Source organism: Serratia sp. CY47280, assembly GCF_052168655.1.
GTDB lineage: Bacteria > Pseudomonadota > Gammaproteobacteria > Enterobacterales > Enterobacteriaceae > Serratia > Serratia bockelmannii.
Map to the genome: position 1 here is coordinate 665,314 of NZ_JBJNMG010000002.1, position 115,343 is coordinate 780,656.

A 115,343-nucleotide genomic window follows, 5' to 3' on the forward strand; every position below is an offset into this window, starting at 1 on the left:
GGTCGGTTTGCGGAAGTTGCTGCCTTCCAGCATCGCCGGCCAGAACAGGCTGTGGAAGTAGACGATGTCCTTGCCGATGAAGTGGTATAGCTCGGTGGTGGCGTCTTTGCGCCAGAACTCGTCGAAGTCCAGATCGCCGCGTTTGTCGCACAGGTTCTTGAAGGAACCCATGTAGCCGATCGGTGCGTCCAGCCAGACGTAGAAGTATTTGCCCGGCGCATCCGGGATTTCGAAGCCGAAGTAAGGCGCATCGCGGGAGATGTCCCACTGCTGCAGGCCGGATTCGAACCACTCCTGCATCTTGTTCGCCACTTGCTCTTGCAGCGCGCCGGAGCGCGTCCACGCCTGCAGCATTTCGCTGAAGGCCGGCAGATCGAAGAAGAAGTGCTCGGAGTCGCGCATTACCGGCGTCGCGCCGGAAACCACGGACTTCGGATCGATCAGTTCCGTCGGGCTGTAGGTGGCGCCACACACTTCGCAGTTGTCGCCGTATTGGTCCGGCGATTTGCATTTCGGGCAGGTGCCCTTCACGAAACGGTCCGGCAGGAACATGCCTTTCTCCGGATCGTACAGCTGAGAAATGGTGCGGTTCTTGATAAAACCGTTTTCTTTCAGGCGGCTGTAAATCAGGGTGGACAGCTCACGGTTTTCATCGCTATGGGTCGAGTGATAGTTGTCATAGCTGATGCCAAAGCCGGCGAAATCCTGTTGGTGCTCCTGGCTCATCTGCGCGATCATTTCTTCCGGTTTTACGCCCAGCTGCTGCGCTTTCAGCATGATCGGCGTGCCGTGCGCGTCGTCCGCGCAAATGAAATGCACTTCGTGGCCGCGCATTCGTTGGTAACGCACCCAGATATCCGCCTGGATGTGCTCGAGCATGTGGCCGAGATGGATGGAACCATTTGCGTACGGTAGCGCGCACGTCACCAATAATTTTTTCGCGACTTGAGCCATAGTGAGAACTTGCTTTCTGTAATGAATAAAAGGGCCTTCGATGTTAACCGATCGCGCTCTTCGCTGCTAGGGCGGTTTCTTGCAGGTTATACGCGCCAGCCGCCGGGCAGTTCTGATATGCTTAGCCGGAAGCTACCCATTCAAAATCAAGGAGCCGGGATGAACGCAAAATCCCCTGAGCAGACCAACCCCGAAGTTCTGCGCGCCCTGGTGACCGGTGTACTGGCCGCCTTTGAACACCCGACGTTGAAAAACAACCTGACCGCATTGAAGGCTATCCATCACTGCGCGTTGCTGGACGATGTGCTGCATATCGAACTGACGATGCCGTTTGCCTGGCTGAGCGGCTTTGAAGCGCTGCAGGCAAGCGTTGGCCCCGAGCTGCTGCGCGTGACCGGCGCCAGCGCCATCGATTGGAAGCTTAAACACGATATCACGACGCTGAAGCGTGCCAACGGCCAGGCCGGTATCAAAGGCGTGCGCAATATCATCGCCGTCAGCTCCGGTAAAGGCGGGGTGGGGAAATCCACCACCGCCGTCAACCTGGCGCTGGCGCTGGTCGCCGAAGGGGCCAAGGTCGGCATTCTGGACGCCGACATATACGGCCCGTCGATCCCCAATATGCTGGGCACCGAACACGAGCGGCCGACTTCGCCGGACGGTCAACATATGGCACCAATCATGGCGCACGGCCTGGCGACCAACTCTATCGGCTATCTGGTGACCGACGACAATGCTATGGTGTGGCGCGGACCGATGGCCAGTAAGGCGCTGATGCAGCTGTTGCAGGATACGCTGTGGCCGGATCTGGATTATCTGGTGCTGGACATGCCGCCGGGTACCGGCGACATTCAGCTGACGCTGTCGCAGAACATTCCGGTGACCGGCGCACTGGTGGTTACCACCCCGCAGGATATCGCTTTGCTGGATGCCGCCAAGGGCATCGTGATGTTCGAGAAAGTGCATGTGCCGGTGCTGGGCATCGTGGAGAACATGAGCGTGCATATCTGCAACAACTGCGGTCACCATGAGCCGATTTTCGGCACCGGTGGCGCCGAGAAGCTGGTGCAGAAATACAACAGTCGTCTGCTGGGGCAGATGCCGTTGCATATTTCGCTGCGCGAAGATCTGGATCGCGGTACGCCGACGGTGATCAGCCGACCGGACAGCGAATTCGCCGACATGTATCGTCAATTGGCCGGCCGTGTGGCTGCGCAGATGTATTGGCAGGGCGAGGCGATCCCGACAGAGATTGCGTTCCGCGCGCTGTAATCAGCCTATCGTAATGCAAGAACCCGGCTTAAACGCCGGGTTTTTTTATAGGATGCGGGCAGGGTTGTGCAAATCTGCCCGGGTATAAGGACGTTCGATCTGTGCCAGCGTTTTGGCGATATGCTCCAGCAATCCCTGGGTGGGAGCCGGCTGCCGCTGTCCCATCAGCGCCAATGGCAAGGCCAGCGCGATGGCGAAGTGCGGCCAAGAGAGATGCGGGCGCGTTTTGCTCCGCTGCAACCACAGGAACAGTGCGCTGGCCAGGTAGCCTAAAATCAGCCCGCTGATCACCTCGGATACCGAGTGCACGCGAATTTCCAGCCGCGAAACGCCGATGGCGAAAGGTAATATCCACCCGGTCAGTAAAGCGATGCTACGTATGGGGTGGGAAAAGCGACCGGTCAACGTCCAAAGCAATGGCGGCCAGATGCTTGCCGCGAGGGCTGAATGGCCGCTGAATCCGGTGAAGTCATAACTTACGCTACCAATGCCCCAGCCCATAAAGGCCAGTTTGGACAGGCAGACCAGCCCGCCGGTGAAACCGAAGATCAGCGCCCATTGCCAGCCTGCCGCGCGAGTGGCGGGATACGCGATCAGCAACAAAAACAGAATCAGCGCGCAGGGCAGCAGCAGCATGCTGTCGCCGAAAAAAGTCAGAAAATACCAATCCAGCACATCAATCTCCGATGAAGGGGAATGGGGGAGCATAAGTCAGCGCAGGAGTGTATCTTGTTAGCGCGCGTTGCCCTAGCCGTGAGATTCTTAAAATACGGCAGTACCGATAAGACGAGATAGCCCGAATTCGCCCGCCGTCGCGCAATATACAGTGGCGCAAACCCCGGCGACTCCCTATAATTGTCGCGTTTTAGTTCCCCCCTTCACACTATGAAATCAGGTCTTTAATTTTATGACTGACAATCCGCATCAGTGCGTCATTATTGGTATAGCTGGCGCATCTGCCTCCGGAAAAAGCCTTATCGCCAGCACGTTGTACCGCGAACTCCGCGAGCAGGTCGGCGATGAGCACATCGGCGTTATTCCAGAAGACAGTTACTATAAAGACCAGACTCACCTGACCATGGAAGAACGGGTCAAAACCAACTACGACCACCCGAGCGCCATGGATCACAACCTGTTGTTCCAGCATCTGCAGATGCTGAAGGCCGGTAAGGCGATCGAGCTGCCGCTGTACAGCTACACCGAACACACGCGCAAGAAAGAAACTGTCCACCTGGAACCTAAAAAAGTCATTATTCTGGAAGGGATCTTGCTGCTGACGGATATCCGCCTGCGCCAGGAAATGAACTTCTCGATCTTTGTCGACACGCCATTGGATATCTGCCTGATGCGCCGCATGAAGCGCGACGTCAACGAGCGCGGCCGCTCGATGGATTCGGTGATGGCGCAATACCAGAAGACCGTGCGCCCGATGTTCCTGCAATTTATCGAACCTTCCAAACAATACGCCGATATCATCGTCCCGCGCGGTGGCAAAAACCGCATCGCGATCGATATTCTGAAAGCCAAAATCAGCCAATTCTTTGAATAATGCCCCTTAATGGCCGGAAATGTGCATTTCCGGCCGGCGGCCAACTATTTGCACCCCGGCGTAGACCTTTCGCCCGTTGTGTGGCAATTTTTGTTTAGTTATGCGTTTTGATGGAGAAGAGAGACATGAGACTGTGCGACCGCGATATAGAAGCCTGGCTGGATAGCGAGAAACTGGTGATTTCCCCGCGCCCGCCGCTCGAACGCATCAACGGGGCCACAGTAGATGTCCGTTTGGGCAATCAGTTCCGCGTTTTCAGTGGCCATACCGCGCCTTTTATCGATCTTAGCGGACCGAAAGACGAAGTCAGCGCCGCGTTGGATCGCGTGATGAGCGACGAGATTGTCCTGCCGGAAGGCGAGGCGTTCTTCCTTCATCCCGGCGAGCTGGCCCTGGCGGTGACGTTCGAATCCGTGACGTTGCCGGACGATCTCGTGGGGTGGCTCGACGGCCGTTCTTCTCTGGCGCGCCTGGGGCTGATGGTACACGTCACTGCGCACCGTATCGATCCGGGCTGGCATGGGCGCATCGTGCTGGAGTTTTACAACTCCGGCAAGTTGCCGCTGGCGCTGCGGCCGGGGATGCTGATTGGCGCCTTGAGCTTTGAGCCGTTGTCCGGCCCGGCGGCCCGGCCTTATAACAGCCGGCAGGACGCAAAATATCGCGATCAGCAGGGCGCAGTAGCCAGTCGAATCGACAAGGACTAACGGCGCGGGATGCACCGTCGGTGTGGCGCTGACAAGAGGGTGGCATGAGAAGATTACTGACGACATTGGCGATTTTATTGGTGGTCGTGGTGGCGGGGATGTCCGCGCTGGTACTGCTGGTCAATCCGAATGATTTTCGCGGTTACATGGTCAAAAAGGTCGAACAGAAGAGCGGCTACCAACTGACGCTCGAAGGCGACCTGCGTTGGCATATCTGGCCACAGCTCAGCATTCTGGCCGGGCGCATGACGCTGACCGCGCCGGGTGCCAAGGCGCCGGTAGTGAGCGCGGAAAACATGCGCCTCGATGTCAAACTATTGCCTCTATTGTCGCATCAGCTGTTTGTTAAACAGGTGATGCTGAAAAATGCCGTCATTCGCCTCACGCCCGACAGTGAAGAGCACTCTCAGGTGGACGCCCCGATCGCACCCGCCGGTAGCGGTACTGACGCGGCAGACGCGGCCTGGAAGTTCGATATCGACAACCTACGGGTCGTGGACAGCCTGCTGGTTTGGCAGCGCGCCGACAACGAGCAAATCAATGTCCGGGATATCAATCTCACTCTGCAACAAACGGAGAAACGGCAGGCGCAGCTGGAACTTTCCAGTCGGGTTAACCGCGATCAGCGTGACCTGACCTTCAGCATGGCGGCCGATGTCGATCTACAGCAGTTCCCACGCCAGATCGGCGCCAAAGTGACTCAGTTCAATTACCAACTGGTGGGCGCGGATATTCTTAATGGCGGTATTCAGGGAGAGGGCAATGCACAGGTGGTCTATCAGCACACGCCAGCGCAGATTGCCATCAGCCAACTGAACGTCAGTGCCAATAACAGCCAATTGGCCGGCGATATCAGCGCCAGCCTCGGGACGGTGCCTGGCTATGTGGTGAATCTGAATTCGGCTAATCTCGATCTCGACGCGCTTTCTGGTTGGCAATCCAGCACTAATACCGCCGAGCAGTCCGCCGTGACCGCCGCGCCGGTGATCGCCAGCCAGGTTGACGATCGGCAGCAGAACCTGGAAGCGCTGCGCAATTTCAATGCACAGTTGAATCTGCAGGCGGCGCAGTTGACCTACCGCGGTATGAACGTTACCCAGTTAGCCGTCGCGGCGGATAATCAACGCGGCCTACTGACGCTGCATAAACTTGTCGGGCAATTGGCCGGCGGTGATTTCTCCTTGCCGGGCTCGCTGGACGCGCGCGGTAATAAACCGGTGATCAGCGTGCAGCCGACGTTGAACCAGGTTGAACTCGGCACGGTGCTCAAAGCCTTCGACATGCCGCAGATGCTGACCGGCAAATTCAGCATGAAAGGGGATCTGACCGGCGATCGTCTTTCTTCACAGTCATTTGAGCACCGCTGGCGCGGTACGGCGCAGCTGGCGATGCAGGATGCGCAGTTGCACGGCCTGAACATTCAGCAACTGATCCAACAGGCGGTGGCGCGCAACGATAACAGCGTGCGCGGGCAAGACAGCTATCAGCGCTATACCGAGGTCAAAAGCGTCTCTGCGCAGGCCAGCCTGAATCAAGGCACGGTCAAGCTCAGCGGTCTGACGGCGGATTCTCCTTTACTGGCGCTGACCGGCGCCGGCAGCATCGATATGCCGGGCAAGCAGTGCGATATGGCGCTTAACGTGCGCGTCACCGGCGGATGGCAAGGGCGCGGCGAGCTGATCGAACAACTGCAAAAAACGCCGATTCCGCTGCGGGTTTACGGGCCTTGGCAACAGCTGAATTATCAACTGCAAGTCGATCAAGTGCTGCGAAAAACGCTGCAGGATCGGGCCAAGGATGCGTTGAACAAGTGGGCTGAAAAGAACAAAGATTCGCGCGAAGGCCAGGATCTGAAGAAGCTGCTCGACAAACTGTAATCCCTACGACGCGGGCCACATTGTGGCCCGCGTCAATATCGAGATTCCCGCGGTAATTTCTCTCCGTTACCTTGATGAAGGTCATGAAGGCTCGCGCGCAGTTTGTGCAGAGTAAGGGCTGTTCTGCTATGACTATGCGCCTGAGCGCGAAAACATGACGAGTTGAGGAAACATGATAGAGCTTCTTATTGGCGCCGCAGTCGCGGCGGGCGTGGGCCGTTACATCATCAAGGGATATTCCGCTACCGGCGTTTTGTTGGTGGGGGGGCTGCTGCTGCTCGGCATCAGTGCCCTGATGGGGAAAACGCTGTTGCCGTCCGGCGCCACCTCAACCGGCTGGCGCGCGACCGACATGATCGAATACGTCAAGATTTTGCTGATGAGCCGTGGCGGCGATCTGGGCATGATGATCATGATGCTGTGCGGCTTTGCCGCGTACATGACGCATATCGGCGCTAACGACGTGGTGGTCAAGCTGGCCTCGCGCCCGTTGCAGATGATCAACTCGCCTTATCTGCTGATGGTGGCGGCATACTTTGTCGCTTGCCTGATGTCATTGGCGGTCTCTTCCGCCACCGGCCTCGGCGTATTGCTGATGGCGACGCTGTTCCCATTGATGGTGAACGTCGGCATTAGCCGCGGGGCGGCGGCGGCCATTTGCGCTTCGCCGGCGGCGATTATTCTGGCACCGACCTCCGGCGACGTGGTGCTGGCAGCCAAGGCGGCGGAGATGCCGCTGGTGGACTTTGCGTTCAAAACCACGCTGCCTATCTCGATTGCCGCCATCGTCTGTATGGCCGTGGCGCACTTTTTCTGGCAGCGCTACCTCGACAAAAAGAACAATGAACAGCATCACATCATGGACGTCAGCGAAATCAAAACGCATGCGCCGGGGTTCTACGCGATATTGCCGTTTACGCCGATCCTTGGCGTGCTGATCTTCGACGGAAAATGGGGGCCGGAGCTGCACATCATTACCGTGCTGGTAGGGTGCATGCTGCTGGCGGCCGTGATCGAGTTTGTGCGCAGCTTCAGTGCCAAACAGGTGTTCAGCGGCCTGGAGGTAGCCTATCGCGGCATGGCGGACGCTTTTGCCAGCGTGGTGATGTTGCTGGTGGCCGCGGGTGTCTTCGCGCAGGGGCTGAGTACCGTCGGCTTTATCAGCGGGCTGATTGGCCTTGCGCAGTCGTTTGGCACCGGCGGTTTGATCATGATGCTGGTGCTGGTGGTGATCACCATGCTGGCGGCCATGACCACCGGTTCCGGCAATGCGCCGTTCTATGCGTTTGTCGAACTGATCCCGAAACTGGCGGCGCAGATGGGCGTGAATCCGGCCTATCTGGTGATCCCGATGCTGCAGGCGTCTAACCTCGGCCGCACGCTGTCACCGGTCTCCGGTGTGGTGGTAGCGGTTTCCGGCATGGCGAAAATCTCGCCGTTCGACGTGGTAAAACGCACTTCGGTGCCGGTGATTGTCGGGCTGGTGGTGGTGATCGTGGCGACGGAGCTGCTGGTTCCCCAGTAAAAGAAAGGCCGGGGGATGCCCGGCCTCAATGCTAAACCTCGTAGTCCTCCGGTGGAGGCGGCGGGGTGATCTTCACCTTCAGGATACGGTGGCTGTTGACCTCCAACGGTTCGAACAGGTAGTCACCGATTCTGATTTGCTCGCCTTCTTGCGGCACACGCTGGCTGTGCTCCATCAGCAGCCCCGCCAGCGTGTGGTATTCGCGCTTTTCTTCCAGCGGCATCGGCAGGTACAGCACCAGATCTTCCAGCGGCATATAGCCGTTGGCGATCCAGCTGCCGTCCTCGTTTTGCTGAATGTCGTGGCGTGCGTCCACCTCTTCACCGGCCTCCGGCAGGTTACCGGCGATGGTTTCCATCACGTCCGTCAGGGTGACGATGCCTTCGACGGAGCCGAACTCATCAACCACAAAGGCAAAGTGCGTCTGCGCCTGACGGAATTGTTCCAGGGCGCTTAACAGCGTGAGCTGCTCCGGGAAGATCAGCGGTTGGCGTATCAGCGCGCGCAGATCCAGCGGCGCTTGTGCCAACTGCTGTTTGAGGACGTCGATAGTATGGATGACGCCCAGCGGTTCGTCGCTGGCGCTGCTTTCCACCACCACGATGCGCGTGTGCTGATTACGCTCCAGCAACTGCGTCAGCTTCTCCTGCGGATCGTTTAGCTCAAGGTATTCGACGTCGTGACGCGAGGTCATGATGCTGCTGACCGTGCGCTGCGCCATGCCGAGTACGCGTTCGATCATGCGTCGTTCCTGCTGATTGAAGATCTCGCCGCTTTCGCTGTCGCTATCGGCCAGCAGGTTGGCGGAGTGGCTGTCGACTTCTGCTTCTTCATGTTTGCCGCTCAGCATACGCAACACCGCCTCGGCGGTGCGTTCGCGCAGTGGCCGCACTTTTGACAGGAAGCGACGGCGGTTGAACTGCGCCAGCTGGTTCAGCGCCTCGATCATTACCGAGAAGCCGATCGCTGCGTAGAGGTAGCCTTTCGGAATATGATAGCCGAAGCCCTCCGCCACCAGGCTAAAGCCAATCATCAGCAGGAAGCTCAGGCACAGGATAACGATAGTCGGGTGAGCGTTGACGAAGCGTGTCAACGGCTTGCTGGCCAGCAGCATCAGACCGATGGCGATGCAGACCGCGATCATCATCACTGCCAGATGATCGACCATGCCGACCGCGGTGATCACCGAGTCGAGCGAGAAGACGGCGTCCAACACCACGATCTGCGCCACGACCGGCCAGAAACGTGCGCCTTTGCGCGCGCCATGCTGCTCTTCATCCTTGCCTTCCAGCCGCTCATTGAGCTCCATGGTGGCTTTGAACAGCAGGAATATCCCGCCGACCAGCATGATCAGATCGCGGCCGCTGAAGGGGTGCTCCGCGACGATGAACATCGGTTTGGTCAGCGTCGCCAGCCACGATATGGAGGCGAGCAGAGCCAGACGCATGACCAGCGCCAGCAACAGACCGACGACACGGGCCTTATCTCGTTGTTGTTTCGGTAGTTTGTCCGCCAGAATGGCGATGAAGACAAGGTTGTCTATACCCAGCACGATTTCCAGCACGACCAAAGTGGCCAGGCCGGCCCAAATTGTTGGATCAGCGATCCATTCCATACGCCCAATTTCACCTGTAAGTTCTACGGCTTATGCCGCACGGGAATGATGGGCGTTGAGGCGGCAAAATTCAACTTTAATCGGGAGGACGTGGATCAGCACAGGCGTATTGCCGTAAACATCGATCGGCGCCGAGTGGCCCAAGGAATCAAGGGCCGAGGGAGCAAATATCTGCCGGGATGCCATGCGCTCAGAAAAGAAACGTCTTATTAAATATATTTAAATCAAAATATTAAAACAATTTTCTTCAACTATGATTCTTATCGGTATGTGGCATGAGTAGTCTTATTCTGAAAACGGCTGACTGGGGGGATCTAAGGCTTGTATCACTTAGGCATTAGTATAAGAATCTTAGTCATATAACGGCAGTAACTAACATCGTTTGGTTATAAAGGCACCGATTTTTTTATTTTTTTGTGAACAGCATGACAGTTCAAACGAAGAATGAGTGCCGTTTTGCATAAAAATTACTGGCTCATACAATGACGCGGTTGGATGCGTCAATACAGTACTTTGGTAGCTGCAAGCCAAGGGCGGTAGCGTGCCTGATTGAATCCCCCTTGTTCACGCTGCACAGGTGAGTGCAGCGCTACGATGAATTGGAATGAAAATGCAAACAAGACTTAAGGCAGTGATCCCCGTTGCGGGCTTGGGAACCCGTATGTTGCCAGCGACCAAGGCTATTCCTAAAGAAATGTTGCCCGTGGTCGATAAGCCCTTAATCCAGTACATTGTTGCTGAATGCGTCGCGGCGGGGATTAAAGATATCGTATTGGTCACGCATTCATCGAAAAACGCGATTGAAAACCATTTTGACACTTCTTTTGAGCTGGAGGCCATGCTCGAAGCGCGCGTGAAGCGTCAGCTCCTGAGTGAAGTGCAAAGTATTTGTCCGCCGGATGTTACCGTGATGCAGGTGCGTCAGGGACAGGCGAAAGGGTTGGGGCATGCGGTGCTTTGCGCCAAACCAATGGTGGGTGATTCTCCTTTCGTTGTGCTGTTACCCGATGTTTTATTGGATGATTCTACGGCGGATTTGCGTAAAGAAAATCTGGCTAAAATGATCCAACGTTTTGATGATACGGGTTATAGCCAAATCATGGTTGAACCGGTGCCGGAACAAGATGTGTCCAAATATGGTGTGGTAGATTGCGCAGGCGCGACGATAGCTGCTGGAGAAAGCGCACCGATGACGGCGGTGGTTGAGAAGCCGGCCCGTGAGGATGCACCTTCCAATTTAGCGGTTGTCGGCCGGTATGTACTTTCAACAGAAATTTGGCCGCTGCTTGAAAAGACCGCTCCTGGCGCAGGCGACGAGATCCAACTGACCGACGCGATCGCGATGTTGATGAAAGAGCAAACGGTGGAAGCGTTCCATATGAGCGGTAAATCCCATGATTGCGGTGACAAGCTTGGTTATATGAAGGCGTTTGTGCAATATGGTCTGCGTCACGGTTCGGAAGGCGAAAACTTCACCCGCTGGTTGAAGCAGACGTTGGGAAAGTAACAGGTTGTCGCCACCGCGGCTGAGAGCGAACACGAGAATGAATGAGGTTTACCATGACGAAGTTGAAAGCGGTTATTCCCGTTGCCGGATTGGGCATGCGCATGCTGCCGGCGACCAAAGCGATTCCGAAAGAGATGTTGCCAATCGTTGATAAACCGTTGATTCAATACATTGTCAACGAATGCGTCGCGGCAGGGATCAAAGAGATCATCCTGGTGACGCATTCTTCCAAGAACGCCATCGAAAACCATTTCGATACCTCATTCGAGCTGGAGGCGATGCTGGAGGCCCGTGTGAAGCGGCAGCTGTTGGATGAAGTGCAGTCGATAACGCCAAAAGGCGTGACGCTGATGCACATTCGCCAGGGGCAACCAAAAGGACTGGGACATGCCGTTCTCTGCGCTAAACCGTTGGTCGGTGATTCGCCATTTGTTGTTCTGTTGCCAGATGTTTTGCTTGACGATGCCAAGGCTGACCTGAGAAAAGATAATTTGCCGCATCTTATTTCTCGTTTCGAAGAAACGGGCCATAGCCAGATACTGGTTCAAACGGTCGACGAGCATACTCTGCGTGAGTATTCTGTTGTCGAATGTGAGAATAACGCACTGCAACCTGGCGATTCTTCACGTATCAGTTCAATAATCGAGAAGCCGGGCCGCGATGTTCCGCTAAAATCAAACTACTCAGCCGTTGGGCGATATGTGCTATCTGCGGATATTTGGCCTATTCTCGAGAAAATTGAGCCGGGCGCTTGGGGACGCATTCAGCTGACAGATGCTATTGCTGAGCTGACTCAGCAGCAAATAGTAGAGGCCACTGAATTGGTTGGTGAGTCGTTCAATTGCGGTGAGAAGATGGGCTATCTGCGGGCATTCGTGACTTACGGATTGCGCCATCCTACGCAGGGTAAAGCTTTCCGTGAATGGGCAGAGCAGCTCTCCCTGTAAAGTTCATCAATTTTCTTTAAGACAGATTTGGAACAATACTCAGCCAGTTGCTGCTAAGTTCAGGCCAAAACGACAGAGCTTTGGCTGCTCTTTTTTCTTTAGGAACTATGCAATAATGCTCCAAGGAATTGAGTCTACCAAATCTGAATTCAACGCTTGCTCAATGAAAGTGCGTTTTAGGATGTCTTCGCGCGAACATTGATAACACATTTTGCTGAGTGCCGCAGTAGGTGCCATGGTTGGCTCGGGGCTTGGCATTACATGCATTTTTTACTTTGAAAGTGATGATAACTCGATGGCAAAAAAACAATGGAAACTGATACCGCTTCTGGTATCTATCAGTGTAGTTAGCGGCTGTACTATCGTGCCGGGCTCTCATCTTTCAACCAGTGGTAAAGACGTCGTAAAACAGCAAGATAGTGATTTTGATCTTGATAAGTTGGTCAATATTTACCCAATGACGCCTGGTCTAATCGATAAACTACGAGCGAAACCAGTGGTTGCGCAGCCTAATTCTTCGTTAGAACGCGAGTTGCAAAACTACGAGTATCGTATTGGCGTCGGTGATGTGCTGATGGTAACCGTATGGGATCACCCGGAGCTGACGACGCCGGCGGGACAATACCGCAGTGCTAGTGATACCGGTAACTGGGTCAACTCAGACGGGACTATTTTCTACCCGTACATTGGCAAAGTGAAAGTTGCAGGAAAGACCGTCAGTCAGGTGCGTAGTGACATTGCCGGCCGTCTCGCTCAGTATATCGAGAGCCCGCAAGTTGACGTTAGCATCGCCGCTTTCCGTTCACAGAAAGTTTATGTAACTGGTGAGGTCGAGAAATCTGGTCAGCAACCAATCACTAACGTCCCATTGACGATTATGGACGCAGTGAATGCTGCGGGGGGGCTGAGTGCTAACGCGGACTGGCGAAACGTGGTATTAACGCATAATGGCAAAGAGCACCGTATATCCCTGCAGGCATTAATGCAGAAGGGTGACCTCACGCAGAACCATTTACTGTACCCGGGCGATATTCTGTATATTCCACGCAATGACGATCTGAAAGTATTCGTCATGGGTGAAGTGAAAAAGCAGTCGACACTACGCATGGATCGGAGCGGGATGACCTTAACCGAAGCATTGGGTAATGCGGAGGGGATGGATCAGGCAATGTCTGATGCAACGGGTGTCTTCGTTATTCGACCTCTACGTGGAAGTGAAGGGAAGAAAATTGCTAATATTTATCAATTGAACGCCTCTGATGCTTCTGCACTTGTTATGGGCACAGAGTTCCAGTTGCAACCCTACGATATCGTCTATGTGACAACGGCACCTGTAGTACGCTGGAATCGCGTGGTAATGCAATTGGTACCGACAATAACTGGTGTTCACGATATGACCGAAACTGTACGGTTTATCAAACAGTGGAATTAACAAATGTTTGATTCAATCTTGGTGGTTTGTGTAGGAAATATCTGTCGCTCTCCAACTGGAGAGCGTTTACTAAAACAGCTCTTACCGGATAGAAAAATTTCATCGGCAGGTATTGGGGCGCTAGTAGACAAACCCGCAGATGAAAGTGCTGAAATTGTAGCGCAAAAGCATGGCCTAAGCTTGAAAGATCATCTAGGTAAGCAATTAACTAGTTCTATGTGTAAAGAGTATGATCTTATTTTGGTCATGGAAAAGGCACACATTGATGCCGTATGCCGCTTAGCCCCCGAAGTCAGGGGAAAGACAATGCTATTCGGCCACTGGTTAAATCAGAAAGAAATAGCCGATCCTTACCGAAAAAGCCGAGAAGCATTTGAGTTTGTGTATGATATTCTCGATGAGTCCGCCCAAAAATGGGCGCAAGCACTAAATCGATAGATAGCCAGGATTTCCAATGTCAGAAAAGAACCGTGTGAATCTTTCAGGAAGTGATAAAACCGAAGAAATTGATCTGGGGCGTCTATTTGGGGAGCTGTTAGATAACCGCTGGCTCATTATAGGCGTTACCTCCGTGTTTATCGCACTTGGTATTACTTATAGTCTATTCGCAACTCCGATTTATCGGGCTGATGCAATAGTGCAAGTAGAGCGAAATGTGGGTAGCTCTTTACTGAGTAATATCTCGCAAATCTTGCCTAATGGGCAACCTGAAGCCGCTCCAGAAATTGAGTTGCTTAAATCGAGAATGATTTTGAACAAAACGATTGATGATCTGAACTTGAGAACAATCGTTAAAGAAAAGCATTTTCCGTTTATAGGGAAAGGCATAGCCCGCCTGACGGGGCAGCCGGTATCAAACTTAGATGTGGCAGAGTTTATTCCATCAGATTCGTGGAATAGCGATTCTCATTTAGAACTTGTCGTATTGAATAAAAATGATTTTACCGTGTCTTTGGGAGATGGGAAGTCTGTACAGGGAAAGGTGGGGAACGTACTAACGATCGATGGTAATACCATTTTAGTCAACCGTATTGACGCTAAGCCGGATACAGTATTTTCTATAACAAAACAATCTGAACAAAAAGCATTCAGTGGGCTTTTGGACAGATACAATGTTGTCGACAAAGGTAAAGACACCGGGGTACTTGGTCTAACTTTAACAGGGAGTGACCCCGCCAAAGTTGAAGCAACACTAAATAGTATTCTGCAGAACTATGTTTATCAGAATGTTCAGAGAAAGTCAGAAGAAGATGCGAAAAGTTTAGATTTTCTACGAGTGCAGCTGCCTAAAGTACGAGTCTCTCTTGATACTGCCGAAGATAAATTAAATAAATTCAGACAGAAGAATGAATCTGTTGACCTTTCTCTTGAGGCGAAGTCAGTCTTAGATTCGATTGTCTCAGTCGATACACAACTAAACGAGCTGACATTTAAAGAAGCTGAGATCTCTAAGCTATATACCAAAGAACATCCATCATATAGGGCATTACTGGAGAAACGCAAGACTCTGGAGATTGAGAAGGATAAACTCAATAAGCGAATCAATGGAATGCCGCAAACACAGCAGGAAATATTGCGCCTTAGCCGTGATGTTAAATCAGGGCAAGAAGTTTACATGCAATTACTGAACAAAGAGCAAGAGCTGAATATTTCAAAAGCCAGCAAAGTCGGGAATGTAAGGATTATAGATTCAGCAATTACTCAAGAAGATCCTGTGAAACCACAGAAGGCAGTTATACTTTTCCTAAGTTTCTTCTTCGGTATTATTCTTTCAGTCTTCTATGTGTTGATCAGAGCCTATTTACACCGCGGTATTGAAAATCCAGAGGAGTTGGAGAGTATTGGTGTTAACGTTTATGCAAGTGTACCTCTTTCAGAGTGGCAGCGTAAGCGAGATCAAGAGTTTACGGCAAAAAATAAAAATAGAAATGCAGACTCAAATACGTTGCTAGCATTTGGTAATCCAGCTGATTTAGCAATTGAAGCTATTCGGAGTCTGAGAACTAGCCTGCATTTTGCAATGATGGAGGCTAAAAATAATATACTTATGATCTCAGGTGCAAGTCCTGGGATTGGTAAGACATTTATAAGCGCAAACCTGGCGGCTGTTGTCGCTCAGACTGGAACAAGAGTGCTTTTCATTGACTGTGATATGCGTAAAGGGTATGCGCACGAGTTGTTGGGGATTGATGGAAAAAATGGGTTGTCAGATGTTCTATCTGGTAAATTGACCGTCGATAGTATCATCAAAAAAGCGAATAATTTTGACTTCATAGCTCGGGGAATCGTTCCTCCAAATCCATCTGAGCTGCTGATGCACAATCGTTTCCCTGAGCTTCTTACATGGGCATCAAAGCATTATGATCTCGTTGTTGTTGATACCCCCCCTATTCTGGCAGTAACCGATGCAGCTATTGTTGGTAAACAGGCGGGCACGTCATTAATGGTTGCAAAGTTTGAGCAAAACACTGCCAAAGAAGTTGAGATCAGTATAAAACGTCTCAACCAAAATGGCGTAGAAATAAAAGGTGTTATACTCAATGCTGTTGTCAGAAAATCATCTAACTATTATAGTTATGGGTATGATTATTATGATTACAGTTATAAATCATCGAAAAACTGATTAGCAACTATGCCGACCACCCGGTTTAAAATACCGGGTGGTGTTTAAATTTTTATATTTTCTGATGAACATGAAGGATAAAACTTGAGCGGGAATAAATGAATAGTGAATTAATAAACTGCTCTCGTGAGGTGATTTAAAATGTTCAAAATAATTTCTTTTCTTGCAGTATTCTTTTTTTCATTAAGTACATTTAGTTATAGGGCAGCAGCTCTTGGATATTTTTTTCTTTTTCTGTCTATCGCCCCATTTTGGAAAAATACGTTGGTAGTAAAACGTAGAGATATTTTTTATTTTTTGCTTATAAATATCTCAGTTATTGCATGTTCGCTACTGCAAAATATCTACTGGATATACTATGTCAAGTTTTTGGGGATGATATTTTTTGCATCAACTCTCTATGTGATGTACACAAGCAACATAATTAAAATTTCTGATATTGAGTTCTATTGCAAAGCTTTAATCATTGTCAATCTCACATTTTTCCTTATTCAGCTAATTGCATATCAAGCATTTGGCCACTTTATCGATTTTAACAATATGGTAAGGGAACAGGAGAGTACGACGCTGTATGCATCGAGAGCCTTGAGTGGTTTCATACTTTCGATAAGAGCTACCGGTTTGTATTCAGAACCTTCGTTCTATAGCATGAGCGTTTTCTGTCCTACGATGATTCTCATGTTGTTAAATAAGAAAATAAATAAATATGTTCTACTGGGGTTGTTTAGTTGCGCATTGAGTTTATCTATAGCATCATTGGCTATTGTTGCATTGGCAATGATTATTCTTTTCTTTAGATTAAAGAAAAACTATTTATTAAAAGGCGCGGTTATCGCTGCTATTGTACTTTCGGCTCCTTATTTAGGTGATTTTTACACAAAAAGAATAACCGATGATTCTGATTATGATGCTATATCATCGAGGCTTTTAATCCTTAAAGAGTTCGAAGCACGCGATTTTATCAACGATATAGTTGGCAGTGGATTTTTTTGGGCCGAGGATGAGCCGATTGGTAAAATTGGGTTAAAAGGATATCATACTCGCGATTCATCGTTCTATCCCTATATTTATTTCTCCGGTGGTATATTTGGCCTGCTTTTATTATTATTCTTTTTGTCACGGCTGGGTCTGAAGAATCTTGACATCCTCTATGGAGTTATAATTACGCTGCTATTTAAATTCAATATATTATCTTCTTTCTTTTGGATATTTATCGTGTTCTGCAAAGCGTTGGTTGCTGAAAGAAGAAAAAATCGTTCAAATTTAGAGGATGAACATGACATCACATAAAGAAATAAGTATCTGTGTTATAGATTATGCGTTAGCCGGAAGTTTCTTCTTGCGTTTAGCAGCCTCAGACAAAGATAGAGAGTACATTTTTGTATCCACACTGTTAAGTACATATTTGGCAGCGCGAAAAAAACATGAAGCTTACTTAATATCGAAAGTAAGCAAAGTACAAGAAAAAGATAAAGTTACTAGTCTTCCTGTCAATAGAGTGAGGGAGCTTGGCTTAAATATTCTTCAGCATGAAAATGCAATGGAGTTCGCCTCCATATTACAATCTTCAATAAGAAAAATATTGGATAAAAATAAAAACAAGAAGGTAAATTTACTGACATGGAATGGTGATAACGTAATAGGTGCTGTAATGCGTCAAGCTAAACAAGCAGACAATACGGTTAGCCTACTTTTTTTTGAATTATCAAATCTAAAAGGAAAGATATTTGTTGATCCTGAGGGGGTAAATGCTGCATCAAGTGTGTATTTAAAACCTGAAGTATTGCAGAATATTCCATCTGTTGATGAAGGTATTCATGACGTTTGGCTGAAAGATTTTTTTGAAGAAAAAAAAGGGAATAAACTACTACCCCAAGCATCTAAAGGTAAAGAGATAACTCTTAGGCATCTAATTGATTTTGTCTATACAAAATTCTGGGGTTTTCAAACATTCCCTAAGAGCTCGATAAGCAATAGGATTAGAAAAAAAAGAACACATGAAATTAATGACGATAAGGTTATTCCTGATGAGTACATTTTTTTTCCCATGCAGGTGTCGACAGATACCCAGATAGTTCTAAATAGCGATGTTGACAATGTTGATGTGCTAAATCATCTCATTGAAAAAGAGATTTTACCTATCGTAACTAAGCCTCATCCTGCTGAATCGAACTTTGACTATATATACAAGATTAAAAATGAGAACCAAGGTAGATTATTTATCTCGCAGAAGAATACTTACGAGCTAATTAAAAACGCAAAGTGTGTATATACGATAAATTCCACAGTTGGAATGGAATCGATGTTATTTGATAAAAGTGTCGTATTTATGGGGCGTTCTGTATATTCAAATATGGGAACCGCTGAATTAAAAAAATACTTACATAATTACCTTGTAGACATAGACTTCTTCGATGAAAACTTTACTATAACACCTAATCTCATTGATAGTGTTTATTCAAGGCGAAATGATGGATAAATATATAGTTGCATTAAAGGTAGCGTATTCTGGTTGTCGAGTTCTACTAAGTAAGCTTATTTTTAGACGACAGTTTTCAACAAAGAAAATATTTTTCACTACAGACCTTCCACATATTAGATGTAGAGTCAATGGACGAATATACATTGGAAATGTGAAATTTAGAAATGGTTGTAGAATATTTTCTGATGGAGGCAAAATTTCAATTTCAGACGGTTGCTTCATAAATAATGATTGCTCATTCAATGCAAAGGGTAGGATTGAAATTGGCGAAAATACACTTTTTGGCGAAGGTGTGAAAATATACGACCATAATCATCGCATCGGAAATAGCTATGTTGTATCCAAAATTGAGTTTGATGTCTCAGATGTAATTATAGGCCGTAATTGCTGGCTCGGCTCAAATGTTACGATTTTGAAAGGGGTAAAACTTGCTGACAATGTCATAATTGGAGCTGGTAGCGTCGTTACAAAAAGTATTTTTGAGCCTGGAGTGTACATAAGCAGTAATGGAGGGTTGAAGAAAATAAAATGAAAATAATGCATATTATTGAGTCTTCAGCGACTGGCACTTTATCTGTAGTGACGATGCTCGCCAATAGTCAGATAAAAAATAATAATGATGTATATGTGATCTATTCGCGGCGATCCGACACACCAGAAAACATAGCCACACTGTTCGATCCAAGAATTGAACTGGTGGAGATTGATATGGCTATGCGAAAATTCCCTGCATCATGCATCCTACTAAGAAAAACAATAGCAGAAAAAAATCCTAATATTATTCATCTGCATTCGTCTCTAGCTGGTTTTGTTGGGCGGTTGGCTAATATAGGAAATAAAAAAAATAGAGTTATTTACAGCCCACATTGTATCTCTTTCATGAGGAAAGACATTGGAAAGGTAAAGGAGTATGTTTTTAAAACATTAGAGAGAGTTGCGAATTTCATTCCTTCGACCTATGTTGCTTGCTCAAAAAGTGAATACGAGTCAATAAAAACTAACCTTTCCATAAAGAATATAGAAGTTATAAATAATGCCTACGATGGCGAAGCTTCTTTTGAGTTTTCAGTTTCTGATTTGGGTCTTAAAAACAAAAAGAAAGTAGAGATAATCACTGTTGGTGGAATAAGAAACCAAAAAGATCCTACTTCATTTTCGCTTTTAGCAAAAAGTTTAACTAATAAGCCGGTTAATTTTACTTGGGTGGGAGATGGCGAAGATAATTTAAAGCGCCTTCTGCAGGAAGCTGGGGTGAGCGTTACAGGATGGCTACCTAAAACGGAAGTGATGAAGCTAGTAAGGAGATCCGATATATATGTATCCACGGCTAAGTGGGAAGGTATGCCTATTTCTATATTGGAGGCAATGGCATCCGGAGTCCCGGTGGTAGCGAAGAATTGTGCCGGAAATAACGATTTAATCGAAAATAGAAAAAATGGTTATTTGTTTGATGAGTTGGATGAGGCGATCGCGGCTATTCAACAGCTAATCGAGAATGATGAAATAAGAAGAAGTATTATATTGACTGCTCTCGAGGACATAAAAAGAGAGTACTCTCGGACAGGTTATGTTGACAAGATGCAATGTTTGTATGAGCGTCGCTTGGATACGTTCAATTAACCACTCGTTAATATGATTAAACCATAATTGTTAATTGGGTTTTTTGAATGCAGCAAACTGGTTTTATGAATTCAAAAGACGGCAAGTTTTTTAGTATAAGTAGGTAAGACTGATGAGTGTTTTTCCAGAAAATAGAAAAGTTAAGATTGTCATCCCAGCACGTCTATCCTCTAGTCGATTACCAGAAAAAGCGTTGCTCATGCTGCAAGGACATGCTGTATTTTGGCACGTATATAGACGCTGTATCGAGGCTGGCATCGAACACCAAGATATATATTTAGCAACTGATAGCGATAAAATATATAAAAAAGCAGTTGATGAAGGTATTCAGGCTATCATGACTGGTAGTCAACATATGTCTGGAACTGACAGAGTGAGTGAAGTTGTTGAACTTTGCCACTGGCCGAATGATACTTTAGTTGTTAATGTTCAAGGAGATGAGCCGTTAATTCCGCCACGACTAATCAGAGAGCTCATCGATTTCTCTCTCAAGAACAAGCAATTTGACATTTTCTCAGCCTACTCGAAGATAACTAATCTTGAAGATGCAGAAAATAATAATATGGTAAAAGTCGCAATTGGTGAGAGAGGAAACGCTGTTTATTTTAGTCGCTCTCGTATTCCTTTTAACCGAGATAAGCCTCTAGATATCAGCTCATGTGTCAAACATATAGGTATTTATGCCTACAGCGCAAATAGCTTAACTGCTTTTTGTTCATTGCCTACAGGAACACTGGAATCTTTGGAGAAACTTGAGCAATTAAGAGCATTAGAAAATGGAATGAAAATAGGCATGATGTACTTTGATGGAGATGTACATCATGGAATCGATACAGTTGATGACTATAACAATATCAAAAGGGTAATAGAGAATGAAGGCAATTGAAGTTGCTAAGAAAGTTATTAATACAGAAATCCGTGGGTTGGAGAGTGTGTTAGAGCTTTTAGATGAAAATTTCTCGGACTCAGTTGAGCTTATCTTGCAGTCGACAGGGAGAGTTATTATTAGCGGAATGGGAAAGTCAGGACTGATTGGTAGGAAAATTGCTGCATCTTTAGCGAGTACAGGTACCCCGAGTTTCTATATGCATCCCGGTGAAGCATTCCATGGCGACTTGGGCATGATAAAAGAAGAAGATATATTTATTGCTATATCTAACTCAGGGGAAACCGATGAGATGCTAAAGTTGCTTCCATTCCTGGAAGATAATAAGAATAAAATCATATCAATTACCGGCAGTGAGCAATCAACACTAGCCAGAAGCGCAGATTATCACCTGAATGTGTGGGTTCCTGAAGAGGCATGTCCACACCAATTAGCCCCAACATCTTCTACTACCGCTGCGTTGGTTATGGGGGATGCTCTAACTATTGCTCTGATGGAATTACGTAATTTTCGTCCAGAGAATTTCGCGAGATTTCATCCAGGGGGGTCCTTGGGAAGGAAATTACTGAGGAAAGTGCGAGATGAAATGGTTAGCTCTAACTTACCCATAATTGATTTGAGCTCAAGTATCATTGATGCAATAAAAGCTATCAGCTCAGGGAACTTGGGATTGGTTATTGTATGTGACGCCAAAAAGTTGTTCGGGATCATTACTGATGGTGACTTGAGGCGTGCACTTGATAAACATTCAAAAGAAATATTCGACCTGCGCGTTTTGGACATAGTAAAAACTAAGCCACATACCATTTCGCAAAATATTTCGATTAGTAAGGCCTATGACAAAATGGAATCTCTCAACATTACATCATTAATCGTGACTGATAATGAAGAAATTCTGGGTGTCCTTAAAAAGTAAGTCGTACTAGAAATAGGTTGCAGGAGATGGCTATTAAAATTTTTAAAAGTAGTGAGAGTAAGGAGGTTATAGTACACTCCATTATTTCACTTTTCGTAAGGGTTCTAAGTGTACTCTCAGCCTTTTTGATGAATTTGACGGTGGCTAGGGTACTGGGTGTTGAAGGGGCGGGTTATTTTCTCTTGGCACTAAGTATTATTACATTCCTTTCGACAGTAGGACGGTGCGGTTTTGACAACTTAGTTCTTAGGTTCTCAGGAATTTCTTCAGGGCAAAATACCACACTGATATCTAGCCAGATCTTAAAAAAAACCTTGTTAGGCTGTTTTGTTATTTCAGTGGCACTAGCACTAATATTGGCAATTTTCTCAAAGACTATTTCGGTAAGCTTTTTTTCAAAGCCAGAACTGGATCTCACTTTGTTATCAATTTCGCCAGGATTAGTAGGTGTTTCACTCTTTACCTTGTTGGCAATGGCTCTGCAGGGGCTTCGAAGAATAATTCTTTCTGTATTTATTCTTAACATTAGTGTAAACATTATTTTTATTCTTATTGCTCTTAGCGGGGTAATGCATTCAAGTACTGACGCCTCGCTTGCCTTTTCTGCTTCTGCGTTGATTACTGCTATTCTTGGTGGGCTTATATATCTTTCGATTCAGCGCAAAAGCAAAGAGGCTAATTTAACGGTGGTACTGGAGCAGACAGACATAGGATGGGGAACTGTGCTTACTTCAGCTATACCCCTGTGGACAGTTATCGTTCTGAGTCAGTTTGTCCAGTGGTCTGGGCAATTTTTGAGTGGCGGCTATGTACCTGCTGATGATATCGCACGTTTCGCTGTCGCACAGCGTACATCGATGCTGACAAGTTTCGCCTTAATGGCAGTAAATTTGGTTGTAGCTCCCAGATTCGCTGCATTCTATCATTCGGGTAAGCTTGTCGAGCTAAGGCGGCTTGCTATAATGTCGACTCGATTGGTAGTTGTCGGTGCTGCGCCAATGGTTATTGCTGTATTTTTTTTCCCAGATTTGATTATGAGTTTTTTTGGGAAAGACTTCATTGAAGGCGCCAGTTTATTGAAAATATTAACAATTGGGCAATTGGTTAGTGTGCTAACAGGATCTGCTGGCTACCTGCTGATGATGTCTGGACACGAAAAAGACGTGCAGAAAGTTTTTTTGTTTTCGGCCCCTTTAATATTCATACTTATAATGACGTTAACCCCTATCTGGGGGATTGTTGGGACAGCGTGGGCAACATCAATAACTATTTCGGTTCAAAGTTTAATTACAGTTTTTTTCGTTAAGCGAAGACTCGGATTCTACTCATTAGAGTTCAAGTAAACTTGATCAATCACTCAATTTTTTAGGCTGGTTAATAGTTTTGTTCAACATGCTCTTTGTTGACTTATAGAGAGGTAATGATGAGAAAGCTTATTTTATTGATTTCAATGTTTGGACTATCTTCGACAGCGCTATCGGCAGAAATGGTAGCGAAGAGTGAAGGTAATGTCGAGCCAGCCAATACTGCACAGCAAATGAACTATCACTTCGGAGTTGCCACTCATTTTGTAAGAAAAATGCGAAGCATGGCCCACTGGGATCCCGAGAAGTATATCCCAGTAATCGCTGCTATGAATGTCGGCTGGATTCGAGATGAAATCATGTGGGATAAGGTAGAGAAGGAAAAAGGTGTCTATTCCATCCCTAAAGAAGATCTCGAATGGATTAATATTGCTAATAAATATGGTATAAAAATCATTATTACATTTAATGGTAATAATCCGAATATATACAGCGATAATCAATTTCCTCCTGATGCCTACTCCAATGCAATTGCATATGTTGCCCAACAATTACAAGGAAAAATAGATGCTATTGAAGTGTTGAATGAACCATTCAATTGGTATGCAAACTCGTTCGCCCAGGGGACAAGGAATGCAGGAACAATTTATGGTACGGCCAAGGATGGTACAATCGAAAGCTGGATGCGCAACTATGTTCAGCTATTAAACGAATCAGCTGACAAGATTAAGGCAACGACTAAAGGGATAAAGGTCATAGGTCTTGGTGGATTTCCTGCAATGAACTGGCGCATGATAAGGTATGGGCTCAGCAAGAATGTTGATGGCATTACATTGCATCCATATAGCTATGCAACCACACCTGAAATAATGCCGTATCCTGACTCAAAAGCAAGTTTCAAGAAAAACGGAAATACTTTTATCTCTGACAAAGACGGGAGTTTTTCTGCACTTATTAATAGAATGCTTAATTTCTCCATTGAGAATGGTGGGCCGAAAAGCATCTGGTTAACTGAGTGGGGATGGACGACTAAAAAGAACTTTCCAATCTCAAGAGGAAATTTTGTTGGTGTTAGTGAGGATGAGCAAGCAGTGTATATACAACGGCGCTTCATGGAGTCTTTGGGCGTTGGAATTAAAACAAGCATCGTTTATTCTTTCATGGATGACAAGAATGACACTGGTATTGCAAGTCAGGTCAACAGCGAAGATAACTTCGGCTTGTTGCGGTCGGATGGGACCCCCAAACCTTCATATTATGCAGTACAGCGTTTGGCTTCGTTATCAGTCAACTTGATACCTGCTAATGATGTCAGTTACATTATTCAACAAGAATCAGCCAGACCAGATGATTCGCCTGCTAAAGCTTTTGATGGTACCTTGCTTTACGCACCTGATCGAGTGATATCTTACCAATTTAAAAATGAAAATAGCAATACGAGATACATAGCTGCTTGGTCGATGGAAAAATATAGTCAAAAGCCGCCTAGGCTTTCAAACTTAACTTTACCTATGTCCGTTAAAGGTATTGCTGTGACGAATATGCTTACTGGCACCAAAGTGGAGTATAATACAACTACTGTGGGTAGTCATAAAGTTGTGCATAATTTGCCGATCCCAGTCAATCCAGTTCTTATCGAGTTGCAAGAATAATAAGTTCAACTAAGCTTGGTGGTATATCACTCAGATAAAAGCGCTGATATGGGAATGTGATTTTTTTCATGTAAAATCTGGGTATGCCTTGATAGCTGATTTCATATTAGAGATGCCAACTTGAATATTTTAAAAAATTCGTACTGGATCTCTGCAGAAAAAATAGTGACAGTACTTGGCTTGATTTTTGTTACCTCATATGTTGCTAAATATATTGGGCCGGAAAATTTTGGCAAGCTAGCATTTTCTACAACTATTTTTGCAGTTATTCAGTCAATTTCTTTGTTAGGGACTGATAGTATCATTTTTAAGAGAGCATGTGCTAATAAAAATTCGTGCTTCAAGTTAATGAGCGCAGTTAAGAGATTACGTGCATTTATTCATCTCTCACTCTCTGCGCTTGCACTGATTTGGTTCTACTTTAACTCTGATTATCTGACATTTATTTTTCTTTTAGCTTCATGTATCTCTGTCTATTTTGTAACTCAGGATGTGTTAAGAGTTTTCAATGAGGCGACATTAAACTCCAAGAAAAATACACTGGCAAATCTAGTCGGTTTGGTTGTTGCCATTTTTTTTCGATATGTTATAGCCGTATTAAGTCTTGATCCGGCATGGCTAGCAGCTCCGATCATCCTCGTTTCATTGATACCTTATTTGATTAGAAAGTGGAATTACCGACTTCAGCACAAAATAGTTATTATTTCCGAATTTCAAAGACGAAGATATATATACTATACTCTGGTTGTTGGCGTGCCTCTGGCAATTTCAGGCATCTCGGTTACTATTTACACACGATTTTCGCAGTTTGTTCTTATCTATTATTATGGCGATAGTGAATTGGGTGTTTTCTCAGCGGCAAGTACGATCGCTACCTCTTGGGCTTTCATTCCATTATCAATTGTTACCTCTTACTTTTCTATTATTTATAAAGAAAAAGCAAAAGAAAATATCGAACATTACGTCCTACAAGCTAACAAGATCGCATTCTCAATATCTATATTAGCGGTCGTTGGTGTTTTACTAACAGGAAGGGAAGTCTTGTCCTTTTTGTTTGGCAATGCATATTTATCAGCTTACTATACGTTAGTGCTTCTAACTGTCGCATCACTATTCTCAGTTATGGGGGTTGTGTCATACCGCTATATTATAAAAAAATCTGGGTATCATTACTTATCTATCAAAGCACTGATGGTTACTATCACCAGCATTATATCGGCTATCTTTTTTGTTCCTGGCCATGGGAGTATAGGCGCAGCTTATAGCATTTTATTAACTGAGTTTGCGTCTTTAACTTTTTTTAATTATTTCTTTAGGCGTGGCGAAATTGGGAAAATGCACCTGTCAATGTTTTCACTAAATAAATAATTTTTTAAAAGGTGGTGTAATGCGAGTTCTCATTATTAATACCCTTTATGCCCCCAATTTTGTCGGCGGTGCTGAACGCTCAGTACAGCTTCTAAGTGAAGAGTTGGTTAAAAATGGAGACGATGTGCGTGTTATCTCGTTGCATAAGAGGTCAACTCGCGAGTGCGCAGTTATAAATGGAGTTGAGGTTGTTTATTTGCCGTTAAGAAACGTCTACTGGCCATTCGATAATTTACCCAGAAGATATGTAGAAAGACTAGTCTGGCATTTTATAGATAATTATAATCCCATGATGAAAGAATTAATTTCATCAGAGATCTTGTTGTTTTCACCTGACATTGTTCACACCAACAATTTGTGTGGATTTTCTGTTGCTGTATGGGATGCAGCACATAAGTGCGGTGTAAAGATAATTCATACCGCCAGAGACTACTATCTTTTCCATCCAAACTCAACGCTGTATAAAAAGGGAAGAAATACTAATGAGCGTAGCGTTAGCGTACTGATCTTTTCTTTTCTAAAAAAGTTAAAGTCACGAAAGGTTAGTCTTTTTGTTGGGATAAGTGATTATATAAAAAACTTCCATACTGTAAATGGTTTTTTTTCCTCCAGAGATGGTATAACTATTTACAATGCTGTGTCTATTAACCAGGCACAAAGAGAAAGAGATGATACTGTTAAGATAGGCTATATAGGTCGGCTTAGTGAAGAGAAAGGTTTTGATGACTTCTGTTCAGCCATTATTTTCTTGCGAAATAAAAATATTAGCATAGAAGCATTAGCCGCTGGGAGAGCAAATAACTCTAAAAATAGTAATGCTTTCGAAGTCTTGGCAGATGCAGCGAATGTTAGAATCAGTGAGTATAAGGATATCCAAGAATTTCTTTCAAAAATTGATGTGGTTATTTTGCCTACAAAGTGGAGAGAACCATTCGGACGGACTATTGTTGAGAGCGCTTTAGCCAATAAACCTGTATTTACGAATCCTATTGGCGGAATTGTTGAATTGATGTCTCTATTGCCCAATGTAAAGCCATTGGTATTAAAGGATGTTGAGCGAGAGATTTTAATTCCGAATGTTGCTTTCCCTGATACGCGCGATGTGATTGTATTTAGTATTGAAAAAACAACTAACGAGTATAAGAAAATATATGAAAGAGTCTGCAGCAGAACTTGAGCTTAAAGAAGTGCCTGGTGAGTTGATCTCAATCGATTCTTTCGTTTTTTTAGTTGGGTTGTTTTTCGCACTCTTCTATTTGTATTCGTTTTCTAAAGGTCGTGGTTTTAGCCGATATCTTTTTTTCTTTCTGCTATGTTATATAATTTGTTCATTTTCATCATATAACATAATGGTTATGCCAATACATGATTTTAATATTCCAATTGCGCGTAACTTTATCTATCATTATAAACTTTACTCAATATTATCACCTTTAGACATAGTTTCTATTGTGTTCTTATTTTTTGTGCTGTCTCGAGTCGTAATCTTAAAGGCAGATTACTTTAATGTTAACCCATTCATAATTAAAATACTGGCATTGATTGTTCTTCAAGCAGTTTTCATTGCTGTTATTTCTTCTTTTGGTTATTATGTGCACTTAACACAAGGTGGAGTGGCTAGTTTCAAAGATCATGCTGTCTACATCCGAGGTGTCATTTATTTCCTGACGATTTTAATTTTGTTCTTTAAAATATATCCTGAGTTAAAAAACTATAATTTTTATGATATTTTAAAGTTATTCATTGTAATTGATATAATTAATTTTATTTCAGGTTTAATTTCATGCGGTATCTACTATGATTTCTTATGGGAACGATATGGGATAAAAGTTACTATTATAGATCAAGACAAAATATATAATTACTTTACAATGTACGTGTTGATTTTTGTCGCAATGACTTTTTCCTTTAGCAAACCAGTAAAATTTATTCACTGGGGAGTACTGATTATCGGTCTCTTCATGTTTTTAAATATATATAAATTTATTTTTGCCATTGCTGCTATTTTTTTATTCTATGACATTTTAATTTCTGCGTTTTCAGGCGGAAAGTATAAATTAAAAATAGCGCTGAGTGCACTTGTTATAGCATTAACATTGCCAGCAACAGCACCTTTGCTAGTCAGCAAGTCGATGGGAACTCGCTCTAGTCAATTAAATGATTATTGGGAGTATACAGGACATTACTTCCCGGCAAACCTTATTGGCATAGGTTATGGTGGGAAATATATTTCACCGACAGGGGTTGCTGATAAAGGAGAGACAAAAAAGATCGATCAGTATCCTGAAGGGGAAGTTGTCTATAAAAAAAGTATTCAGATGCCGATGTTAACTCAGATTAAGAATAGTGGAGCTATTGGTCTTTCTTTTATGTTGGTTATGGCTCTCGTATTCATTCATCTCATTATTCATCAGAATGTTATGAAAAATATAACAATTTTTTCAACAGCGATTTTCTTTAATATTCTATGGTTGGCGGCTAGTACTAGCATCGTTATTCAGCCATATCCAATGCCTTCGCTTTCCTTTTTCAAGCTTTTGATTTTGGCTGTTTTGCTTATTCACTTTAAAGATGAGTCCGGAAAGCGGCAACCCATTACCGAGAATTTTCATGAATAGTTGGTTTTTTTTCGCAAAGAAATATTTATTCCGACTGATAAAAAGAATAATCCGTTTCGCTCCTTGGTGGGTTCAAGATTGTTTGGTTTTTCTTTATTATTTTAGACGTTTCCCTAGATTGAGAAACCCGATAGGCTTCAATGAGAAAGTGCTGTATAGAAAAAATAGGCAGTTTGAATTGAGCGCTTTTACTATATTGGCTGATAAATATAAGGTCAGACAGTATATCAGTGATACAATAGGGGCGGAGTTTCTTGTGCCTCTTATTTTTCATTCAGAACATCCTGTGAAACCTTCTGATTTAAAATTCGGATGCGATGTAATTATAAAACCAAATCACTGTGCTGGGCTTTATGTGATCGTGCCTGAAATAGCAGATGATTTTTTTATTAATAAAATCTGTAATGAGGTAAATAAGTGGCTTTCTATAGATTTCTCACAAGTCCAGAGAGAGAGACACTACAGTAAAATACCCCCTAAAATACTGATTGAAAAGCTATTGGGTGACGGAGTACAGGCTCCTGTTGATTACAAGTTCCATATATTCAATGATACTAATGGTCGGGTAAATTACGTGTTACAGGTAATCGATGATAGATTCTCCGGTAAGATTCGTAGATCATTTTATGTAAATAGTTTGGAAACTGTGTTTTGTAAAGAAGATGGGGCGGGTGGAATAGCTGTTTGTAGCAAGCTACTTGCTTGTGCATTGAGTAAAAGCTTAAAGTTGGCCGCTAAATTTGATTATGTCAGGGTTGATTGGTATATTCATTCAGGAAGTTTGTACTTTGGTGAAATGACATTTACGCCTGCTGCAGGATTTGGTACAGGCTTCGGTGATGAATTAGACTATGTGATGGGGCGCTTTTGGTCTATGAGTTCATTGGATCAATTACGAGTCTCCACAGCTGGATTGGAGCGCTATAATTGATTTACATTAATGCAAGATTTCTCACTCAGGAACTCACAGGGGTTCAGCGTTACGCCAAAGAGATCTCTTTAGCGTTGATGTTGCTCAGAGATGATATTATTTTTCTTGTTCCTAAGAACATTGTTTTTCAGGAGTTCGCTGAGTCTGCAACTATTAGAATTGTAGGTCGTAATACTGGTTATCTGTGGGAACAGTATGATCTACCGCGGTACCTGGAGACGCTGGGAAGTCCTTTACTTGTGAATCTTTGTAATCTAGCGCCGGTTTTTTACAAAAATAAAGTTATTACACTCCATGATATTACTTATAAGCGGTTTCCAAAGAGTTATAAATGGCAATTCCGAAGTATTTATAATTTTGTGACTCCTTTTTTGATTCGTTCATGCAAGAAAGTTGTGACAGTGAGCAACTTCTCTAAGAATGAATTGATTCATAATTTCTCATGTAATGCCGACGATGTGGATGTTGTTTATAATGCTGTGTCGAGAAGTTTTATTTACAATAGCGAAACCGTTTCTAAAACAGAAGTGAAGTACTTTCTGGCTTTATCGTCGCCTCTTTATCACAAAAACTTACGTTTTCTAATTGATGTTTTTTTAGCCTTCTCGAAAAAGTACGATGTTGAGTTGAGAGTTGTTGGTGATAGAAACCATGCTAACCTTTCGTTTGACAGTGATAAATTTGACGAGCTAAATGCAAGTCGTGTGAAATTTTTAGGAAGAGTCGATGATAATTCTTTATCAGAATTGTATCGAAATGCAGTGGCGTTTGTGTTTCCATCTCTCTATGAAGGATTCGGCATTCCACCTATTGAGGCTCAGGCCTGCGGCTGTCCAGTAATTTCTTCGAATGCAGCCTCTATGCCTGAGGTGTTACAAGACAGTGCCTTTTTTTTCTCGCCAGAGAGTAACGCCGAGCTATATTCTGCTATGGAACTGCTAATGTTGGATAAAAATTTAAGGGAAGAGCTAGTTGCGAGTGGGCGAGAGAACGCAAGAAGATTTTCTTGGAGTAAATCTGCAGAAAAGTTAAACTCTCTTTTGGATAGCATAATTTGATTAATTTCACGCTTTTCTTCCCTATAGACTTATATGGGGTGTTTTTAGAAATGAAAATATCCCTAGAGGTCAACAATGTCATATAGCAATGTTAATATTGGTGTTGTAGCAGATTGGTTAGTTACATATGCTGGTTCAGAGAGTGTTATTAAACAAATTCTTAATGTTTTCCCTGAATCAACTCTTTACGCTGTAGTTGATTTTTTAAATGAACGAGATCGTGCTGAATTATTTGATAGATCTGCGAAAACCACATTTATACAGCAGTTGCCTTTTGCAAAGAAGCTCTATCAATCATATCTTCCATTAATGCCTTATGCAATTGAACAGCTAAATATGAAGGAACATGATATTATCATATCGAGCAGTCATGCTGTTTCTAAAGGTGTTTTATCTGGTCCTGATCAATTGCATATTAGCTATGTTCATTCACCAATGCGCTATGCATGGGACTTGCAACATCAATATCTAAAAGAGTCCGGCTATGATTCCGGGTTGAGGGGAGTGTTGATTAAATGGTTTTTGCATAAAATGAGACTCTGGGATTGCAGAACTTCTAATAGCGTAGATCATTTTATTGCCAATTCACATTTCATCGCAAGAAGGATAAATAAAGTATATGGTCGAAATGCTGACGTAATTTACCCGCCTGTTGATATCTCTCAATTTGTTTTTAGAGAGTCAAAAGACGATTATTACATGACGGCCTCTCGACTTGTCCCTTATAAACGGATAGATTTAATTGTAGATGCTTTCTCGTTAATGCCAACTAAGAAACTAGTTGTCATTGGTGATGGTCCTGAAATCAAAAAAATTAAGATGAAGGCGTCTTCTAATGTCCATATATTGGGCTACAAAGATAAGTCGGTTCTTATCGACTATATGTCACATGCCAAAGCATTTATATTTGCAGCAGAAGAGGACTTTGGTATTGTTCCTGTTGAGGCTCAAGGTTGCGGAACCCCTGTTATCGCATTTGGAAGGGGAGGCGCTCTGGAAACCGTTAGACCTCATGGTACCGGAAAGGCAACAGGGCTATTCTTTGAGCGACAAGATGTTAAATCATTAATAGAGAGTGTTCATCGCTTTGAAAAAATTCAAGATAAAATTCTACCTTCCGATTGTTATAATAATGCGCTGAAGTTTTCTTCTGAGAGGTTTGATAAAGAGTTTAGTGAATATGTCAGAGAAAAATGGCTGTTATTTAATGAAAATAAAACGATTTTTTATTAATGGTTTTTAGTTAAGTATTCTTATTAATAGTGAATAAGATTGTTGTTCAAATTAGTTATGGATGGAAAACCCAATGTCAAATAGCCATGGGAATGTCAAAGGTTTTATTTCTAAGTTTGCATTGATTTTATCTGATCTGGTATTTTTTAATATATCGATATATATATCTTATTTTCTTATCGATAGGTTTTTAGATGATCCGGGTATTTATCTTTTATCTGATGGGTATGGCGTTAGAGTCCTGGTGCATTTTATTCTCTCTCTGATTTGTATTTTTTGGTTTCTCACTAGGTTACGGCACTATACCTACAGAAAGCCTTTTTGGTTTGAATTGAAAGAAACTGTTCGTACGTTGCTCATCTTTGCAGTTTTGGATCTTTCATTGGTTGCTTTTTCTAAGTGGAATTTCTCGCGTTACATTTGGATGTCTACTTGGTTACTGATTATTTTTCTTGTGCCGTTAGGTCGAATCATAACTAAGCACGTGTTGAATAAACTCAACTTATGGAAAAAGAATACTATTATTATAGGTTCTGGAAGGAATGCGATGGAGGCTTATGCTGCATTGCAAAGTGAAGAGGTACTTGGTTTTGATGTAACTGCTTTTTATTGTACTGATGTTCCGCGCAATAATATTTCGGCAAATGTCCCTGTAATTGAAACGGAAGAGCGGTTGTGGGAGATTGCTGATGTTGAAAATACGCAATTCATTGTCGCACTTGAATATGAACAGAATACGCTTCGCGATTGGTGGTTGAAGAATCTTGTTAAACACAATTGCCGTTCTGTATCGGTTATCCCTACTTTGAGAGGTGTGCCATTATATGGGACTGACATGTCATTTATTTTTAGCCATGAAGTTATGATTTTGCGTGTTAATAATAACCTTGCCAAACGTTCATCAAGAATCGTTAAGCGCCTATTTGATATAGTGGGTTCATTTTCTATTATTCTTGCATTATCACCAGTTTTAGTTTTTCTTGCTTATAAAGTATCTCGAGATGGTGGTAAGGCTATTTATGGGCATGAGCGTATTGGACAGAATGGTGTTAAATTTAAATGCTTGAAGTTTAGATCCATGGTCGTGAATTCTCAGGAGGTTTTGAAAAATCTCTTAGAAAATGATGTAGATGCTCGCGCTGAATGGGAAAAAGATTTCAAACTAAAAAATGATCCTAGAATTACAAAAATAGGCCATTTTATTAGAAAGACAAGTCTGGATGAGTTACCGCAGTTGTGGAATGTGTTAAAGGGAGAAATGAGCTTAGTTGGCCCACGACCGGTTATTGAAGCAGAGCTTGAACGTTACGCTGGTGACGTAGATTACTACTTAATGGCAAAACCTGGTATGACAGGGCTTTGGCAGGTTAGCGGACGTAATGATATTGATTATGATACGAGAGTTTATTTCGATGCTTGGTATGTGAAAAATTGGGCATTATGGAATGATATTGCTATTCTCTTTAAGACTATAGGCGTGGTTTTGAAGCGTGATGGTGCTTACTAATTAATTTCTTTTTCATTTTATTTATGCCTGAAGAAGGCCAGCTTTAAAATTTTCTCCGTTAAGGCTGGCTCTAATCATGTTGTAGTTTTACTTGAGTTCATTTGGCGCGACGTTTGAATATATAACGTTGCGACCTCCTTTCTATGATGTTTATTCCCTATCTTATTTCCCATATCCTTTCTCCGATGTTTGTTTTCCTACCTTATTTTATTCCCCATATCATTTCTTGATTCTCCTGCTATTCGATATGATGAATTTTATTCATTTTTCCTCTTTAAGTTTTTATTCGCTATCTCTTTATCTGTAACTTTTAGAGTTGTTTAATTTATAAAAATAAACCTTTCTCCACTTGGTAAGGTTTCTTGGGGGGAGGCGGCCCATCCCTTCTGATGGATTGTAGCTCTTTGTATTTTCAATTGGTTACGAAGTTTGTACTGCTATCTTAAGAGTAGAGGGGGGCTGATGCTCTGTTGATATTTGGATATGCTCTATATTCTACGCGTGGTTTTGCATTAATAAAACTTTTATGTTGAGATGATAATTGTTCGCGCCCTAATGTTAACTGATTTTATTTATAGTTTTTGTTATTTATTTAACTTCTTGTTTTTATTATTGTTTACCTGGTTTGTAATAAAATTCCTATTCCCTTGACAGCTTCGTGTTTTTGAACTTTTCTTTATATGCGAAGTAAGGGGGTTTTCGCACGCTATTCAATTATGCGGTAACAATTTATCGCTAACGCTAGGTTTTAAATCAGGTTTTGATTTTGCCTAGCTAAAACCATTTTATTTTTTAAGGATACGATTATGGCTTCTCTAGTGTACCAGAAAGAGGCGGCAGCGCTTCTTTTAGCTGTGCTTGGACAAAATGCATCGCCAAGCGTGTTTGACACTGTTGGTAATCAAATAGAGAAAGGGCAAACTACCGCCCAGGCATACATCTCCAGTCTGTTATCCTCCAGTGCTGGACAGGCACTCTATGCATCAAAAACAGACGTTGAAATTTTACAGAGTATCTACACAGCGGCCTATGGCAGCTCACCGACAACAGCGCAGCTGCAGGCGATTCTCGCGGGGAGCACCTTGAACGATGCAATATCAGACGCCGTTAATTCTTTGCTGAATTACAGTGGTTTTGATAGCGGCACGCTTGCGTCTCAGAGTAACTTCGATGTGCAACTCAATAACGTGCTATTCCCGGGCACCAGTGCCGCTGGTTCTGGTCCTGGTGTGTCGGATGCATTGGCACTCTATTATCTGGCTGGCATCGATCCTGTCACCAGTACTGTTATTACACTGGCTACACAGATAAATACTTCCACGCAATCCTTCTCACAAGTAGCCAATAAATTTGTTACCGATCGAGCAGCGCTCAATTCGTTATCAAACACAGATTTCATCAATAAGGTGTTTAATGAAGCCTACGAACGCGCTCCAAGCAACAGTGAGTTCTCCACTCTGAGTGCAATTCTCAGCGGGGGAGGGACTAAAGGTGATGTGTTGGTCACTATCATTACTGGATTGCGTGGCTCAGTGGGCTCCGGTGATACTGGGGCGCAGCAATTCTTCTTGAATGAGACACAGCCCGATAGTGCTGGTCAATTGGCCGGGTTGGCTGCTCGTGAGCAGGTTGCCTCAATCTACTTGGCTGTGCCCCAGCGTGACGTTGATGCACAAGGCTTGGATGACTGGAGTAATTATCTGGGCAAACATGGAAACACCTTTACTTCATTGACTACAAAATTGCTGACCTCGGTTGAGTTCCAGAAGAAAGGGGCTCAATTGACCGGCACGGATTTCATTCAACATGTCTACACTGGGGTACACGGTGTCGCTGCGACAGCCGCACAGCTTTTGGCGTATAGCTCGCTTGGGACGGATAAGGCACTGATTACTCAGGCTATTATCAACGACCTGCGCAACTCAACGGCCACTGACGCCACGACTGTAACCCAGCAGCATGGCTTTGAATACGACATCGGTACCAGCTTGCTGTACAAAACCGCTGCGTCTCTGACGGCAACAGCCGCCGGCGGTAACGCAACCGGCACCGTCAACACCGGCACATCGCATCAAATCAGCAACGCCGAAACAGCGGTACTGACGAATGTTCAACTGAACGCCAATGCCGCTAGCATCGTGAACCTGAAGTTCGCCGACCATCTGGCGAATCTGACCATCAACGGCACCAGCGCAGCAACGGTCAACTTGTCTGACAATGGTGTTAATCCAGGTGTAGATATCACCGTGAATAACGGCAACGTCATCCTGAACGCCAGTTCGGGTGCGGATGACGTAGTTGTCACATCGGCGGCAAACATTGCTACCGGTACCGCACAGTTCAACCTCGGCGCCGGCAACGACAGCCTGCACTGGGTGGGCAACGGGGTTTCCGGTGGGGCGAACACTGTCGCGAACACGGTTAAGGCTGATGGTGGTGCGGGTACGGACTCCATCTCCGCCAACTTCATCACCAAAACTGTAGTAACCAACCAAAACGCCCTGGGCGTTCGCACCAGTACCGTAACCAGCAACGCTAACAACTTCTCGAACTTTGAGAAAATTGACCTGACCGGCTATATCGGCAAGTCCGTCGGTACGCTGATTACGACTCCGCTAATCGGTTCACCGACCACCACCAGCGTCACAACGCCGACCCACACCTTTGACTTTGGCCTGACCAACGGCACATCTACGGTGGAAGGCACCACGGGCGGCACGGTTACGCAGAACGCGGCGGCCACCAACCTGGGCTCACAAGGTTTTGTGATCTCCGGTCTGGCTAACGTCAACGTCATTAACGCCGCCGGCGGCAACGCCGCGCAGTTGGAAGTGAAAGGGGACGCGACTTCCGCCAGTACGCTGAACTTCACCTTCGTGCAGAACGCCACCGATCATTTCAATATCAACTTTGATGCGGTGAGTTCTTCCAATGTGAATGCCGGCGCCATTACCCTTAACAGCAGCAGCAGCGCCTTGTTGGGCACCGCTCTGACCACGGTGAACGTGGCCTCAGGCGGTACCGGCAGCTTTGACAACATTCTGTCACTGGCCGGCACCAATGCGCAGGTTCAGACCATCAACGTGACCGGTGATCACGCGCTGGATCTGACGCTGGGCAGCGGTTTCAGCAACGTGCGTGATATCAATGCGTCCACCAACACCGGGGGGCTGAATCTCGACTCCAGCCATGGCGGTACCGGTGACGGTATCATCGTTCAATTGCTGAACATTCTGCCGCTGAGCGTCATTACCACCAACCTGTTGGCACCGGTATTGACGGCGTTGGGCTTGAACGGTTACCAGATGACCGTAGAAGGCTCCAGTGCTGCCGATACCCTGGGCGTGATTGGCAACACCACGCTGACCGGTGGCGCAGGTGCCAACACCTATGACATCAAGGCGAGTAACACGCAGGCGGGTGTGACCATCAAGGACTTTAATAGCCTCAAGGACTCGATTGTCGACGTGAACCATGGTGGCCTGACTATTTCCGATGACGCCAGCGGCACTGCGGTAGCGAACTACGGTACGCGCTCTGCCGACACGTTGGATGCGTTGTTGGGGACACTGGTGGGCGGTTTGACCAACGGCGTTATCGGCCTGTTGGGTGGTATCTTGGGTCTGGATAGCAGCAACTCGCTGACGGCGAAAGTGGGTGTGGCATCCGTTGTATTCAGCGGTGGCGGTAACACTGCAAGCTCGTATGTAATTATCGACAACAACGATAACCACACGCTGGACCTCAACGATACCGTGGTATACCTGACAGGGCAAAACCACCAGCAATTGGTGGATACTCTGCACTACGCGTAAGTATGAATTCCAGTGGGTTATAATGCCCATTGAAACTGTTAGTCAATCAATAATACGGGGTGTGTAAACACCCCGTATTCTTTGAAAATTGTGAACTACGTCATTATCTCTAATTTATTCCCTTTCGTACTAAACTTGCGTTGCCCTGTCTACTATTTACCTCACTGTTTTCATTTGTTTTTTTCTGTAGTTCGTGAGGCGATTTTTTTTGCTTACGGCCTTGCTGATATCCGCTTTCTCTACCTATAGTTAGAAAAAGTATCTGCAGTCTCGAGCATGTCTGGGGTGGGGGTTCTTTAGGATTTATTTTATTTTTCCCTTTTTAGGATTTTCCTTATAAGAGTCCAATGCGGATTTTGACTGACAGTGCACATGATGTAAGGGCAGAAAGTGAATCAATTTATACCGCGCAATGAAATTGCGGATGTTATACGGACTCGCAGTAAGGTTTTTTGGACCGTTGGCATATTTACCGCATTTATTAATTTATTAATGCTAGTTCCTTCTATCTATATGCTCCAGGTTTACGACCGGGTGCTTCCTTCGCGTAATGAAATCACGCTGTTGATGCTGACGCTGATCATGCTGGGCATGTTCGGCATGATGTCGCTGTTGGAATACGTGCGCAGCATGGTGGTGATCCGTATCGGCAGTCAGCTGGATATGCGTCTCAACACGCGAGTCTACACTGCGGCCTACGAGGCGAATCTGAAAAACGGTTCTTCTGACGCCGGCCAGATGCTGAGCGACTTGACCAATCTGCGCCAATTCCTCACCGGCAGCGCGCTGTTCGCCTTCTTTGATGCACCGTGGTTTCCGATCTATCTGTTGGTGATATTCCTCTTTAACCCTTGGTTGGGGCTGTTCGCCCTGGTCGGTGCACTGTTGTTGATCGCATTGGCGGTGATCAACGAAATGGTGTCGAAAAAGCCGCTGGCGGAAGCCAGCAAGCTGTCGATTATGTCCGGTACGTTGGCCAGCACCAATCTGCGAAATGCCGAAGTGATCGAGGCTTTAGGGATGTTGCCTAACCTGAAACGCCGGTGGTTCGGTCTGCACCAGCGATTCTTGAACAGCCAACGCATCGCCAGCGAACGCGCATCGCGGGTCACGTCGATCACCAAATTTGTGCGCATGTCGCTGCAATCACTGGTGTTGGGGCTGGGGGGGTGGCTGGCTATCGATGGGCACATCACGCCCGGTATGATGATTGCCGGCTCCATTCTGATGGGGCGAACGCTGGCGCCGATTGAGCAGGTTATTAACGTCTGGAAGAGCTACAGCGCGGCGAAGCTTTCTTATGGCCGGTTGGTCAAGCTGCTGGAAACGCACCCGCAACGTGGTACCGGTATGTCCTTGCCGCGTCCGGAAGGGGTGCTTGCCGTAGAAGGCGTCACCGCTACGCCGCCGGGATCCAAAGGCGATGCGGTATTGCATAACGTGAGTTTTGCCATTCAGCCTGGTGACGTGCTGGGGATCATTGGCCCGAGCGCGTCGGGGAAATCGACGCTGGCTCGTTTGCTGGTCGGCATTTGGCCGGTCAGTGAAGGGATTGTTCGGTTGGATAATGCTGACATCTATCAGTGGAACAAGGATGAGTTGGGGCCGTATATCGGCTATCTGCCGCAGGACATTGAGCTGTTTGCCGGGACTATCGCCGAGAATATCGCTCGCTTTAACGAGATCGACTCAGAGAAGGTCATTGAAGCCGCTAAGTTGGCCGGTGTGCACGAACTGATCCTGCGTTTCCCGAACGGCTACGATTCGGTGCTCGGCAACGGTGGCGCTGGGCTGTCCGGTGGGCAGAAACAGCGTATCGGCCTGGCGCGCGCACTGTACGGCGACCCTTCGCTGGTGGTTTTGGATGAGCCTAACTCCAATCTGGATGATGCGGGCGAGAAAGCGTTGAACCAGGCCATTATGTTCCTCAAGCAACGTAATAAAACGGTGGTTCTGATTACCCATCGCACCAATTTGCTGTCGATGACCAGCAAGCTGTTGCTCTTGGTGAATGGCAACGTCAACGCGTTCGGCCCGACTCAACAAGTGCTTCAGGCGTTAGCCAATGCGCAAAAAGCGCAGACGCAACAGCCTCAGCAAGCGGTGAGGGCGGTAAATTCTGAGCCAGATGAAGGCAATATCCCAAAAACGCAAATTAATTAAGCCGTGAATTGCCTGATGGCTTTATTGCCGTCCGCAGTTTAAAGGAGTTGGTATGTCGACGCACATTGGCGAGCCGCAAGACTCGTATATTGAAGAGATCCCACAGGATGAACGGCGGTTTACCCGGATGGGCTGGCTGGTCGTGGGAATTGGTCTGTTCGGATTTTTGGCTTGGGCAGCGTTTGCGCCCCTGGATAAAGGGGTGGCATCACCGGGATCGGTAACCGTTTCCGGCAACCGCAAAACGGTGCAGGCACCGGCCAGCGGCATCATCAAAAATATCGCGGTGAAAGAGGGCGACAAGGTGAAAGCCGGTGAAGTCCTGGTGCAGTTGAGCCAGGTGCAGGCACAGGCGCAGGTCGATTCCCTGCGCGACCAGTACTACACCACGCTGGCCACCGAAGGGCGTTTACTCGCCGAACGCGATGGTCTGAGTAGCGTCACTTTTTCTCCCATTTTTACCCAGATCAAGGATCAGCCGCGTGTGGCTGAAATTATCGCGTTGCAAACGCAGCTGTTCGCTTCCCGCCGCCAGGGGCTGCAAAGTGAAATTGACGGTTATAAGCAGTCGATGGACGGGATTCGTTTCCAATTGAAAGGCCTGCAGGATTCACGCGTCAACAAGCAGATCCAACTTTCCAGCCTGCGTGAACAGATGAACAGCATGAAGCAGCTGGCTGCGGACGGCTACCTGCCACGCAATCGCTATCTGGAAGTTCAGCGTCAGTTCGCCGAAGTGAATAGCAGCATCGATGAAACTGTCGGGCGGATTGGCCAATTGCAAAAGCAGCTGCAAGAATCTCAGCAGCGTATCGATCAACGTTTCGCCGACTATCAACGCGAGGTCAGAACGCAACTGGCACAAACCCAAATGGACGCCAGTGAGTTTCGCAATAAGCTGCAAATGGCCGATTTCGATCTGGGCAACACCGCCATCACCTCACCGGTGGACGGCACCGTGGTCGGATTGAATATCTTCACTCAGGGGGGCGTCGTGGGAGCGGGTGACCACCTGATGGACGTTGTACCCAGCCAGGCGACGCTGGTGGTGGATTCTCGCCTGAAAGTCGACCTGATCGATAAGGTGTACAACGGGTTGCCGGTGGATCTGATGTTTACCGCCTTCAACCAAAACAAAACCCCGAAAATTCCGGGAACGGTCACGTTGGTTTCCGCCGACCGTCTGGTCGACAAAGCCAACGGTGAGCCTTACTACCAGATGCAGGTTACGGTCTCACCGGAGGGCATGAAGATGCTCAGTGGCGAGGACATCAAGCCGGGGATGCCGGTAGAGGTGTTCGTGAAAACGGGGTCGCGCTCACTGCTGAGTTATCTGTTTAAACCTATTTTGGATCGCGCTCATACTTCATTAACCGAGGAATAATTTTGATTCAATCAAAACGACAGGCTGCCGGTCTGGTTATCGGCACCCTTTTGTTTGCGATATCTGCGCCGGTTTATTCGATAGGGATTTTAGACGCATATTCGCTGGCATTAGAAAAGGACCCGACCTTCCGGGCGGCTATAAAAGAGAAAGAAGCGGGAGATGAGAACGAAAACATCGGCAGGGCGGGGCTGCTGCCGAAAGTGTCGTTGAACTATCAGAATTCGCCGCGCAATTGGCAGACGCAAAAATATCCGCAGAGCGACTTTTTCGGCAATGTTTCGGAGGTCACCCGGCGGCAACAATATCGCAGTTATTCCAGTTCGATCACGCTGACGCAGCCGCTGTTCGATTATGAAGCGTACGCGCGTTACAAAGCCGGCGTAGCGCAGACGATGATGTCGGACGAGCGCTATCGCAGTAAGTTGCTGGATCTTGCGGTTAGGGTGATTAACGCCTATGTCGAAGTGGCCTATTCCAAGGATCAAATCGCGTTGGCCGAAGCGCAAAAGGCGGCTTACAAGGAACAGTTGACCTTGAACGATCGCCTGATGAGCGCCGGTGAAGGCACCATTACCGACGTATCAGAAACCCAGGCGCGCTACAGCCTGGCCGAAGCGCAGGTAATCGAGGCGCGCGATGCGCTGGACGCCGCGCAGCGCGAATTGGAAGTGATTATCGGCATACCGCTGAACCAACTGGATGAATTGCAGGTTTTGCGGCCGGGCAAGTTTAAGGTGGCGCCGCTGATCCCGTCCAAATTTGAAGAGTGGCAAAAGATCGCGCTGGAGAACAACCCGGTGCTAGCCGCCTCGCGTCATGGCGTGGATGCCGCTAAGTATGACGTCGAAAGGAATCGGGCGGGCTTTATGCCGCAGGTTCAGCTGTATGCTTCGCATTCGGAAAACGATTCCAGCAGCGATAACACGGTTAACCAGAAATACCGCACCGACAGTATCGGCGTGCAGGTCAGTATGCCTATTTATTCCGGCGGCGGCGTTTCGGCGTCGACCCGGCAGGCGGCGGCGCGCTATGGCCAGGCGATGTATGAAATGGATGCGCAGACGGGCACCACGCTCAACGATCTGCGCAAGCAGTACAATCTGTGCATCAGCAGCCGCGCCAAGGTGGCGGCCTATGAGCTGGCGGTACAGTCTGCCACCACACAGGTGACGGCGACCCGGCAAAGCGTGCTGGCCGGGCAACGTGTCAACGTTGACGTGCTCAACGCCGAACAGCAGCTCTATAGCGCTCAGCGCGATCTGGCCTCCGCCAAGTACGCCTACATCAAGTCCTGGATTACCTTGCTGAGCGACTCAGGGACGTTGGACGAGAAGGATGTGCTGCGCGTGGCGCAGTATTTTGCCCGCAGTCGTTAGCAATATATTCACTATGATGACTAGTCCTGATATAGGTTGACACTTTTCAGCCAGATAGCGCCCGATGAACCTCATCGGGCGTTTTGTATTTTCTCGACAGGTGCGGCCGCCGTGTGTTGTAGAGGGCCACCGACTCCCTGACCATCTTTCTTGCCTGCGCGATATCTTCTGTCTTGCCGAGCAGGTATTCCCTGTCCGAGTGATGCACCAACGGCAACGCCGTGCGTCTGCCGGCCAGTGCCATTTTGAACGCGCAGGCGACATGCCGGGTATGCAGACTGTCATGCACGTGTTATCCCACGATTTTTCTCGACCAGGCATCCGTTACCAGGCTGACATACGCCGTCCCCGTTCTCAGCGGCAGGTAGGTGATATCCGCCACCCATACCTGTTCCGGACGGCTGGCTATTACTTGATTGTCTCCCGCTTTTAGCAGGTTGGGATGGCGATAAAAACGATGATGGCTGTGCGTCGTCTTGTGATATGCCCGTTTAGGCATCACCAGTAACCGCGCGCAGCGCAGGATACTGAACAGCCGGTCACGGCCCACATGCAACGCCGGTTCGGGGTGTTGCCGCAACAGGTGATGCAGCTTACGTGTCCCCAGTCGGGGTTGGTGCAAGCGGATGGCCGTCACCTGTTCGACGAGATGCCGGGCCTGCTCCTCTTTGCCTGCTTCACGCTGCAGGGACTGATACCACGCTTGTCGGCTGATGCCCATCCATCGGCAGGCCCGCGTTACTGTGAGTCCCGGTACTTGTGTTTGCGCGATAAGGCGGTTAGCTGCTTTTTTGTCAGCGTGGCGCCAAAGTCGGTGTTCATCACTTTGACGACAGCTTCGAAGAACTGGGCTTTGACTTCAGATTCAGCCAGTTGCTGCTCAAGTTCTTTAATACGCTGTTCGGGCGTCAGGGGGAGTTTGGGCATGTTGTCTCCGCACGTTCTGGTGGAAGGAGAAGTTCGCCAGTCAAGTTGACCGTATTTGCGCAGCCAGTTCATGACAGTCTGGCTGCCTTGGATACCGTAGCGATCTTGCGCCTGGCGGTATGTCATCTCGCCTTTTTCGACCTGTTCGACGACAGCCAGTTTAAAGGATAGAGAGTAATCGCGTTGTGTGCGTTTAATATACTGGTTCATCACATTTTCCTCTGTGCGTGAGTAAAATGTGTCAACGCTATTCAGGACGGGTCATGAGCATTAGTCTGAAAGAGTAGTACTATGCTGCTCTTTTTGGCGTTAATACGTTATGTTATCGGCTGGTGGTTCCTTTCATTCTTTCGCTGGTCTGTTCTATTTTCATACATAATCTTGTTAAGAGGCGCGTGGCGAGAGATAGCAGATATTGTTAGCAAAAACGTAACAATTGGCTGAAATTGACTTAGGTTGATGAACCCAGTTATTCAGGCTACATCAGCATGTTGTGCGCAAAAGGGAATATTCTGGGGCTGTCTAAGACAGCTCTTTTCGTTTGTAAGTTTTCAAAGCCAATCGTACCAAGGGAACTCTGGGGACATATGGATGGTCAATTATGATCGAAAAGGCGTGCGTGAGTCCAAGCTTCGTTTAAAATCAATTGATTGCTTAAAGAAGACAGTTCATCTTGAGCGCCAGTGGCGCGAGTAAGGAGTTTTTATGGCGGTTTTAGTCACCGGTGGGGCCGGTTATATCGGTTCTCACACTGTTCTGGCTTTGTTGGAACATGGCGAAGATGTCGTAGTGTTAGATAATTTATCGAACTCTTCCGATGAGTCTCTGCGTCGCGTTGAGAAACTCGCGGGCAGAAGTGCTCAATTCTACCAAGGCGATATCTTGGATGCTGAGTGTCTGCACCGTATCTTCGAGGCTCACGCCATTTCGGCCGTGATCCATTTTGCTGGGCTAAAGGCTGTCGGAGAGTCGACGCGCAAGCCGCTAGAGTATTATCAGAACAATGTCACTGGCACGTTGGTATTGTTGGAGGAAATGCGTCGTGCGGGTGTGCATAAGTTTATCTTCAGTTCTTCTGCCACGGTGTACGGTACTCCAGAGCAAGTTCCTTTGACTGAGACGTCACGCGTTGGCGGTACGACGAATCCTTACGGCACGTCGAAGTTGATGGTAGAACAAATTCTGCAAGATTTCGCTAAAGCCGAACCGCAATTCTCCATTACCGCCTTACGTTACTTCAACCCGGTCGGTGCGCACGAATCTGGCATGATCGGTGAAGATCCAAATGGTATTCCTAACAATCTGATGCCTTATATTGCTCAGGTGGCAATCGGAAAACTGGAGAAACTGTCAATTTTTGGTGACGACTATCCGACACAGGATGGCACGGGTGTCAGAGATTACATTCATGTCATGGATTTGGCTGAAGGTCATCTCAAGGCGATTGAACACATCGATGAACACCAAGGTTTTACGGTCTATAATCTGGGGACTGGGGTAGGGTATTCGGTGTTGGAGATGCTCCATGCTTTTGAAAAGGCTTCAGGTCGCAATGTAGCTTACCAAATTGTACCACGTCGAGAGGGCGACATTGCAGAATGCTGGTCCGCTCCAGAATTGGCGTTCAAAGAATTGGGATGGAAGGCTACCCGTGATTTGGATGCCATGATGCGTGATGCGTGGAATTGGCAGAAGAACAATCCTCGGGGTTATCGTCCCGGTTGATAGCGAAGTTCGTTAATGACAAAATATGGCATAATGTAAATTAATTGTAACCAACGAGGGCTCGATTGACCATTTCTATGTTGGTTGCAATTAAAATATGTTTAATAACAATGAGATATCATGATTCACCCTTCAGTGAGCCACATAAATTTTGACTATTTTTTGTGGATGAGTGTCGGATATTTTGATTAATTGTGCTAATCTCCGATACCTTCGTCTACGGTGCGTTCATTGAGCTATCCAAAATTTATTCTCGTTTAGTTTCTGTTCGAAAACTGGGCGAGTGGGTAGTGATAGACTGCTGGGGATGCATGTTCAGGCGGCCATCCTTTGGGCCTCTGAGGTGAGCGTATTAGTTAGCAGGTTACCTAATGAAAGTGATTGAGACACCAGTCGCAGGTGTGAAGTTGATTGAGCCGAAAGTGTTCGGTGATCATCGTGGTTTTTTCGTCGAAACGTTTCAAAAAAACCGCTATCAAGAAATGTTAGATATTGATGTGGATTTTGTTCAGGACAACCATTCGCGTTCTTCTAAAGGAGTATTGCGTGGTTTGCATTTCCAGCGAATCAAACCCCAAGGCAAGCTAGTCCGAGTTGTACGTGGGGAGGTCTATGATGTTGTAGTGGATATCAGGGTCGATTCGCCGACGTACAAAAAATGGGTTGGTGTTCACTTGTCGGAAGATAACCACCACCAACTTTGGGTTCCGCCAGGTCTCGCACATGGTTTCTTAGTGATTTCAGACATTGCTGATTTCGAATACAAGTGCACAGAGTACTATGATCCTGCTAGCGAAGCATGCTTGCTTTGGAATGATCCTGAAATTGGCATTGATTGGCCAGTCGATGAGCCATTGCTATCGCCAAAGGATCTACAAGGTAAATTACTTAGAGAGCTTTTTTAATGCGTGTACTTTTGACAGGTTCTATGGGGCAACTGGGACGCTGTTTCAGCGATAGGTTTCCTACCGATTGGAGCCTGCTAGCACTGGACAGCAAGCAACTTGACATCTGTGATTCTGATGCGATTGAGCAAGCGGTGACGGAATTTGAGCCCGATGTTATCGTAAACGCCGCCGCTTATACTGCTGTTGATAAGGCTGAATCTGAACCAGATGTAGCTAAAGCAATCAATACCTACGGGCCTGGCTACCTGGCAGCAGCAGCTGCTGCACGAAATATTCCTTTTGTACACGTATCAACCGACTATGTTTTTGATGGCCGTTCGGAAGAACCCTACTGCGAAGATGCTCCCTGCTCGCCACAAAACATTTATGGTAAAACCAAGCTTGAAGGTGAGATTGCTGCGCTGAAGGCTAATCCAAAAACTATTGTAATAAGAACGGCTTGGGTGTTTAGCGAGTACGGCAATAATTTTGTTAAAACGATGTTGCGCGTCGGGTCACAAAGGGGTGAACTTGGCGTGGTAAGCGATCAGCAAGGCTGCCCGACTTATGCCGGTGATCTCGCTGATGCCATAATCTCCATGCTGCAAGAACCAGGTGAATACGGTGTCTATCACTTTTGTGGTGATTCAATGGTTTCTTGGTATGAGTTTGCGCAGATAATTTTCCAACAGGCTACTGAAAGTGGGCTATACCCACATCAGGTCATCGTGAATCCGATTACTACGCAAGAGTATCCTACACCTGCGTCCCGGCCTGTATACTCTGTTCTTAACACTGATAAGATCTGCGCGTTGAATCTTAAACCTAGCGCTTGGCGCCAGCAGTTACATGCTGTGATTCGCAAACTGTTGCAGTAGGTGGATCTTGGTTTGCATGGAATAAAAGGGGATAATTTTATCCCCTTTGATGTTTTTGTTTATTGGTGACGGTTTGCGTTCCAATAGACGAGTGATAATACATCAGCCATCACACTCTTGTAACTGATTGTTTTTTAATGATTATTGGTTAGGAACTTCATACGGCATGTTTTCAAAACAAAAACAATACCAAATTGTTGCTTCAATCGTATTGTATAACCATAGCTATGCCCAACTAGAAGACACGTTACTTTCTTTGCTTAGCGAAAAATGTGTTCAAAAAATAGTTTTGGTTGATAACGGTGGTTCTGAATGGGCTGCAAAACTAGATAATCATCGCATTAGTTATATTTGTGCGGAAGCCAATAACGGTTTTGGCTACGGCCATAATCTGGCAATGAAGCGTTATCTGAATGAATGTGAATATTTTTTGATTTGTAACCCTGATATCAGTTTTACCTCGGGGGCGCTCGAGAGTCTCTACAATTTTGCGCGGAACCAAAAACACCGCTTTGTTTCTCCTCGCATTCAATATAGCGATGGGCGATTCCAATACAGTTGCCGCTTACTGCCTACACCTGCCAATTTGTTTCTTCGGCGCTTTTTCCCTAAATGGGGAGCTAAGCTGGATGCCACTTATGAAATCCAGCGTGCTGATTACACTAAATCCTTCGCAGTTCCTTCAGTTTCTGGTTGTTTTATGCTGGTTGAATCCACGTTGTTAGCGAACTTGGGAGGATTTGATGAACGGTATTTTATGTATTTAGAAGATGTGGATTTGTGCCGCCGGGCTTTGTCAATGAGCGATATTGTCTACTTCCCTGGTGCTACTATCATCCATGTTTTTGGTAAAGGTTCTTATAAAAACCTTAATTTATTCATTTATCACATGAAATCAGTTGTCTTATATTTCAATAAATGGGGATGGTGGCACGATCCACAGAGATCCAAGGTGAATACTACCTGTTTGAAGACTATTCCCATGACTTCTCCTGAAATCAAGCGGTAACATGATTGAAGATGATGTCTATGTTTTATGAGTTCAATTACATCTAAGGTATTGATTATGTTTGTTATGACTGGATGCAATTTCGAAGCGCAAAATGTTGGTATGGCAGCGGGGTGGGGTAATGAGTAATCCTCATAAATCGCAGCCTCTGTCACCCCTAGCTCTGATCCGTAACATTTGGGGGTTCAAATCGCTGATCTTGCAAATGACAAAACGTGAGGTTGTTGGGCGATACAAGGGTTCCACTATGGGACTGGCATGGTCGTTCCTCAATCCTTTGTTTATGTTGACGGTCTATACATTTGTTTTTTCGGTTGTTTTTAAAGCACGTTGGTCCGTCGGTGGCGATGAAAGCCGTACGCAGTTTGCTGTAATCCTCTTTGTTGGCATGATTGTGCATGGTTTTTTTGCCGAGGTGGTTAATCGGGCACCGCAAATTATCCTAGGGAATACCAACTATGTGAAGAAAGTGGTTTTCCCTTTGGAAACGTTGCCAGTGATTGGGTTATGCGCTGCGTTGTTCCATACCCTGATCAGCTTGGTTGTACTGCTATGTGCATTCTTTTTATTCAACGGTTTTCTGCACTGGACCGTCGTTTTTATACCGTTAGTTTTCTTGCCGCTGGTCGTTTTTTGCCTTGGATTGGCATGGATATTGGCATCCCTGGGTGTTTTTATACGCGATGTTGGTCAGACGACTGTCATTATCACAACGGTTATGATGTTTTTGTCACCAGTATTTTTCCCTATCACGTCGTTACCGGAAAAATATCGCATTTGGATAATGCTTAATCCCCTAACATTTATTATTGAGCAATCACGGAATGTCTTAATTTGGGGGCGTTTGCCTGAATGGCAAGGTTTAGCTGTTTACACCCTGGCGGCATCATTAGTTGCATGGTTCGGTTTTGTATTCTTCCAGAAAACCAGAAAGGGGTTTGCTGATGTCCTCTAATGAAATCGCGATCCAAGTGACTGCATTGAGCAAATGTTATCAAATTTATGATCGTCCACGAGATCGTTTAAAACAGTTTTTTGCTCCGAGGTTACAACGTGTAGTACGACGTGAGTCTCGCCGCTATTTCCGCGAGTTTTGGGCACTTCGCGATGTCTCATTCTCTATTAAGAAAGGTGAGACCGTAGGTATTATCGGACGAAATGGTGCAGGTAAGTCAACGTTATTACAGATGATATGCGGTACGCTGACTCCAACTCAGGGAGAAATACAAGTCAATGGCCGTATTGCGGCCCTACTTGAGTTAGGCGCAGGGTTCAATCCTGAGTTCACGGGGCGAGATAATGTCTATCTTAATGGCTCTGTTCTAGGTTTTTCCCGTGAACAGATCGATGAGCGTTTTCAGGAGATTACTGACTTCGCAGATATTGGCGAGTTTATCGATCAACCCGTTAAAACATACTCAAGCGGGATGTATATTCGTCTGGCTTTTGCTGTCCAAGCCTGTGTCGAACCTGAAATCCTTATCGTGGACGAGGCGTTAGCCGTAGGCGATATCGGTTTTCAATATAAATGCTATAAACGCATGGAGGCTCTTCGTGCTAAGGGGGTCACTATTATCATGGTGACCCACTCTACCGGTAGTATTCTGGAATACGCTGACCGTTGTTTGGTTATGAACAATGGGGAGTTAGTGGGCGACACCTATGACGTACTGGCTGCTGTTCTGGCTTATGAGAAAGGAATGCTGTTGTCGCAAGCAGTGAAACGAGAGAATACGGGCAAGATCTCCTCGTCTGTTGTGATGAATCAATCTGACTTGCAGGGTTTGCAACAGGGGCAGTTGAATACCGAAGTGGGAGAAAAGCGCTTTGGCAGTGCTCGAGCGATTATTCAAAATCTCGAAGTGATAAAATCGGATGGCACTTCACTCTCCGATAAGCCTTTGGTACGTTCTGGTGATGAACTGACCTTGGATTTTACTATCCTTGCTTCAGAAGAGATTCGAGATGTTGCCTTGGGAATCTCCATCTCTAAAGCGCAGGGGGGAGATATTTGGGGGGACAGCAACATTGGAGCCGGCAAACCTTTAATCCTCAAGGCTGGTGAGCAGCATGTGATTTATAAGGTTAAATTGCCAATTAACTCAGGAGATTACCTGGTTCATTGCGGCTTGGCATCGCTGCAAGGCGGCGAGCGAGAAGAGTTGGATCAACGCAGACCAATGATGAGATTGAAGTTTTGGTCCTCTCGTGAACTCGGGGGGGTTGTTTATGCCCCTATCAGTGTTTTAAGCGAGGAGTAATTAGAGCAATGATTGCTGTATTCTTACCGCCATATCCGTTTAGGGGAGTGAAAGCTCCCTATTTATGGATATTTTATCGCCTGCTTAACTCATTGCAGCAGCGTTCACTTTTTATCGCCGGTAATGATTACTTGTTGTCTCCGGAAGAGTGGCGCAAGTCAGAACGTTGGGAATTTGATGTACCTACAATGAATAATTTGGGTTACAGCATTCCGTCTGATGAGCTATTGGCCAGTCATGATTATTACCATTTGAGAGAGAGTGTATTTGAGAGTTTATTAGACTCTTCAAACTACAATCCGATGTTGGCGTTCAAGAAAATGCTGACCCAGCGAATCCCCGAGCTGGAAGCTGAGCTGCTAAACCATCTCCAAGGCTATGAGTCTGGAAAAATAGAGGGGATATTGTCAATTTGCAATTGCCCTTCTCTGGAGGCCGTTGCCGAGTCCTTATCTATTCCTGTCATGCACTTTGAAGTAGGGCCGTTGAGAATGCCCTCTTATTATAGTACAGGGTATTTGGATTTCTCAGGTGTTAACGGTCACACAGAGGCAGAGAAGCGCTATTTGGCGGTTCAGGAACAGTGCCAGGTCGATCTTTCCATAGAGGAGTTGCATCGTTACTTCCTGCGTGTGCCAAATACTCATGAGCAGCAGTGTGATGCCGATCTGGGGATCGCATTACAGGTTGAAGACGATTCAAATCTCGTTGCTTATGGTGAAGAATTCACTAATCTGACGTTGCTTTCCTATGCGCGTACACGTTTTCCAGAGAAAAAATTATTAATTCGCACTCATCCTGGTAGTCAGTTCCAGCTCAAGGAGGGTGAGTATGAGATCGACAGTTCACCGACCAGTTTGTCTTTCGTCCAGCGTTGTCGAGAGATTTTAACGATTAATTCTAGTGTGGGATTAGAAGGAATTTTCGCTGGCATACCAACGACAGTCGTTGGTGACAGTTCATATAAATATATAACCTTGGCAGACGATGAACAAGAAAGAACTAATCGTTTGGCATTTTATCTATTTTCATACTTAGTTCCATTCGAATTGATTTTCGATATTGATTATCTGCGATTCCGTTTATCTCGGCCAAGTGAACAGGCGATAGTCAGTCGCCATATTGAATATTATTCTACTGAGAAGGAAGGATTTTTAAAAATGCAGGGGTTGACTCTGGGTGAGTTGCTATCAAAACAGGTTAAGCAAGAAAATGAAAAGCAGGATGATATGCAACAAAAAATTCGTGTTGCTGAGCATCATCTGATGATCGATAACGAAGAAAAGCAGGCAATGATTTCTTCTATGCAAGAGCAATTGCTGTTGCTTCAGGAAACGCTTATACAACAGCGAGAGCAACAGCTGGTTACTCAGCAATTGTTGGAGAATGCGCAAAAAGAAGTTCTTCTTTTAAATAATAATCATGTTGAAGACGAACCTCTTAAATTAAAGATTGAAACACTGAGTCAACAACTTAGTGAAAGTCAGTTCGACATGAACAATATGCGAAAAAGTCTGTCGTGGCGACTAACGGTACCTGTTCGTATGCTTGGTCGGGCCATTCGCGGTGAGTTTGGGGTAATCAGGGATATATCCAGACACTACATGCGACAGCGTAAAGGGACAAAATCGACCTCTTTGGTTGGGAAAAGTTGGCAAGCGTTTCGTGCAAGTCCGCATCCTTATAAGGCTTTGCTGCGCAAAACTAAAGTGGCAGGCAAACTATTGCTAACCGGCCGTTTCGGTGAGTTGCGTAGCGGTCTTCTACGTGTGGCGAAAAATACCGCTAATACGCCGATGCCGCTAGTTAATATAGATACCGACCATATTGTTATTCTCACTACTAGGCATACACTGTTTGTGGCCCATTTGCTTGAGAAAACGCTTGTAGAGGTGGGGCGCGGCGTTACCATAATTGAAGCATACTCAGCGCCGGCGGACAGTGGGCAACTGCATATTGTTATTTGCCCTCAAATTTTTGCTGAGCTGCCGCAAAACTTTGTTGCGTTCCAAATGGAACAATCTATTAACCCACGTTGGTTTACGCCAGAGTATTTTGCGATTCTCGAACGTGCAATGGCTATATTTGACTATTCCCTGACTAACATTAATTACTTATTAGAACATGGTATCCCTTATCAGAAATTGTTCTACCTCCCAATTGCTTCTTTTGCAGACTACAGCTCAAAATTGACCCAGAAAGGTCATAAGTTGAACGGCAATGAGGAGCAAATTGACGTTCTCTTCTATGGTGATACGAATTGTGAGCGTCGTCGTCATTATCTTGAACAATTGGGACAACGTTTTAATATTCATATTGCCTCTGGTGTATTCGGCGATGAGCTGACCCGGCTGGTGAAAAATGCCAAACTGGTTATTAACCTGCATTACTATGAGAATGCGTTGCTTGAGACCACACGTATTTACGAAGTGCTATCGTTGGGAACGCCAATTGTTAGTGAAGAAAGTGTGGATATCGCGGAGCATACGTCTCTCATTGATGTTATTGATTTTGCTCCTATTGGCGATATTGACGCAATGGCGAAAAAAATTGATCGTCTCTTGAACGATCAAGATTATCATGCTAGCCGTAAGAAAAATATTGCGTTGTTTACTCATAGCGACAACAACTTTGAAGGCTATTTCAAACGCTATCTTTTGGCGAATGATTTGATTGATTTCGAAACTTATAAAAATGGCGTTGATTTTATCCCTGCGATAGAGGCGGATATTCCAAAACTCTGCCTCTCACTGACGGAAACACCGGTACGGAAGCAAGATTTCCTCAGTAAGCCTACCCATGGTTTCAAGGTCATTGAGGGGGTTAGACACCGTATTGGCTGGATCGGATGTGGCATGAGTTATAAATACATGCTGTCCGTGCTTGCCGATCGTAATACCGAAATGGCTATGATCTGCGAGGACGATGCGTTATTCCCTGACGACTTTGACATTAAACTTGAGAAGATTGTTGCTTATCTGGAACGCAGCAATTGGGATTGGCACATTTTCTCGGGCATTATTGCGCATTTGAATGAAGATACGGAGATTCTGGCTGTCGAGGAGGTCGATGGCATTGAGTATATTTATATCAATCGCATGACAAGCACGGTGATGAATATTTACTCACGTCGTGGGATAGAGGCAGTTAGCCACTGGGATGAACGTAACGTTGATGCTCAAACCAATACCATAGATCGCTATTTGGAGTCAGTGCCAAATCTGGTTGTGGTGACCACTCTACCTTTCCAGGTTGGGCATGCTGAGGATCAAACCTCCACGTTGTGGGGGTTCGTAAATACTCAATATCTGGATATGATCAGTGAAAGTGAGCGTTTATTGAAGGAAAAAGTAGACGCGTTCAAGGCGGCCCAGGTGCGGTGACTCAAGCCCCTCGTTTCGTACTGATTGACTGAACCGCAGACCACGGCACCTTAGGGTGCCGTGGTTTTTTGTGGGGAGGATATGAATATATTGCGACATCATGTGACCTATCGCACCAATCACTACCCACGCGGCTCAATCCTGAGTTAACATGTGTGCCACATCACAAAACCTGCTGGCCGACGTTGCCGGCAGGGTCATCCTCAGACAGGAGTTCCTAAATGTCCAAGCAACAAATCGGCGTTGTCGGCATGGCGGTAATGGGCCGCAACCTCGCGCTGAACATCGAGAGCCGTGGTTACACCGTTTCCATTTTCAACCGTTCTGGCGACAAAACTGACGAAGTGATCGCTGAGAACCCGGGCAAGAATCTGGCGCCGTATTACACCGTAGAAGAGTTTGTCGAATCGCTGGAAAAACCGCGCCGCATCCTGCTGATGGTGAAAGCGGGCGAAGCGACGGATAAAACCATTGCCTCGTTGACTCCGCACCTGGACAAGGGCGATATCCTGATCGATGGCGGCAACACCTACTATCAGGACACCATCCGTCGTAACCGCGAACTGTCCGACCAGGGCTTTAATTTCATCGGCACCGGCGTTTCCGGCGGTGAAGAGGGCGCGCTGAAAGGGCCTTCCATCATGCCTGGCGGCCAGAAAGAAGCTTACGAGCTGGTGGCACCGATCCTGGAGAAAATCGCTGCGGTCGCGGAAGGCGAGCCTTGCGTGACTTATATCGGCGCTGACGGTGCCGGCCACTATGTGAAGATGGTGCACAACGGCATCGAATACGGCGACATGCAGCTGATTGCCGAAGCCTATTCCCTGCTGAAGCAGGCGCTGAACCTGAGCAACGAGCAGCTGGCCGAAACCTTCGCCGAATGGAACAAGGGCGAACTGAACAGCTACCTGATCGACATCACCAAAGACATCTTCACCAAGAAAGACGAAGAGGGTAAATACCTGGTCGATGTGATCCTGGACGAAGCCGCCAACAAAGGCACCGGCAAGTGGACCAGCCAGAGCTCGCTGGATCTGGGCGAACCGCTGTCGCTGATCACCGAGTCGGTGTTCGCACGCTACCTGTCCTCGCTGAAGGACCAGCGCGTTGCCGCGTCTAAAGTGCTGACTGGCCCGAAAGTGGCGCCGTTCAGCGGCGACAAAGCCGAATTCATCGAGAAAGTGCGTCGCGCGCTGTATCTGGGTAAGATCGTGTCCTACGCACAGGGCTTCTCACAGCTGAAAGCCGCTTCTAAAGAAAATAACTGGGATCTGCACTACGGCGAAATCGCCAAGATCTTCCGCGCCGGCTGCATCATCCGCGCCCAGTTCCTGCAGAAGATCACCGACGCTTACGCGGCGGATGCCGATATCGCCAACCTGCTGCTGGCGCCATACTTCAAGCAAATCGCTGACGAGTACCAGCAGGCGCTGCGTGACGTGGTGGCTTACGCCGTGCAGAACGGTATCCCTACGCCAACCTTCTCCGCCGCGATCGCCTACTACGACAGCTACCGTTCTGCGGTGCTGCCGGCGAACCTGATCCAGGCGCAGCGCGACTACTTCGGTGCGCACACCTACAAACGTATCGACAAGGAAGGCGTGTTCCATACCGAATGGATGGAATAAGCGCTTTACCTGTCATCAAGCCGCCGCAAAGGCGGCTTTTTTTGGTTCATCGCGCTTTACCGGGGAACGCTGCTTTGATTTTCAGGAAGAAGTAAGCGTTATCCCGGTATCCATACGCCATCCGCTTCATCACCTTTATCTTATTGTTCATCCCTTCCAGTACGCTGGTATTCAACCTGTGCCTGGCGCTCGCGATGATGCCCCCGGCATACCCTTTCAGCTTCTCGGCAAAGTGTTGCAACGCCTTTATTCCGCTTTCCTGAGACTGCCTGTACCAGCTTGCCCAGCGTCTTTGCGCCTCTTGCTCGCTCGGGGCGTACCACAGTTCTTTCAGCGCTGTCTTCATCAGCCATACCACATTCAACGGCTGATTTGCTTCCAGCAACTCCGTGAGTTTTAGGTCATGCCCTGCGGGTAGATTTTCCGGGTTGCGCAGCAGCAGCCAGCGGCTACGCTGGATGACCTGACGTGATTTTGGGTTAGCGCGTAGCTGATTAGCCTGGTCCACCCGCACCCGGTCGATAACCTCCCGGCCATACTTCGCCACCACGATGGAACAAGTCATAGACCACTTCTGCCTGCGGGCAGTGATGCCTGACTTCCAGGTCTAACGCCGTATTCATATCCATGGCGACAGACTGGATAGCGGCACAGCCTTCAGGCCCCAGCCAGGTAAAAAAGGGGCGTAGAGCCGCTCTGCTGAGGCCTTCTCCCACCCACAGCACCTGCTGCGTATCCGCATCCATCACCACGGTGGCATAGCGATGTCCTTTGAACAGCGCGAACTCATCCATCACCAGACGGCGGAGGGTATGGCGCTGCGGCTCTGTTCGTTCCCGCAGCAGACGCCGGTAGTCGATATTCTTGACCGTATGCCAGTGTAATCCGGTGAGTTGAGCAACATGTTTAATTGGCAGTAAACGGGCCAGTGCCTCAACCCATACGGATAGCGTCGTGGTATATCTCTGGCGTTCAGGTAACCAGCTGATTTTCTCGGTGGTGACCCCACAATGAGGGCAACACAGACGCCGGACGGGGACGCTGAGCCAGACCACCCAGTCGAGTAGCTGGCGTTCACGCACCCGACGGAAGGAGACATCATGCACAACAGGCACCCGTCGCCCACAACGACGACAACAGGGCATGACGGCAAAGCAGGGTGTTGGCAGAAGGATGCGAGAAGGAATTGACGACAAAGCCTTCCCAGAACAGGGAGCAAAGGTTAGCATTCATAGTGACGGCAGTTTTGAAAGTTTAGGGTGTGTTTTGACGAATACAAACCTAAACGTTCTTACTGCCGTTTTCTATTGGTTCACGCTAAGACGCGATGAACCTTTTTTGCAACGTTTTAAGCGCCTGGGGAAAGCATGGAACACGTCTGAACCGGCGATTCCCATGTCTTTTCTACATGCCAATCTGGCATTATTCTTAATTTTTATTTTTTTTTTAATAATAAGATCTACATCTTATTATTCAGCATGTTACCCGTATTTCCTTTTCGTCTTCTTGCCTAACAATGCACATTTGCTAATATAATTCCTAATCCAGCGAATGGTTTTCGCTGTCACCGCTCTTACCTTCCGTTGGTGCGGCTTCCCTGTACGAGGTGAAAATGGATTTTTTTGTTTTTTCTTTTCCGGTTTCAGTGAGGCTGTTTGACGGCGTCGGCGGAGATTTTAGGAAGGTGCCCGGTTATTATTTTTTTATTTTTATGCGAAATTACTGAAGTAGTGGGAAATCTTTATTTCATTTCACATATTAAAAAGCAAGAAAAGTCTCTTTAGCAATCAGCAAGCGATAGGTATTGGGTGATTAGCCTAATTGCCCTGAGCAATGCATCTGTTTTGGGGTAATGCGGGGTTTATGGTGAGATTAATTCCAGTCATTTTGGCCGGGGGCAACGGTAGCCGTTTGTGGCCCTTATCAAGAGAAGCATTTCCTAAACAATTTCTGACGGTCGATGGTAGCGGGCGCAGTTTGCTGCAACAGACGCTGTTGCGTCTGGAAGGTCTGCGTGGGGGAGAAATCGCGGCGCCGATCGTCATTTGCAACGAAGAGCACCGTTTTTTGGTGACGGAACAGCTACGAGAAATCGACTGTTCGAATCCTCACATTATTCTGGAGCCCGCAGGGCGCAATACGGCACCGGCAGTCGCGCTGGCTGCACACCACGTTCTCAAAGACGATCCTGATGGCGTGCTGTTGGTTCTGGCCGCTGATCATTTGATCACGCAGATAGACGCGTTTCATGATGCGTTGCGCAAGGCTATCGAATTTTCTTTGCGCGACCGTTTGGTGACCTTCGGCATCATTCCCCAGCATCCTGAAACAGGCTATGGCTACATCAAACGCGGAGCGCAGCTGTCACCTCATTGTTTTGACGTCGAGCGTTTCGTCGAAAAACCCTGTTATCAAAAGGCGCAAGCCTATCTGGAAAGCGGTGACTACAGCTGGAACAGCGGCATGTTCATGTTCACGGCGAAAAAGTATCTGCATGAACTGGCGCGCTTTCGCCCCGATATCTATCACAAAACGCTGTTGGCGATGGAAACCAGTCGGCGCGAGCTCAACTTCATTTACATTGATGAAGAAACCTTTCTCCGTTGCCCCTGTGAGTCCATCGATTACGCTGTGATGGAAAACACCGCGGATACAGTAGTGATGCCGATCGATATTGGCTGGAGCGATGTCGGGTCGTGGGCCGCCGTGTGGGAGGTGGCCGAAAAGGACGCCCAAGGGAATGTGCTCCGCGGCAATGTTATCGCTATCGACTCATTGAACAACTATGTTTACGCTGGCGACAAGCTGGTGGCCACGCTTGGCATCAACGATCTGGTGATCGTACAGACTGGCGATGCGCTACTGATTGCCGCGCGAGACGCGGTGCAGGATGTGAAACAATTAGTAGGCGAACTGAAGGCGCGCAAGCTGCCGTGTTGAGGCGCATGGAAAAATTTGCGTCAGAATCATGCTAAAGATTTCCAGAGCAGCGAGATAGTGATAAATGTAAGGAAGACCGTACCGGTGATTGCGACTCCATCGCATGAATTCCCCAGGATAGCGACAGAGCGCAAAGGTACAAATAACAGAAGAATGTGACATGACTGAGTTGACTTGTTTTAAGGCTTACGACATTCGTGGCCGATTGGGGAGTGAGCTGAATGATGAAATCGCTTATCGGATCGGCAGGGCTTTCGGTGAATATTTGCTCCCTAAAGCCGTAGTTTTGGGCAATGACGCCCGTTTGAGTAGTGAAAGCCTGAAACACTCACTGGCCAAAGGGCTTCAGGATGCCGGTGCCAGTGTGATTGACATCGGGTTGTGTGGGGCGGAGGAGCTCTACTTTGCCACGGCTTTTCTGGCTGCGGACGGCGGAATCGAAGTCACGGGCAGTCACAATCCTGAAAATTATAACGGCATGAAACTGGTGTGCAGGGATGCGAGGCCGATCAGTAGCGACTCTGGATTGAAGGAAATCAAAGCGCTCGCGGAGAAAAAGCACATCGAGCGCGCTGCATGTTCACGCGGCGGCTACCTTCAGGCCGATACCTTGAACGAGTATGTCGATCATATCCTGTCCTTCGTTGACTTCACGCATTTCAAACCGCTGAAACTGTTGGTGAATTCCGGACACGGCACTGCCGGGCGGGTTATTGACGCCATCGAGCGGCGCTTTCAGCAGCATCGGGTACCGCTGGAATTCATCAAGATTCAGCATGAGCCCGACGGCACCTTTCCTCATGGCGTACCGAATCCGCTGTTGCCCGAGCGTCGTCAGGACACAGCGGACGCGGTGCGGCATTATGGCGCGGATATGGGGATCGCCTTCGATGGCGATGCGGATCGCTGTTTCCTGTTTGATAGTCAAGGCCATTTTATCGAGGGCTACTATATCGTCGGTTTGTTGGCTGAGGCGTTCCTGGCTAAGGGGACAGGAGAGAAGGTCGTCCACGATCCGCGATTGAGTTGGAATACCGTGGATATCGTTGAAAAAGCCGGCGGTATTCCCGTGATGTCGAAAACCGGACACGCTTTCATCAAAGAACGAATGCGGGCTGAAGATGCAGTCTATGGTGGCGAGATGAGTGCCCACCACTATTTCCGCGACTTCTATTACTGCGATAGCGGCATGATCCCCTGGCTAATGGTCGCCGAGATCATGTCTCTGAAAGATCGCTCGTTGGAACAACTGGTTGAGGAACGCATCCGCGCCTATCCTTCTTCGGGTGAAATTAACATTGTCCGCGTTCCTGCAATATCCGCGCTCGATATGATCGAGCGCCATTATCGAGATCAGGCCTTAGAGGTTGATAAGACGGATGGTGTCAGCATGACCTTTGCCGACTGGCGGTTCAATTTGCGAGCGTCAAACACGGAACCTTTGCTCCGCCTTAACGTTGAATCGCGAGGTAACCGCGACTTAATGGAGCGGAAAACAGAGGAAATTCTTGTGCTGGTAAACAGCCGACTATAAGGCTTCCCATTATCAGGGAAGCCTGTGTGCATTATTTCTGATGCCTTTCGCGCAGCCGGCCGATCACCGCGCTCAGATCCAGATCCTGGTCCTGCAGCAGCACCAGCAGGTGATAGATCAGGTCCGAGGCTTCGTTGGTCAGCTCTTCGCGATCGTTGACCGTGGCGGCCAGCGCGGTTTCCACACCTTCTTCCCCGACCTTCTGCGCGATGCGCTTGGTGCCGCTGGCGTACAGGCTGGCGGTGTACGAGCTGTCCGGGCTGGCGTGCTTGCGCTCCGCCAACAGCTGCTCCAGCTGATAGAGGAACGTCCAGTCGCTGGCGGCCGGGTGGAAGCAGCTGCTGTTGCCGAGGTGGCAGGTCGGGCCGATCGGGTTGGCCAATACCAGCAGCGTGTCGTTATCGCAGTCCGGCGTGATGCTGACCACCTTGAGGAAGTGGCCGGAACTTTCGCCTTTGGTCCACAGGCGTTGCTTGGTGCGTGAGAAGAAGGTGACGTTACCGCTCTGCTCGGTGGTCGCCAGCGCTTCCGGCGTCATGTAACCCAGCATCAGCACTTCGCCGGAAACGGCGTGCTGCACGATGGCCGGCATCAGGCCGTCGGTTTTTTCCCAGTCCAGCTGGTTTCTCTGTTGTTCTGTCAGCACACGCGAATCTCCACGCCTTGTTCGACCAGGAACCTTTTCAGTTCGCCGATATTGATGATTTGTTTGTGGAACACCGACGCCGCCAGCGCGCCGTCGACGTCCGCATCGCGGAACGCTTCCAGGAAATGCTCCATGGTGCCCGCGCCGCCGGAGGCGATCAGCGGCACCTTGCAGGCCTCGCGCACCCAGCGCAGCTGCTGCAGATCGTAACCGTTGCGCACGCCGTCCTGGTTCATCATGTTCAGCACGATCTCACCGGCGCCGCGGCGCTGCACTTCCTGTACCCAGTCGAGGGTTTCCCACTGGGTGATGCGGGTGCGGCTCTCGTCGCCGGTATATTGGTTGACGTGATACTTGCCGGTTTCACTGTCGAACCAGGTATCGATGCCCACCACGATGCACTGCACGCCGAAGCGTTCCGCCAGGCGGCTAATCAACTCAGGATCGGCCAGCGCCGGCGAGTTGACCGAAATCTTGTCGGCGCCGAAAGACAGGATCTGGCTGGCATCCTCGGCGCTTTTAATGCCGCCGGCGACGCAGAACGGAATATCAATCACCTCCGCCACGCGCGATACCCAGCTTTTGTCCACCACCCGGCCGTCGCTCGAGGCGGTGATATCGTAAAACACCAGCTCGTCCGCACCTTCTTGCGCATAGCGCTGCGCCAGCGGCACGATGTCGCCGATGATTTCGTGGTTGCGGAACTGCACGCCTTTTACCACTTGCCCGTCTTTAACATCCAGGCACGGGATTATCCGTTTTGCCAGCATGCGATCGCCTCCTCAACGCTAAATTTACCTTCCAGCAGGGCGCGCCCTACGATCACGCCGGCAACGCCGCTGCCGCGCAACTGGGCGATGTCGTCCAGATTGCCGATGCCGCCCGAGGCCTGGAAGGCCACCTGCGGATAGCGGCGGCTGATCGCCTGATACAGCGCCACGTTGGAACCGGCTAGCGTACCGTCGCGCGAAATATCGGTGCACAGCACGTGCTTGAGCCCGTAGGGCAGGAACTGCTCCACCACCTGTTCCAGCGTGGCGTCGGAATCTTCCTGCCAGCCGCTGATGGCCACGCGTTTCACGCCCTGCGGGTCGATACGCACGTCCAGCGCCAGCACCAGCGCGTCGGCGCCGTAGCGCTCGAACCAGCTCTGCACCAACTGCGGTTGTTTCACCGCGGTAGAGCCGATCACCACGCGTGTGGCGCCGGCCTCCAGCAGGGCGCTGACGTCTTGCTCGTTGCGGATGCCGCCGCCGACCTGCACCGGCACGTTAACCCCTGCCAACAGCTTGCGTAGCAGCGGGATCTGGCGTGCGGCCGGATCCTTGGCGCCGGTCAAATCGACCAGGTGCAGTACCTGCGCGCCCTGTTGTTGATAGTCTTGCAGACGCAGCAGCGGATCGTTGCCGTAGTCGCGCTGCTGGCCGTAATCGCCCTGATGCAAGCGCACCACGTTGCCGTCGATCAAATCCAAAGCCGGAATAATCATGCTGCCTACATCTCCAGAAAGTTTTTCAACAGTTGCGCGCCGGCCGCTCCAGATCGTTCTGGATGAAACTGCACGCCGAAGAAGTTGTCTTTTTGCACGGCGGCGGTGAAGGGCTCGCCGTAGTTCGCCTGAGCGATGGTGCTGGGGCATATCGGCATCGCATAGCTGTGTACGAAATAGAAGTAGGCGCCGTCATCGATGCCGCGGAACAGATGGTGGCCCGCCTGCGCGGACACCTGGTTCCAACCCATGTGCGGCAGCGGCAGGCCGAAGTCGGTCATCTGCTTTACCGGCGTATCGATGAGGCCGAGCGTCGTCACGCCGCCGTTCTCTTCGCTGCTGGCCGCCAACAGCTGCATGCCGAGACAGATGCCCAGCACCGGTTGAGAGCAGGCTTTGATCAGTTCGATCAGATCGCGTTCGCGCAGTTGATCCATCGCCGCCTGCGCGGTGCCGACGCCCGGCAGGAACAGCTTGTCGGCGCGCAGCACGATCTCCGGATCGCGGCTCACTTCCGGCTGATAGCCCAGGCGCCGCACCGCGTAGGTGACGGAGGCCAGGTTGGCGCAGCCGGTATCCAAAATCACCACGTTCATCACAGCACTCCTTTCGAGCTCGGCAGGGTATTGCCTTCGACGCGGATCGCCTGGCGCAGCGTGCGGCCAAACACTTTGAACAGGCTCTCGACCCGGTGGTGGTCGTTTTTGCCCTTGGTCTTCAGGTGCAGCGTGCAGCCCATGGTGTAAGAGAGCGAACGGAAGAAGTGCTCGACCATTTCGGTGCTGAGATCGCCGACGCGCTGATAGTTGAACTCGGCTTTGTACTCCAGGTGCGGGCGGCCGGAGATATCCAGCGCGCAGCGCGCCAGGCACTCGTCCATCGGCAGCACGAAGCCGAAGCGGGCGATACCGCGCTTGTCGCCCAGCGCCTTGTTCAGGGCTTCACCCAGCGCCAGGCCGGTGTCCTCTACGGTGTGGTGATCGTCGATATACAGGTCGCCTTTGACGTCGATCTCCATGCGGAAGCCACCGTGGGTGGCGATCTGATCCAGCATGTGGTCAAAGAAGCCGACGCCGGTTTTGATTTTGCTGCCGCCTTCGCGATCCAGCCACACGTTGACGTCGATCTGCGTCTCTTTGGTCACGCGGTTAACCCGCGCGTGACGGTCACGCAGGGTCAGCTGGCGCACGATCTCTTTCCAGCCCAGCACGCCGCGCTGGTAACGCAGCCCCTGGATGCCCATGTTTTCTGCCAGCTGCACGTCGGTCGGCCGATCGCCGATCACGTAGCTGTGCGCGGTATCGAGCACGCTGGGTTCCAGGTAGCCCTTCACCAGCGCGGTTTTCGGCTTGCGGCAGTCGCAGTTGTCCGCCGGCAGGTGCGGGCAGATCAGCACATCGGCGAACTGAATGCCCTGCGAGCTGAGGATCTGCATCATCAGGTTGTGCGGCGGATCGAAGGTTTCCTGAGGGAAACTGGCGGTGCCGAGCCCATCCTGATTGGTGATCATCACCAGCTGATACCCCGCCTGTTGCAGCGCCAGCAGGGAAGGGATCACGTCTGGCTCGAGCGCCAGCTTGTCCAGGCGGTCAACCTGGAAATCTTCCGGTGGCTCGGCGATCAGCGTGCCGTCACGATCGATAAAGAGGATTTTTTGGCTCACATTGGCTCCTGGCGAGTCGGGTTGGCGCCGGGCAGGGCGGACAAGGCGTCCACCACGCGTTGACATTCGTCGCGGGTGCCTATGGTGATGCGTAGGCAGCCGGACAACCCGGGCTGTTTGTTTTGGTCTCGTAAGATAATGCCCTGATCCCACAAGCTTTTAAACACATTACTTGAGGCGGTGAAGCGGGCCAGCAGGTAATTGCTGTCGCTGGCGAAAACCTGCTCGACGCAGGCGCATTTCTCCAGCTGTTGCTGCAGCCAGCTGCGGGTGGCGGCGATATCGGTGACGCGCTGGCGCATGGTGCGGATACCTTCTTCGCTCAGCGCCTGCGCGGCGATATCCGCCACCGGCGTCGAAAGCGGGTAAGGCGCGATCACCTTCAGCAGCAGGGCAATCAGATCTTCATTGGCGAGCGTAAAGCCGCAGCGCAGGCCAGCCAGCGCAAAGGCCTTCGACAGCGTGCGCAGGATAGCCAGGTGCGGATAGTCGCTCAGCCAGCCGGCCACCGTGGCCTGCGGGCAAAACTCGATATAGGCTTCGTCCACCGCGACGATCGCCTTGCCTTTGGCCAACTCCAGCAGGCTGCGCAGAGAGTCAGGATCGATCAGGTTGCCGGTTGGGTTGTTCGGGCTGCAGACGTAGATCAGCTTTACGTTGTCCAGGCTGTCCGCGATAGCTGGCAGATCCAGCTGCCAGTCCTCTTTGGCGGCCACGGTGCGGCGCTCCACGCCGAAGGTTTCGGCGCTGACGGCGTACATGCCGTAGGTCGGCGGGCAGAACAGAATGGCGTCTTTACCCGGCTCGCAGAAGGCGCGGATCAGCAGCTCGATGCCTTCATCGGCGCCGCGGCTGACCAGCACCTGCTCTTTCTTGACCCCGGCATAGGCGGCGTAGCGTTCGATCACCTGCGCCGGCTGGCACTCCGGATAGCGGTTGAAGGTTTGCGCGGTCAGCTGGAATTCCGGTGCGATCGGGTATTCGTTGGCGTTCAGCCACACGTCGCCCTTACCGCCGAGGCGGCGCGCCGATTGATAAGGGGTCAGCTCGCGAACGTTGGCGCGCGCCAGTTTTTCGATGCTCATGCTTGCTCCTTCAGGGCGGCGACGCGCAGGGTCACGGCGTTCTTGTGGGCGATCAGCTGCTCGGCGGCAGCCAGCGTCTCGATGGTGGCGGCCAGGTTGCTGAAGCCCTGCGGCGTCAGCTCCTGCACCGTCATGCGTTTTTGAAAATCGGCCAGCCCCAGGCTGGAGCAGGTGGCGGTGTAGCCGTAGGTCGGCAGCACGTGGTTGGTGCCGGAGGCGTAATCGCCGGCGGACTCCGGCGACCAGTCGCCGAGGAACACCGAACCGGCGCTGGTGATGCCGTCCACCAGTTCGCGCGCATTACGGGTCTGAATAATCAGGTGCTCCGGGCCGTAACGGTTGCTGATCGCCACGCACTCAGTCAGATCGCGCGCTACGATCAGGCGGCTGCTCGCCAGCGCCTGGCGTGCGGTGTCGGCGCGCGGCAGCTCGGCCAGCTGGCTTTCCACCGCTTCGGCCACCGCCTGCGCCATCGCCGCGTCCGGCGTCAGCAGGATCACCTGCGAATCCGGGCCGTGTTCGGCCTGCGACAGCAGATCGGAAGCGACGAACGCCGGGGTGGCGCCGGCGTCGGCGATCACCAGCACTTCAGAAGGGCCGGCCGGCATGTCGATGGCCGCGCCGTCGAGGCGCTGGCTGACCTGCCGCTTGGCTTCGGTCACGAAGGCGTTGCCCGGCCCGAAGATCTTCGCCACGCGCGGCACGCTTTCGGTGCCGAACGCCAGGGCGGCGATCGCCTGCGCGCCCCCGACCTGAAACACTTCCTGCACGCCGCACAGCTGCGCCGCATACAGGATCTCATCGGCGATCGGCGGCGGCGAGCACAGCACCACCCGGCGGCAACCGGCGATGCGCGCCGGCGTCGCCAGCATCAGCACGGTGGAGAACAGCGGCGCCGATCCGCCGGGAATATACAGGCCCACCGAGTCGATTGGGCGGGTCACCTGCTGGCAGCGCACGCCTGGCTGCGTTTCGACGTCCACCGGCGGCAGTCGCTGCGCGTTGTGGAAGGTTTCCACGTTGGCGACGGCCACCGCCATCGCCTGTTTGATGTCATCACCCAACCGCGCGGCGGCGGCGGCGATCTGCTCGGCGCTGACGCGCAGCGCCGAGACTTCCGCCTTGTCGAAACGGGCGCTGTAGTCGCGCAGCGCCCGATCGCCATTGGCCTTCACGTTGTCGAGGATCTCACTCACCGTGCGGGTGATGCTGTCGGAGGCGGCAATCGCCGGGCGCATCAGCAGCTCGGCCTGGCGTTCGGCGCTGCACGTTGCCCAATCGATCGGCGTGTTGAAGGTCGACATGGCGTTACTCCATCATCTTTTCAATCGGCAGCACCAGAATCGAGCTGGCGCCGAGCGCTTTGAGTTTTTCCATGGTTTCCCAGAACAGGGTTTCGCTGCTGACCATGTGCATCGCCACGCGATTCTGCGCGCCGGCCAGCGGCAGAATGGTCGGGCGTTCGGCGCCCGGCAGCAGCGCGACGATCTCGTCCAGCTTCTCGCTCGGCGCGTGCAGCATGATGTATTTGGATTCGCGCGCCTGGATCACGCCCTGAATGCGGGTCATCAGGCGGTCAATCAGCTGCTGTTTGGCTTCAGGCATTTCGCCGTCGCGCTGGATCAAGCAAGCTTTGGAGCGGTAGATCACCTCCACTTCGCGCAGGCCGTTGGCCTCCAGCGTGGCGCCGGTAGAGACCAGATCGCAGATGGCGTCGGCCAGGCCGGCGCGCGGCGCGACTTCCACCGAGCCGTTCAGCAGGCAAGATTTGAAGCGCACGCCTTGTTTGTCGAGGTATTGCTTCAGCAGGTGCGGATAAGAGGTGGCGATGCGGGCGTCCTGCAGGCTTTGCGGGCCGGCGTATTCGGCGTCGAGTGGGGTGGCCAACGACAGGCGGCAGCCGCCGAAATCGAGGCGGCGCAGGGTGAAGTAACGCGGGTCTTCACCCTGGGCGCGGCGGCTGAGCAGCTCTTCTTCCAGCACGTTCTCGCCGATGATGCCCAGATCGACCACGCCGTCCATCACCAGGCCCGGGATGTCGTCGTCGCGCACGCGCAGGATATCGATCGGCATGTTTTCGGCGAAGGCGATCAGACGCTGCTGCTGCAGGTTGATCTTGATGCCGCAGCGTGCCAGCAGTTCCTGGGATTCATCGCTCAGGCGGCCCGACTTCTGCATTGCGATCCGTAAACGTGTCTTGTCCAGCATGGTAACCTCTGTTTAATCTGTAATTTTATGAATTTATTGTAAAAAACTTTCTTTTCTGTCTGTCCGGAGCCAAAAAAAAACCCTCGGAAGAAATCTTCCGAGGGCTCTCTCTTGCGTTCTGCGCGCCACTGGAAGATTAACAAACCGTCTTCCAGCACACATCGCCTGAAAGACTAGTCAGGGTGATGGTGATGATGGTGGTTGAACTGAACGCGTGTCATGGTGTTTTTCTCTAATCAAAAGCCGGTAAAAACCGTATGCCAATTAAGCTAAACTATCCGCTGTCCACCGTGCAACCCTTTTTTAACGTCATAAATTTAATTTATTGAAACAGGTTGAGTTATTAGCCACACACGGCTTTACCTAACCTTAAGCCGGGCAGATTGTATCGCCGTGTACAGTGGCGTAGCCTTAGGGGCAGGGCGCTGCGATCTTCAGGAGAGGAAGAGGATGAAAAAGGTAGCCATTATTGGTTTAGGTTGGCTGGGCATGCCGTTGGCGTTATCGCTGATGGGCCGCGGGTATGATGTGGTCGGCAGCAAAACCACGCCGGACGGCGTCGAGGCCGCGCGCATGAGCGGCATTGAATGCTATCAACTGGAGCTGACGCCGGAGCTGGTGTGCGATCCGGACGATCTGGAATCGCTGCTGCGCGTGGATGCGCTGGTGGTGACGCTGCCCGCTCGCCGTACCGTCGAAGGCAGCGAGAACTATTTCAATGCGGTGCGCATGCTGGTGGACAGCGCGATGGCCTTTGGCGTGCCGCGGGTGATCTTTACCAGTTCCACCTCGGTGTACGGCGAAACTGCCGGCACGCTGCGCGAAGACTCGCCGCTGCGGCCGGTCTCGCCGTCGGGCCGGGTGTTGGCCGAGCTGGAGCGCTGGCTGCATGAATTGCCGAACACCTCGGTGGACATTCTGCGGCTGGCGGGGCTGGTGGGCGCCGATCGTCACCCCGGCCGCTTCCTGGCGGGCAAACTCGACGTGAAGGGCGGGTCGCAGGGGGTGAATTTGGTGCACCAGGACGACGTCATCGCCGCCATCCAACTGCTGCTGAAGCTGCCGAGGGGCGGTCACGTGTACAACCTGTGCGCGCCGCATCATCCGGCCAAACGCGAATTTTATCCTGCGCTGGCCGAACAGCTGCACCTGGCGCCGCCGCAGTTCGCCGACGAAGCGGATCAGGATGAGCGGCTGGTGGACGGCAACCGCATCTGCAACGAGCTGGGTTTTGAGTACCAGTATCCCGATCCGGCGCGTATGCCGGTCAGTTAAGGCGGCATACGTTGTTTAAAGCGGGAAAAGGTGGCTCGTCACAAAGTCGACGAACAGCCTGATTTTGACTGACAGGTGGCGGCCCGACGGCCAGAGGACATGAAAAACCATGTTCTCGCGGTCGTAGTCATCCAAAACCGTCACCAGGCTGCCCTGTTCCAGCTGTCTGCGCACGGCGATCTCCGGCAAATAAGCGATGCCCAGCCCTTGTTCGGCGAAGCATACCTGCGGATCGAGGGTATTTGTCACCATGCTGGCCGGCCGTTCGGGGATCATCTCCGTCTTGTCTCCCAGCGGCCAGACATCCAGTTTGCCGGTGCTGGGAAAGCGATAATGCAAACGGGCATGGCTTGTCAGATCCTCGGGCTTGCGCGGCATACCCACTTTGCTGAAATAACCCGGTGCGCCAACGAAAACCTTGCGGCAGGTACCCAGCCGGCGGGCAACCAGCCGTGAATCGCTCGGGGTTCCGCTGCGGATAACGGCATCGAAACCTTCCTCAATCACGTCAACCAGCCGATCCGAATAATCAATATCCAGCTCGATCTCAGGATAGCGGCGCTTGAAGTCCCCCAGTTTTGGCATGAAAAGCGTGCCCAGCGACGGGAGACTGATGCGCAGCTTGCCCTGAGGTGTTCCCCGCGTTTGCAACAGTTCGGCTTCCGCCTCTTTCACCTCACTCAAAATGCGTCGGCACCTTTCCAGAAACAAGGCCCCTTCCGGTGTCAGGTTGACCGTACGGGTAGAACGGTGAAACAGGCGCACGCTGAGCTGTTCCTCCAGCCGGGCGATGGTCTTGCTGACCGCCGAGGCGGAGATCCCCAGCTGTTGCCCGGCCGCCGTGAAACTGCGGCTTTCACTGACCCGCACGAAAACGTCGAGAGAACCCAGACTTTCCATAGGCTTCCATTCTATTGATGAACTTTATGTCATGAGTGTTGTTCACTTTAGCCTGTTTTTCTTTTATCAGCGAGTGGGCAGCATGATGCAAACGTCATCCGCGATGGGCGGAAACATCTTTGAATGGGGAGTGATTAATGAATCAAACGACGATATCTGCGCCTGCCGAGGGCATCGATCGGTTGCCGCTGGGCGGCCTGCTGGTGTTGGCAATGGCCGCTTTTATCACGCTGCTGACCGAGATCATGCCGGCGGGCGTGCTGTCTTCGATCGCGGGCGATTTGAACGTATCTGAAAGCCTGGCTGGGCAGTTCATCACCGCCTATGCGGTGGGCGCGTTGGTCGCCGCTATTCCGCTCACCGCATTGACGCAGGGCATGCGGCGCCGCCCCTTGCTGTTGAGCGCGATCGGCGGTTTTGCCATCGTTAACCTCGTCACGGCGCTGTCGAACGATTATCACGTCTCATTGGCGACGCGTTTCTTCGCCGGCGTTTTCGGCGGCATCGTTTGGTCCTTGCTGGCCGGTTATGCGGTGCGCATGTCACCGGCCCACCTTGGCGGCCGCGCTATTGCGATCTCCGGCGCCGGCGCCACTTTGGCGTTGGTGCTTGGCGTACCGCTCGGCACGTTGCTTGGCCGAGCCATCGGCTGGCAGGGCGCCTTTGGTCTGATGACGTTGATGGCGCTGGTGCTCGTGGTGTGGATCATCGCCATCGTGCCGGATTTCCCCGGCCAGGCTAAGGCGCATCGGCCGTCTCTGAGCGGCGTATTCTTGCAACGGGGGATCCGCGCCGTGCTGTTCGTGGTGTTTACCTTTATCGTTGCCCATAACATTCTGTATATCTACCTGGAGCCTTTTCTCAAGCCGTCGGGGTTGTCCGAGCGGGTCGATATCGTTCTGTTTATCTTCGGGCTGGGCGCGATTGCCGGATTGGGCGTCGCCGGGATGCTGGTCGATCGGCGAGTCCAATCTCTTACGGTGATGAGTATCGTCATCTTTGCTCTCGCTGCCGTGCTGCTGGGGAGTGGGGGACGGATGATCCCGATGGTCTATCTCTCCGTGGCTTGTTGGGGCTTGGCTTTCGGCGGTTTCGCCACCCTCACGCAGACGGCATTGTCACGCCTTTCCGGTCGCGCGGCCGACGTGGCGCAGTCCATGTATACGACGGGCTGGAATACCGCCGTGGCAGCCGGTGGCGCGGTCGGCGGCATGTTGCTCGACAAGGGCGGGGCGCCCTCTTTCGCCTGGGCCATCATCGGATTACTCGTCCTGTCTTTAACCGGCACGCTGTTTGCCATGAATCGGGCGCTGGCCTCTCAGCGATGAGGTGATGGGCGTGCGGCGCGCGCCAAATCCTCCAGCAGCGCGTTCAGCGCCTCGTCGGGCTGGACGGGGCGGCTGACCAGGCTGAGCGTGGCGCGGTATGAGAGCGCCGTACCGCCCAACTGCCGAAGCAGCCCCTGTTCCACCCAACGCGCCGCGTAGTGGGTGGGCAAATAGCCGAGACAGGTGCCGCTCAGCACCAGATGGGCGACGCTTTCCATATGGTGGGCCACCGCGGCCAGATGCGGCGGCGCGATCGGGCACAGCTGCTGCGCCAGCAGGTAGCCACGCTTGACCCAGCGCGCGTTTTCAATCTGCTCGCGCCCCGGTTCTTCTACCGCGAACAGCGGGTGATCCCTACTGCAGTAGATCGCCTGCGTCTCCTCCAGCCACGGCTGATAACGCAACGCCTCCAGCTGCTGGCCGAAGTAGCCGATGCCCAGATCGAGCTGCCGGTGCAGCAACCCTTGTTCAATCTCGTTCGGCGAACAGATGCGGCACTGCAATTGCACGTCCTGATGTCGGCGTTGGAAGTGTTGGATGGCCTGACTGAACGGATTGCCCGGCAGCGAAACCAGATTATCCACCAGACCGATCTGCAGATCGCCGGTCAGCAGGCCGTTCAGCGACTGGCTGACCCGGGTGAAGTCGCGGGCGGCGTTGAACAGCGAGCGGCAGGCGATCAGCATGCGTTCGCCCTTGGGCGTCAGCCGGAAGCCGGAGCGGCCGCGTTGACACAGGCGAAAACCCAGCCGGGTTTCCAGCGAGGCCAGGTGGGTGCTGATGGTCGATTGGTTCATCAACAGCGCTTCCTGTGCGGCGCTGACGCCCTGGGCTTCCGCCACCGCGACGAACACCCGCAGCAGTTTCAGATCGATATCGCTTAGGTTGGTGAGCATCGTCCCTCCGCAGAACGTCGGCCGGTTAACCCATTTTTAACATCGAAGATATAGGTGCGGCGCTGAAGATATGGTCTTCCTTATGGCATGAATTTGAAATAAAAATCAATACTTCAATAGGTTAGTTGCATCGCGTTTTCCGATGTTTACATGCAAAAGCGGGAATGGTAGCCGAGGCGGCCAACGGGGTAGTCTGCGAATGTTGCTCAAATGTTTCAATTCATCGCAGATCAAGACAAGGATACGCCATGCTGAACCAACCCCAAAGCGGTAACGACATGCCGCGCTTTGCCGGTATTCCCACCATGATGCGCCTGCCCGCCGCCGAACAGGCGCACGGTCTGGACGCCGCCTTTGTCGGCATTCCGCTGGATATCGGCACCTCCAACCGCAGTGGCACCCGCTATGGCCCGCGCCAGATCCGCCAGGAATCGGTGATGATCCGCCCCTACAACATGGGCACCGGTTCCGCCCCGTTCGAACGGCTGCAGGTGGCCGATCTGGGGGATGTCGCCATCAACCCTTACAGCCTGGCGGACAGCGTGCAGCGCATCGAGGCGGTTTATCACGAGATCCTGGCACACGGCTGCATGCCGTTGACGCTCGGCGGCGATCACACCCTGACGCTGCCGGTGCTGCGCGCCGTCGCCCGCCGACATGGCCCGGTCGGGCTGATCCACGTCGATGCGCATTCCGATACCAATGAGGAGATGTTCGGCGAACAGCTGGCGCACGGCACCACCTTCCGCCGCGCGTTTGAGGAGGGGCTGCTGGTGCCCGAAAAGGTGGTGCAGATTGGCCTGCGCGGCAGCGGCTATGCGGCGGATGACTTCGATTGGTCACGGCGCCAGGGCTTCCGCGTGGTGCCGGCCGAAGCCTGCTGGCACCGGTCGCTGACGCCGCTGATGGCGGAGATCCGCGAACAGATAGGCGATGCACCGGTTTACCTCAGCTTCGATATTGACGGGTTGGATCCGGCCTTTGCGCCGGGCACCGGCACGCCGGAGGTCGGCGGGCTGTCGGTTTGGCAGGGGCTGGAGATCGTGCGCGGTTGCCGCGGGCTGAACCTGGTGGGCGGCGATGTGGTGGAAGTGTCGCCGCCTTACGATCGCTCCGGTAACACGGCGCTGCTGGCCGCCAACCTGCTGTTTGAAATGTTGTGCGTGCTGCCGGCCCGCTGAGGCCGGCGTACTGACCCTACCGGCGGAGCGGTTGCGTCGGGCCCCCTGATAACAATAACAACGGAGTGGAGGTACCCATGAATCTCGATCTGCTGGTTGTGGTGATTTACTTTCTGGTGATAGGCGCGGTGGGATGGATGGGCATTCACCGCGCCAATTCCAAAGAGGCGTATCTGGTGGCCGGGCGCAACCTGGGGCCGGGGCTGTATCTGGGCACGCTGTCGGCGGTGGTGCTCGGCGGCGCGTCGACCATCGGCAGCGTCAAGCTCGGCTACACCTACGGCATCTCCGGCGTCTGGCTGTGCGGCGCGCTCGGGCTGGGCATCGTGGTGTTGAGCCTGGTGCTGGCCAAGCCGCTGCTCAAACTGAAGCTGTATACCGTCAGCCAGGTGCTGTCGCGGCGTTATCACCCGGCCGCGCGGGTCACCAGCGGCGCGATCATGCTGGCGTATGACCTGATGGTGGCGGTGACCTCGATCATCGCCATCGGCAGCGTGATGCAGGTGATGTTCGGCCTGTCGTTCAGCGCGTCTATCCTGCTTGGCGGCGGGCTGGTGGTGCTGTATTCAACGCTGGGGGGCATGTGGTCGCTGACGCTGACCGACATCATTCAGTTCATCATCATGACCGTCGGCATGATGCTGGTGCTGATGCCGATGAGCATCGTCAAGGCCGGCGGCTGGGAGGCGTTCACCAGCCTGCTGCCCGCCGGTTACTACCAGCTGTCGTCGATCGGGCTGGACACCATTCTGGTGTTCTTCCTGATCTACTTCTTCGGCATTCTGATCGGCCAGGACATCTGGCAGCGGGTGTTCACCGCCCGCAGCGCCAATGTGGCGCGCTTCGCCGGGCTGGGCGCGGGCGTCTATTGCGTGCTGTACGGCGTGACCGGCGCGCTGATCGGCATGGCCGGCAAGATCGTGCTGCCGTCGCTCAGCAACACCGACGGCGCCTTCGCCGCTATCGCGCAGGCGGTGTTGCCGGTCGGCGTCAGCGGGCTGGTGGCCGCCGCGGCGTTGGCGGCGCTGATGTCTACCGCCAGCGCCTGCTTGCTGGCGTCTTCCACTATCGCGCTGGAGGACGTATTGCCGGCCATCCGCCGCAAACCTTCCGGCGGGCTGGCCGCCGGGCGCTTCACCACGCTTTTCATGGGTGTGGTCATGCTGGGGCTGGCGTTTGTGGTGCGCGACGTGCTGGCGGCGCTGACGCTGGCTTACAACCTGTTGGTGGGGGGCATGTTGATCCCGTTGGTGGGGGCGATCTTCTGGCCGCGCGCTACCAGCGCCAGCGCGATTGCCAGCATGCTGACCGGCAGCCTGTGTGTGGTAGGGCTGATGATCTGGCACGGCATCGATGCCAACAGCCCGATCTACGGCGGTCTGCTGGGCGGCGGCGTCGCCTTCGTGTTGGGCAGCCTGTTGAGCCGCCCGGCAGCGCAGCTGCAGCCGCAAACCGAGCGTTGAAACGACGAGGTGGGACATGAACAATCGCAATGTGGCGTCACGCCCAAAAATTGAAGTGCGCTCGATAGACTATGTGCCCCGTCACGAGCGGCATGGCAAGGTTTGGCATCAGGCGCCGTTTTGGTTTACCGGTAATTTCGTTTTGACGACGATGGTGGTCGGTTTCAGCGGCCCGGCGTTGGGGTTGGGCGCGCTTTATTCGATGCTGGCCATTGCCGTCGGCGTGGGGGTCGGCACGTTCTTCATGGCGTGTCATGCCAATCAGGGGCCGCGCATGGGGCTGCCGCAGATGATCCAGTCACGGGCCCAATTCGGCCTGCGTGGCGCCATCGTTCCCTTTGCCGCCGTGGTGTTTGTTTACATCGGTTTCAATGTGTTCAACGTTATTCTCGCGACCGATGCGATCAACACGGTGTTGCCGGGCCACCGTCTGCCTTGGTATGCGTTGCTGATCGCGGTGGCCGTGCTGTTGGCGATCGTCGGCCACGACATGCTGCATGCGGTGCAGCGCTGGCTGACCTATGTGATGATGGCAGTGTTCGGCGTGCTGACGGTCGGCGCCGTGTTGTCGCTGCGGATGGACGCCGTCGTCGGCGCCGGGCATTTTTCGTGGGCGGCCTTTTTGATTCAGCTGTCGGCCGCCGCCGGCTATCAAATCAGCTATGCAGTGTACGTTTCCGACTACTCGCGTTATTTACCGCATGAAACGCCGTCGGCCAACGTGATCTTTTGGACTTACCTGGGGGCGGCCGGATCGGCGCTTTGGCTGATGTCGCTGGGCGCGTTTCTGGCTTCAGCCTTACCGGCCCCCGATGCGATCGGCAGCGTACAGGCGGTGGGTAATGCCGTCTATCCTGGGTTTGGTACGTTGGCCGTGCTGATCGCCGTGCCCTCGCTGGTCGGTATCATGGCGGTCAACTGTTATGGCGCAATGCTGACCAGCCTCAGCGCGATTGACGCGTTCCGTAAAGTGACGCCAACGTTGAAATTACGCATGGCCGGCATTGGCGTCGTCGCTATGACGGTGTTTGCGGTGGCGTTGGCCATCCCGGCGAGCTATCTCGCCAGCTTCAATACCTTCGTACTGCTGATGCTGTATTTTCTGGTGCCCTGGACGGCGGTGAACCTGATGGACTTTTACGTGGTGCGCGGCGGGCATTACGCGATAGGTGAAATCTTCAACCCGTCGGGGATCTATGGCCGCTGGGGCGGCTCCGGTCTGACGGCTTACGCGGTCGGTCTGCTGGCGATGGTGCCGTTCATGACGTTGGGCTTTTACACCGGTCCCTTTGCTGTTTTACTGGGCGGCGCGGATATCGCTTTTCTGATCGGCCTGCTGGTGGCCGGGAGCGTTTATGTCGTAATGTGCCGTAAGCTCGATCTTGAAGCCGAACGGCGGGTGGCGTTGCGCTGCGAGGGGTTATTGGAAGGAGAACCGGAGTGAAGGAAAAAATCAGCGTCGCATGCTGCCAGTTAGCGTTGCGGGTAGGGGAAGCGGAGCACAATCGGGCGCTGTCCGCCCAGGCTATCCGCCGGGCGGCGCAGCACGGCGCCAACGTCATCGTGTTGCCGGAGTTGGTGAACAGCGGCTACGTGCTGCGCGATAAGGCGGAGGCGCTGGCGTTGGCCGAGGCCGAAGACGGGCCTAGCCTCAGCCTGTGGGGGGGACTGGCGCGTGAGCTGGATGTGGCGATCGTCGCCGGTTTCTGCGAGCGCCTGCCCGAGGGTGAGGTGGCCAACAGCGCGGCATTGATCGATGCGCAGGGGGTGAGGGCGATTTATCGCAAGGCCCACCTGTGGCATGAAGAGAGCACGATCTTTACCGCCGGCGATCGGCCACCGCCGGTCGTCGAGACCCGCTTTGGCCGCTTGGCGGTGATGATCTGTTACGATCTCGAATTCCCTGAGTGGGTGCGGCTGCCGGCGTTGGCCGGCGCTCAACTGCTGTGCGCGCCGGTCAACTGGCCGCTGGCGCCGCGCCCGCAGGGTGAACGGCCGGCGGAGATGGTGAAGGCGCAGGCCAACGCCGCCGTCAATCGGCTGTTCATCGCGGTGTGCGATCGCTGCGAAACGGAGCGCGGCGTTGCGTGGATCGGCGGATCGGTGATCGTCGACGCCGATGGTTATCCGTTGACGCAGAGCCTGGAGGGCGAAGGCATGGTGCTGGCATCGATGGATATCGGCGTAGCCGATGACAAGCACATTGGCCGCCACAATCACGTGCATCGCGATCGGCGGCCGATGCTGTATTGAAGCGGCGGGGCGGTCGGTGGACCCGGCTGCCCCGCAGAGCGTCTTTGCCGGCGGGAAAAGCCGCCGTTTGGGCGCTACAGCCAGCCCGATTTCTTCAGCTTCTGATACAGGAAAATGCAGCCGACGGCGGTCACTCCCAGCGTGGCGTGATAGGCCCACGGGAATTTCAGTTCCGGCATGTCGGCGAAGTTCATGCCATACAGGCTGAAGACCACCGTCGGGATAGCCAAAATCGCCCCCCAGCCCGCCAGCCGTTTCACCACTTCGTTCTGTTTGACCGTCACCAGCGCCAGGTTGACGTGCATGGCGTTGGTCAGCATTTCGCGCATGTCGTCGATGTTGCTGACCACCTGATGCGCGTGATCCTGCACGTCGCGCACGTAGGCGCGCAGCTCCTTCGGGATCACCTCTTCGTGCAGGCGGATCAGCTGATTGCAGATTTCATCCATCGGCAGCGCGGCGTTGCGCAGCGCCAACAGGTGGCGGCGCAGGGTATAGACGTTCTCGATCGCCGCCTGATCGAACTCCGACTGGAACATGTTGGCTTCGATGTTCTCGATGGTGCTCTCGAAGCGCGTCACCACGCTGCGGTAGTTGTCCACCACGAAGTCCAACACCGAATAGAGGGCGAAGCCCGGCCCGCGGCACATCTGCTTGTGGTTCTCTTCCGCCTTGGCGCGGATCGGCGCGTAGCTGGGCGAGGCGCCGTGGCGCACCGTCACCAGAAAGATTTTGCCGACGAAGAAGTGGGTTTCGCCGTATTCGATTTCGTCGTGTTCGCCCCACTGCGCGGTTTTCACCACGATGAACAGCGAGTCGCCGTAGGTTTCCAGCTTCGGCCGCTGATGCGCGCACAGCGCGTCTTCGATCGCCAGATCGTGCAGGCCAAACTCCTCCTGCACCTTGCGCATAAACGCCGGCTCCGGCTGCCGCAGCCCCAGCCAGACGAAGGTGTCCGGCTGTTTGACCACCTCGCTGATATCGTCGATGGTCACTTCGCCCAGCCGTTGGCCGGCTTTGTATGCCACACAGTTCACCACCATGCTTTTGCTGTCCATCCGTCCATCCATTAATCAGTCAGGGTTTTGGTGAGAAAATAACACTCATGTTCCACCGGATAATCTTTCAGCGTCATTTGCAACTGATAGCCGAGTTTTTCGTAGAACGGCCGCGCCTGGAAGCTGAAGGTATCCAGGCGAGCGTAGCGGCAGCCGCGCGCCTGCGCCTCGCGTTCGGCGGCGCGCATCAACCGGCCGCCGAGGCCGCTGCCGCGCTGGGTATCCGCCACCCACAGCCACTCGACGCTCAGCCAGTTGCCCCAGGTTTCGGCGGTCAGGCCGCCGATCACCGTACCGGCTTCGTCGCGCGCATAGACGCTGAGCGGCTTGCGGTGGCTGGCGTCGATATGCGGCAGGTTGTAAGCGCGCAGCCCTTGCCTGATCGCATCGAGGGTTTGTTCGTCAATCGCGTCGGTAACGGTAATGTCCATTTTTCCTCCTGGGTGATGCGTTAACTTAAGCACACTACGGCCAAAAGGCAACCTATTGAAATGTAATGCAAACGACCACATCCGCTGAGTGGGCTACACTAAACGGGTCATTTCACCCCAGGAGGACACCATGCCCCGATTGACTCTGCTGGCCGGTTTGCTGCTGTGCAGCGGCCTGCTGCACGCCGCGCCGACGGTCAGCCAACTGCAGGACGGCCTGGAACACCCCTGGTCGCTGGCCTTCTTGCCGGCGGATCAAGGCCTGCTTATCACTGAACGGCCCGGTCGGCTGCGGCTGTGGCAGCCGGGCAAAGGCCTGTCGGCACCGATCGCCGGCGTGCCGCAGGTCTACGCCGAGGGGCAGGGCGGCCTGCTGGAGGTGTTGCCGGCCCCCGACTTCGCCGCCAGCCGCCGGGTATACCTCAGCTTCGCCGAACCGGGCGAGGGCGGCAAAGCCGGCACGGCGGTCGGCTATGGCCGCCTGAGCGACGATGGCGCGCGGCTGGAGAACTTTAAGGTGATCTTCCGTCAGCAGCCCAAGCTGTCGGTCGGCAATCACTTCGGCGGCAAGCTGGCGTTCGACAGGCAAGGCTACCTGTTTATCGCGCTGGGTGAAAACAACCAGCGGCCGACGGCGCAGGAAACCGACAAACTGCAGGGCAAGCTGGTGCGGCTGACCGCCGAGGGCGCGATACCACCAGATAATCCCTGGGTCGGCCAGGCAGGTAAACGCCCGGAGGTCTGGTCTTACGGCCACCGCAATCCGCAAGGGCTGGCATTGAACCCGCGGAGCGGCGCGATCTGGGAACACGAGCATGGCCCGCGCGGCGGCGATGAGCTCAACATCCCGCTGCCGGGTAAAAACTACGGCTGGCCGCTGGCCACCTACGGCATCAACTATTCCGGCCAGCCGATCCCGGAGGCGAAAGGAGAGCGGGTGCCCGGCACCGAACAACCGCTGCACTATTGGCGAGTCTCGCCCGGCCTCAGCGGCATGGCGTTCTATGACGGGCAGCGCTTCCCTGCCTGGCGTCACTCGCTGTTCATCGGCGCGCTGGCGCAAAAGGAACTGATTCGCCTGACGCTGGAGGGTGACAAAGTGGTGGCGGAAGAGCGGCTGCTGGGCGATCGCGGCGAACGCATTCGTGAGGTGCGCAGCGGGCCGGATGGCTACCTGTATCTGTTGACGGACGAACGGGACGGCAAGCTGCTGAAGGTCGGGGCGTCGTAACGCCCCGCACGCATCAGGTGAGCTCGCTCATCACGCCGCGCTGATAGGCCGGGCGAGCGCGCAGTTGCTGATACCAGCGCTCCATGTTCGGCCGTGGGCGGCGGGCGATCGGCATCTCGAACCAGCCGTAGGCGAAGCTGCCGAGCGGAATATCGCCGAAGCCGAACGCGTCGCCGGAGAGGTAAGGCTGGTGCGCCAACGTCTGTTCAATGATATCGAAGTGTTTTTCCAGCGTGGCGATCGCCGCTTCTATTTTCGCCATGTCGCGCAGCTCCGGCGCGGTGCGGATCAGGCCCCAAAAGACGATGGTGAAGGCCGGAACGATGGTTGAGGTGGTCCAGTCCATCCATTTCTCGGCGGCGGCGCGCGCCTGCAGATCTTGCGGATAGAACGTCGCGTCGCCGAATTTCGCCGCCAGGTAGCGCACGATGGTGTTGGACTCCCACAGCACGAAGTCATCGTCCTGCAGCAGCGGCACCAGGCCGTTCGGGTTCAACGCGCGGTAACTCTCTTCGTTGACCTTGCCGAACGCGCCGCCGGCGTTGATGTGGGTATAGCTCAGCCCCAGTTCGGCGGCGCACCACAGCACCTTCCTGACGTTGTTCGAATTCTCACGACCCCAAATGGTCAGCATGGGATAACTCCGTTAGCGGATTAAAGACCCTTAATACCTACGCCACAATGCGCTTTTTGTCACACCGCAGGGCATTTTTTGTCTGCCGATCAACGCTCCCAGCGGCACACTTCCCAGCCGTGCTCCGCCGCTAGCGCGCTCAACTCGCTGTCGGGGTTGATCACCGTGGCGCTGTCGACGAATTGCAGCATCGCCTTGTCGTTGAGGGAGTCACTGTAGCCGTGGCTGTGCTCGAACTTTAGGTGCGGATGCTGCGCAAGCCAGTGCTGCAGGCGGATCACCTTGCCCTGTTGGTAGGTCATGGTGCCGTAGGTGTGGCCGGTGAAGCGACCGTCGCTGATTTCCACGCCGATCGCCAGCGCATCGTCGGCGCCGAGCTGTTCGGCGATCGGCGCCACCAGGTGCTCGCCGGTGGCGGAGATCACCAGGATGCAGTCGCCGCGTTCGCGGTGCCACTGCAGGCGCTCACGGGCGGCGGGATAGACGCGCGGCAGGATATCGCGGCGAATGTAGCGTTGCACCCAGCCGGCCACGGTTTGCACGCTCAGGCCGGTCAGCGGCGCCAGCGTGGCCTGCATGTAGTCCTCCATCGACAGCTTGCCCTGATAATAGAGCTGCATCAGCTGCTGCTCCTGCAGTTCCAGCTCCGCCGGCGCGAAGCCCTGGCCGACCAGCCAGCGGATCCACAGGCTGGCGCTGTCATCGTCAATCAGGGTTTCATCCAGGTCGAATAAGGCTAAATCCATCAGTATTTCTCCGGCAGGCAGGGTATGAGGTCGTTTACAGGATAGCGGATAGCGCCCATCGCCAGCCAGCGGCGTCGGCGAAATTGCGCAGAGCATAAGAAACATTGATGACGGTTTTGCGACAGTTTGTTGAACGTTTGCATAACTTAGAACGCAACAATATTGGCCGCTCCGGCGAGCGCGGTGATAACTATGGGGCAAATGCAGCTACCCGCGGGGAGTGACAATGTTGATTATTCGTCTGTATGGCAGCCCGATCGTGATCGGGGAAGAAGAGGAACCGCATGATGACGCATCTGACGACGCTGAAGACGCTGCCGCTGCTGGATCTTTCGCAGCTTGACGGTGATGCGCGCCAGCGGCGCACCTTTCTCGACGATTTGCGCGCGGCGGCCCGCGACGTCGGTTTTTTCTATCTGCGTGGGCACGGCGTAGACGGCGCGTTGAATGCGCGACTGCAGCACGCCGCGCGGCAATTTTTCGCCCTGCCGGAAGCCGACAAGCTGGCGGTGCAGATGGTGCATTCGCCGCACTTTCGCGGTTACAACCGGGCGGCGGCGGAGCTCACGCGCGGGCAGCCTGACTGGCGCGAGCAGTTCGATATCGGCGCCGAACGCCCGGCGCTGACGTTGTCTGACGACACGCCACGCTGGGCACGCCTGCAGGGGCCAAACCAGTGGCCGGCAGCGCTACCGACGCTGAAACCGCTGCTGCTGCAGTGGCAACAGGCGATGACCGCCATGTCGCTGCGGCTGCTGCGCGCTTTCGCTTTGGCGCTGTCGCTGCCGGAGCAGGCGTTCGATCGCTTGTACGGCGAGAAGCCCAACGAGCACATCAAACTGATCCGCTATCCGGGGCGGGAGGCTACCGGCAGCGCACAGGGCGTTGGCGCACACAAGGACTCCGGGTTTCTCAGCTTCCTGCTGCAGGACGCGCAAAAAGGGCTGCAGGTGGAGGTGAGCGAAGGGCGGTGGATAGACGCGCAGCCGCGTGAAGACACTTTCGTGGTGAACATCGGCGAGCTGCTGGAGCTGGCGACCAACGGCTATCTGCGCGCCACGGTGCACCGGGTGGAGACGCCGCCGGCAGGGCGCGACAGGTTGTCGATCGCGTTCTTCCTCGGCGCACGGCTGGACGCGGTGGTGCCGCTGTATCAACTGCCGCCGCCGTTGGCGGCGCAGGCTCGGGGCCCGGCCAGCGATCCGCTCAACCCGCTGCTGCGCGACGTGGGGTATAACTACCTGAAAGGCCGCATTCGTTCCCACCCCGATGTGGCACAGCGCTTTTATCGGGACGTCATCGGCGTCTGAACATCAGGCACAAAAAAGCCCGGCGCGCCGGCCGGGCTGATGACGATTGATTCAGGCGATTATTCCGCCAGCGCCTGCTGCAGATCGGCGATCAGATCTTCCACATCCTCAATCCCTACCGACAGGCGCACCAGCTGCGGCGTGATGCCGGTTGCCAGGCGCTGTTCCAGCGGAATGGAGGCGTGCGTCATGCTGAACGGCTGGCTAATCAGGCTTTCCACGCCGCCCAGGCTTTCTGCCAGGGTGAACAGGCGCGAACTCTGGATGACCCGACGCGCATAGGCGTCGTCGCCTTTCAGCCGTACCGAGATCATGCCGCCGAAGCGCGTCATCTGGCGTGCCGCCAGCTCATGCTGCGGATGGCTCGGCAGGCCGGGATAGTAGACGTTTTCCACCTGCGGCTGGCTCTCCAGCCACTGGGCGATGCGCAGCGCGCTGTCGCTGTGGCGCTGCATGCGCAGGGCCAGGGTGCGAATGCCGCGCAGCGTCAGGAAGCTGCTGAACGGATCGAGAATGCCGCCGACCGCGTTTTGCAGGAAGCCGAGCTGTTCCGCCAGCGCCGGGTTATCCCCCACCGCCGCGACGCCCGCCACCACGTCGGAGTGGCCGTTGAGGTATTTGGTGGCGGAGTGCACCACCACGTCAAAACCTAGATCCAGCGGACGTTGCAGATACGGCGAGGCGAAGGTGTTGTCCGCCACGCTGATGAGCTGATGCTTTTTGGCGATCGCGGCGATGGCGCTCAGATCCGCCAGCTTGAGCAGCGGGTTGGTCGGCGTTTCGACCCAGATCATTTTGGTATCCGGTTCGATCGCCTGTTCCAGCCCGGCGAGATCCGCCGGCGACACGTAAGTCACGCGCAGGCCGGCGGTGCGACTGCGCACTTTTTCCAGCAGGCGATAGGTGCCGCCGTACAGGTCGTCTACCGCGATCAGGTGGCTGTCTTTATCGAGCAGCTCCAGCACCGTGGAGCAGGCCGCCAGACCGGAGGCGAAGGCGTAGCCGCGGCTGCCGCCTTCCAGTTCGGCGATGGCGCTTTCCAGCGCTGTGCGCGTCGGGTTGGCGCTGCGGGAGTATTCGTAGCCGGTATGCTCGCCCGGTGCCGGTTGGGCGTAGGTGGAGGTGGCGTAAATCGCCGGCATCACTGCGCCGGTCGCGTCCGGGGTGTAACCGGCGTGAACGGTCAACGTATCAAACTTGGCCATAATGGGTCCTTATTAACGTAATTTTTGGCGCCAGGCGTTAAGCACGTCTGTGCGGGTAATCAGGCCGAGGAAGCGCTCGCCGTCGAGCACCACCGCGACGTGGCCATGGTTGAAGGTGGCCTGTAATTCCTCGTAGCCGGCTTCCTTTTGCAGCGTCTGGACCTGCTTGGTCATCGCGCTGCCGGCCGGCAGGCTGAAGTGGGCGGCGTCGGCCTGGACGGCGTTCAGCAGATCCCACTCATCGATCAATCCGACGACCCGATCGCCTTCCAGCACCGGTAGTTGCGAGATGTCGTACAGCCGCATGCGGGCGTGCACGATCGCCAGCGTGTCGTCCGGCGCGGCGGAAACGGCGGCGCCTTCGTCGTGGCGATAGGCGATCAGATCGCGCAGATCGCCGTGCTGCGGTTTGCTCAGCAGGCCCTGCTCCAGCATCCAGTGGTCGTTATACATTTTAGACAGGTATTTGTTGCCGCTGTCGCAAACGAAGGTCACGACCCGCTTGGGTTCGGTTTGCGCGCGGCAGTAACGCAGAGCGGCGGCCAGCAGGGTGCCGGTGGACGATCCCGCCAGCACGCCTTCCTTGCGCAGCAGATCGCGCGCGGTGGTAAAGGCCTCCGCGTCGCCGATGCGGTACGCGTGGCGGACCTGGTCAAAGTCGCTGAGCGGTGGGACGAAGTCTTCGCCGATGCCCTCAACTAACCAACTGCCCGCTTCGCCGATGTGGCCGTGGTCGAGATAGTCCGCCAGGATAGAGCCGGCAGGGTCGGCGAGCACAAATTCCGTCTGCGGCGAAACGTCGGCGAAATAGCGGCTCAGCCCGCCCAGCGTGCCGCCGGAGCCGACACCGACGACGATAGCGTCCACGTCATGCTCCATCTGCTGCCACAGTTCGGGCGCGGTAGTGGTCGTATGGGCCGCCGGATTGGCCGGGTTGTTGAACTGATCGATATAAAAGGCGCCGGGGATCTCTCCAGCGAGGCGTTTGGCGTAATCCTGATAGTAAGCCGGGTGCCCTTTGCCGACGTCCGAACGGGTCAGCAGCACTTCCACGCCCAGTGCGCGCAGGTGGAAGATCTTTTCGCGGCTCATCTTGTCCGGCACCACCAGCAGCAGCTTATAGCCTTTCAGCGCCGCTACCAGCGCCAACCCCAGGCCGGTATTGCCGGCGGTGGCTTCGATGATGGTGCCGCCCGGCTGCAGTTTGCCGTCGCGCTCGGCCTGTTCGATCATCGACAGCGCGACGCGGTCTTTGATCGAACCGCCGGGGTTTTGGTTCTCCAGCTTGACGAACAGCCGGCATGGGCCGGTATCGAACTGGGTCAGTTCCAGCATCGGGGTATTGCCAATCATCTCGATGACGGAATGGGGGATCGCCATGACTCATCTCCAGGATTATTCGGTATAAAAGTCGTTGTGCGGATGATAGCGCTGAGGATAAGCGCTTTAAAAAGAACAAATAACGGTTCTATATGCCATTATGGAATATATTAATCTTTTTTGGACGTATGGAAGCGCAGATGTTTAGCGGTGCAGATGCTTGGCCGTGTAGCCGTGGGTGGGTGCAAAAATGCGCGTCTCGATGCTTTTTTGAACGATAAGCGGGGGGCTGCGTACAGTTATGTAAAAATGCTGAAAATTCACGCTAAACCCTGCAAAAATAAGATAAATCACATAAACTCACAGCAAGGGCATTTTCGGTGCGTTGTGTTACCCGCTATGGGCGCCGCAGGGGGTTGCGGCCGGCATGCGCGCACCGGGCCACTCTCGCTGGTTGGCTTAAAACGTGAACATGTTTGAAAGTTAACGCTATTTCAATGGTTTGAATGGACACTCTGGCGACGTCATGATGAAAAAAAACTTATCCACTTCCCTGAAAAAACTGACCTTCAGCGTAGGCATCCTGTTGCTGGCTGCCCCGGCCGTGCACGCGGCTGAGCCGCCGGCGCCGCCGCAGGTAGACGCCAAGGCCTTCATTCTGATGGACTACAACAGCGGCAAGGTGCTGACCGAAGGCAATGCCGACACCCGTCTCGATCCCGCCAGCCTGACCAAGATCATGTCCAGCTACGTGATCGGCCAGGCGATCAAGGCCGGCAAGATCAAGCCGGAAGACATGGTCACCGTCGGCAAAGACGCCTGGGCGCCCGGTAACCCGGCGCTGCGCGGCTCTTCGCTGATGTTCATCAAGCCGGGCGATCAGGTGCCGGTGCTGGAACTGAATAAGGGCATCGTGATCCAGTCGGGTAACGATGCCAGCATCGCGCTGGCAGACTACGTGGCGGGCAGCCAGGATTCGTTCGTTGGCCTGATGAACAACTATGCCAAATCCCTGGGCCTGCAGAATACCCACTTCCTGACGGTGCACGGCCTGGATGCGGAAGGGCAGTACAGCACCGCGCGTGACATGGCGCTGTTGAGTCAGGCGCTGATCCGCGACGTGCCGGACGAATACGCGCTGCATAAAGAGAAAGAGTTCACCTTCAACAAGATCCGCCAGATTAACCGCAACCGTCTGCTGTGGAGCAGCAACCTGAACGTCGACGGTATCAAGACCGGTTACACCAGCGGCGCCGGCCACAACCTGGTGGCGTCCGCTACCGACGGACCGATGCGTCTGATCTCGGTGGTTTTAGGCGCGCCGAGCGATCGCGTGCGCTTTAGCGAAAGCGAAAAGCTGCTGACCTGGGGCTTCCGCTTCTATGAAACCGCGACGCCGATCAAGGCCGATAAACCGTTCGTCACCCAGAAAGTGTGGTTCGGCGACGTCAGCGAAGTGCCGCTTGGCGTGGCGAAAGACGCCTCGGTCACCATTCCGAAAGGGCAGATGAAAAACCTGAAGGCCAGCTACAAGCTGACCCAACCGACGCTGGAAGCGCCGCTGGCGAAAAACCAGGTGGTCGGCACCATCGATTTCCAGCTGGACGGCAAAACCATCGAACAGCACCCGCTGGTGGTGATGCAAGAGGTGAAAGAGGGCAACTTCTTCAGCCGCATCTGGGATATGGTGATGATGAAGCTGAGCCAGTGGTTCGGCGGGATCTTCGGCTGAATAGCCTGATGTAAGGAGCGCCCCGGGCGCACCATCCTCGACCAAGCCGCAACGGAGACGTTGCGGCTTTTTTTCGCGAGTTTCTGCGGCGCGGTGATTAAAAGTAGTCCACCAGCATGGTGGCGCCGCTGGTGAAATCGCCTTCCGCCAGGGTGACGGCGCTGTTTTTTACCGGCACCGCATCAAGCGTCGGCGGATTGGCGTAGTCGATGTCCAGCGGCGTATTGATGGCGAAGGCCTTACCGTTGGCCAACAGCTTGATGCCCAATCCATTGACGCTGCTGGTTAACACGCTGCCGTCGAAGGCCGCCGCGCCGCCCATGATCTTCATTTTCAGCTGGCGGCTGTTATCCAGAAACTCGCATTTGATGCTGTAATCGATGCGTTGCATATAGCGGTTGCCGTCGATGCGCTTGATGCCGACCTTGCCGAAGTCGATATCGATGGTGCGCCCGTCGTTGATCACGCAAGGCGGAGGCGCCACTACGGTGGCGGTGATGTTGACTTTGGTGCCCTGATCGGCGGCCTGAGCGGCCGAGCTAATCAATTCCAGCGCCAACAGCAGGGCGCAGCCCGTTTTTATCGTCATGTTCATTCTGGCTCCCGTCTCAAGGTGCGCTGAAGATCAGCGTGGCCGAGCCCGACAGCGGACCGGTGGCGATGCTGGTGTAAGGGACATTGTTCTTCACCGGCACAAAGGTCACGGTATCGTTACCTAGACCGTTGACGATGCGTGTTCTGAAGGCATTGTTGGGTTTCACCACCGCGCCGTTATACACCATCGCCACGCCGACGTTAGGATTGGTGGTCTTGATAAAATCGCTGGAGAAGCCGCTGGCGTCGCTGACCATGCGGATCAGAATATCCTGCGTCGCACTCTGATCGTCGCACTGGTAGCTGAGCGCTTTGTCCTGTTTTATCTGGGCATCGCTGGCGCTTTGAGTCAGAAAGTCCTGGCGGATCTGACCAAAATCGACATTAATCTGCTGGCCGTTGTTGATGGTGCAACTGGTGGTGACGAAGTAGGCGTCGTTGTCGGCGATCAGGCGCCAGCGATAAACGCCGCACTGCGGACAACCCGGCTGATCGTTGGTCTGAATAAAGTTGATTTGGCCGATGACGTCGCCCTTGTTCACCTTGATGTCCGGCGTTGGGAAACGGTTCAACACGATATAGACCCGGATGGCGACAGACTGGGTCTGCAAGCCGGTGAGGCTGAGTACGCTGATGCCGGCAGGCACCGGGGAGTTATAGTCGCTGCCGTTGATGGTGGTACCGCTGCCGATGGCGCCAAAAATCGCACTGTTCATCGACAGCGCCGGACTGTCGGTTTTGAGATAGTCATACCAGCTCGCGACGTCGTTTTTACAGGTGACCTGGCTGACGTTGACGATTTCGTTTTTGCCATAAGAAAGCTGCGGCCCGATGCGAACCCGGACGTCAACCGGCGTGGTCGAGCCCCCGGGTGGAATCAGTCCGCCATCGGACGTGCGGCAGGTAAATGCGTTGGCGTTGCCAAGCAGCAGGAAGAAAGAGAGTGCCAGGCAGCAACGTAAAAATAGCAGGGCTGTTTTTCTCACGATAATATCCCGATATATATAAATGGTGTGCGGCGTTACTCCGCAATGAAATATTGCCAATCAGGCCGGCTGGCCCTATTTATTCCGTTAAAGGAGAGTGAGATGCATCTTTGTTGGGTATGCCGTTGTTATCACCACCGTCCAGCAACGCGGTGGGATACCACCTCAACGAGTTGTTGATGGAGCCGTCCGTCACAATCACTTCTTGTCGGGCGACAAGATCCAATAACAGCCGTCGAGCCCGGTAAACACCGACGTTGACGGCATTGGCCAGTTGCCGCGTCGAGAGCCACTGCTGCTGTGGCGGCGGCCCGGCGACGGGACATTGACGGGGCGATTGCGCGAATAATGTTTGCAGCAGATCGTGCTGCAATTGCCGTATTTCCTTTTGTTTCGGAGATAACGCTTCCATAGCACTTCCTCTGTATTCCGATTGCCGTATTCCTAAGAAAAAACAAACATTCGCCGCCTACCAACAACGAGGTAAAACGCGAACAAAGAAAATTCCTATCTATTTATCAGGATTGAAAAAAAAGGCGTTGCCCGCCCCGTTTTTACCTATGTTCAGGCAGGGGTGGCGTCACGCAGAAACCTAAAATTTTGGTTTATTATATTCACAAAGCGCCACTTTGCGATCTGATTACTTGTGAATCTCGCAAAAACAGGATATTGCTCTATAAAAGTATTTTTTACGATCTATGAGCCTAAAAATAACAGTAAATTAACTTCAATTAGGAAATAAATTGCGAATGTTCGCCTTGATCAAAAAAAGCCTTTTTTTGCTGAGAGGCATTTGCCAGAATATTCATCGCCGAACAAGAAGGGCGGATTAGAAAGTATTGGCCCCTGCTCGTTGTGATTTCGTTTATTTTTATAGGGCGAATTAATTAATGGGTGGGCCGCTGCAGACTTGCCGTTATCGACTTTTTTATTGTCGGTGCCTTTGGGGTTTGGCAGTTAACCAACTAGCAAGATGCTAAAGAATTAGGGCTGCGCACATATAAGCGCGAGCAGGTTTCCTGTGGCTCTTTTTCTTGATTGGAATATGCATTTTTTCTTATAAGGAATATAGGTTCTATGAAACTTAACAAAATCATGATGGCTGCAGTGATTGCATTTGGCGCAAGTTCTTTTGCACAGGCAGCCGATCAGGGACACGGTAAGGTCACCTTCACGGGCTCTATTATTGATGCGCCATGCTCTATTGCGCCTGAGTCGATCGATCAGACCGTAGATCTGGGCCAGGTGTCCAACGTGGCGTTGAAAAACGGCGGCAAATCCAACCCGCGTCCGTTTGAAATCAAGCTGGAGCAGTGCGACATCACCACCCTGAAAACCGTTAAAACCACCTTTAGCGGCGTAGCATCATCTACCGATAAGGATCTGCTGGGCATCGCGGGCACCGCCAGCGGCGCCGGCGTAGCTATCTCTTACAACGGCCAGCCGATCAAACTGGGTGAAGCGACTACCGCGCAGACTCTGAACACCGGCAACAACACCCTGCATTTCGCCGCCTACCTGCAGGGCGAAGGCGCTTCCGCCGCCATCGTTCCGGGCGACTTCACCGCCGTAGCCGATTTCACCCTGGCTTATCAGTAAGTGAGTCCGAAGGCTTAATCAACCAGGCATGGGGCTCGCCACATGCCTGGTGAATCTCCCTGTCAAAGGAATGTCGCGATGTTTTTACCAAGGAATCGAGCGGGTGCCGTTCTTTTGGCGTCGTTGGCGTTTGCGCCCGGCTATGCAACTTCCGCCGCGCAGGGGTGGGGCAAAGTCAACATGCACGGCGCCATTATCGACACCGCCTGCGCCATTGCCGCCGGCAGCCGCGATCAGACGATCGATATGGACACTCTTCCTCTCGGGCAGATCATTCGTGACGGCCAGGGGATGACCAAACCTTTCAGTATTGAATTGGTCAACTGCATTTTGGAACGGCCGGAAAACAAACCTGATTGGAAATTCTTTCAGGTCACGTTTGATGGTTATGCGGAAGGCGCTCTGTTTGGCGTACAGGGCGAGGCGCGCGGCGTCGCATTGAAGATAAAAGACAGCAACGGCACGCCGGTTATTCCAGGGAAACCCTTACCGATGGAAGGAATAATACCGGGAAATAGAGTGCTGAATTATTCCATGACGTTGATGCCGAATCATCAGCCGTTGAAGGCGGGAGCGTATTTTTCCACAGTGCGTTTTAAGCTGGATTATTTTTGATTTTTTCTCGTACTGACGGTTAATTCGTTATTGAAAGGACTTTTATTATGCTTTCACCGGCAGGGAAGTTATTTCGTCTTCAAGCTTTGGGGCTCTGTGTTACCCTTTCTCTGGGAAATCCGATCGCGTTGGTCTATGCCGCCGACGTTATTCAATTCAATACTGACGTATTAGACATCAACGATCGTAAAAATATCGATCTGAGCCAATTTACGCGCAGCGGCTACATCATGCCGGGCGTTTATACCATGGTGGTGCACGTCAATAAGAACGACCTGCCGGAACAGCCGGTGACGTTTTTGGCACCTGAGAACGATCCTAAAGGCAGCGAAGCCTGTCTTTCGCCGGAATTGGTCAACCAACTGGGGCTGAAAGAAAAACTGTTAAGCACGCTGAACTGGACGCACGGCGGCCGTTGCCTTGACGCCTCGAGTCTGGCGGGGATGGAAGCCCGCGGCGATCTTGCCAGCTCCTCGTTGTATCTCAACATTCCTCAGGCCTATCTGGAATACAGCTCGGAAAACTGGGACCCGCCTTCGCGCTGGGATGACGGTATTCCTGGGCTGCTGTTTGACTATAACGTTAACGCCCAAACGCAAAAACACCAGAAAGGCGGCAGCAGTTACAGCCTGAGCGGCAACGGCACCGGCGGCGCCAACCTGGGCGCCTGGCGTCTGCGCGCCGACTGGCAGGCTAACCTCAACCATCAGACCGGTTCTTCTCAGCCTACCGATAAACAGTTCGACTGGAGCCGCTATTACGCCTACCGGGCGATCCCGGCGCTGCGTTCGCGGTTGACGATGGGTGAGGATTACCTGAACTCCGACATTTTCGACAGTCTGCGCTTTACCGGTGTCAGTCTGCGATCCGACGACAGCATGTTGCCGCCCAACCTGCGCGGCTATGCGCCGGAAGTGACCGGCGTGGCGAAAACCAACGCTAAGGTGGTGGTCAGCCAGCAGGGGCGCGTGCTGTATGAAACGCAGGTGGCGGCGGGGCCGTTCCGCATTCAGGACATCAATGACGCCGTTTCCGGCGAGCTGGACGTGCGCGTCGAAGAGCAAGACGGCAGCGTGCAGGAGTTCAAGATGAACACCGCCAACATCCCTTATCTGACGCGCCCGGGTACGGTGCGTTACAAGCTGGCGACGGGCAAACCGTCGGAGTGGGGGCACCATCTGCGCGGGCCGATGTTTGGCACCGGCGAGTTCTCCTGGGGGATCAGCAACGGCTGGTCGTTGTACGGTGGGGGCATCGCCGGCGGCGATTATAACGCGCTGTCGCTGGGGATCGGGCGCGATCTGATGGCGCTGGGGGCGCTGTCGTTCGATGCCACGCAGTCGCGTGCGCGTTTGCCGCAGGATGGCACGCTGACCGGCGGTTCGTACCGGCTGAGCTATTCGAAGAACTTCGATGAATACGACAGCCAGGTCACCTTTGCCGGTTACCGCTTCTCCCAGGAAGATTTTATGAGCATGGGGGACTACCTCGATGCGCGTTACGAAGGGGGACGCAGCGGCAAGAGCAAGGAGATGTACACCATCACCTTCAACAAACAGTTCCGCGATCTGGGGCTCAGCACCTATCTCAACTACAGCCACCAAACCTACTGGGATCGGGCGCCGAACGATCGTTACAACCTGATGGTATCGCGCTACTTCGATATCGGCGATTTCAAGAACGTCAGCGTTTCGCTGTCGGCCTATCGCAACCGTTACAACGAGCGCAACGACGACGGGATGTACCTGTCGCTGTCGCTGCCCTGGGGCAGCGCCGGGACGCTCAGTTACAACATGACGCTCGATCGCGAAGAGAACGCCCATCGGGTCGGGTACTACAACCGGGTTGATGAACACAACAACTATCAGATCAGCGCAGGCGCCGCGCGCAGTGGGGCGACGGCCAGCGGGTATTACAGCCATCAGGGCGATATGGCGCAGATCAATGCCAACGCCAGCTACCAGGCCGGCCGGTACAGCGCCGTCGGCATCGGCGCGCAGGGCGGCCTGACGATGGCGGCGGAAGGAGCGGTGCTGCACCGCGTCAATACGCCGGGCGGCACGCGCTTGCTGCTCGATACCGAAGGCGTCGCCGGTGTACCGGTACGTGGCTATGGCAGTACGGTGCTGACCAACCGTTACGGCAAGGCGGTGGTGGCGGATGTGAACAGCTACTACCGCAATAAGGCCAGCATCGATCTCAACAGCCTAAGCGACAACGTCGAGGCGACGCGTTCGGTGGTGCAGGCCACGTTGACCGAGGGGGCTATCGGCTACCGCAAGTTTGAAGTGATTGCCGGCGAGAAGGCGATGGCGATCGTCAAGCTGGCGGACGGCAGCGAGCCGCCGTTCGGCGCCACGGTGCTGAATGCCCGTAAGCAGGAGACCGGCATCATCAATGACGGCGGCAGCGTTTACCTGTCCGGCCTCAACCCCGGCGAGCGCATGAGCGTGCACTGGAACGGCGCGGCGCAGTGTGAAATCCAGCTGCCGGCGCCGCTGCCGGCCGAAATGTTGATGAATACGCTGCTGCTGCCTTGCCGTCCTCTCACCGGTAACAAGCCGGCGGAGAACGCCAACTGACATACACCCGGCGGAGTGCGCTCCGCCGCTAAACCGCCGGGGCGGGCTCGCCCGCTTCCGGCCGACTGGAACCGTGAAGACATGATGAATCTGACTATGACCAGAAAGACCGTTTTCCTTGTGGGCCCGCTCGTCGCCGCGTTGGCGATCGGCGCGGTCAGCCTGCCCGCTCATGCGGCCATTGCGCTGGATCGCACGCGTGTGATTTTCGACGGCGACCTGAAAACGGTCAGTCTCAACATCAGTAACCAGAACAAACAGTTACCTTATCTGGCGCAGGGATGGATCGAAGACGATCGCGGCAACAAAATCCAAAACCCTTTTACCGTGCTGCCGCCGGTGCAGCGGGTGGAGCCGGGCAAACCGAGCCAGGTGAAGATCCAGTCGCTGCCGGCAGCACGTCAGCTGCCGCAGGACAGGGAGACGCTGTATTACTTCAATCTGCGCGAGATCCCGCCGCGCAGCAATAAGCCGAACACGCTGCAGATAGCGTTGCAGACGCGCATCAAAATGTTTTATCGCCCGGCGGCGCTCGCCCCGAAAAAGAACGCCGCACCGTGGCAGGAGCAGCTGACGCTGACCCGGCAGGGCGACAAGTACGTGGTGAACAACCCGACCCCTTATTACGTGACGATCGTTGAGGCGAGCGCCGGCAAGGGCGGGAAAGGGGCCGCCGGCTTTGAACCGTTGATGGTGGCGCCGAAGGCCAGCGCCCCGCTGAACGTCTCCGCCGCGAGCCTCGGTAGCGGCCCGTCGCTGGCGTACATCAACGATTACGGTGGTCGGCCGCAGTTGAACTTCCGCTGCGCCGGCAATGCCTGCCAGGTCGTACCGGTCGCCAAATGACGATCCGCGCGCAAGCAGGGAAGACAGAGTGAACACAGCGGAGTGAACGAATCATGCAACGAAAGATCCCCATGCTGTTGGGAAAGGCCTATGAACGTCATCAGCGACGCACTATCGGCCTGACGGTGTTGGCCGCGCTGATGGTACCGCTGACGGCAGGCACGATGCTGATGCTGATGCCGCCGGCCCGCGCGGTGGACAACTGGGACGTGGAGGGCGCGAATGGCACGCTCCACGTCTACGGCGCGTTAACGGAAAGCGCCTGCAGCCTGGAAATGACCACCGCTCGTCAGGAGGTTTGGCTGGGGGAGACCGGAACGGCGCACTTCCAGCGTCCGGGCGATCGCGGCACGCCGGTCGCCTTCGAGCTGACGCTGAAAGACTGTCTGCGGGCGCCGGCGAGCAACCGCGACGCCTGGACCGGGGTTCTGGCCTGGAGCGGCAGCCAGCCTGCGGTGTCCGTCGCGTTTTCCGCGCCGACGGATGACGACGCGCCGGGTCTGGTCAGGGTGGCCGGCGTCACCGGATTGGGGTTGCAGTTGGCGGATGCCCGCGGCCTGCCGGTCCGCCTCGGCGCGCGCAACAAACCGATCTTGCTGACGCCGGGGCAAAACACCCTGACGTATACGGTGACGCCGGTGCGCACCCCGGCGACGCTGAGCGCCGGCGCTTACCGCGCGGCGATCGATTTCCGTCTTTATTACGACTAATACGCCGCTTGCGCCTGGTAGGCGCAAGCATAACCAAAGGGAGTGGCGTCATGCGCGCGACAGAGACGAACCGGCGCCGAAGCGCGCTGCTGGGAGCCGGCATGGTCATGCTGGCCGGCATGATGGCGCAGCCGGCGGCTGCGGCGGAAAACATGCGCTTTCACGGTACGCTGGTGGCCGAGCCGTGTGTCATACAACCGGGGGATGAGGACATCCAACTGGATTTCGGCACCATCGTCGACAAATACCTGTACCTGAACACCCGCACCCACAGCCAAACCTTCGCGTTGCACCTGACTGAATGCGATCTCAGCCTGGGCAATACGGTGGCCATTACGTTTACCGGCACCGAGAACGCCAAACTGCCCGGCCTGTTGGCGCTGGATGCCGGCAGCCTGGCCTCGGGGATCGGCATCGGGCTGGAGGACAGCACCGGCAAGGCGCTGCCGCTCAATCGCGCCAGCGATAAATTCCGCCTGAATGCCGGCAACACCACGCTCACGCTGCAGGCCTATGTGCAGGGGGAGCCGGAGGCCATCCAAACGAAGTCCATCGGCCGCGGCACCTTCAGCGCGGTGGCCACCTTTACGTTGGAATACGAATAAGCGTCTACAAGGACAAAAAACGCAATGATGATAAAGCCCCTCAATCGCGCCCTGCGCATGGGCCTGCTGTGCCTGTTGGCGTTGAGCGCCGCCGCCTGTCAAAACCAAAAGTCGGGCAAGCCCGCCGTGAACACCAAAAATCAGGCTGTGCAAGCTCCGTCAGAAGAGGCTTTGCGCAAGCAGCGTGAGGCCGAGCAGCTGCAGCAGTGCCAGCAGCAACTGGGTGCATTGCGCACGATCGACGAGAAACAGTATCAGCGCTACAAACAGGCCTTCGACAGCCTGATGAGCGGCGCTTCGCAGTACGCCAACCTGCGCGCCAGGGTAAACGGCGACACGCAGGAGACGGTGGATGCGCTGTATCGCTACAAGGTCAACTATCTGTGCGCCGGGGTGAATCAGGCGGTGCTAACCGGGCTGGCGGATCGCGGGGAGCAGGTTAAATGAGGCTGCGCCTGCTGGGCTGTGCGGCTCTGCTGTTCACCGGCGTCGCGCAGGCGGACGACGGCGTGCCGGCGCTGCTGCAGTTTGCCGAGCAGTATCAACGGCAGAACACCGCGCCGAAGAGCGAAAACGCGGCGCCCGCCGACCGCGAGGCGGGGCAAAAAAAGCGTGAGCCGGCAAAGCGTCCGCCGGACACCCACCAGCCTGCTTCATCGGCCAAAGCTTTTACGCTGAGCCAGGAATTATTGACGCGTGACCAACAGCTGGCACGCCTGCGAATGGAACTGACGATGTTGCGCCAGGAACTTACTGCGCTGCGGGCGGAGAAAGCGGCGCCACCCGTCGCAGCGTTGCCGGACTCGTCGACGCTTCAACAGTGGATTGCCGGGCTGGGCGCTGCCTGGCGAGGTTCGCCCGACGCGCAGCGCACCGAGGCGCTGTTGCGTCAGGCGACGCAGGAAACCGCCAAAAGCAGAACGACGGCGGCGCAGGCCGAACGGCGCGTCACCGAACTTGAGTCTGCCGCGCAGGCATCGGCACAGACGCTTGCACAACGCCAACGCGAGCACCAGGAGGCGTTGCACGCTCTGCGCGCCGCGTTGGAAGAAAGCGAGCAGAAGCGGGCCGGTGAGCAGAAGGCGACTCAGCAGGCGCGCGAAGACCTGCTGGCGTTGCGTAAGCGGCTGCTATGGGAGATGACGCCGGAGCAGTTGAAGGATGAACGGAAACGGTTGTCCTATGCGGCGGGCAGTGCGCTGGGGCGGGATATTCAGGGGTTGATGACGGAGCGTCAAAGCTGGGGGGTACCGGTGGACCGCGACAGCCTGTTGGCGGGCGTTATCGACAGCGTGGCGGGGCGTTTGCAGCTGCCGCCGGATGAACTGAATACGCTGACGGCGCAGGCGGATGCCGCCGCCGTGGCCGCGCGTGAGAAACGCGTTAACCAGCAGCGGCGGCGCGATGACGATTACCTGACGCAGTTCAGTCAACAAAAGGGCGTAAAGCAGTCGGCGATGGGCTTCTGGTATCGGGTGGATTACGCCGGGGAGGGCGCGCTGGCGCCAACGGCGGTGGTCGATGTCGTGGTGAAAGAGAAGCTGACCGACGGCACGGTGATCCAGGATATGGATCTGAGCGGCAAGGTGCTGTCGCAACCGCTGTCCGAATATCCGCAGCTGTTCCGGGAGGCGATAGGTCATCTGCACAACCACGGCTCGTTGACGATGGTCGTGCCGCCGGCGCTGGCCTACGGTGAAACCGGCTACCCGCCGAAGGTGCCGCCCAACGCCACCATGGTTTATGAATTGCGCATCGACAACAGCCAGGCGCCGGCGAAGGGCGTCCAGGCGGTTAAACGGGAAGCCGACACGGCGGGAGAACAGGGATGAACACGATGATAAAAATCGCGCTATTTGATGAGAATCGATACTTCAGCGCCGGTTGGCAAGAGGCCCTGGCGCTGCATTTCAGCACTTACGGCAAGCGCACGCTGTTAGTGGATGCGCGGCAGGTTCACGAAGCCGATTTGGTGTTCTGCTATTTTCCTCCCGGCGTGCAAAGCTGTTTTTGTCACCTCTCTGAGGCGCAGCCCGCGGGGCGTAAAACGCTGTATTTCTCGTTGCGAACGCCGGAGGGACGGCATAAACGCACCGTCGGTAACCGCTGCTCGCTGGAGACTGGCGTCATCTACCACGATATGCCGTTGGTTTCGGCGCTGTATCAGGTGAGCGCCGAGCTGGAGCGGCGCAGCAAATGGCCGGGCAGACTGAGCTGTGGCAGGAGCTGCGTATGCCAACACCGGGGCCTGACGCTGCGCGAACAAGAGATCATGCGCTGCATGACGCGGGAGATGGGAGTCACGCAAATCGCCCGGATGCTGGACATTAGCGTGAAGACGGTCAGCAATCACAAGATGAGCGTCATGCGCAAAATGGGATTCCGGCGTAATGCCGAACTTTACGGCTGGCTGCGGCACAGCGCTCGTCCCGGGGCTGTGGGGCTTCGCGCGGGTATTCAGTCCGGCGTTGCGGCAGGAAAGGATCGCTATTGAAACGGCGCCGGCCAAGTCACACCGGCTGGCGCCTTAAGTACCTCGCCGTGGCGATCAGTTGCAGGCCACGACCTTGATCGCCAGCCCGCCCTGTGAGGTTTCGCGGTATTTGGCGTTCATGTCTTTGCCGGTCTCGTACATGGTTTCGATCACCTTATCCAGACAAACCCGCGGTTCGCTGGTCCGGCGCATCGCCATGCGTGCGGCGTTGACCGCCTTAACGGCGGAAATGGCGTTGCGTTCGATGCAGGGCACCTGAACCTGGCCGGCGAGCGGATCGCAGGTCAGTCCCAAATGGTGCTCCATGGCGATCTCCGCCGCGATGCACACCTGCGCCGGGCTGCCGCCGAGCAGCTCGGTCAACCCGGCCGCCGCCATCGAACAGGCCACGCCCACTTCCCCCTGGCAACCCACTTCGGCGCCGGAGATCGAGGCGTTCATCTTGTACAACGCGCCAATCACGCCGGACGCCAGGAAGTAGCGTGTGTAGGAGTTGGCGTTCACCGGGCGGATGAACTTGTCGTAGTAGGCCAGTACCGCAGGGATAATGCCACACGCGCCGTTGGTCGGCGCGGTGACCACGCGGCCACCGGCGGCGTTCTCTTCGTTGACGGCCAGCGCGAACATGTTGATCCAATCGACCACGTTCATCGGATCGATATTGTTCTTGTCGCCGGTCACCAGAATGCGTCGCAGCGCGGCGGCGCGGCGCGGCACTTTCATCGGGCCAGGCAGCAGGCCTTCGGTGTTGATGCCGCGCTCGATACCGGCGCTCATCACTTGCCAGACGTCGGCGAAATGCGCGTCGATGTCCGCCTTGCTGCGCAGCGCCAGCTCGTTCTGCATCACCAGGCCGGACAACGACAGCCCGGTGTCTTTGCAATGCTGCTGCAGATCGTGCGCTGATTTGAACGGGTAGGGCACCGGCGTGGCGCCCTCGGCGGACTGGCCGAAGTGTTCTTCGTCGACGATGAAACCGCCGCCGATCGAGTAATAGGTTTTGCTGTGCAGCAGGCGTTCACCGGCGAAGGCACGGATGCGCATGCCGTTTTCGTGCAGCGGCAGATTATCGCTGTGGAAATTCATGCCGCCGTGCAGCGGAAAATCCACCTCGTGGTGGCCGTTGGCCAGCGGCAGGCGGCCGCGCTGTTCCACGTCGCGAATAAAGCCCGGGATGCTGTCGATGTCCACGTCGTGCGGCAGGTTGCCGGCCAGGCCCATGATGATGGCGATGTCGGTGTGGTGGCCTTTACCGGTCAACGACAGCGAACCGTAGACGTCGACCACCACGCGGGTGGTGTCCTGCAGCTGCTGGTGGGCGATCAGATCGTCGACGAACTGTTTGCCGGCTTTCATCGGGCCAACGGTGTGGGAGCTGGATGGGCCGATGCCAATTTTGAAAATATCGAAAACGCTGACCATGGTCTCGCCTCCTTCTTCAGGTTTCAGGCGGTGAATACGGGAAATGGGGGAGTGCGGGAGGGCCGGCGCACAGCGGCGCCGGCCGGACGTGATTAGCCGAGCAGGCTGAACACGATAGCAGAGATGGCGATCAGACCCATCACAACCACGAACACGTTGCTGATGTGGCCGCTGTACTTGCGCATGGCAGGCACTTTACGAATGGCGTACATCGGCATCAGGAACAGCAGCATGGCGATGATTGGGCCACCCAGGGTTTCAATCATGCCCAGGATGCTTGGGTTCAGGGTGGCGACGATCCAGGTGGTCACCAGCATGAAGATAGCGGTCATGCGGTTCAACTTGGCGGTGCTGACGGTTTTGCCACGGCTCTTCATCGATTTGGCAACCAGACCGTTGAAACCTTCACGAGCGCCGAGGTAGTGGCCCAGGAACGATTTGGTAATGGCGACGAAGGCGATAACCGGCGCGATGTACTCGATCATCGGGTTGTTAAAGTGGTTAGCCAGGTAAGACAGAATCGAGATGTTCTGCGCCTTGGCTTCCGCCAGGTTTTCCGGCGTCAGGCTCAGCACGCAGCTGAACACGAAGAACATCACGGTCAGCACCATCATGATGTGTGCATAAGCCAGAATGCGGGAGCATTTCTTCTCGGCGTCTGCGCCGTACTCTTCGCGTTTGGCGACGGCGAAAGCGGAGATGATCGGCGAGTGGTTAAAGGAGAACACCATTACCGGGATTGCCAGCCACAGGGTCATGATCAGGCCGTGGCCCATGCCGGTACCGCTGCCGGACAGCGACACGTTTTCGAAGATGGCGCCGGTCCAGTTAGGGATCAGGTATACCGCCAGCAGCATCAGCACCGCCACGAACGGGAAGACCAGAATGCTCATGGTTTTCACGATGGCCTGCTCACCGAAACGCACGATGGTCATTAGGCCGACGATCAGGATCAGTGACAGAATGGCGCGCGGCGGCGACGTCATGCCCAACTGGTGGGTAATGAAGCTGTCGACGGTGTTGGTGATCGCCACGCTGTAAACCAACAGAATCGGGTAGATGGCGAAGAAGTACAGCAGGGTAATCAGTTTACCGGCGGTGATGCCGAAATGCTCTTCCACTACAGCGGTGATGTCTTCACCGGGATTTTTGCCGGACAGCACGAAACGGCACAGGCCGCGGTGGGCAAAGAAGGTCATCGGGAAAGCGATGATGGCCATGATGATCAGAGGAATCAAACCGCCGATGCCGGCGTTGATGGGCAAGAACAGGACGCCTGCGCCGATGGCGGTGCCGTACAGGCCCAACATCCACATGGTATCCGTTTTACGCCAGGTACTGCTGGAGCCCGAGGCCGCAGAGGCAATTGTGCCGGTCTGTGTAGTGTCCATAAATATCTCCGAAGTGAACACGAATTTAAAATTAAAAGGCAAAACTTAAGGTTAAACCGTCAAACGTCCTATTCAGGCAACGCTTGCGGTAAGAATCAGGTGTTGCTTGCGGGGATGTTTTGGCGTCCCCCTGGTTGTTTATTGTGTTCATTACCAAGGCACAGCGCCGGGTAATTCACTAAAGACTTTCCACCGTCACGGGGGATAAAAGTCGTTACCGCTGCCGACAGGTCATTGCCTGTCGATTTTTGTTGGCGGCAAGATAACGATTTACAGTAGAAACAACCGTGATCCTGCTCTCAAATGCGTAATATGTGCAGTTATCTGCTTTTTTATCGATTTTTCGCGCATTTGTTGCACATTTGTGTAAGATTTTGTGCTGAGAACGCTCTCATAAAATTTTCTGCGATTATGCGGCTTGTACAATAATTAGCCGGATAAAGCGCTGTGCTCAGCAGCAAGCCGAGCAATATATTTTATGCGTGGTTTTGGATCTAGCGAAAAACCCGGATTAAGCAGTTTTAGTGATGTGGATCACATTATGTTTTTAAGGTAAATTGAATTTATCTTTTTGTTTTTAATGATTTTTATTTAAAATTCACCGCTAGTAACGAAGGGAAATTACTTACGTGGTTAGCGGATAAAAATGCGTAACCATTCATCATATAAATAACAGATAGCTAACAGGTATTGGTGAGATTTGCTGCAATCGCGTAAACCGCCGTTTATTTAAACTTCCTGGCCTTTGGTACGATTTATCATATAAAAGCCATAAATAGCCGTTAATTCACCCAGCCGACCGCGTGTTTAGCCTGCGAAAAAATAATCACGCGGGTGAGCTGTTGCATTTTATTAACCTGATGTTGCGTGCGGATAAGCGAAAAACGCGAATTGATTGCGCATTATTTGTTCATTTTTGGGTAAGGAAAGAGGGATATCGAAACGGTGCGCCGTCGGTTATGACGGCGCTGAAGGCGGATTAATAGCGGATAGCGATGGCGTTGTCGTTGAAGAATGCCAGGAAGTCGGCGGCCGGTTGGCGGTCGGTGATCACCCGATCGAATTGTGTCAGGGGGCCGATGCAGGCCGGTTTGGTTTTGCCGAATTTGCTGTGGTCTGCCACCAGGATCTTTTGCTGCGCCATCGCCATCGCGCGATGCTTCATCTCCAGTTCGTCGAAGTTGAAGCAGGTGGCGCCGTGCTGCAGACTGAGGCCGGCGGCGGAGATAAAGGCGATATTCGGGCAGATATGATCGAGCTCGTTACGGCCGCTGACGCTGGAAAAGATGTAGTTGTTCGGCTTGAACTCACCGCCGCACAGGACCACTTTGCAGTTCGGTTTGTCCTGCAGCGCCAGGAAGGTGTTCAGCGAATGGCACACGGCGGTGAAGGTCAGTTCGTCGGCGATGGCGTCGATGATCGCCGGGGTGGTGGTGCCACAGTCAAAAAACACCGTGTCGTTTTCATTGATCAGCGGCGCTGCCAGCAGGCCGATGCGCCGTTTCTCCGTGACCTGTTTGGCTTTTTGATCGGAAACGAAGTAGTTGGTCACGCCGTTGCTGCGCGGATCGGTCACCACGTAGCCGCCGAGCAACACCACGGCCGCCGGTTCGGCGCTCAGATCGCGGCGAATGGTCATCTCCGAGACCCCCAGCAGCGCGGCGGCTTCTTTCAGGTGGATCTTGTCAGCGCGTTTTAACGCCTGAACTAACCGGTTGATACGTTCTTCGCGCCGCGTTTCCATAGATCCGTCTTCCCACAGGTAGTAGAGGTAAAGGGGCGTGCCGGCATTTCCGGCGCTAAACACAACGATGCGGGGCAATATCGGGCCGCATCAGCCGCCCGTATTGTCCCGCATCGGAGTGTATGGCCATGCCCGTCAGGGCAAGCCGACGATCAGTAGCTGCCCGCCGCCGGCTGGGCGCCGGATACGATGGCGACGCCGGAGCTGGTGCCGATGCGCGTGGCGCCGGCTTTAATCATCTTCTCGGCGGTGGCGCGATCGCGCACGGCGCCGGAAGCTTTCACGCCCATTTCGCTGCCCACAGTCTCACGCATCAGTTTGACGTGCTCTTCCCGAGCGCCGCCGGTGCTGAAGCCGGTGGAGGTTTTCACGAAGGCGACATCGAGTTCGCGACACATTTCACAAACCTGGACGATCTGCGCATCGCTGAGCAGGCAGGTTTCCAATATTACCTTCAACGGGATCGCCGCGCAAACCTCGCGCACGGCGGCGATATCGGCTTTCACTTCGTCCAGCAGGCCGCTTTTCAACCAGCCGACGTTGATCACCATATCGATCTCTTGCGCCCCGGCGGCGATCGCCGCTTTGGCTTCAAAGGCCTTGGCGACGGTCAGGCCGGCACCCAGCGGGAAACCGATCACCGAGCAGACTTTCACGGTGCTTTCTTGCAGCAGCTGGGCCGCCAGTGGCACGTAGCCGGAGTTGACGCATACCGCATAGAAGTTGTGCTGCTGTGCTTCTTCGCACAGTTTGGCGATCTGCATTTCGGTGGCGTCCATGGCCAGCAGGGTGTGGTCGATATAGCTGGCGTAATCGATGTTTTCGGTGGTCATCGCGGTTCCTTAGTGAGGTTAAGACAGTAAACGGAGTGAGGAATGTGAAAATAATAACATTCCGATGCCGATAAACCTAGTGCTGTTTAAAAAATGTCGACCAGATCGTCGCTATAATGCTGTTATAGGTATAGCTTAAAGGCGTTTCATTTGTTATTTAAATAACATTTTGTGGCTCGCGGCCTGCGCGGGCGAAACGTCGAGGGAAAAAAGATGAAGATCAACATCGATCTGGCTCCTGAAGCTTTCGGGGCGCATCGGCAGGAACTGTTCCGCAATGCGGATTTCGCGGTGAGCACGCATCGCTGCACAGAACGCGGGCCGATGCTGACGTTGGCGAATCACCGTGGCGCACTGACGGTTTTGCCGTATCAGGGCCTCACGATCTGGGACGCTGAGTTTGACGGTCATTCGCTGAAGTCGGGCCGGCGCAGCGTAAAGGGCGCCGGAAGAAAGCGCGCTGACGACGCCGCATTCTGCCCCGCCTGGCCGCATCAGGACGGTGAGCCGCTGCAGATGCAACGCGTGTGGATCCAGCTGGCGGGCGATGAGCTGACATTGCACGGCGAGGGGGAGCGGGCGGGTGGGCGTTGGCGCATCGGCCCGGCGCTGCGTCTGGCGGCGCAGAGCGCGCAGTTCGCCATTGAGATGATGGTCACCAACCTGGCTGAGCGGCCGCAGCCGCTGCGCTATGTGTGTCATCTCAACTACGACTGCATTCCCGATGCGGTATTCCGTCAGAACCTGCCGACGCCGGCTTTATTAGGGGATACGATCGGGCAGGAACTGTTGTGCTCCGACGATCTGACGCGCTACGTGGATCAGGCCGAATTCTTTATGCTGGCGCCGCAGGGCCGGCGTTATGTGACGCGTTTTGCCACCGAACAATTCAACTATGGTTTCCGGCGCATCGCCGTTCAGGGCAACAGGCGGCTGCTGGCTTTTATCCAGCCGGCGAACTGTCGGCCGAACGCGCCGGAAGGGGAGGTAGGAGTGATGCTGGGAGCGGGAAAAACGCGGACGTTCTGTGTGACTACTGGCGTGGTGTGAAAGCAGGGGCGGTAACGCCCCTGTCATGTTGTGCGGTTACTCTTTCACCCAGCCGCGTCGAATGGCGAAGGCAAACAGGAAGCGATACAGGCGCGACAGCTTGTCGGCGAGGACATCGCCGAACAGATTCCATACCAGCTGCGCGAACAGGCAGCCGACCAGGCCGAGCAGGAAACCGCCAACCATATCCAGCGGCCAGTGCACGCCGAGGTAAACGCGTGACCAGGCGATGCCGGCGGCGACAATCATCAGCAGCGCGCCGGACCAGACCCGGTGCCAGAACAGGAATGCCAGCGCAAAGGTAAAGATGGCGGTGCCGTGATCGCTGGGGAACGAGCTGTCCGGCGCGTGCGCCAGGAAGGTATAGCCGACGCCGGCGACGAACGGACGCTCATGCGGCAGCAGCGCGCCGATAGCGGAGGCGGCAAGCATGGCGAACAACAGCGCGATCGTGGTTTTCGCCACCACTTCGCGCTGTGAAACCAGCTGGCTTTGCGGCCCCCACAGCCACAGGCCGACGATCAGCAGCGGCACGATAATGATAAGATCGCGCGCCAAAAAGGTGGCGAAATCGATCATCCATTCGGGAGACGCCGGGGTCGCATTGATCCAGGCGAAAAGAACATGGTTTAGCTGCTCCATAACCGTTACCTCATCTTGCGGCGCCAATAGCCGCTAATCATCCAATAAATAGCCAACTGGCTTAACCAAACCCACCAACCCGCCCACAGGTTATGGGTAAGAAAATGTGCGCCACGCATGATCTGACCAAAGCCCATCAACATGCCGAGCGCAATGCCGCCGCACCAGCACCACCAGGCCAGGCGCGGACGCTGCGGATAAAACAGGAAAAACAACGCCATCACCGCGAAACCGCTCGAGGCGTGCCCGCCGGGGAAACAGCGACCGGGGCCCGGCAGCGCCGGTACCGTGCCGAACAGCGGGAAGGACATCGCCTTGCCGCCGTACTCAATCAGATCCCACGGACAGGAGTGCGCGCTGGTGGCTTTGAGAATGCCCACCACCAGCGGGCCGATACCAATCAGCAGCATGGTTACGATCAGGCGCGCGCTGCGGCGATAGAGGCCCCAAAACAGTGTCAGCACCGCCCCTACGATCACTATCTGCTTCAACAGGCGGTGATTGATCAGATCCAGCCAATAATTGTTTTGCCACGGGAAATGCCCGCTGGCGGCATCGTACCAATAATTGCTGATCGCCCAGTCCAGCTGTTCGTTACGGGAGAGCCATAGAAACACCAAACCGCTGATCAGCAGGCCAAAAACTTGCCAACGGTAAAAGGATGCCGACAGGGAGTAAAGGGTGGTTGTCTTAATTTGCGGTGTCGTTGAGGATTGATTTAATGACGATTCTGGATTCACGCGCAGGCTCAGTGACAGGATTGAATGACGTTACTGTAATAATTCTGTCTTAAGAAAACCTTAGTCCGCCGGTAAGAAAACCCTATCTGATACACTTGCTTGTACGAAGGTAATCGCTGGTTTTTCTCGTCTTAACCCGAGGGTGCGCTGGCTAATTGCTCCAGTTAACGGTTTATATTAGGCGATTGTCACTATTGATTGCCTATTGTAAAGAAGATTAAACCTGTGGCGAGCTTAGCGGTAGTGTATTAGTTTATAGACGGATTATTTGACAAAGTGTAGGGATAAAACATGAACAAGGCATCCGTTGTATTTTCCGGCCTGCTGATGGCCGTTTCCGCTGGCGCTATGGCGGCGACCTCTGGCGATGACGCAGACATGAGCAAACAGCCGCTGGAAAAAGTCGCGCCTTACCCGAAAGCCGAGAAGGGCATGAATCGCCAGGTGATCTACCTGCCGAAGCAAGAGCACGAAGAGAACTACAAGGTAGAACTGCTGATCGGCAAGACGCTGGAAGTGGACTGCAACCGCCATATGATTGGCGGCACGCTGGAGACCAAAACCCTGTCCGGCTGGGGTTATGATTACCTGGTGCTGGAGAAGCTGTCTGAACCGGCCTCGACCATGATGGCCTGCCCGGACAATACCAAGACCAAGAAATTCATCGCCGCTAACCTGGGCGACGCCGCGATGCAGCGCTACAACAGCCGCCTGCCGATCGTGGTGTATGCGCCGAAAGACGCGGAAGTGAAATACCGCATCTGGAAAGCCGAAGATACCGTAAGCCAGGCTGAGCAGAAATAACCGCCGCCTGACGCCGCTCCGCTGGCCATTCCCGGTTGGCGGAGCCTTTCTCCTTCCTGTCTCCTTATCATTCCCGCATCTTTGACACTCGACTGATTGCTTTCGGACGTGGCTTTTAGCCGCAACATGGCAACGAAATACGCTCTTCACATGGCACAGGAAGCACGCCGCTGCATGGATGGGAGAGGATGCGCGCGTATAGAAATAGAGCAAAGAAATCTTTACTGAATTGTGATAATTTTGCCCATACCCTATTTAGGCGTGACACAGAAGATAAGGATATCCAATGCGTTATCGTTCGCTAACGCTCGACGAAACCAGAAAAAGTCGCCCATCTGGCGAGCTGCACTGCGATGGCGCGTCTGTGCCGACCACGGAACCTTACGAGTGGGCAGGCGCCGTATGAAACTGATTCATTTCTCCTCTGAACACACGGCGCCGGAAAGCTTTTCCAGGATACTTAACCCTACAGCAGCGCGGTATGAGCTGGAACGGCATTATCTGTTCGGCGGCGCAGCCGGCATATCGATAAGCAGCCGGTATCCGATTACCCGCAATACTCAATCCGGGATTGGCGTCACCGGTTATCGTGAGGACGTGGCTGTGAAGCGCAGCGTGCTCGATGAGATCAACCGGGGCGGCTTGCTGGCGATTGATCAGGGAATGGGCACCTGGACGCCGACGAAATATGCTTTTTACGTCGACGCGGAAGGCCGATTACAGCGTTATCCAGGCAGCTCTCTTCCCGCCTTTTATCCTATCGGGCGCGTGATCGCCCGCTATGAAGAAATGGTCAGCCGCTATGGCCACCGGGCAAAACCGACGGTGCTGCCGGCGAGGCAGAATACGACCCGGAATCCCCCTCTGCAGCAAGCCATCGCGACCGCAGTAGCAACCGTTGCCGCCACGGTGCAGGCCATCCGTCCGCTGACCAAGGCAGAACGCTGGCAAGAACGCCAGTACCTGATAGGGCGAGGCAACCGCAGCATTTACCCGGATGCGCGCATGGCGGCACAGCGCCTGGCGGAGAACAACGTCGCGGTCGAAAAGGCGAAGTTGGCTGAGAATGTTTACAAGACCACTAATCCGCTCAAGGACACGATAGACATCCCTGAAGGCTGGAAGGATATCAGTAACAATGATGGGGCGCTGGGCCGGCTTGGTTTGAGCAGTAACATGCTTTATGACAAACCAATGAATCCTGACTTTTTAGCCCGAGTTTATCAGCCAGACGAAAGTATCTTTGGCAAGGCGATGAACCCGACGGTGGTATTCCGCGGATCGCGGGCACCAGAATTCCCGGAGGGAATAAGCCGCGCAACCCAAAAAGCCTTAATAAGGGGTGACTTATCAGGCATTAAAAATCTCAGTGACTGGAAAAACAACGGTGCTCAGGGAATAGGGCTTAATTCTGAATACTACAAAAAAGCGGTTGGTATTGGCGATAAAATTTCAAAGGTATCCAATATCGACGTTGCAGGTCACTCATTAGGCGGTGGCATGGCGTCTGCTGCCTCCATGGCCAGCGGCAAGCCAGCTTGGACGTTTAATGCCGCTGGATTGCATGCGGGAACCGTAGAAAAATACGGCGGCTCTATAATAGGCAGTGTCGATAATATTCAGGCGTATCGCGTAAAAGGGGAACTGTTGACCAAGCTGCAGGAGGTTGATTTGTGGGAGGATGCCAAAGACCTCAAATTTTATCCGCCGGCGGTGATGGCGAAAGAACGGTTGTCCCTGTTGGCGCCTGACGCCGTGGGAGTAAAACACACGCTTTCCGGTGGAACAGGCTCACTGCTGGATAAGCACGGTATAGACCAGGCGATACAATGCATTGAAAATGAAAAAGACGATGACATTGCCACAATCAAGGGAAGAATATGAAAAAACTTATTCTCATTATCACGATGGTAGTGTCTACGCTCATCATGCAAGGGTGCGAAAAAGGTATGGATTTACAACCGCAGGATTATTTTGACGGTCAGCAATTGGACATTGCCAAAGCCATTTATGATGGTGATAGGCCGCAGTTGGATAAACAGTTATCATCAGTAAACAAAGAGATCTTAAATCGTCCAGCTAAGGAAGAAATGACCTTATTGTTCTGGGCAATAAACAATGCCATCTATGATAAAACCACACCTGAAAGGCTGAAAATTATCACTGATTTGGTAAAAGCCGGCGCAGATCCTTTACAGCCTCAACCCAACACGCCAGGTAGCCCAGCTGAATTTGTTATGAAAGCGGATAAAGGCATCTGGATACAGGCTATGTTAGAGGGCGGACTTTCTCCAAATGCTAGGGATAAGGTTCATAATCAACCCATTATATTTAATAGCATCTTTGCAAAAAACACAGAAACATTAGAGGTCATGTTGGAGCATGGTGCTGATATAAATATAAGAAATTCACTGGGTGATACGCTGCTCATCGATGCTTTAGACTATCACTCCTATGACCACGTCATTCTTTTATTAGAAAAAGGCGCCGATAGCGATATAAGAGGCAACTCGGGTTGGACGATGGGTAATCAACTACAACGGCTGATTAATAGGAGTACGGACGGCAGTGAGGCGAAAGCGTCTCTTGAGCGCATCAAAGACGAGCTAATTAAGCGTGGTGGGAAATGGCCACCTCTCCCTGTCAGTAAATAAGCCGTTCTCAGTATCCCAAGGGTATAGAGGGATACTGATACGGTAATAAAGCAAAGTTAGGCCGTGGTTATGTTAAAAATGGAGATGGCATGAGGCACAGCGCTCTTATCATTATCATGTTGCTGTCGATGCTCATGATGCAGGGATGCGAACAAGGTAGGGATCTACAACCACAGGATTACTTTGAAGGGAAGCAGCTAGATATCGCCAACGTCATCTACGAGGGTGACAGGAAAAAGCTGGATAAGGTTTTACCAACGGTAAGCAAAGAAACGTTAAATCGGCCCGCCAAGGCGGAGATGACGTTGCTATTCTGGGCGTTAAATAACGCTATCTTTGACAAGAACACGCCAGAGCGCCTCAAGAACATTACGGATTTAGTCAAGGCGGGAGCAGACCCACTGCAGCCAAGAGCTGAGGGAGGAGTAGCCCCGCTGAATTTGTTATGAAGGCGAATAAAGGCGTATGGATACAAGCTATGTTAGAGGGCGGGCTCTCTCCAAATGCCAGAGATAAGGTTCATAATCAACCCATTATATTTGAAAGTTTTGATGCGGCGAACACAGAAACATTAAAGATGTTAATTGCATACCAAGCTGATGTTAATATCAAAGGGGCTATGAACAGAACTCCACTAATTAATGCGCTGTATAACAGTTGCCCTGAGCACATTGAGGTTCTTTTGGCTCATGGCGCTAACCCCTTAGCCAAAGATGATTTTAATGACAACTTCCTTTCTTTGATTTCTGCGGAGATAGATAAAGGGGATAAGAGCAATGCGTATATAAAAAAGCTAATTAAAATTAAAGAAAAAATAAAACAGGTGAATTAGTTCGCCTCGGCTCTCATGGGGGACAATGCTGGTCTTCTTCCGGTGCAGTACCATGACGTGATGACATACAGGAAGATGACGGGATGAGCCACCAAAGAGCACCCAGCCGACAGCGACGAGAGTGCTGTTGTTAAGTACCGTTTGTGACGCCATCTCTTTGAACAGTGGCAAATCCACAAGCAGCGTTTCTATGTTGAAACCTGCACATTGATGGGACGCTGGCGTAAGCGACACTCAGAGGTAGGATGCTTTATGCCTGACGACGAGGCAGCGACAACGGGTGTTTCGGGCCGTTTCAGGCAACAAAAAACCCGATTTTCTCATGACAATAATAAAATCAATAAGTTATATGTTTATCAAGAGGTTGATATAGTGATAAGGGGTGGTGAAGGGTGGTGAGTGCCAACCTGTGCCGCCACTTTGTCGCCACTTGGCATGGTTGCCAGCGGGTTGAATTGCAATGCAGTTTCGAGGTGTTCCGGGGCAAGGTGCGCATAACGCATTGTCATCTTAATGTCGTGGTGGCCGAGGATACGTTGTAACACAAGAATGTTACCTCCCGACATCATAAAGTGTGCCGCAAAGGTATGGCGTAGCACATGAGTTAGTTGGCCTTTGGGCAATTGAATGCTGGTGCTTTCGAGCGCGGCCATAAAGCGAAAATAGCATTCGCTGAATAAGCGATCATCGCCCCGCGTTATCAACTTCTTGTACAGCGCTTTACTGATCGGAACGCTGCGGTTCTTTTTACCTTTGGTACGGATGAAGGTGATCTTATGCGGTGTTATCTGTGACCGGGTAAGGTTTTCCGCTTCTCGCCAGCGTGCGCCGGTGCTAAGACATACCTCAACCACAAGCGGCAAATCAGAATCACCTCTGCTGCATGCTGTTAACAGCTCTGTAATTTGTGCGTGGGTAAGCCACGCCATTTCCTTTTCTGCGACAGTGAACTTGCGCATGTTCTCTAGCGGATTGGGTTGGTTCCATTCGCCAAGCCGGGCAAGCTCGCTGAACATACCGCTTAGGTAGCTTTGTTCAAGATTTACGGTGACTGGTTCTGCGCCGTTCTTCCACTTCTCGGAAAAGTAGACTTCACCGGACAGACGCTTATCACGGTAGTGCGCGAAGTCTTTTGCTGTAAAGGTAGTAGCAGGAGGATCGCCCAGTGCTTCAATCACAAGGCATAGTTTCTTGTAGGTGTTTTCACCAGCTGTGAGGGATTGGCCGTGCAGGTTGTACCAAAGTTTGGCGATCTCGCTCAACTTACGGCGATCTATTGCTTCGCCTAACCACGGCTTGTTATCCACCTGTTCCATGGTAAAGCGCTCAAAGGCGATAGCTTCACCTTTAGTTGCAAACTGCTTACGCACCCTACGACCGCTGCGGCCAGCGGGATAGCACTCACATAACCACTTACCGGATGATTGTTTGCGAACTGCCACTATGACCCTCCTCATAAAAATGAGGTGCATTTAACTGTATAAAAATACAGTGGTCAATGTTTGTTATAGCTATCTTAAACATTCCCAACCAGTAGGTGGGGTGGCGCTATAATGCTATTTATATTTTTTCACATTTAATCAAGATCTTAGCTATGAACTTTAGTTCGTCAATAGCGCAATCAAACGAGTGTTTTTTATCAGAGATATTGACCTTGTTTCCGGGGATGCGAACCAGTTCACGGATGCTTATATTGTCGTCAATATCAATAAGCCACGTACCATCATAAATTTCTGTAAAACCGTGCGAAGCGATGTACTGAGTGTCACCATCAATAATCAAGACTGGCTTTGTGATGTCTGCGGGAAGAAAGGATTTATCTAATAGCAAAGTCTCGCCATCTTGCAGCTTTCTGTCTGTGAGTTCTTTGCTGGGAACTGCAAGAGCATTTGGGGCTGTGACAACAGCTTGATCAAACATTTCACCATGACCATATGTTAACCAGCGTACAGATGCTCCCGTATCTAAGGCGCATTTCAAAACGTACTCCGCAGGAAAAGCATTACGGTTTTGTCTGTTCGCAAGGGCGCTAGCTGTGATGCCTAGGGCTTCACATAATGCCAGCTTAGTCTTGACCCCGTAGGCCATTACCATCCGTTCGATCGCAGACTTTGCATCTTGATTAAATTCCATAAAATCCCATTTTGCCAATATTTGCTTTGACATTGTCATTTTGTGGCATTAGATTCACTTCCAATTTGGAAGTTAGCAGCCTTATCACTGCTTACCACCCTTTACCACGACCCACCACAGGTCAACGGAGGATCTTGCACTATGCGTCCGAGTATTTCAATTGCGGTTCCTACTCCGCATGTAACAGTAGAAAAGTACTGTGAACTCACTGGGTTATCGAAAGAAACTGTATCTGACATGCTTGATGATGGGCGTTTGTCATCCTACCGTCACCGTCTGTCTAAGGATGGAAAACGTGAAAAAGTACTCATCAATATGGTGAAGCTAACACTAGATGCACTCTCGAAATGTGAAGTTTCGGTTTCGGTTTGAGATACTGCCACCATCAAAAGGGGAGAGGAATGTTTGATTACGAGGTTTCAAAACATCCACATTTTGATATGGCCTGCCGCCAGTTCTCTGTGCGTCATAACTTGGTTACGCTTGGCGATAGCATTGGTATGAGGCCGCAGGTATTACGCAACAAACTGAACCCGGAGCAGCCGCACCAGCTCACTTGTGCGGAGTTATTGGCGCTTACTGATGCTACTGAAGACGCTGGCTTGCTCGATGCCTTGCTGGCACAAATCAACTGCATGCCGTCTGTACCGGTCAACGAAGCCAGCACCGGGAACATCTCTGCCTACGCGCTGCACGCTACTGCCGCAATCGGCAACGTTGCCGCCGCCGCCGTGCAGGGCGACCACAAAACGCCGGTACGCAAAAGCGCACTGCTTGAAAGCGTCAACACGGCGATCCGCCATTTGTCGCTGATCGGCTTGACCGTTCAGAACCGCATCCAATCCACCCCGGCTCTGGCCTCCACCGTTGATGTGCTCAGCGGGCTGAGTGCTGTTGCTGGTTTAAGCTGAGGCGATCACCGTGGTTATTTCTATCGCTCCACTGCTGAAACAACAAAGCCCATCGCGGCATTTTGAACACGGTTTTATTGAACTGCCGGGCGGCAAGCGCTGGTGCCCACGTCACGATCAGGCTGCCTTGCTGCGTGGCCTGTCAACGGCTAAGCCAGTTTCACCGCTGCGCCGTTTTTTCTGCCGTTAATTGGGGCTGTCATGTTGTTGGCTACTGAAACACAAAAAGCGATCGGCATTAAGCGCATTTCACAGATTAAGCGTGAGCTGTTCCCGCATAAGCAGAATCAGGCGCAAGAGGCTTTTGATAAGTCGCCGGAACATATCCGCAGAACTGTTTGTTTTCATGCCGGGCTGAAAGAGCGGCATATAAAAATGAAGTTTGCAGAAATGAGATATTCAGAACGTAAACAAATCGTGTGGGCGCTGAATGACCTGATTGATTTATCAAAAACCTTACCGCGATTTATCAGTGATGATGATTGCGAATTAAACGTTAATTAACCGCATTGCGTAATTCTGGCGTTAACCCGCCGGGCATCGCTTTGTCTGAAATAAGGGTTAAATATGTCGAATGTGATTTTTATGGGGTTAGACCCAGCAAAGGAAGGTAGCGATATTTCACAGGTGGCTGTGTTGCTTGATAACGCCCGCCTTGATGAGCGTAAGAACCAAGCCGATCTCGCCGCTGCTCGTTTGGTACGTTTGGCTGCACATATCTCTAAGAACGGCTTAACGGCTGCCGAGGCTGTAGAGCTGCTCCGCCAAGAGGCCGAGTCGATAGAGAATCAAGCGCAGGAGCTGCACTAATGGCTAACGTGGTTGAAGTTAATGGCACCTTCGCCATCATTAAAATCGAAGCGCAGGGGACTAACCCGGAAGCTTTAATTCTGGCGGATGTAAAAACAGACAAAGAAACCAAGGGGAAACATTATCCAACAAGAGCGGTTTACTCTAATGAGTTAAAACTGATCTCTGACCTGATTAATTTATCCGTTAATCGAGGCGTATTTCATCAATCAATTACAAATATTAGCGATGTCATTAAAGAATCACACCGTGTCGCGGAATTAGGGCGACAGGCTCTAATTCAACTGAATAAAAAATCGGAGTTGCACTAATGGCCGACTTGATGGACTACGAACAGGAGCGGCAAGCGCTGGTATTAGAGGCGCAGATTACCAATGCTCGCAAATCCTCCGCGCTGCCTTCTGCCTTTGTTTGCGAAGAATGTGATGCTCCGATTCCTGCCGCGCGTCGCGCTGCCGTTCCCGGCGTTGATACATGCGTAAGCTGTCAGCAGATCCGCGAGACGCAAAGTCACCTATACGCGGGGAAGGCATGACGGAGTTCTCTATTTTGTTCGGCCTGCTGGCGTTGCTGGCAGGTCATTTTATTGCGGCTGATTTGAGCGATTCAGAATTTGCACGCAGACCAGAAAACCAAAATTACGATTAAGGAAATAACATGGAAATTAAAATCGGCTCTGAGTTTGTTATCACCAGCGATAACCTGCAATTCATTCTTAATACGGTGAAGGTGGGGAAAACAGGAAAAAGCGAAGGCCAAGAGCGTTACGAGGCTATTGGCTATTACCCTACGATTAACCAGCTTGTGAACGGCCTTATTCATCACAGCGTCCGTAATTCCAGTGTTAATAGCATTGCATCACTGGGCGCGGAAATAGGTCGCATTGGCAACCTGTGCCAAGAGGCTTTTGCGGTATGTGAGGCTCGCAATGCAAATTGATAAGCGTTGCTTAGAAGAGGGCACCATTAATCTGGTGTCTGTTTCTGGTGGTAAAGATAGCCTTGCTCAATGGTTATTAGCTCGTGAGGCTGGCGCTGAAGTTCTGGTGGTATTCGCTGATACTGGTCACGAACACCCGCAAACTATGGAGTATCTGGATTATCTAGAAAGCAAGTTAGGGCCGATTCGCCGTGTTAAGGCCGATTTCTCTGATCGCATAAAGGGCAAGAGAGAATTCATAGCTGAGCGTTGGCCTGTGACGCTGGTAACTGAGTGCGGGTATACTGAGGCACAAGCCGCCACAATTATCGAACTGGCGCTAAAAACACTTCACCCAACCGGTATTCCATTTCTTGACCTCTGCATGTGGAAAGGGCGCTTCCCTTCCACTAAAGCTCGCTTTTGCACTTTCGAGTTAAAGCATAACCCTATACGTGATCAGATTGTCATTCCACTACTGGACAAATACGACGAAGTTATTAGTTGGCAAGGTGTTCGTGCAGAAGAATCTTCTGCGCGTGCTGCATTACCTGTTTGGGAAGCGGATGCGGACAATACCCGTGGCCTGAACATTTACCGCCCGATTCTTGAATGGAAACACGCTGATGTTTTTGCTATGGCGAAACGGCATGGCATCAAACCAAATCCATTGTACGAACAAGGGTGTAGCCGGGTTGGGTGTATGCCGTGTATTCACGCTCGTAAATCTGAGCTGGCCGAGATATTCAGCCGCTGGCCGGAGGAAGTTGCCCGTGTAGCGGAATGGGAAAAACTGGTGGCCGCATGTTCGCGCCGTGGCAATTCAACGTTCTTTCCATCGACGCAAGATCCTGCAAAGGCAGAACGCCGGATTGCATGCATTACAGTGGAGTCTCACGGAATTGAAACCTACCGCGATTGGGCTATGACTACACGCGGTGGCCGCCAGTTTGACCTTGTGGCCGCGATGAATGATCGCACAGCCTGCAGCAGTATTTACGCCGGTGTATGCGAGTGAATCAAACACTAACCGCCTACGCTTACCCATGGAACGAACCGCGCCCGGCTGCTGCCGGGCCGGTAAGACCGCTTACCCGTGAGGAACTCGCTCAGGGGCAAGCTGTTTTAACCAATATTCGCCGCCTGCCGCGCTTCCTCAGCGCCATGTTCCTGACGCGTTACACCAACTTGCTCAAGAGCAAAGGGCTACACGACGCCAACAAATGGCTGGTATTCCAGTTCGATCGCCGCATCTGGCCGCGCCTGCAAACGGTGAGCGCCAAAAATGCGATGAACCTCGCCGCGTCAATGCGGTTTTCTGCTGAAGTTGATAATTACGCAGCTCTGCCCGGCATGGATGACAAAGAGTTACGCCGCCTTGCCGATCGCGTGGCCGGTCAGCTTCTGCAGAATTACGCAGATTACTGCGATGAGTTTGTGGCGGAGAACGGCGGCGACAATGCCGGGCTTTTCGAAGATGCGACCCAATCAGAATTTTATGGCCGCATTGCCAGTATGGCGCGCGCCTTCAACATCATCCCGATGCACTGGCGCAAATACCGCAAGGGCAAACTGGATGCCCGGTCAGCGATTGCCAGCTTGTCACGGTTGGTTAATTCCGAGTGGTGGGAACGCCAGTTGAAGGCCCAGCGCACGCGCTGGCGCGAGGCGTTGCTGATCGCCCTGGGTAATGTGAACCGCGGGGCGTCGTCGTATGCCAGTAAGCAGGCTATTCGGGATGTTAAAGCGCGCCGCCAGTCCAATTTTGATTATCTGAACAGCCGCGAGCTTGAGAACGTCGAAACCGGCGAACGCTTCAGCCTCATCGACAAGGTGATGGCAAGCATCTCTAACCCGGAAATCCGTCGTATGGAGTTA

General features: G+C 52.4%; 103 protein-coding genes, 3 pseudogenes and 1 other annotated feature (2 of these 107 only partly in view). Of the genes and pseudogenes, 73 read left to right on the plus strand and 33 right to left on the minus strand.

Annotated features, from left to right (window positions below):
- On the minus strand, positions 1–954 hold the 5' end (the start) of the coding sequence (gene metG / locus ACJ8J4_RS12710; RefSeq protein WP_197835316.1) for a methionine--tRNA ligase. It extends 1,074 nt beyond the left edge of the window; the window shows 954 of its 2,028 coding nt (coding positions 1–954); its start codon is at positions 952–954; the stop codon falls past the left edge of the window.
- Between the two features lie 159 nt (positions 955–1,113).
- Here metG and apbC point away from each other — a divergent pair, with 159 nt between their 5' ends.
- Complete coding sequence (gene apbC / locus ACJ8J4_RS12715; RefSeq protein WP_197835318.1) at positions 1,114–2,226, plus strand: iron-sulfur cluster carrier protein ApbC; 1,113 nt, start codon at positions 1,114–1,116, stop codon at positions 2,224–2,226.
- A 45-nt stretch (positions 2,227–2,271) separates the two neighbouring features.
- Here the strand turns inward: apbC and ACJ8J4_RS12720 are convergent, their stop codons facing one another.
- Positions 2,272–2,901, minus strand: a complete 630-nt coding sequence (locus ACJ8J4_RS12720) for a phosphatase PAP2 family protein (RefSeq protein WP_197835320.1) — start codon at positions 2,899–2,901, stop codon at positions 2,272–2,274.
- A 232-nt stretch (positions 2,902–3,133) separates the two neighbouring features.
- Between ACJ8J4_RS12720 and udk the strand changes: the two genes are divergently transcribed.
- From udk to dcuC, 4 genes are all read left to right on the plus strand, one after another.
- Complete coding sequence (gene udk, locus ACJ8J4_RS12725; protein WP_004938922.1) at positions 3,134–3,775, plus strand: uridine kinase; 642 nt, start codon at positions 3,134–3,136, stop codon at positions 3,773–3,775.
- Between the two features lie 125 nt (positions 3,776–3,900).
- Complete coding sequence (gene dcd, locus ACJ8J4_RS12730; protein ID WP_019454407.1) at positions 3,901–4,482, plus strand: dCTP deaminase; 582 nt, start codon at positions 3,901–3,903, stop codon at positions 4,480–4,482.
- A gap of 44 nt (positions 4,483–4,526) precedes the next feature.
- Positions 4,527–6,359 (plus strand): outer membrane assembly protein AsmA, encoded by a 1,833-nt coding sequence (gene asmA, locus ACJ8J4_RS12735; protein ID WP_089195689.1) that lies wholly within the window; start codon positions 4,527–4,529, stop codon positions 6,357–6,359.
- Positions 6,360–6,531: 172 nt separating this feature from the next.
- On the plus strand, positions 6,532–7,884 hold the full coding sequence (gene dcuC, locus ACJ8J4_RS12740; protein WP_025302161.1) for an anaerobic C4-dicarboxylate transporter DcuC: 1,353 nt from the start codon (positions 6,532–6,534) through the stop codon (positions 7,882–7,884).
- A gap of 31 nt (positions 7,885–7,915) precedes the next feature.
- Here the strand turns inward: dcuC and ACJ8J4_RS12745 are convergent, their stop codons facing one another.
- The gene (locus tag ACJ8J4_RS12745) at positions 7,916–9,499 is read right to left on the minus strand and encodes a TerC family protein (protein ID WP_025302162.1); all 1,584 of its coding nucleotides are present in this window, start codon (positions 9,497–9,499) and stop codon (positions 7,916–7,918) included.
- 610 nt (positions 9,500–10,109) lie between these two features.
- On the opposite strand from ACJ8J4_RS12745, the gene galU reads away from it, so the two are divergent.
- The 24 genes from galU (at position 10,110) to ACJ8J4_RS12865 (ending at position 42,324) form a co-directional block, all read left to right on the plus strand.
- A complete protein-coding gene (gene galU, locus ACJ8J4_RS12750; RefSeq protein WP_127146451.1) occupies positions 10,110–11,006 on the plus strand; it encodes a UTP--glucose-1-phosphate uridylyltransferase GalU in 897 nt (298 codons plus the stop codon).
- A 53-nt stretch (positions 11,007–11,059) separates the two neighbouring features.
- Positions 11,060–11,953, plus strand: a complete 894-nt coding sequence (locus ACJ8J4_RS12755; RefSeq protein ID WP_141997616.1) for a sugar phosphate nucleotidyltransferase — start codon at positions 11,060–11,062, stop codon at positions 11,951–11,953.
- 295 nt (positions 11,954–12,248) lie between these two features.
- Positions 12,249–13,385, plus strand: a complete 1,137-nt coding sequence (locus ACJ8J4_RS12760) for a polysaccharide export protein (protein ID WP_141997617.1) — start codon at positions 12,249–12,251, stop codon at positions 13,383–13,385.
- Between the two features lie 3 nt (positions 13,386–13,388).
- The gene (locus ACJ8J4_RS12765; protein ID WP_141997619.1) at positions 13,389–13,823 is read left to right on the plus strand and encodes an arsenate reductase/protein-tyrosine-phosphatase family protein; all 435 of its coding nucleotides are present in this window, start codon (positions 13,389–13,391) and stop codon (positions 13,821–13,823) included.
- 16 nt (positions 13,824–13,839) lie between these two features.
- Positions 13,840–16,008 (plus strand): tyrosine-protein kinase Wzc, encoded by a 2,169-nt coding sequence (gene wzc / locus ACJ8J4_RS12770; protein ID WP_141997621.1) that lies wholly within the window; start codon positions 13,840–13,842, stop codon positions 16,006–16,008.
- A gap of 141 nt (positions 16,009–16,149) precedes the next feature.
- On the plus strand, positions 16,150–17,298 hold the full coding sequence (locus ACJ8J4_RS12775; protein WP_141997623.1) for a hypothetical protein: 1,149 nt from the start codon (positions 16,150–16,152) through the stop codon (positions 17,296–17,298).
- The gene (locus ACJ8J4_RS12780; protein WP_197832361.1) at positions 17,285–18,487 is read left to right on the plus strand and encodes a capsular polysaccharide export protein, LipB/KpsS family; all 1,203 of its coding nucleotides are present in this window, start codon (positions 17,285–17,287) and stop codon (positions 18,485–18,487) included. The genes ACJ8J4_RS12775 and ACJ8J4_RS12780 overlap by 14 nt, the downstream gene beginning before the upstream one ends.
- Entirely contained in the window at positions 18,480–19,022 is a 543-nt protein-coding gene (locus ACJ8J4_RS12785) for an acyltransferase (protein WP_197832362.1), read from the plus strand. The genes ACJ8J4_RS12780 and ACJ8J4_RS12785 overlap by 8 nt, the downstream gene beginning before the upstream one ends.
- The gene (locus ACJ8J4_RS12790) at positions 19,019–20,110 is read left to right on the plus strand and encodes a glycosyltransferase (protein WP_197832363.1); all 1,092 of its coding nucleotides are present in this window, start codon (positions 19,019–19,021) and stop codon (positions 20,108–20,110) included. Before ACJ8J4_RS12785 ends, ACJ8J4_RS12790 begins: the two co-directional genes overlap by 4 nt.
- Before the next feature lie 112 nt (positions 20,111–20,222).
- On the plus strand, positions 20,223–20,996 hold the full coding sequence (kdsB, locus tag ACJ8J4_RS12795; RefSeq protein WP_141997629.1) for a 3-deoxy-manno-octulosonate cytidylyltransferase: 774 nt from the start codon (positions 20,223–20,225) through the stop codon (positions 20,994–20,996).
- Positions 20,983–21,912, plus strand: a complete 930-nt coding sequence (locus tag ACJ8J4_RS12800) for a KpsF/GutQ family sugar-phosphate isomerase (protein WP_197832364.1) — start codon at positions 20,983–20,985, stop codon at positions 21,910–21,912. The genes kdsB and ACJ8J4_RS12800 overlap by 14 nt, the downstream gene beginning before the upstream one ends.
- 26 nt (positions 21,913–21,938) lie before the next feature.
- Positions 21,939–23,255, plus strand: a complete 1,317-nt coding sequence (locus tag ACJ8J4_RS12805) for an oligosaccharide flippase family protein (RefSeq protein ID WP_141997633.1) — start codon at positions 21,939–21,941, stop codon at positions 23,253–23,255.
- A gap of 77 nt (positions 23,256–23,332) precedes the next feature.
- On the plus strand, positions 23,333–24,868 hold the full coding sequence (locus ACJ8J4_RS12810; protein ID WP_141997635.1) for a hypothetical protein: 1,536 nt from the start codon (positions 23,333–23,335) through the stop codon (positions 24,866–24,868).
- A gap of 120 nt (positions 24,869–24,988) precedes the next feature.
- On the plus strand, positions 24,989–26,236 hold the full coding sequence (locus tag ACJ8J4_RS12815; RefSeq protein ID WP_197832365.1) for an oligosaccharide flippase family protein: 1,248 nt from the start codon (positions 24,989–24,991) through the stop codon (positions 26,234–26,236).
- A gap of 19 nt (positions 26,237–26,255) precedes the next feature.
- Complete coding sequence (locus ACJ8J4_RS12820) at positions 26,256–27,413, plus strand: glycosyltransferase family 4 protein (RefSeq protein ID WP_141997639.1); 1,158 nt, start codon at positions 26,256–26,258, stop codon at positions 27,411–27,413.
- Positions 27,388–28,854 carry a hypothetical protein gene (locus tag ACJ8J4_RS12825; protein ID WP_197835324.1) on the plus strand — a complete coding sequence of 489 codons (1,467 nt, stop codon included), beginning with the start codon at positions 27,388–27,390 and terminating at the stop codon, positions 28,852–28,854. The genes ACJ8J4_RS12820 and ACJ8J4_RS12825 overlap by 26 nt, the downstream gene beginning before the upstream one ends.
- On the plus strand, positions 28,847–29,785 hold the full coding sequence (locus ACJ8J4_RS12830) for an ATP-grasp fold amidoligase family protein (RefSeq protein WP_197832367.1): 939 nt from the start codon (positions 28,847–28,849) through the stop codon (positions 29,783–29,785). The genes ACJ8J4_RS12825 and ACJ8J4_RS12830 overlap by 8 nt, the downstream gene beginning before the upstream one ends.
- A complete protein-coding gene (locus ACJ8J4_RS12835) occupies positions 29,782–30,843 on the plus strand; it encodes a glycosyltransferase family 4 protein (RefSeq protein WP_141997645.1) in 1,062 nt (353 codons plus the stop codon). The genes ACJ8J4_RS12830 and ACJ8J4_RS12835 overlap by 4 nt, the downstream gene beginning before the upstream one ends.
- Before the next feature lie 75 nt (positions 30,844–30,918).
- On the plus strand, positions 30,919–32,076 hold the full coding sequence (locus ACJ8J4_RS12840; RefSeq protein ID WP_197835326.1) for a glycosyltransferase family 4 protein: 1,158 nt from the start codon (positions 30,919–30,921) through the stop codon (positions 32,074–32,076).
- A gap of 73 nt (positions 32,077–32,149) precedes the next feature.
- Positions 32,150–33,583: an undecaprenyl-phosphate galactose phosphotransferase WbaP gene (wbaP, locus tag ACJ8J4_RS12845; RefSeq protein ID WP_197835328.1), complete on the plus strand. Its 1,434-nt coding sequence runs from the start codon at positions 32,150–32,152 to the stop codon at positions 33,581–33,583.
- 806 nt (positions 33,584–34,389) lie between these two features.
- The gene (locus ACJ8J4_RS12850) at positions 34,390–37,398 is read left to right on the plus strand and encodes a beta strand repeat-containing protein (RefSeq protein WP_197835330.1); all 3,009 of its coding nucleotides are present in this window, start codon (positions 34,390–34,392) and stop codon (positions 37,396–37,398) included.
- 390 nt (positions 37,399–37,788) lie between these two features.
- On the plus strand, positions 37,789–39,561 hold the full coding sequence (locus ACJ8J4_RS12855) for a type I secretion system permease/ATPase (protein ID WP_025302175.1): 1,773 nt from the start codon (positions 37,789–37,791) through the stop codon (positions 39,559–39,561).
- 52 nt (positions 39,562–39,613) lie between these two features.
- Entirely contained in the window at positions 39,614–40,945 is a 1,332-nt protein-coding gene (locus ACJ8J4_RS12860) for an HlyD family type I secretion periplasmic adaptor subunit (protein WP_025302176.1), read from the plus strand.
- Positions 40,946–40,947: 2 nt separating this feature from the next.
- Entirely contained in the window at positions 40,948–42,324 is a 1,377-nt protein-coding gene (locus ACJ8J4_RS12865; protein ID WP_025302177.1) for a TolC family outer membrane protein, read from the plus strand.
- 20 nt (positions 42,325–42,344) lie between these two features.
- On the opposite strand, the pseudogene ACJ8J4_RS12870 reads toward ACJ8J4_RS12865, so the two are convergent.
- A pseudogene (locus tag ACJ8J4_RS12870) lies at positions 42,345–43,461 on the minus strand (IS3 family transposase).
- Between the two features lie 495 nt (positions 43,462–43,956).
- Here ACJ8J4_RS12870 and galE point away from each other — a divergent pair.
- From galE to gndA, 8 genes are all read left to right on the plus strand, one after another.
- Positions 43,957–44,976, plus strand: a complete 1,020-nt coding sequence (gene galE / locus ACJ8J4_RS12875) for a UDP-glucose 4-epimerase GalE (RefSeq protein ID WP_049205858.1) — start codon at positions 43,957–43,959, stop codon at positions 44,974–44,976.
- A gap of 371 nt (positions 44,977–45,347) precedes the next feature.
- Complete coding sequence (gene rfbC / locus ACJ8J4_RS12880; RefSeq protein WP_141969905.1) at positions 45,348–45,881, plus strand: dTDP-4-dehydrorhamnose 3,5-epimerase; 534 nt, start codon at positions 45,348–45,350, stop codon at positions 45,879–45,881.
- On the plus strand, positions 45,881–46,741 hold the full coding sequence (gene rfbD, locus ACJ8J4_RS12885) for a dTDP-4-dehydrorhamnose reductase (protein ID WP_197818953.1): 861 nt from the start codon (positions 45,881–45,883) through the stop codon (positions 46,739–46,741). Before rfbC ends, rfbD begins: the two co-directional genes overlap by 1 nt.
- Before the next feature lie 166 nt (positions 46,742–46,907).
- Positions 46,908–47,750, plus strand: coding sequence for a glycosyltransferase (locus tag ACJ8J4_RS12890; RefSeq protein WP_072269816.1), 843 nt, complete (start codon positions 46,908–46,910; stop codon positions 47,748–47,750).
- A gap of 121 nt (positions 47,751–47,871) precedes the next feature.
- A complete protein-coding gene (locus ACJ8J4_RS12895) occupies positions 47,872–48,705 on the plus strand; it encodes an ABC transporter permease (RefSeq protein ID WP_049205867.1) in 834 nt (277 codons plus the stop codon).
- Positions 48,695–50,011, plus strand: coding sequence for an ABC transporter ATP-binding protein (locus ACJ8J4_RS12900; RefSeq protein ID WP_049205871.1), 1,317 nt, complete (start codon positions 48,695–48,697; stop codon positions 50,009–50,011). Before ACJ8J4_RS12895 ends, ACJ8J4_RS12900 begins: the two co-directional genes overlap by 11 nt.
- 8 nt (positions 50,012–50,019) lie before the next feature.
- Positions 50,020–53,394: a GT99 family glycosyltransferase N-terminal domain-containing protein gene (locus ACJ8J4_RS12905; RefSeq protein WP_197835333.1), complete on the plus strand. Its 3,375-nt coding sequence runs from the start codon at positions 50,020–50,022 to the stop codon at positions 53,392–53,394.
- A 221-nt stretch (positions 53,395–53,615) separates the two neighbouring features.
- Entirely contained in the window at positions 53,616–55,022 is a 1,407-nt protein-coding gene (gene gndA / locus ACJ8J4_RS12910) for an NADP-dependent phosphogluconate dehydrogenase (protein WP_025302186.1), read from the plus strand.
- Between the two features lie 46 nt (positions 55,023–55,068).
- Here gndA and ACJ8J4_RS12915 read toward each other — a convergent pair.
- Positions 55,069–56,251 (minus strand): annotated as a pseudogene (locus ACJ8J4_RS12915) (ISL3 family transposase).
- A gap of 634 nt (positions 56,252–56,885) precedes the next feature.
- Here ACJ8J4_RS12915 and ACJ8J4_RS12920 point away from each other — a divergent pair.
- Positions 56,886–57,962, plus strand: a complete 1,077-nt coding sequence (locus ACJ8J4_RS12920; RefSeq protein ID WP_141997657.1) for a mannose-1-phosphate guanylyltransferase/mannose-6-phosphate isomerase — start codon at positions 56,886–56,888, stop codon at positions 57,960–57,962.
- 160 nt (positions 57,963–58,122) lie between these two features.
- On the plus strand, positions 58,123–59,496 hold the full coding sequence (locus ACJ8J4_RS12925) for a phosphomannomutase/phosphoglucomutase (protein ID WP_049207911.1): 1,374 nt from the start codon (positions 58,123–58,125) through the stop codon (positions 59,494–59,496).
- A gap of 31 nt (positions 59,497–59,527) precedes the next feature.
- On the opposite strand, the gene hisIE is transcribed toward ACJ8J4_RS12925, so the two are convergent.
- The 9 genes from hisIE to hisL all read right to left on the minus strand — a co-directional run bounded on the left by hisIE (position 59,528) and on the right by hisL (position 66,808).
- Positions 59,528–60,142 (minus strand): bifunctional phosphoribosyl-AMP cyclohydrolase/phosphoribosyl-ATP diphosphatase HisIE, encoded by a 615-nt coding sequence (hisIE, locus tag ACJ8J4_RS12930; RefSeq protein ID WP_072627992.1) that lies wholly within the window; start codon positions 60,140–60,142, stop codon positions 59,528–59,530.
- Positions 60,136–60,912: an imidazole glycerol phosphate synthase subunit HisF gene (gene hisF / locus ACJ8J4_RS12935; RefSeq protein ID WP_089195696.1), complete on the minus strand. Its 777-nt coding sequence runs from the start codon at positions 60,910–60,912 to the stop codon at positions 60,136–60,138. The genes hisIE and hisF overlap by 7 nt, the downstream gene beginning before the upstream one ends.
- The gene (gene hisA, locus ACJ8J4_RS12940) at positions 60,894–61,631 is read right to left on the minus strand and encodes a 1-(5-phosphoribosyl)-5-[(5-phosphoribosylamino)methylideneamino]imidazole-4-carboxamide isomerase (RefSeq protein ID WP_025302188.1); all 738 of its coding nucleotides are present in this window, start codon (positions 61,629–61,631) and stop codon (positions 60,894–60,896) included. The genes hisF and hisA overlap by 19 nt, the downstream gene beginning before the upstream one ends.
- 5 nt (positions 61,632–61,636) lie before the next feature.
- Positions 61,637–62,227, minus strand: a complete 591-nt coding sequence (gene hisH / locus ACJ8J4_RS12945; protein ID WP_089195697.1) for an imidazole glycerol phosphate synthase subunit HisH — start codon at positions 62,225–62,227, stop codon at positions 61,637–61,639.
- Complete coding sequence (gene hisB, locus ACJ8J4_RS12950; RefSeq protein ID WP_103101104.1) at positions 62,227–63,294, minus strand: bifunctional histidinol-phosphatase/imidazoleglycerol-phosphate dehydratase HisB; 1,068 nt, start codon at positions 63,292–63,294, stop codon at positions 62,227–62,229. Before hisB ends, hisH begins: the two co-directional genes overlap by 1 nt.
- Positions 63,291–64,379, minus strand: coding sequence for a histidinol-phosphate transaminase (hisC, locus tag ACJ8J4_RS12955; RefSeq protein ID WP_049205882.1), 1,089 nt, complete (start codon positions 64,377–64,379; stop codon positions 63,291–63,293). Before hisC ends, hisB begins: the two co-directional genes overlap by 4 nt.
- Positions 64,376–65,683, minus strand: a complete 1,308-nt coding sequence (hisD, locus tag ACJ8J4_RS12960; RefSeq protein ID WP_025302191.1) for a histidinol dehydrogenase — start codon at positions 65,681–65,683, stop codon at positions 64,376–64,378. Before hisD ends, hisC begins: the two co-directional genes overlap by 4 nt.
- A gap of 4 nt (positions 65,684–65,687) precedes the next feature.
- On the minus strand, positions 65,688–66,587 hold the full coding sequence (gene hisG / locus ACJ8J4_RS12965) for an ATP phosphoribosyltransferase (protein WP_015377256.1): 900 nt from the start codon (positions 66,585–66,587) through the stop codon (positions 65,688–65,690).
- A 71-nt stretch (positions 66,588–66,658) separates the two neighbouring features.
- Positions 66,659–66,785: a sequence feature (His leader region), on the minus strand.
- A complete protein-coding gene (gene hisL / locus ACJ8J4_RS12970; protein ID WP_100396937.1) occupies positions 66,761–66,808 on the minus strand; it encodes a his operon leader peptide in 48 nt (15 codons plus the stop codon). It overlaps the preceding feature by 25 nt.
- Positions 66,809–67,037: 229 nt before the next feature.
- On the opposite strand from hisL, the gene ACJ8J4_RS12975 reads away from it, so the two are divergent.
- Positions 67,038–67,862 (plus strand): SDR family oxidoreductase, encoded by an 825-nt coding sequence (locus ACJ8J4_RS12975; protein ID WP_264383890.1) that lies wholly within the window; start codon positions 67,038–67,040, stop codon positions 67,860–67,862.
- Positions 67,863–67,877: 15 nt separating this feature from the next.
- Here ACJ8J4_RS12975 and ACJ8J4_RS12980 read toward each other — a convergent pair whose 3' ends face one another.
- Positions 67,878–68,762, minus strand: a complete 885-nt coding sequence (locus ACJ8J4_RS12980; protein ID WP_264383891.1) for a LysR family transcriptional regulator — start codon at positions 68,760–68,762, stop codon at positions 67,878–67,880.
- Positions 68,763–68,899: 137 nt separating this feature from the next.
- Here ACJ8J4_RS12980 and ACJ8J4_RS12985 point away from each other — a divergent pair, with 137 nt between their 5' ends.
- The gene (locus ACJ8J4_RS12985) at positions 68,900–70,090 is read left to right on the plus strand and encodes an MFS transporter (protein WP_264383892.1); all 1,191 of its coding nucleotides are present in this window, start codon (positions 68,900–68,902) and stop codon (positions 70,088–70,090) included.
- Here the strand turns inward: ACJ8J4_RS12985 and ACJ8J4_RS12990 are convergent.
- Positions 70,081–70,986: a LysR family transcriptional regulator gene (locus ACJ8J4_RS12990; RefSeq protein ID WP_025302195.1), complete on the minus strand. Its 906-nt coding sequence runs from the start codon at positions 70,984–70,986 to the stop codon at positions 70,081–70,083. The genes ACJ8J4_RS12985 and ACJ8J4_RS12990 overlap by 10 nt on opposite strands.
- Before the next feature lie 248 nt (positions 70,987–71,234).
- On the opposite strand from ACJ8J4_RS12990, the gene speB reads away from it, so the two are divergent.
- The 4 genes from speB to ACJ8J4_RS13010 all read left to right on the plus strand — a co-directional run bounded on the left by speB (position 71,235) and on the right by ACJ8J4_RS13010 (position 75,883).
- The gene (gene speB, locus ACJ8J4_RS12995; RefSeq protein ID WP_264383893.1) at positions 71,235–72,167 is read left to right on the plus strand and encodes an agmatinase; all 933 of its coding nucleotides are present in this window, start codon (positions 71,235–71,237) and stop codon (positions 72,165–72,167) included.
- 77 nt (positions 72,168–72,244) lie between these two features.
- Positions 72,245–73,630 (plus strand): sodium:solute symporter, encoded by a 1,386-nt coding sequence (locus tag ACJ8J4_RS13000; RefSeq protein ID WP_264383894.1) that lies wholly within the window; start codon positions 72,245–72,247, stop codon positions 73,628–73,630.
- 16 nt (positions 73,631–73,646) lie between these two features.
- Positions 73,647–75,074 carry a purine-cytosine permease family protein gene (locus ACJ8J4_RS13005; protein WP_099817577.1) on the plus strand — a complete coding sequence of 476 codons (1,428 nt, stop codon included), beginning with the start codon at positions 73,647–73,649 and terminating at the stop codon, positions 75,072–75,074.
- Positions 75,071–75,883 carry a nitrilase-related carbon-nitrogen hydrolase gene (locus tag ACJ8J4_RS13010; RefSeq protein WP_049207929.1) on the plus strand — a complete coding sequence of 271 codons (813 nt, stop codon included), beginning with the start codon at positions 75,071–75,073 and terminating at the stop codon, positions 75,881–75,883. The genes ACJ8J4_RS13005 and ACJ8J4_RS13010 overlap by 4 nt, the downstream gene beginning before the upstream one ends.
- 74 nt (positions 75,884–75,957) lie before the next feature.
- Here the strand turns inward: ACJ8J4_RS13010 and ACJ8J4_RS13015 are convergent, their stop codons facing one another.
- Entirely contained in the window at positions 75,958–76,941 is a 984-nt protein-coding gene (locus ACJ8J4_RS13015) for a magnesium and cobalt transport protein CorA (RefSeq protein WP_442516074.1), read from the minus strand.
- 11 nt (positions 76,942–76,952) lie between these two features.
- The gene (locus ACJ8J4_RS13020; RefSeq protein WP_025302201.1) at positions 76,953–77,372 is read right to left on the minus strand and encodes a GNAT family N-acetyltransferase; all 420 of its coding nucleotides are present in this window, start codon (positions 77,370–77,372) and stop codon (positions 76,953–76,955) included.
- A gap of 130 nt (positions 77,373–77,502) precedes the next feature.
- On the opposite strand from ACJ8J4_RS13020, the gene ACJ8J4_RS13025 reads away from it, so the two are divergent.
- Entirely contained in the window at positions 77,503–78,603 is a 1,101-nt protein-coding gene (locus ACJ8J4_RS13025) for a PQQ-dependent sugar dehydrogenase (protein ID WP_049207932.1), read from the plus strand.
- Positions 78,604–78,616: 13 nt separating this feature from the next.
- On the opposite strand, the gene ACJ8J4_RS13030 is transcribed toward ACJ8J4_RS13025, so the two are convergent.
- Positions 78,617–79,237, minus strand: a complete 621-nt coding sequence (locus tag ACJ8J4_RS13030) for a glutathione S-transferase family protein (RefSeq protein ID WP_025302203.1) — start codon at positions 79,235–79,237, stop codon at positions 78,617–78,619.
- Between the two features lie 89 nt (positions 79,238–79,326).
- Positions 79,327–79,983: an HAD family hydrolase gene (locus tag ACJ8J4_RS13035; RefSeq protein WP_025302204.1), complete on the minus strand. Its 657-nt coding sequence runs from the start codon at positions 79,981–79,983 to the stop codon at positions 79,327–79,329.
- 287 nt (positions 79,984–80,270) lie between these two features.
- On the opposite strand from ACJ8J4_RS13035, the gene ACJ8J4_RS13040 reads away from it, so the two are divergent.
- Positions 80,271–81,293, plus strand: coding sequence for an isopenicillin N synthase family dioxygenase (locus tag ACJ8J4_RS13040; protein ID WP_264383956.1), 1,023 nt, complete (start codon positions 80,271–80,273; stop codon positions 81,291–81,293).
- Between the two features lie 59 nt (positions 81,294–81,352).
- On the opposite strand, the gene ACJ8J4_RS13045 is transcribed toward ACJ8J4_RS13040, so the two are convergent.
- Both ACJ8J4_RS13045 and ACJ8J4_RS13050 read right to left on the minus strand, forming a co-directional pair.
- Positions 81,353–82,498, minus strand: coding sequence for a trans-sulfuration enzyme family protein (locus ACJ8J4_RS13045; RefSeq protein ID WP_264383895.1), 1,146 nt, complete (start codon positions 82,496–82,498; stop codon positions 81,353–81,355).
- Between the two features lie 12 nt (positions 82,499–82,510).
- Positions 82,511–83,878 (minus strand): pyridoxal-phosphate dependent enzyme, encoded by a 1,368-nt coding sequence (locus tag ACJ8J4_RS13050; RefSeq protein ID WP_193403095.1) that lies wholly within the window; start codon positions 83,876–83,878, stop codon positions 82,511–82,513.
- 466 nt (positions 83,879–84,344) lie between these two features.
- On the opposite strand from ACJ8J4_RS13050, the gene ACJ8J4_RS13055 reads away from it, so the two are divergent.
- On the plus strand, positions 84,345–85,550 hold the full coding sequence (locus tag ACJ8J4_RS13055) for a serine hydrolase (RefSeq protein ID WP_033633487.1): 1,206 nt from the start codon (positions 84,345–84,347) through the stop codon (positions 85,548–85,550).
- A gap of 97 nt (positions 85,551–85,647) precedes the next feature.
- On the opposite strand, the gene ACJ8J4_RS13060 is transcribed toward ACJ8J4_RS13055, so the two are convergent.
- The 3 genes from ACJ8J4_RS13060 to ACJ8J4_RS13070 all read right to left on the minus strand — a co-directional run bounded on the left by ACJ8J4_RS13060 (position 85,648) and on the right by ACJ8J4_RS13070 (position 87,542).
- On the minus strand, positions 85,648–86,139 hold the full coding sequence (locus tag ACJ8J4_RS13060; RefSeq protein WP_225735588.1) for a fimbrial protein: 492 nt from the start codon (positions 86,137–86,139) through the stop codon (positions 85,648–85,650).
- Positions 86,140–86,158: 19 nt separating this feature from the next.
- Complete coding sequence (locus tag ACJ8J4_RS13065) at positions 86,159–86,977, minus strand: fimbrial protein (protein ID WP_038630232.1); 819 nt, start codon at positions 86,975–86,977, stop codon at positions 86,159–86,161.
- Positions 86,978–87,209: 232 nt separating this feature from the next.
- Positions 87,210–87,542 carry a hypothetical protein gene (locus ACJ8J4_RS13070; RefSeq protein WP_025302211.1) on the minus strand — a complete coding sequence of 111 codons (333 nt, stop codon included), beginning with the start codon at positions 87,540–87,542 and terminating at the stop codon, positions 87,210–87,212.
- Between the two features lie 665 nt (positions 87,543–88,207).
- On the opposite strand from ACJ8J4_RS13070, the gene ACJ8J4_RS13075 reads away from it, so the two are divergent.
- The 9 genes from ACJ8J4_RS13075 to ACJ8J4_RS13115 all read left to right on the plus strand — a co-directional run bounded on the left by ACJ8J4_RS13075 (position 88,208) and on the right by ACJ8J4_RS13115 (position 96,581).
- Positions 88,208–88,729, plus strand: coding sequence for a fimbrial protein (locus ACJ8J4_RS13075; protein ID WP_025302212.1), 522 nt, complete (start codon positions 88,208–88,210; stop codon positions 88,727–88,729).
- Between the two features lie 78 nt (positions 88,730–88,807).
- Positions 88,808–89,344, plus strand: a complete 537-nt coding sequence (locus tag ACJ8J4_RS13080; protein WP_025302213.1) for a fimbrial protein — start codon at positions 88,808–88,810, stop codon at positions 89,342–89,344.
- A 47-nt stretch (positions 89,345–89,391) separates the two neighbouring features.
- On the plus strand, positions 89,392–91,926 hold the full coding sequence (locus tag ACJ8J4_RS13085; RefSeq protein WP_197835353.1) for an outer membrane usher protein: 2,535 nt from the start codon (positions 89,392–89,394) through the stop codon (positions 91,924–91,926).
- A 96-nt stretch (positions 91,927–92,022) separates the two neighbouring features.
- A complete protein-coding gene (locus tag ACJ8J4_RS13090; protein ID WP_152682230.1) occupies positions 92,023–92,772 on the plus strand; it encodes a fimbria/pilus periplasmic chaperone in 750 nt (249 codons plus the stop codon).
- Between the two features lie 71 nt (positions 92,773–92,843).
- On the plus strand, positions 92,844–93,482 hold the full coding sequence (locus ACJ8J4_RS13095) for a fimbrial protein (protein ID WP_038629099.1): 639 nt from the start codon (positions 92,844–92,846) through the stop codon (positions 93,480–93,482).
- A gap of 50 nt (positions 93,483–93,532) precedes the next feature.
- Positions 93,533–94,087, plus strand: coding sequence for a fimbrial protein (locus tag ACJ8J4_RS13100; protein ID WP_025302217.1), 555 nt, complete (start codon positions 93,533–93,535; stop codon positions 94,085–94,087).
- Between the two features lie 24 nt (positions 94,088–94,111).
- A complete protein-coding gene (locus tag ACJ8J4_RS13105) occupies positions 94,112–94,534 on the plus strand; it encodes a hypothetical protein (RefSeq protein WP_025302218.1) in 423 nt (140 codons plus the stop codon).
- A complete protein-coding gene (locus ACJ8J4_RS13110; RefSeq protein ID WP_049207949.1) occupies positions 94,531–95,919 on the plus strand; it encodes an FKBP-type peptidyl-prolyl cis-trans isomerase N-terminal domain-containing protein in 1,389 nt (462 codons plus the stop codon). The genes ACJ8J4_RS13105 and ACJ8J4_RS13110 overlap by 4 nt, the downstream gene beginning before the upstream one ends.
- The gene (locus ACJ8J4_RS13115; protein ID WP_049207952.1) at positions 95,916–96,581 is read left to right on the plus strand and encodes a response regulator transcription factor; all 666 of its coding nucleotides are present in this window, start codon (positions 95,916–95,918) and stop codon (positions 96,579–96,581) included. The genes ACJ8J4_RS13110 and ACJ8J4_RS13115 overlap by 4 nt, the downstream gene beginning before the upstream one ends.
- A gap of 54 nt (positions 96,582–96,635) precedes the next feature.
- Here the strand turns inward: ACJ8J4_RS13115 and ACJ8J4_RS13120 are convergent, their stop codons facing one another.
- The 4 genes from ACJ8J4_RS13120 to deoC all read right to left on the minus strand — a co-directional run bounded on the left by ACJ8J4_RS13120 (position 96,636) and on the right by deoC (position 101,971).
- Positions 96,636–98,003 (minus strand): L-serine ammonia-lyase, encoded by a 1,368-nt coding sequence (locus ACJ8J4_RS13120; protein ID WP_025302221.1) that lies wholly within the window; start codon positions 98,001–98,003, stop codon positions 96,636–96,638.
- 92 nt (positions 98,004–98,095) lie between these two features.
- Positions 98,096–99,394, minus strand: coding sequence for an HAAAP family serine/threonine permease (locus ACJ8J4_RS13125; protein WP_004938697.1), 1,299 nt, complete (start codon positions 99,392–99,394; stop codon positions 98,096–98,098).
- Positions 99,395–100,373: 979 nt separating this feature from the next.
- Positions 100,374–101,138 carry a DNA-binding transcriptional repressor DeoR gene (gene deoR / locus ACJ8J4_RS13130; RefSeq protein ID WP_025302222.1) on the minus strand — a complete coding sequence of 255 codons (765 nt, stop codon included), beginning with the start codon at positions 101,136–101,138 and terminating at the stop codon, positions 100,374–100,376.
- A 152-nt stretch (positions 101,139–101,290) separates the two neighbouring features.
- On the minus strand, positions 101,291–101,971 hold the full coding sequence (gene deoC / locus ACJ8J4_RS13135) for a deoxyribose-phosphate aldolase (protein WP_089195707.1): 681 nt from the start codon (positions 101,969–101,971) through the stop codon (positions 101,291–101,293).
- A gap of 213 nt (positions 101,972–102,184) precedes the next feature.
- On the opposite strand from deoC, the gene ACJ8J4_RS13140 reads away from it, so the two are divergent.
- Complete coding sequence (locus ACJ8J4_RS13140) at positions 102,185–103,021, plus strand: hypothetical protein (protein WP_197835355.1); 837 nt, start codon at positions 102,185–102,187, stop codon at positions 103,019–103,021.
- A gap of 36 nt (positions 103,022–103,057) precedes the next feature.
- Here the strand turns inward: ACJ8J4_RS13140 and ybjG are convergent, their stop codons facing one another.
- Both ybjG and ACJ8J4_RS13150 read right to left on the minus strand, forming a co-directional pair.
- The gene (gene ybjG, locus ACJ8J4_RS13145; RefSeq protein ID WP_025302225.1) at positions 103,058–103,663 is read right to left on the minus strand and encodes an undecaprenyl-diphosphate phosphatase; all 606 of its coding nucleotides are present in this window, start codon (positions 103,661–103,663) and stop codon (positions 103,058–103,060) included.
- 5 nt (positions 103,664–103,668) lie between these two features.
- A complete protein-coding gene (locus tag ACJ8J4_RS13150) occupies positions 103,669–104,403 on the minus strand; it encodes a phosphatase PAP2 family protein (RefSeq protein WP_049207959.1) in 735 nt (244 codons plus the stop codon).
- Positions 104,404–104,694: 291 nt separating this feature from the next.
- Here ACJ8J4_RS13150 and eco point away from each other — a divergent pair, with 291 nt between their 5' ends.
- The 4 genes and pseudogenes from eco to ACJ8J4_RS13170 all read left to right on the plus strand — a co-directional run bounded on the left by eco (position 104,695) and on the right by ACJ8J4_RS13170 (position 108,693).
- Entirely contained in the window at positions 104,695–105,207 is a 513-nt protein-coding gene (eco, locus tag ACJ8J4_RS13155) for a serine protease inhibitor ecotin (protein ID WP_033642514.1), read from the plus strand.
- Between the two features lie 402 nt (positions 105,208–105,609).
- Entirely contained in the window at positions 105,610–107,091 is a 1,482-nt protein-coding gene (locus ACJ8J4_RS13160) for a hypothetical protein (protein WP_025302228.1), read from the plus strand.
- The gene (locus ACJ8J4_RS13165; RefSeq protein ID WP_264383897.1) at positions 107,088–107,861 is read left to right on the plus strand and encodes an ankyrin repeat domain-containing protein; all 774 of its coding nucleotides are present in this window, start codon (positions 107,088–107,090) and stop codon (positions 107,859–107,861) included. The genes ACJ8J4_RS13160 and ACJ8J4_RS13165 overlap by 4 nt, the downstream gene beginning before the upstream one ends.
- Positions 107,862–107,950: 89 nt before the next feature.
- A pseudogene (locus tag ACJ8J4_RS13170) lies at positions 107,951–108,693 on the plus strand (ankyrin repeat domain-containing protein).
- Between the two features lie 356 nt (positions 108,694–109,049).
- Here the strand turns inward: ACJ8J4_RS13170 and ACJ8J4_RS13175 are convergent.
- Positions 109,050–110,135 carry a phage integrase gene (locus ACJ8J4_RS13175; protein WP_076740545.1) on the minus strand — a complete coding sequence of 362 codons (1,086 nt, stop codon included), beginning with the start codon at positions 110,133–110,135 and terminating at the stop codon, positions 109,050–109,052.
- 118 nt (positions 110,136–110,253) lie between these two features.
- Positions 110,254–110,826, minus strand: a complete 573-nt coding sequence (locus ACJ8J4_RS13180) for a phage repressor protein CI (RefSeq protein WP_188240334.1) — start codon at positions 110,824–110,826, stop codon at positions 110,254–110,256.
- A 141-nt stretch (positions 110,827–110,967) separates the two neighbouring features.
- Here ACJ8J4_RS13180 and ACJ8J4_RS13185 point away from each other — a divergent pair, with 141 nt between their 5' ends.
- The 11 genes from ACJ8J4_RS13185 to ACJ8J4_RS13235 form a co-directional block, all read left to right on the plus strand.
- A complete protein-coding gene (locus tag ACJ8J4_RS13185; RefSeq protein WP_072270972.1) occupies positions 110,968–111,198 on the plus strand; it encodes a regulator in 231 nt (76 codons plus the stop codon).
- A gap of 29 nt (positions 111,199–111,227) precedes the next feature.
- Entirely contained in the window at positions 111,228–111,737 is a 510-nt protein-coding gene (locus tag ACJ8J4_RS13190) for a phage regulatory CII family protein (RefSeq protein ID WP_076740406.1), read from the plus strand.
- Between the two features lie 10 nt (positions 111,738–111,747).
- The gene (locus ACJ8J4_RS13195) at positions 111,748–111,927 is read left to right on the plus strand and encodes a phage filamentation protein Fil family protein (protein WP_076740543.1); all 180 of its coding nucleotides are present in this window, start codon (positions 111,748–111,750) and stop codon (positions 111,925–111,927) included.
- 11 nt (positions 111,928–111,938) lie between these two features.
- The gene (locus tag ACJ8J4_RS13200) at positions 111,939–112,241 is read left to right on the plus strand and encodes a hypothetical protein (RefSeq protein ID WP_188240335.1); all 303 of its coding nucleotides are present in this window, start codon (positions 111,939–111,941) and stop codon (positions 112,239–112,241) included.
- A gap of 63 nt (positions 112,242–112,304) precedes the next feature.
- Complete coding sequence (locus ACJ8J4_RS13205) at positions 112,305–112,547, plus strand: DUF2732 family protein (protein WP_122078013.1); 243 nt, start codon at positions 112,305–112,307, stop codon at positions 112,545–112,547.
- Entirely contained in the window at positions 112,547–112,858 is a 312-nt protein-coding gene (locus ACJ8J4_RS13210; protein ID WP_080497817.1) for a DUF5405 family protein, read from the plus strand. The genes ACJ8J4_RS13205 and ACJ8J4_RS13210 overlap by 1 nt, the downstream gene beginning before the upstream one ends.
- Before the next feature lie 11 nt (positions 112,859–112,869).
- Entirely contained in the window at positions 112,870–113,082 is a 213-nt protein-coding gene (locus tag ACJ8J4_RS13215) for a TraR/DksA C4-type zinc finger protein (RefSeq protein WP_392391998.1), read from the plus strand.
- The gene (locus ACJ8J4_RS13220; protein WP_164119597.1) at positions 113,022–113,195 is read left to right on the plus strand and encodes a hypothetical protein; all 174 of its coding nucleotides are present in this window, start codon (positions 113,022–113,024) and stop codon (positions 113,193–113,195) included. The genes ACJ8J4_RS13215 and ACJ8J4_RS13220 overlap by 61 nt, the downstream gene beginning before the upstream one ends.
- 9 nt (positions 113,196–113,204) lie before the next feature.
- Positions 113,205–113,486: a DUF5405 family protein gene (locus ACJ8J4_RS13225; protein WP_089185059.1), complete on the plus strand. Its 282-nt coding sequence runs from the start codon at positions 113,205–113,207 to the stop codon at positions 113,484–113,486.
- Positions 113,476–114,483 (plus strand): phosphoadenosine phosphosulfate reductase domain-containing protein, encoded by a 1,008-nt coding sequence (locus tag ACJ8J4_RS13230; RefSeq protein WP_188240336.1) that lies wholly within the window; start codon positions 113,476–113,478, stop codon positions 114,481–114,483. Before ACJ8J4_RS13225 ends, ACJ8J4_RS13230 begins: the two co-directional genes overlap by 11 nt.
- Positions 114,480–115,343, plus strand: partial view of a replication endonuclease gene (locus ACJ8J4_RS13235; protein WP_188240337.1) — the 5' end (the start) only. The gene runs 1,353 nt beyond the window's last position; 864 of the gene's 2,217 nt are visible here — the first part of the coding sequence; its start codon is at positions 114,480–114,482; the stop codon falls past the right edge of the window. Before ACJ8J4_RS13230 ends, ACJ8J4_RS13235 begins: the two co-directional genes overlap by 4 nt.

Coding starts and splice junctions, on each gene's coding strand:
- apbC (WP_197835318.1), top strand. CDS start 1,114: ATGAACGCAAAATCCCCTGAGCAGACCAACCCCGAAGTTCTGCGCGCC.
- udk (WP_004938922.1), top strand. CDS start 3,134: ATGACTGACAATCCGCATCAGTGCGTCATTATTGGTATAGCTGGCGCA.
- dcd (WP_019454407.1), top strand. CDS start 3,901: ATGAGACTGTGCGACCGCGATATAGAAGCCTGGCTGGATAGCGAGAAA.
- asmA (WP_089195689.1), top strand. CDS start 4,527: ATGAGAAGATTACTGACGACATTGGCGATTTTATTGGTGGTCGTGGTG.
- dcuC (WP_025302161.1), top strand. CDS start 6,532: ATGATAGAGCTTCTTATTGGCGCCGCAGTCGCGGCGGGCGTGGGCCGT.
- ACJ8J4_RS12745 (WP_025302162.1), bottom strand. CDS start 9,499: ATGGAATGGATCGCTGATCCAACAATTTGGGCCGGCCTGGCCACTTTG.
- galU (WP_127146451.1), top strand. CDS start 10,110: ATGCAAACAAGACTTAAGGCAGTGATCCCCGTTGCGGGCTTGGGAACC.
- ACJ8J4_RS12755 (WP_141997616.1), top strand. CDS start 11,060: ATGACGAAGTTGAAAGCGGTTATTCCCGTTGCCGGATTGGGCATGCGC.
- ACJ8J4_RS12760 (WP_141997617.1), top strand. CDS start 12,249: ATGGCAAAAAAACAATGGAAACTGATACCGCTTCTGGTATCTATCAGT.
- ACJ8J4_RS12765 (WP_141997619.1), top strand. CDS start 13,389: ATGTTTGATTCAATCTTGGTGGTTTGTGTAGGAAATATCTGTCGCTCT.
- wzc (WP_141997621.1), top strand. CDS start 13,840: ATGTCAGAAAAGAACCGTGTGAATCTTTCAGGAAGTGATAAAACCGAA.
- ACJ8J4_RS12775 (WP_141997623.1), top strand. CDS start 16,150: ATGTTCAAAATAATTTCTTTTCTTGCAGTATTCTTTTTTTCATTAAGT.
- ACJ8J4_RS12780 (WP_197832361.1), top strand. CDS start 17,285: ATGACATCACATAAAGAAATAAGTATCTGTGTTATAGATTATGCGTTA.
- ACJ8J4_RS12785 (WP_197832362.1), top strand. CDS start 18,480: ATGGATAAATATATAGTTGCATTAAAGGTAGCGTATTCTGGTTGTCGA.
- ACJ8J4_RS12790 (WP_197832363.1), top strand. CDS start 19,019: ATGAAAATAATGCATATTATTGAGTCTTCAGCGACTGGCACTTTATCT.
- kdsB (WP_141997629.1), top strand. CDS start 20,223: ATGAGTGTTTTTCCAGAAAATAGAAAAGTTAAGATTGTCATCCCAGCA.
- ACJ8J4_RS12800 (WP_197832364.1), top strand. CDS start 20,983: ATGAAGGCAATTGAAGTTGCTAAGAAAGTTATTAATACAGAAATCCGT.
- ACJ8J4_RS12805 (WP_141997633.1), top strand. CDS start 21,939: ATGGCTATTAAAATTTTTAAAAGTAGTGAGAGTAAGGAGGTTATAGTA.
- ACJ8J4_RS12810 (WP_141997635.1), top strand. CDS start 23,333: ATGATGAGAAAGCTTATTTTATTGATTTCAATGTTTGGACTATCTTCG.
- ACJ8J4_RS12820 (WP_141997639.1), top strand. CDS start 26,256: ATGCGAGTTCTCATTATTAATACCCTTTATGCCCCCAATTTTGTCGGC.
- ACJ8J4_RS12825 (WP_197835324.1), top strand. CDS start 27,388: ATGAAAGAGTCTGCAGCAGAACTTGAGCTTAAAGAAGTGCCTGGTGAG.
- ACJ8J4_RS12830 (WP_197832367.1), top strand. CDS start 28,847: ATGAATAGTTGGTTTTTTTTCGCAAAGAAATATTTATTCCGACTGATA.
- ACJ8J4_RS12840 (WP_197835326.1), top strand. CDS start 30,919: ATGTCATATAGCAATGTTAATATTGGTGTTGTAGCAGATTGGTTAGTT.
- wbaP (WP_197835328.1), top strand. CDS start 32,150: ATGTCAAATAGCCATGGGAATGTCAAAGGTTTTATTTCTAAGTTTGCA.
- ACJ8J4_RS12850 (WP_197835330.1), top strand. CDS start 34,390: ATGGCTTCTCTAGTGTACCAGAAAGAGGCGGCAGCGCTTCTTTTAGCT.
- ACJ8J4_RS12860 (WP_025302176.1), top strand. CDS start 39,614: ATGTCGACGCACATTGGCGAGCCGCAAGACTCGTATATTGAAGAGATC.
- galE (WP_049205858.1), top strand. CDS start 43,957: ATGGCGGTTTTAGTCACCGGTGGGGCCGGTTATATCGGTTCTCACACT.
- rfbC (WP_141969905.1), top strand. CDS start 45,348: ATGAAAGTGATTGAGACACCAGTCGCAGGTGTGAAGTTGATTGAGCCG.
- rfbD (WP_197818953.1), top strand. CDS start 45,881: ATGCGTGTACTTTTGACAGGTTCTATGGGGCAACTGGGACGCTGTTTC.
- ACJ8J4_RS12890 (WP_072269816.1), top strand. CDS start 46,908: ATGTTTTCAAAACAAAAACAATACCAAATTGTTGCTTCAATCGTATTG.
- ACJ8J4_RS12895 (WP_049205867.1), top strand. CDS start 47,872: ATGAGTAATCCTCATAAATCGCAGCCTCTGTCACCCCTAGCTCTGATC.
- ACJ8J4_RS12900 (WP_049205871.1), top strand. CDS start 48,695: ATGTCCTCTAATGAAATCGCGATCCAAGTGACTGCATTGAGCAAATGT.
- ACJ8J4_RS12905 (WP_197835333.1), top strand. CDS start 50,020: ATGATTGCTGTATTCTTACCGCCATATCCGTTTAGGGGAGTGAAAGCT.
- gndA (WP_025302186.1), top strand. CDS start 53,616: ATGTCCAAGCAACAAATCGGCGTTGTCGGCATGGCGGTAATGGGCCGC.
- ACJ8J4_RS12920 (WP_141997657.1), top strand. CDS start 56,886: ATGGTGAGATTAATTCCAGTCATTTTGGCCGGGGGCAACGGTAGCCGT.
- ACJ8J4_RS12925 (WP_049207911.1), top strand. CDS start 58,123: ATGACTGAGTTGACTTGTTTTAAGGCTTACGACATTCGTGGCCGATTG.
- hisF (WP_089195696.1), bottom strand. CDS start 60,912: ATGCTGGCAAAACGGATAATCCCGTGCCTGGATGTTAAAGACGGGCAA.
- hisA (WP_025302188.1), bottom strand. CDS start 61,631: ATGATTATTCCGGCTTTGGATTTGATCGACGGCAACGTGGTGCGCTTG.
- hisH (WP_089195697.1), bottom strand. CDS start 62,227: ATGAACGTGGTGATTTTGGATACCGGCTGCGCCAACCTGGCCTCCGTC.
- hisC (WP_049205882.1), bottom strand. CDS start 64,379: ATGAGCATCGAAAAACTGGCGCGCGCCAACGTTCGCGAGCTGACCCCT.
- hisD (WP_025302191.1), bottom strand. CDS start 65,683: ATGTCGACCTTCAACACGCCGATCGATTGGGCAACGTGCAGCGCCGAA.
- hisG (WP_015377256.1), bottom strand. CDS start 66,587: ATGCTGGACAAGACACGTTTACGGATCGCAATGCAGAAGTCGGGCCGC.
- ACJ8J4_RS12975 (WP_264383890.1), top strand. CDS start 67,038: ATGAAAAAGGTAGCCATTATTGGTTTAGGTTGGCTGGGCATGCCGTTG.
- ACJ8J4_RS12980 (WP_264383891.1), bottom strand. CDS start 68,762: ATGGAAAGTCTGGGTTCTCTCGACGTTTTCGTGCGGGTCAGTGAAAGC.
- ACJ8J4_RS12985 (WP_264383892.1), top strand. CDS start 68,900: ATGAATCAAACGACGATATCTGCGCCTGCCGAGGGCATCGATCGGTTG.
- ACJ8J4_RS12990 (WP_025302195.1), bottom strand. CDS start 70,986: ATGCTCACCAACCTAAGCGATATCGATCTGAAACTGCTGCGGGTGTTC.
- speB (WP_264383893.1), top strand. CDS start 71,235: ATGCTGAACCAACCCCAAAGCGGTAACGACATGCCGCGCTTTGCCGGT.
- ACJ8J4_RS13000 (WP_264383894.1), top strand. CDS start 72,245: ATGAATCTCGATCTGCTGGTTGTGGTGATTTACTTTCTGGTGATAGGC.
- ACJ8J4_RS13005 (WP_099817577.1), top strand. CDS start 73,647: ATGAACAATCGCAATGTGGCGTCACGCCCAAAAATTGAAGTGCGCTCG.
- ACJ8J4_RS13015 (WP_442516074.1), bottom strand. CDS start 76,941: ATGGACAGCAAAAGCATGGTGGTGAACTGTGTGGCATACAAAGCCGGC.
- ACJ8J4_RS13020 (WP_025302201.1), bottom strand. CDS start 77,372: ATGGACATTACCGTTACCGACGCGATTGACGAACAAACCCTCGATGCG.
- ACJ8J4_RS13025 (WP_049207932.1), top strand. CDS start 77,503: ATGCCCCGATTGACTCTGCTGGCCGGTTTGCTGCTGTGCAGCGGCCTG.
- ACJ8J4_RS13030 (WP_025302203.1), bottom strand. CDS start 79,237: ATGCTGACCATTTGGGGTCGTGAGAATTCGAACAACGTCAGGAAGGTG.
- ACJ8J4_RS13035 (WP_025302204.1), bottom strand. CDS start 79,983: ATGGATTTAGCCTTATTCGACCTGGATGAAACCCTGATTGACGATGAC.
- ACJ8J4_RS13040 (WP_264383956.1), top strand. CDS start 80,271: ATGACGCATCTGACGACGCTGAAGACGCTGCCGCTGCTGGATCTTTCG.
- ACJ8J4_RS13045 (WP_264383895.1), bottom strand. CDS start 82,498: ATGGCCAAGTTTGATACGTTGACCGTTCACGCCGGTTACACCCCGGAC.
- ACJ8J4_RS13050 (WP_193403095.1), bottom strand. CDS start 83,878: ATGGCGATCCCCCATTCCGTCATCGAGATGATTGGCAATACCCCGATG.
- ACJ8J4_RS13055 (WP_033633487.1), top strand. CDS start 84,345: ATGATGAAAAAAAACTTATCCACTTCCCTGAAAAAACTGACCTTCAGC.
- ACJ8J4_RS13060 (WP_225735588.1), bottom strand. CDS start 86,139: ATGACGATAAAAACGGGCTGCGCCCTGCTGTTGGCGCTGGAATTGATT.
- ACJ8J4_RS13070 (WP_025302211.1), bottom strand. CDS start 87,542: ATGGAAGCGTTATCTCCGAAACAAAAGGAAATACGGCAATTGCAGCAC.
- ACJ8J4_RS13075 (WP_025302212.1), top strand. CDS start 88,208: ATGAAACTTAACAAAATCATGATGGCTGCAGTGATTGCATTTGGCGCA.
- ACJ8J4_RS13080 (WP_025302213.1), top strand. CDS start 88,808: ATGTTTTTACCAAGGAATCGAGCGGGTGCCGTTCTTTTGGCGTCGTTG.
- ACJ8J4_RS13085 (WP_197835353.1), top strand. CDS start 89,392: ATGCTTTCACCGGCAGGGAAGTTATTTCGTCTTCAAGCTTTGGGGCTC.
- ACJ8J4_RS13090 (WP_152682230.1), top strand. CDS start 92,023: ATGACCAGAAAGACCGTTTTCCTTGTGGGCCCGCTCGTCGCCGCGTTG.
- ACJ8J4_RS13095 (WP_038629099.1), top strand. CDS start 92,844: ATGCTGTTGGGAAAGGCCTATGAACGTCATCAGCGACGCACTATCGGC.
- ACJ8J4_RS13100 (WP_025302217.1), top strand. CDS start 93,533: ATGCGCGCGACAGAGACGAACCGGCGCCGAAGCGCGCTGCTGGGAGCC.
- ACJ8J4_RS13105 (WP_025302218.1), top strand. CDS start 94,112: ATGATGATAAAGCCCCTCAATCGCGCCCTGCGCATGGGCCTGCTGTGC.
- ACJ8J4_RS13110 (WP_049207949.1), top strand. CDS start 94,531: ATGAGGCTGCGCCTGCTGGGCTGTGCGGCTCTGCTGTTCACCGGCGTC.
- ACJ8J4_RS13115 (WP_049207952.1), top strand. CDS start 95,916: ATGAACACGATGATAAAAATCGCGCTATTTGATGAGAATCGATACTTC.
- ACJ8J4_RS13120 (WP_025302221.1), bottom strand. CDS start 98,003: ATGGTCAGCGTTTTCGATATTTTCAAAATTGGCATCGGCCCATCCAGC.
- ACJ8J4_RS13125 (WP_004938697.1), bottom strand. CDS start 99,394: ATGGACACTACACAGACCGGCACAATTGCCTCTGCGGCCTCGGGCTCC.
- deoR (WP_025302222.1), bottom strand. CDS start 101,138: ATGGAAACGCGGCGCGAAGAACGTATCAACCGGTTAGTTCAGGCGTTA.
- deoC (WP_089195707.1), bottom strand. CDS start 101,971: ATGACCACCGAAAACATCGATTACGCCAGCTATATCGACCACACCCTG.
- ACJ8J4_RS13140 (WP_197835355.1), top strand. CDS start 102,185: ATGAAGATCAACATCGATCTGGCTCCTGAAGCTTTCGGGGCGCATCGG.
- ybjG (WP_025302225.1), bottom strand. CDS start 103,663: ATGGAGCAGCTAAACCATGTTCTTTTCGCCTGGATCAATGCGACCCCG.
- eco (WP_033642514.1), top strand. CDS start 104,695: ATGAACAAGGCATCCGTTGTATTTTCCGGCCTGCTGATGGCCGTTTCC.
- ACJ8J4_RS13160 (WP_025302228.1), top strand. CDS start 105,610: ATGAAACTGATTCATTTCTCCTCTGAACACACGGCGCCGGAAAGCTTT.
- ACJ8J4_RS13165 (WP_264383897.1), top strand. CDS start 107,088: ATGAAAAAACTTATTCTCATTATCACGATGGTAGTGTCTACGCTCATC.
- ACJ8J4_RS13180 (WP_188240334.1), bottom strand. CDS start 110,826: ATGGAATTTAATCAAGATGCAAAGTCTGCGATCGAACGGATGGTAATG.
- ACJ8J4_RS13185 (WP_072270972.1), top strand. CDS start 110,968: ATGCGTCCGAGTATTTCAATTGCGGTTCCTACTCCGCATGTAACAGTA.
- ACJ8J4_RS13190 (WP_076740406.1), top strand. CDS start 111,228: ATGTTTGATTACGAGGTTTCAAAACATCCACATTTTGATATGGCCTGC.
- ACJ8J4_RS13200 (WP_188240335.1), top strand. CDS start 111,939: ATGTTGTTGGCTACTGAAACACAAAAAGCGATCGGCATTAAGCGCATT.
- ACJ8J4_RS13205 (WP_122078013.1), top strand. CDS start 112,305: ATGTCGAATGTGATTTTTATGGGGTTAGACCCAGCAAAGGAAGGTAGC.
- ACJ8J4_RS13210 (WP_080497817.1), top strand. CDS start 112,547: ATGGCTAACGTGGTTGAAGTTAATGGCACCTTCGCCATCATTAAAATC.
- ACJ8J4_RS13215 (WP_392391998.1), top strand. CDS start 112,870: ATGGACTACGAACAGGAGCGGCAAGCGCTGGTATTAGAGGCGCAGATT.
- ACJ8J4_RS13220 (WP_164119597.1), top strand. CDS start 113,022: ATGCGTAAGCTGTCAGCAGATCCGCGAGACGCAAAGTCACCTATACGC.
- ACJ8J4_RS13225 (WP_089185059.1), top strand. CDS start 113,205: ATGGAAATTAAAATCGGCTCTGAGTTTGTTATCACCAGCGATAACCTG.
- ACJ8J4_RS13230 (WP_188240336.1), top strand. CDS start 113,476: ATGCAAATTGATAAGCGTTGCTTAGAAGAGGGCACCATTAATCTGGTG.